Genomic DNA, 115343 nt, shown 5'->3' on the forward strand with positions numbered 1-115343 from the left:
CGACCATCCAGACGGTGCGCAGGGCGCTCACGCGGCCACCTCCGCCCGGGCGCGGCCGGGCCGGGGATCGCCGTCCGGGGGTGGCGCGTCGCCGTCGGCGGCGGAGACGACGTGACGGAACAGGTCCGTCAGCGTCGGGCGCACCGGGGCGAACTCGCGCACCGCGCCGAGCTCCAGGGCGCCGGCGAGCAGCCGCTGCTCGGTGCCGGCGGCGTCATCGGCCAGCTCGACGACGACGGCGCCGGGCCGCCCCGGCACGGCGGAGGCGGTCGCCTCCGGCAGGGCGGCGGCCCACGCCCGCACGGCGGCGGGGTCGGCGGCGACGTCGAGCAGCCAGCGGGGGCGGTCGGTGGTGCGCAGCTCCTCGATGGTGCCCAGGGCCTCCATCTGGCCGGCGCGCACGATGCCGACGCGGTCGCACAGCCGCTCGACGAGGTCGAGCTGGTGGGAGGAGAAGATCACCGGCACGCCGGCGTCGGCGCGCTCGCGCAGCACGGCGGACATGACGTCGACGGCGACCGGGTCCAGCCCGGAGAAAGGCTCGTCGAGCACGAGGATGTCGGGGGAGTGCACGAGGGCGGCGGCGAGCTGGACGCGCTGCTGGTTGCCCAGCGAGAGCTTCTCGACGTTGTCGCCGCGGCGCGCGCCGACGCCCAGGCGGTCGGTCCAGTACTCGGTGGCGGCGGTCGCCTCGGCGGGGCTCATGCCGTGCAGGCGGGCGAGGTAGGCCAGCTGCTCGCCCACCTTCATCTTCGGGTACAGGCCCCGCTCCTCCGGCATGTAGCCGACGCGGCGGCGGGTCTCGAGGTCGAGCGCGACGCCGTCCCAGCGCACCTGGCCGGAGTCGGCGGCGAGCACGCCGAGCATGATGCGCATGGTGGTCGTCTTGCCGGCCCCGTTGGAGCCGACGAAGCCGAAGATCTCCCCGGCGCGCACGTCGAAGGTCATGTCCCGCAGCGCGCGGAGGCTGCCGTAGCTCTTGTTGAGGTGGTCGATCACGAGCGTGCTCATGGCGTCCATCCTGCCGGGGCGCGCCCCGGCACTCGGGCGTCCCGGCCCCCCGACCAGGAAACGGACATGTCTGTGCGCGAAAGGTATCAGCCCGGTCCCGAAGCAGCGGGCGCGGACCTGCGCCGCCGGGAGCCGTGCCGCGCCGCCGGACGGCTCGGCCCGACCTCAGCCCCGGGCGGCGCCGGGCCGGCGGTCGCTGCTCGGGTCCTGGGCGAGGGAGCTGAGGCGCGGGTCGCGCTCGAGGCCCTTGAGGCCGTTCCAGGCGAGGTTGACCATGTGCGCGGCGACGACCGTCTTGTCCGGGTGGCGCGCCTCGAGCCACCACTGGCCGGTCAGGGCGATGAGCCCGACGAGCATCTGGGCGTACATCGGCGCGGCCGCCGGGTCGAGCCGGCGGGCCCGGAACTGCTCGGCCAGCAGGTGCTCGACCTGGGTGGCCACGTCCCCGATGAGCGAGGAGAACGTCCCGGTGGCCTGGGCGACGGGGGAGTCGCGCACGAGGATCCGGAAGCCGTCGGTGTTGGCCTCGATGTAGTCCAGCAGGGTCAGGGCCGCCTTCTCGACGATCACCTTGGGGTGCCCGCCGGCACCGAGCTGCTCGGTGAGCATCCCGAGCAGGCGCTGCACCTCGCGGTCGACGACGACGGCGTAGATGCCCTCCTTGCCGCCGAAGTGCTCGTAGACCACCGGCTTGGAGACCTTCGCGCGGGCGGCGATCTCCTCCACGCTGGTGCCCTCGAAGCCCTTCTCGGCGAAGAGCGCGCGGCTGATGGTGACGAGCTGCTCGCGGCGCTCGCTGCCGGTCATGCGCACCCGGGGGCCGCGCCTGCTGTCGGAGGACACGCCCCCATCATGCCGTGCGGCAGATCACGGGGCCGGTTCGGGGCTGGGGGCCGGTGCCTGGCACACTGGGAGCCGCGCTCGCGCGCGGTCCGCCCTGGTGTAACGGCAGCACGCAGGCCTTTGGTGCCTTGCAGTCCGGGTTCGAATCCTGGGGGCGGAGCCGGAGCTCTCCGCCTGCTGGGCCTCCGGGGCCGGAGCTCTCCGCCTGCTGGGCCTCCGGGGCCGGAGTGCTCCGCCTGCTGGGCCTCCGGACGGAGGCACTCCGGCGCGGCGCTAGAGTGTTCGCTGCACGACGCCCGGGGCGTGGCCGGGCGGTAATCCTTCAGGAGCTGGCGTGAGCCTGACCCAACCTGCTGCCGTCGTCGTTCTCGCCGCGGGTGAGGGCACCCGGATGAAGTCCCGCACCCCCAAGGTGCTGCACGAGATCGGCGGTCGCAGCCTGCTGGGGCACGCGCTCACCGCGGCCCGGGCGCTGGACCCGGCCCGCCTGGCCGTCGTCGTCCGGCACCAGCGCGACGCCGTCGCCGCCCACGCCACCGCCGTCGACGCCGGCGTCACCATCGTCGACCAGGACGAGGTCCCCGGCACCGGCCGGGCGGTCCAGTGCGCGCTGGGCGCCCTCGACGCCGCCGCCGCGCTCGCCGGCCCGGTGGTCGTCATGGCCGGGGACACCCCGCTGCTCGACGCCGGCACCCTCGCCGAGCTGCTCGCCGCCCACGGCGCCGACGGCAACGCCGTCACCGTGCTGACCACCACGGTCGAGGACCCCCACGGGTACGGGCGCATCCTGCGCGAGGACGGCGCCGTCGTCGGCGTCGTCGAGGAGCGCGACGCCACCGCGGAGCAGCGCCGGATCCGCGAGATCAACACCTCCACCTACGTCTTCGACGCCGCGGTGCTGCGCGAGGCGCTCGGCGGGGTCGGCCAGGACAACGACCAGGGCGAGGTCTACCTCACCGACGTCGTCGCCCTCGCCCACCGCCGCGGCCTGGCCGTGCGGGCGATCTCGGTGGAGGACTCCTGGCTGGTCGAGGGGGTCAACGACCGCGTCCAGCTCGCCACGCTGGGCGCCGAGCTCAACCGCCGCACCCTGGAGCGGTGGATGCGCGACGGCGTGACGGTCGTCGACCCCGCCAGCACCTGGGTCGACGTCGACGTCGAGCTGGCCCGCGACGTCACCCTGCTGCCGGGCACCCAGCTGCACGGGCGCACCCGCGTGGACGAGGGCGCGACCATCGGCCCGGACACCACCCTGCGCGACGTCGTCGTCGGGGCCGGCGCCACCGTGGTGCGCACCCACGGCTCCGACGCCGAGCTCGGCGCCGGCTCCACCACCGGGCCCTTCGCCTACCTCCGCCCCGGCGCCGAGCTCGGCGAGCGGGGCAAGATCGGCACGTTCGTCGAGGTGAAGAACGCCTCCATCGGCCCCGCCGCGAAGGTGCCGCACCTGACCTACGTCGGCGACGCGGAGATCGGGGAGGGCACGAACATCGGCGCCTCCTCGGTGTTCGTCAACTACGACGGCGTGGCCAAGCACCGCACCCGCATCGGCGCGCACGCCCGTACCGGCTCGGACAACATGTTCGTCGCGCCGGTCACGGTCGGCGACGGCGCGTACACCGGCGCCGGCACCACCGTCCGGGAGGACGTGCCGCCCGGCGCGCTCGCCGTCAGCGGGGGCCCGCAGCGCACGATCGAGGGCTGGGTGCTGCGCCGGCGGCCGGAGACCGACTCCGCCCGGGCCGCCGCCCGGGCCCTGGGCCAGGAGCCCGACACCACGACCCCCCGCGACCAGCAGGTCCCGGGTGCCACCGCAGAAGGGGACAACAACCGATGACCGGGATCATCACCAGCGGCGAGAAGCGGCTCGTGGTCGTGAGCGGGCGCGCTCACCCCGAGCTCGCCGCCGACGTCGCGCGCGAGCTCGACATCGAGCTGCTGCCGACGACGGCCTACGACTTCGCCAACGGTGAGATCTACGTCCGGTTCAACGAGTCGGTGCGCGGGTCGGACGTCTTCGTGCTGCAGTCGCACACCGTGCCGATCAACCAGTGGCTCATGGAGCAGCTGATCATGGTCGACGCGCTCAAGCGCGGGTCGGCCAAGCGGATCACCGTGGTGGCCCCGTTCTACCCCTACGCCCGGCAGGACAAGAAGCACCGCGGCCGCGAGCCGATCTCCGCCCGCCTGGTGGCCGACCTGTTCAAGACCGCCGGCGCCGACCGGCTGCTCAGCGTGGACATGCACGCCGCCCAGTCCCAGGGCTTCTTCGACGGCCCGGTGGACCACCTGTGGGCGATGCCGATCCTCAGCGACTACGTGCGCACCCGCATCGACACGAACAACGCCGCGATGGTCTCGCCCGACGCCGGGCGCATCCGGGTCGCGGAGCAGTGGGCCGCCAAGCTCGGCGGCGTCCCGCTGGCGTTCGTGCACAAGACCCGCGACATCCGCCAGCCGAACCAGGCGGTGGCCAACCGCGTCGTCGGCGACGTCAAGGGCAAGACCGCGGTGCTCGTCGACGACATGATCGACACCGGCGGCACGATCGCCGAGGCGGTGAAGGTGGTGCTCGCCGCCGGGGCGACGGACGTCATCGTCGCCGCCACCCACGGCGTGCTCTCCGACCCGGCGGCGCAGCGGCTCTCGGAGTCCGGCGCCCGGGAGGTCGTCGTCACCGACACCCTGCCGATCCCCCCGGAGAAGCGCTTCCCGCAGCTGACGGTGCTGCCCATCGCCCCGCTGCTGGGCCGCGCCATCCGTGAGGTCTTCGACGACGGGTCGGTGACGTCGCTCTTCGACGGCAACGCCTGAGCGGCGACCCCGCGTGAGGCGGCGGGCACGGGGCTGGGCCCCGTGCCCGCCGCCTTCGCCTGTGCGGCCTGCCGGGCGACCGGGCTACGGGTGCGCGGGCACCGGCAGGTGCCGGGCGAGGAACCGGGCGGTGGCGGACCAGGCCTCCTCGGCCGCCGCGGGGTGGTGGAACATCGGGTGCGGGTTGTCGAAGGCGTGCCCGGCGCCGGGGTGGAGGTGGAACTCCACGTCGGGGCCGGCCACGGCGGCGCGGATGGCCTCCACCTGCGGCGGCGGGATGTAGGCGTCGTCGGTGCCGAAGTGGTGCAGGCTCGGCGCGGTCACCCGCGGGGCCAGGTCGAGCAGCCGCGGCAGCGCCGAGCCGTAGTAGGACACCAGGACGTCGGGCGCGTCGGCGGCCGCGACGTGGAACGCCAGCCCGCCGCCGTAGCAGAAGCCGAGCACCCCCACCCCGCCGGCGACCTGCGGACGCTGCCGCAGGGCGTGGACGGCGGCCACGCCGTCGGCCACCGCGTCGTCCCAGCTCACCCGCTGCACGAGGGCGACGCCCTGCTCGAGGTAGTCCGGGCTGGTCTCGTCCAGCTCGGGTGAGCCGATGCGCCAGTAGATCTCCGGCGCGAGCACGACGTAGCCGAGGTCGGCCAGGTCGGCGCACCGGTTCCGGATGTATCGGCTCACCCCGAAGATCTCCTGCAGGACGACGAGGCCGGGACCGGTGCCCGACGGCGGCAGCCAGAGGTGCGCGGGCATCTCGCCCGCGGCGGTGGGGACGGTCACGCTGACGGGGGCATCGGCCATCGCGGATGTTCCCTTCCGGGTCTCGGGTCTCGGGTCTCGGGTCTCGGCCGCGGCGCCGCGCCGGGCGGCACCAGTGTGCCCGGCGGCGGCGCCGCCGTCGCGCACCGGCACGGTCCCCGAGCGTCGCGGAGGTCACGGGACGGGACCGACCTGCGGGTTACCGCCCACGCCGGGATGCCGCTAGGATGTTCCGGTTGCCTCGGCGAGGGACGCCGGACGGGCAGGCTGCCCGGGTGTGCAGGGTCGGCGCGTGGTCGATGACCGCGGGTCGGCCCGGAGCGCTCCGCCGGATCCGTGATCGACGCGGTGGCGCCTTGCCGCGCCGTCCGTACGACGTCCCACGCTGAGGCCCACCGCCCATCGAGAACCACCGCTAGGAGACCCCCGTGGCTGACAACCTGCACCTCACCGCGACGCGGCGCACCGAGTTCGGCAAGGGCGCGGCCCGCCGCACCCGGCGCGCCGGCCAGATCCCCGCCGTGCTCTACGGCCACGGCACCGAGCCGCAGCACCTGGCGCTGCCCTCGCACGAGACGTTCCTCGTGGTCAAGGACCACTCCAACGCCGTCGTCACCCTGGACATCGAGGGCGCCGAGCAGCTCGCCCTGGTCAAGGACGTCCAGCGCGACCCGGTGCGCCGCGACATCGAGCACCTCGACCTCGTCGTCGTCCGCCAGGGCGAGCGGGTCACCGTGGAGGTCCCGGTCCACGTCACCGGCGAGTCCTTCCCCGGCACCATCCACCAGGTCGAGCTGCAGACGCTGACCGTCTCGGTGCCCGCCACCCGCATCCCCGAGGTCGTCTCCGTGAGCATCGAGGGCCTGCAGGACGGCGCCATCGTGCGCGCCGGCGACATCCCCCACCCCGAGGACGCCAGCATCGAGGACGACGCCGACGCGATCGTCGTCGTGATCTCCGTGCCGCGCGTCTCCGCCGAGGACCTCGGCGAGGCCGAGGAGACCGAGGCCGCCGAGGCCTGAGCCTCGCCGGAAGCGTGAGCTTCGCGATCGTCGCGCCCAGGCCGAGTCGGCCTGGGCGCGACGTCCATGTGGGCCCCCACCCGTGACGACCGGGTGCCGTAGCGTCGTGGGGGAACGAGAAGGAGGAACATGAGCCCGTGGCTCGTCGTCGGACTGGGCAACCCCGGTCCCGAGTACGCCGGGAACCGGCACAACGTCGGCCAGATGGTGCTCGACGTCCTCGCCCGGCGGATGAACGGGTCCTTCACCGCGCACAAGGCCCGCGCCCGCGTGCTCGACGGCCGGCTGGGGGTGATGCCCGGCGGCGCGCCCGGCCCGCGGGTCATCCTGGCCAGGCCCGGCTCCTACATGAACGTCTCGGGCGGCCCGGTCGGCGCGCTCGTGAAGTTCTACGACGTCGAACCCGACCACCTGCTCGTCGTCCACGACGAGCTGGACCTGCCCGCCGAGAGCCTGCGGCTCAAGCAGGGCGGGGGCGAGGGCGGCCACAACGGGCTGAAGTCCATCTCCTCCGCCCTCGGTACGAAGGACTACGTGCGCCTGCGGGTGGGCATCGGCCGCCCGCCGGGCCGGATGGACCCGGCCGACTACGTGCTGCGGGACTTCCCCGCCTCGGAGCGCGCCGACCTCGGGGTGACCCTGGAGGAGGCGGCCGACGCCGTCGAGGAGGTCGTCACGCTCGGCCTGGACAAGGCGCAGCAGCGGCTGCACACGGGTTCGCGGTCCTGATCGGGCGGCGGCCTCGCCGGACCCGCTGCTGGCTCGCGGTCCGCATGGGCTCCGCAGAAGAGCCGCACGGGGTCCCCTCCGGCCTTCTCGACCCGGTGTCCTCTCGCGAGGATGGCTGTGCTCCCGTGCACCGGCGGCGGGAGCTGCCGACGCGGAGGGGCAGAAGCACATGGGGGAGCGGCACATCACCGGTTACGTGCCCGGTGGGTTCGACATGTTCCACATCGGGCACCTCAACATCCTCCGGGCCGCCCGGGAGCGGTGCGACCGGCTCGTGGTGGGGGTAGCGACCGACGCCAGCCTCATGGCGATGAAGGGCCGCGCGCCGGTCATCCCGCTCGACGAGCGCATGGAGATCGTCTCGAGCCTGCGGTTCGTCGACGAGGTGGTGGCGGACGTGGCGCAGGACAAGCGGGTCGCCTGGCGCGCCCACCCGTTCGACGTGCTCTTCAAGGGCACGGATTGGGAAGGAACTGCCAAGGGCGATCAGCTCGAGAGAGAGATGGCAGAGGTGGGGACGACGGTCCTTTATCTTCCCTACACGCCGTCTACGTCGTCGTCGATGCTGCGCAACTTCCTCGCGGCGTCCGTCGCTCGAGGGAGGACGCGAGGAGAGTCAGTGCTGTGCGGCCGTCTCGAAGGGGATGTCGCGAAGTTCGCGACGCGAGCGAATCCCGAACTTGCGGTACAGGGTCGTGAGCCGAAGCTCCACGGTGCGGACAGAGATGAATAGTGCACTGGCGATCTGCTTGTTGGACGCCCCCTGCCGCACCATCTCGGCGACCTGTTGCTCCTGGGCGCTGAGCTGCGTGAGTGCGCGGCCGGCTCCGGCGCGACTCAGCCGGGCCACTTCCCGCTCGGCGCGCGCGGCGAGGGCCAGCGCCCCGCTCGCGCGGTAGCGCTCGCGTGCCCACAGGAGAAGCTGCTGTCGGTGCTCGTCCCGATCCGCAGGGGGCGAGGTGTTACCGAGGGCGACGACCTGGTCGGCGTGGCTGCCTGTACTGATGCGACCCAGCCGCAGGGCCATGAGCTCGAGTGCGACGCCCTGCTGCCCAAGAGAAAACGTGTGCTGGACGGCTACGGCCGCGTGGGCGACCCAAGCGACAAGATCGCGGTCCGCGACCTTCACGAGCTCGTCGAGCGTCACGCCGATGTCGTCATGCTCCGGCTCGCGTGGCGCCCTGGAGCGACCTTGCGCCTCTCCTCCCTTCCTGCCGTTCCAGGTGGGGAGGCGCTCGTCGCGCAGCCGCAGGTCGGACAGGACGAGGGCGGACACGGACGCTCCCTCCGCCACCCCGGCCCACCTCGCCCGGCCAAGGGCTACGGCCGCCTCGGCACTGCGGCCCTCCAGCCACGCGTGCAGGCCATGGGCGCCGGCGAGGGCAGCGGCCTTCGCCGGCGGATCCCCGCATCGCTGCACCCAGCTCGAGGCGTCAGTGAGCCATTCCGCCGCTTCGGCGCGCCGATCGCGCAGGTCGGCCACTTGCGCCACCAGGCACAGGCCCTCGCCCAGGAAGGGCAGGTGCAGCGGCAGTGCGTCGGCTCGGGCGCTGCGAGCGATGTCCTCCGCTCTGTGCACCTCCAGGAGCGCCAGGTGCAGCTGCATCGCGAGCACCGAGACGCTGGCGGCGAGCAGGGGAGCCGGAAAGTGGCGGATCTGCGAGTGCAGGTCCGCCACAGCGGCTCGGGCTTCCTCCCACGCACCGGCCTGCACCAGCATCGCGACGTTGTCGAGCGCCAGCGTCCACCCGACGACGTCCGTGGGGGGTCGCCTGGACAGGAGCGCCGTCCACGGCTCGGCCGGCACAGGTTCGAGCGGGGACGTACCCCCAGGAGCGCCATGACGAAGAAGGTTCCGCGTCAGCGGCAGCTCCCGTGCCAGGTCGTCGTGGTCACGGGGAACACCAGCTGTCGCCCCAGGTTCCGCCGCCCGAGCGCCGAGCGCCTCCGCGCGCTCCAGGTAGGAGGGGGCGCAGCGGTCGCCGTGGTGGTGGGCCAGCCGTGCGACGAAGGAGGCGAGGGAGGCTGCCCGTGCGGGGGCGCGGGACTCCAGCCGGGCGATCGCCGCATCGGCCACAGCGGCAGGGATCGCGCAGTCGCGGTAGGTGCGGGCGAGTATCAGGGAGGCGAGCGCCGTGTACTCCTCGCCGGGGTCCGTAGCGGCCGCAGCGGCGTCAGAGAGCCACGCCGCGGCCGAGCCCGGAATCCCGGAGTAGAGCGCGGCAAGACCAGCGACGACTTTGAGCTCGGCCGGGATGTCGCCGGGGGAAGCGATCGTGGCGACACCGGCCGCGACCCGCTGGACAAGAGCCAACTCTCCCCGGCTGAGCGCCCGTTCGGCGATACCTGTCAGCGCGGCGAGATCCTCGTGCGAGAGAGCGCCGCCCGCGAGGAGGTGGTGCCAGCGCCGCTCCGGTGCGCCCTCCGGAGCGGCGAGCGAGAGAGAGGCGTGAGCGTCCCGCACCTCCACCGCGGATGTGAGGGCGAGCACGGCGGATGCGAGCCGTGGCGTCCGGAAGCCGAGGCGGCCACCGGTCTGGTCGAAGACGGGGCGGCCGTCCGGCCCCAGCAGCGGGCTTGATCCTGGTGTCGCGCGGTGGGCGAGGGATGCGTGCTCCGGCGCGATGGCCAGCGCAGCGTGCAAGACGAAGCTCCGGTCGTCTTGGTGAAGCGACCTCCACCACGGTCCGTACACCGCAGCCGAGGTCGGCGTGCCCGGCAGCGGATCCGGGAGCGGTACCGTGCCACCGAGCACCCCGTCGTCGAGCAAGGCGCACACCTGCCGCAGGTCACCAGGATTGCCGCCGGTCAGGCGGCCAACGCTCGCGGCTACGGAAAGCGGTACGTGAGTGCCTGCAACCTGACGCACGATCTTCACGGCGTCGCCCCGACTGAGCGGAGCCAGGCGGTGCACCCATAAGGGGCCCACCGGGCTCGACTCGTAGGCTCGCGATGGCATGTCCCGGCACGTGACGACGACCATGATCGGCATGGTCGCTATCGCGGCCGCGAGGGAAGTGAGCGCGCGCAGAGCCGTCTCGTCCTGGAACGGGAGGTCGTCGAGGGTGACGATCAGCGGCCGTTCCGCGGTCTCCGCGCGCACGACGGCAACGGCGGCCTCAACGAGCTCCGGGGATTCCAGATTGATGCGGTCGCTCCCGCCCAGAGCGCTGACGAGGAGGTCCGTCGACGGGGGAGCCGCCGTGGAGGTCGAGAGGATGGTGCTCATCGCCTGTACCGAGTCGGGCCGGAGGATTCCGGTGGGGATGTGAATCGCCCGGACCTGGGGCACCTCGCGGCCCGCCCTCACGATCGACTCGTGCAGCAGCGACGTCCGTCCCATCCCCGTCTCGCCGAGGAGCAGGACGAGGCTGCCGCGCCCCGCCGCAAGCCGGTGAACCATCTCATCGATCCGGGACAGCTCGTACGCCCGTCCCACCAGGTCCGCCGCGGTCTCCGTGGCAGCTACGCGACTCATTCCGGCAGCGTACTGACGGCTCCACGACACTGGTCGAGGAATCAGGGCGGAGAGCGATGACAGTCCCTCACCCCGGTCGACGCACCGGTCAGCGCGAGGGCACCCCGTCGGCGGGCGAGTTCCGCGCCCTGCGGCACGACGCGACGACGTCCGCGACGCGGTCGCGATAACGCTCGACAGAGAAGCGCTCGAGAGCCTCCGCTCTCGCCGCTCCGGCCAGGGCCTGCGCGAGTGCAGGATGAGCGGCGACGTCGACGATGGCCTCCGCGAGCGCTTGCGCGGAGCCGGCTTGGACGAGCAGACCGGTGCGACGGTCGGTGAGAATCTCCGTCAGTGCCTGCACCCTGCTGGCGATGACGGGCCTGCCCGCCAGCATGCCCTCCACCGCAGCATTCCCGAAGGACTCCCCGAAGGACGGGACGAGGACCGCGTCGGCTGCCTCCAGGATCGGCTCCGTCGGGTGCACGTACCCATGAAACCGGACCGCCCCGGCGAGATCCGCCTGTTGAGCTCGTTCCCGCAGTTCGTGCTCGTACCACTCGTAGCCGCGGAACGGGGTGCCGCACACATCCATACGTACGTCGACACCCCGGCTCCGAGCGAGAGCGACCGCGTCGAGCGCGACGTGCACGCCCTTGCGGGGTGAGAGCCGGCCTATCAGCGCCAGGCGCAGCTGGTCCGCCGGCTGACGCGCCCTGAGCGGCAACGGCGCAGCATTCGACGAGATCCCGTTGTGGATCGTCGTGATCCTCGGGGCGAGAACCGGGACGGAGCGGGTGAGGAATGACCTGGTCGCCGCACTGTTCGCGACGACCTGGCGAGCCATGAGGAGAGGGGCAGCCAGCGCCAGCCGAAACGGCCATGGCAGGTGGGCCTCGGCCTCATGGACGTGGCACACCGCCGGCGTGCGCGCCAACCGGGCGGCGAGGAACCAGATGGGTATCGTCACGGTGTTGATGTAGGCGACGTCGGCGCCACGGCGACGAAGGAGTCGCTGCAGCCGCCATGCAGTCGGCCCCGCGGATCTGACCAGCTCCTTGAGCCCAGGCCAGGTCAGCATCGCTTTGCGGAGAACGGGGAAGGTGTGCACGTGGACCTCTGCTCCGCGGTCGACGAGCAGACCGGATAGCGGGCCCTCGTGAGGTAGCACCACGTCAACGTGCCAACCGTCGGCGACCAGGCCGTGCACCGTCTCCAGCAGCTGACGGTCAGAGCCGTAGAGGTCCGGCGACGGGTGGGCGATCAGGACTCGCCGCACCCGCCTCGGCCGGGTCTTCACCGGACGCCCCTGCGTCGACCGGTGGGCCGGCGGGGAGGGGGCTGTTCCGTCAGCCGCCGGCAGAGGTCCTCGTACGCGTCGGCGACGTCGTCCCAGCTGTACCTCAGGGCGCGGGCGCGGGTCGCGGCGCTGCGGGCGGCACGACCGGCGCGCTGGGCCTCCGCATGCTCGACGGCCCGCAGGACATGCGCAGGCTCGGTGAAATAGGTTCCCGCGTCGCCCAGCACCTCCCGGTTGAACGGAACATCGAAGGCCAGGGACGGTGCGCCCGCGCCGACGGCACGGAGGAGCGAAGGGTTGGTGCCGCCCACCGAGTGCCCGTGAGCATAGGTCAGGCAGTTCGCGTACAGCTGGTCGAGGAGCTGTTGGTCCCAGACGGCACCCAGGAAGCGGACGCGGTCGTCGGCGAGCTCGTGCACCTTGCGTGTGTAGCGTTCCGCGTAGGGGGCCGACCCCACGACGACCAGCGGAAAGGCGGCGGTGCTACGGCTGTAGCCGTCGACCACGACGTGCACGTGATTTTCCGGTTCGAATCGGGCGACGACCAGGTGAAATGCGCCCGGCGTGAGCCCTAGCTCGGGGAGACGGTCGTCGCCCGGTGAGATCACCGGCGCGCCGTACGAGATGAGTTCGGTTGCTGCACCGAACTCGGCGCGGTAGTAGTCGGCGATTCCGGAAGCGTCCGCAATAAGGGCGTCCGACCACCGGACCGAGAGCGACTCCGCGATGCGGTAGTACCGCCGGCCGGCCGGGCCCCACTTGCTGCGCAGCCACTCCAGGCCGTCGACATGGGTGGCGACGGGGACTCCCGCAGCGCGCACCAGGGGCAGCCATGGTGCATTCGCGGCGTTGAAGACGACTGCGACGTCCGGCCTGCGGCGCACGAGATGGGCGACGGAGAGCGCCGTGTGGCTGAGGGTCTCCAGTGACCGCTGGTGCAGCGCGGGGAGGTGGACCAAGCGCATGCCGAGGTACCCACGCGGGCCGTCCTCCTCGCGCTCGGCCCGGCAGTACACCAGCACGCGGTGGCCGCGTTCGACGAGCCTCCGGCCGACCTCCTCCACACAGGTCTCGAAGCCGCCGTAACGCGCCGGTACCCCTCTCGTGCCCACCATGGCGATGCGCAGGCTCCTCAAGGGGCGTGCCATCTGTGTCCGCCTGTCTTCTCGATGACGATGAGGGGGCGCGATGCCGACCACAGCGGTCCGGCGGTGCAGCGCCCGATGGTCAGCAGCACGATAAAGAGGTTCCTCACCTCGCCGCTCCGGAAATGAGCCGCCAACGGGCCGCACCCGGTCCGCAACCGCAACCGCATTACCTCTCAATCGGGGTCCGCTAAAGCAACACTCGTGCCGCGGGCTGGTGGTCCGTGCGGGGGGCGCCGTACGCCACGTCGAGATCGGGGACGAGAGATGTCGGACAAGAACACTGACCGGAAGGCACGAGAGGCCAGGCGGCTGCGTAAGCGACGCGCCTGGTTCATAGGAGCTGCCGTGCTCGTGATCGGCGGTACCGCCGGGATCGCGGGCGCCGCCGCGGGAACTGGGCAGGCCGGGAATGCACCGCCGGCAACCGGGCAGGCGGAACTGCGGCAGGGGGAGAGCGTCGCGAGCACGCTGGTGCAGGGCACCACCGTCACTGCCGTGGGCAACACCAAGGCTGGCCCCGCGCCGACTGCCGCCCCGAAGGTCCCTAAGCCGGTGCCGGTCAAGCTCAAGGAGAAGGCCCAGCTTGAACCCGCGGTCAGTGCACGCCTCGTCGGACTCGGCGTCACCCAGGCCGAAGGGCACGGACCGGGCGACCTCAGCGGAGACGCCTATGCCGTGACGGTCGAGATCACGAACGGTTCCGGTCGTCCGCTCGACATGAGCAACGTCGTCGTCACACTCGACGCCGCCGACGGCACACCGGCATCGCCCGTCCAGGGGGACCCGGACGCCAAGCCCATGATGGGCAAGCTGCCCCCGGGCAAGGCCACAACAGGCACGTATCTCTTCTCATTGCCTCGCACGGGCGACACCGGCGTGCGAGTGAGCTTCACGTACGCGGCCGGGACCCCGACCGCGATCTTCTCCGGCGATGCGAGCTCGCTGTGATGCGCCGGCAGATCGCCGTCGTCGGTCGGCGAACCGCCCTCGTGGCCGGACGAGGGAACAGCGTCCTGGGCCGCCTCGGACGAATGAGACGCGCCGGGCTGGCGCTCGTCGCCGCCGGCGGGCTCGCGCTTGCCGGAACGGTGGCAGTCGTCGCGCCGGCGAGCGCTGACATCGCGCCGGCCGACCCGAGCCTGCCGGCCACGGTCACCGCCGACCGGTTGCCCACCGTCCAGATCGACGGGGTGGTCTGGTCCCAGGTGGTGGTGGGGAACACGGTGTATGCCGCCGGAAGCTTCGCGACCGCGCGGCCGGCGGGGGCGGCCCCCGGGACGAACACGGTGCCACGCCAGAACCTGCTGGCCTACGACATCCGCACCGGCGCCCTGAACGCCTCGTTCGCCCCCAACCTCAACGCCCAGGCCCTGACGATCACGAAGTCCCCGGACGGCTCACGCATCTTCGTCGGCGGCGACTTCACGCAGGTCAACGGGCAGGCTCGGAACCGCATCGCGGCCTTCGACACGGCGACCGGCCAGCTGGTGGCCGGGTTCGCACCGTCCGTGAACGGTCAGGTCCGCGCCGTGGCGGCGACCAGCTCGGCCGTCTACCTCGGCGGCACGTTCTCCACGGTCGGCGGCATCGGCCGCACCCGTCTCGCCGCCGTCGCGCCCTCGAACGGTGCGGTCCTGTCCTGGGCCCCGCGCGCGGACGACCGCCAGGTCGACGCCATGACCATGTCGCCCAGCGGCGGCAAGGTCATCGTGGGGGGCCGGTTCACGACACTCAGCGGCGTCGCGGCCTACGGCATGGGCGCCCTCGACGCGTCCAGCGGTGCCGTCCTGCCCTGGCCCGCCAACCAGGTGGTGCGCGACGCGGGCAAGGACGCCGGGATCACCAGTCTCGCCGCCGACGGTGAGCGCGTCTACGGCAGCGGCTATCACTTCGGCGGAGGCGGGAACCTGGAGAACTCCTTCGCCGCGGACGGGGAGACGGGCCAGATCGTCTGGGTGGCGGACTGCCACGGCGACACCTACTCGGTCTTCCCCATGAAGGGCGCCCTCTACACCACCGGGCACGCGCACTACTGCGGCAACCTCGGGACCGGTGGGTTCCCGCAGACCGAGCCCGAGTGGACGGAGTACCGCAGCATCGCCTTCAGCCGCGAGGCGACCGGGGTGAACAAGCCCGACATCTACGGATACCCCGACAACCCGGGCGTGCCGTCGCCCACGCTCCTCAACTGGTTCCCCGACGTCAATCACGGCCTGTACACCGGCCAGTATCAGGGCCCCTGGCACGTCACCGGCAACGACGAGTACCTGGTGCTGGGCGGGGAGTTCCGCAGCGTCAACGGGACCCCGCAGCAAGGCCTGGTGCGGTTCGCCTTCCCGCAGAACGCGCCGAAGGCGGAGGGGCCGCAGCTGAAGTTCGAGAAGTTCCTTCCCCGCGCCGTCTCGCTGGCGGCCGGCACCGTCCGTGTCTCGATGCCGGGGAACTGGGACCGCGACAACGCCACCTTGACGTACCGGCTGTACCGCGACTCCGAGACGGTCCCACCGGTGTACGAGAAGGCGGTCACGGCGCGCTTCTGGGAGACCACACCGCAGGGGTACCTCGACACGGGGCTGCAGCCCGGGGCGACGCATCGTTACCGGCTGACGGCGACCGACTCCACGGGCAACGTCGCGAAGTCGGACTGGGTGTCGGTGACCGTTTCCACCCAGGGACAGCTGAGCTCCTACGCACGCAAGGTCCTCGAGGGCAACCCGGCCAGCTACTGGCGTCTCGGCGAGCCCAACGGCCCCGACGTCTACGACTGGGCGGGCTTCTCCGACGCCACTGCCGGAAGCGGGGTCAGCCGGGGGGCGGCGGGCGCCATCACCGGTGACACGAACGCCGCGTCGCACTTCAACGGCACCGGCACGGGCACCGCGGCGACCCGGACGGCGCAGGACGGCCCGAACGTCTTCACCGCGGAGAGCTGGGTCCGGACCACCTCCACACGAGGCGGCAAGATCATCGGGTTCGGCAACAGTGCGACCGGGAACTCCAGCGCCTACGACCGCCACGTCTACATGGACAACGCGGGCAAGATCTGGTTCGGCGTCCATCCGGGCGGCGTGCGCACGGTGAACAGCACCGCGTCCTACAACGACGGCCGGTGGCACCACGTCGTGGCCACCCTGGGGGCCAACGGCATGCAGCTGTTCGTCGACGGCAAGCGCGTCGCGCAGCGCTCCGACGTCACCGCGGCCCAGGGCTACTCCGGCTACTGGCGCATCGGCGGGGACAACCTGAACGGCTGGACCTCCCAGCCGGCCAGCAACTACCTCGACGGCGACATCGACGAGGTTGCGGTGTACCCGACCGTGCTCTCCGCAGCCGCCGTCAACGACCACTTCGTAGCCGGCGGAGGCACCTCCTCCGTGCCACCGGCACCGAGCGACAAGTACGGCGCGGCGGTCTACAACGCGGACCCGGACCTGTACTGGCGACTGAACGAGCAGGCAGGCCCGACCGCGCAGGACGCGGGGAAGCAGGGCGTGCCCGGCACCTACAACGGTGAGTACCAGCTGCAGGCGGCGGGCGCCCTCGCCGGCGTGAACGACCGGGCCGTGCGCTTCACCGGGACCGGAGGGCACATCGCCTCCACCGCCCAGTTCACCAACCCGAGCGTCTACTCCCTCGAGCTGTGGTTCAGCACGACGACCACCCGCGGAGGAAAGCTCATCGGCTTCGGAGCCTCGGCCACGGGCACGTCGTCGAACTACGACAGGCACGTGTACATGCAGGACGACGGTCGCCTGGTGTTCGGGGTGTGGACCGGGCAGACGAACACCATCACCACGGATCGGGGCTACAACGACGGCCGCTGGCACCACATGGTCGCGACCCAGTCCTCCGGTGGCATGCGGCTCTACGTCGACGGCGCTCTCGCGGGCACCAACCCCCAGACCCAGGCGGAGAACTACACCGGGTACTGGCGGGTCGGCGGCGACACCACCTGGGGCTCCTCCAGCCCGTTCCTGGAGGGCCTCATCGACGAGGCGGCCGTCTACTCCTCGGAGCTGTCAGCGAACCAGGTGTCCGAGCACTACGCCCTCGGCACCGATGCGCCGCCGCCGAACGTGGCGCCGACGGCGGCGTTCACCTCCACGGCGGCGAACCTGGCGGCGTCCTTCGACGCCGCGGGGTCCTCGGACCCGGACGGGACCATCGCGTCCTACGCGTGGGACTTCGGCGACGGGGCCACGGGTACCGGGGTGAAGCCGTCGCACACGTACGCGGCGGCGGGCACCTACACGGTCAGGCTCACGGTGACGGACAACGTCGGTGCGACGGGCACCGTGACCCACGCCGTGACGGTGACAGCGCCGCAGCCGGGGAACGTGGCGCCGACGGCGGCGTTCACCTCGACGGCGGCGGACCTGGCGGCGTCCTTCGACGCCGCGGGGTCCTCGGACCCGGACGGGACCATCGCGTCCTACGCGTGGGACTTCGGCGACGGCGCCACGGGTACCGGGGTGACGGCGTCGCACACGTACGCGGCGGCGGGCACCTACACGGTCAGGCTCACGGTGACGGACAACGTCGGTGCGACGGGCACCGTCTCCCACGCGGTCACGGTGACGGCGCCGCCTGGCGAGGCGCCGCTCGCGGCCGACGCGTTCGGCCGCACCGTCGCTCGCGGCTGGGGCAGCGCGGACACGGGCGGCCCGTGGTCGGCCAGCGGCACGGGCGCGGTGCTCGACGTGGCCGACGGGGTGGGGCGGCTGACCGCTCCGGCCGCCGGCAGGACCAGCGGTGCCTACCTGACCGGGGTCTCGCAGACCTCTGGGCTCACCCAGGTCCAGGTCTCGCTCGACAAGATCGCGGACGGCGGCGGGTCGTACGTCAGCGTGCTGGGCCGGAGGGTCAACGGCCAGGACTATCGGCTGCAGGCGCGGGTCCTCTCGAACGGGACCGTGACCGCGGAACTCATGCGCTACACCACGAGTGAGGTCCGGCTGGGCAACGCCGTCACGGTTCCGGGAGTTCGCTTCGCCCCGGGCGATGTGGTCAACATCGTGTTCGAGGTGACGGGGACCAGTCCGACCCTGTTGCGAGCGAAGCTCTGGGAACAGGGCATGGCCGAGCCGTCGACGTGGTTGATCTCTGCCACCGACTCCACCGCCAGCCTTCAGGCTCCCGGGGGCATCGGCCTGCTGATGTACCTCAGCAGCTCGGCCACCAACGCCCCCGTGACCGCCAGGTTCGACAACCTGACCGTTCGGAAGGGGGGTGCCTGACCTGACGGGTGCCGCACGCACCCCCCTTCCGAGGGGGGTGCGTGCCCGTGCCGGACAATGTGCCGCCTGGCCTCGACGCGGGGCCGAGGGGTGCCCTGCCCGTTGGTGACGCTCCCCGGGAGGACCCACTGGAACGCCAGCGAGATCGGATGCCACAGGTACGCCGCGGCCGACGGTCGATAACGCGCGTGTGGTCCACCCTGCTTGCGCTCGTCCTGCTCCTGGGCTCGGGTGGTCTCGCTCTGGGCCTGACCCGGCTCGGCTCGACGTCGAGCTCGGTGACGGACGCGGGCACGGCTCCGCAGGACGGCGCTCCCGACACGCGGACCATTCATGTGGCGCCCGACGGCGACGACACGGCCGAGGGCACCGCCATCGCGCCCAAGCGCACGCTGCAGGCGGCGGTCAACGAGTCGGACGCCGGGGACACGGTCATGGTGCACGCCGGCGTCTACCACGAGGAGCTCAAGATCGAGGAGCGACGAGGTCTGAGGCTCGTTGCGGCACCGGGGGCGGAGGTCTGGCTGGACGGGTCGGTCGTCGTGCCCGGTTGGGCCCGGGACGGCGAGCGGTGGGTCTCCGACGGTTGGAGCACCGAGTTCGACTCCAGTCCGACGTACAGCTGGGGGAAGCCGGACGGCGTGAGGCCCGGGTGGATCTTCCTCAACCCGGAGTACCCGTTGGCCGCGCACCCGGACCAGGTATGGATCGACGGCGAACGTCAGGTGCAGGTGGGGGCGAGAGCGGAGGTACGCCCAGGGACCTTCTTCGTCGACTACGACGACGACAAGATGTTCCTGGGGAGCGACCCGACCGGGCGAACCGTGACCGCGAGCGCGCAGGCTCGCGCCGTGCGGATCCTGAGCGCCGGGGTCCTCATCCGCGGCATCGGCGTCCGTAAGTACGCCCCCTCCGTACCGCACATGGGAGCGGTGACGGTGGAGGCGCCGGACGTCACGCTGGAGCACGTCAGCGTCACCGACAACGCCACGACCGGGATGCACGTGCTGAGCGAGCGTGCGAAGCTGCGCGACGTCACCCTCGAGCGCAACGGGATGATGGGCCTCAGCGCGACCGAGGCTGACGGCCTCGAGCTGGTGCGGGTGACGGCGAGCGAGAACAACCTCGAGGGGTTCAACAAGTCTCCGGCGGCCGGCGGCGCCAAGATCGGCCGGTCGTCGACGATCCTTGTCAAGGATTGCGTCTTTGCGGGGAACCTCGCGAACGGGCTCTGGTTGGACGAGTCCGTCTCCGGCATCAAGCTCCTGCACTCGCGCTTCGTGGACAACTCCGGCCACGGCATCTCGATCGAGGTCTCCGGCCACGGCACCGTCATGGGCAACGTCATCGCCCACAACGCCGGCAACGGTGTGAAGCTCAACGATGCGGAAGACGTCGCGGTGTGGAACAACACCTTCGTCGACAACGTCCGCTCGATCAACATCGTGCAGGACACCCGGGACGTCGAGCCTGGACGCACCTTCCGCGACCCCGAGCTGCCGCTCACCTGGCGGACCCAGCGCATCACCATCCGGAACAACGTCATCGCCGCCACCGGTACGCACCTCGGTGGCGCCGCCCGGTCCCGGACCTGCCTGTTGTGCGTCGAGGACTACAGCGGTCGGTGGACCGCTGCCGAGATGGACGTGACCGCCCTGGGCAACGTGTACCAGCGGGCAGATGCCACGTCGCCGAAGTGGATGATCGTGTGGGCCCGACGCGACAAGGACCCGTACGTGTTCCACGGTGTGAAGGACTTCCGCGCCGCTGTGCGCCAGGAAGAGACCGGTGTGGAGGTGACCGGGACCTCGCTGCTGAGCGACGACTTCTGGCCGGAACCCGCTCTGGAGCACCTGTACGCCTCGGTGGCGCAACCGCTGCCCGCCGACCTCGCCGAGCTCGCTGGGCGCCCGGTCGGAGACCGGCACCTGGGGGCCTGGAGCCGATGACCCCGGTCATCGCGCGCGGGGCAGAGATGGCCGGGCCCGACCGGATCGTCGCGGGAATCGGCCCCGTACGGCCCGATGCCCGCCGTACCCTCGGCGTTGGGGGAACGGACGCAAGCCAGCTGACGAGTCCGCACGCTGGCCTCGGAGCCGCAGAGCAAGGGGATGTCCATGTCGTTCCGTGAGTACCTGGAGCTGCTGCAACGGCGTTGGCGCATCGTGGTGTCGATGCTCATGATCGGTCTGCTGGTTGCGGTGGCATTCAACGTGCTCGCCCGGAAGTCGTACACGGCGGCGGCGACCTCCTTCGTCACGGTCTCCGATGCGGACGCCGCGGCGTCGGGTGAGCTGTTCCAGGGCTCGCAGTTCGCCGTGCAGCGGATGGCCTCCTACGCGGCTCTGAGCTCGAGCCCTGAGGTGCTCGACGGAGTGATCGACGAGCTCGCGCTCGACATCTCGCCACGGGCGCTGCGAAAGATGGTGACCGTCTCCAGCCCAGCGACCAGCGTGCTGCTCGAAGTGTCCGTCGAGGACGCAGATCCTCGGCAGGCGGCGAACATCGCCGACGAGGTGTCCCGTCAGCTCGGGATGCTGATCGAGCGGCTCGAGACGCCACGCGGCCTGGCCGCGTCCTCGGTGAAGGTCACCCTGACCCGGCCCGCAGACGTCCCGGTCGCGCCGTCCTCACCGCGCGTGACGCTCAACCTTCTTCTCGGCATGGCAGGTGGCGCCGCGGCCGGTTTGCTGCTGGCTCTGCTCAGGCATCACCTCGACCGCCGCCTCAGGACCGTTGCCGACGTCCGGGCGATCACCGAGGTGGCGCCGCTCGGCTCGACCATCCATTCCCGGGCGGCCGAGCGTGAGCCACTCGTCGCCACGGAGCTCGGGTCGGTGGAGGCGGAGCGTTACCGCAGCATCCGGGCCTCTCTGAAGCTCGCCGACGCGGGCCGCGAGAGCCACCAGCTTGTCATCAGCTCGCCGGCCGCCGGTGACGGCAGGACGAGCGTGGCCGCGAACCTGGCGCTGAGCTGGGCCGTCGCCGGCGCCACGGTGTGTCTTGTCGACGCCGATCTGCGGAGCCCCACGGCTTCCCGAGTCTTCGGGCTCGAGAGCGCCGACGGGCTCACCGACGTGGTGGCCGGTGACGCAGAGCTCGACACCGTGCTCCGTTCCTGGAACGGCGGTGCCCTCACCATCCTGCCCGCAGGGTCGCTGCCACCGGATCCGGTCGAGCTGCTCGGGTCCAAGGCCATGGGCCACCTGATCGCTGAGCTGGGAGCGCGCTTCGATGTCGTGATCTACGACTCGGAACCCATGCTCGCGGTCGGCGACGCGGCTGTCCTGGCGCGCGCGGTGGGCGGCCTGGTGCTGGTGGTTCGCTCAGGCGCGACCACGGCGGCTCAGCTCTCGGCCTGCCTCGAGAAGGTGCGGGGGGCCCGGCTGCCCCTGCTCGGCACGGCGCTCGTCGGAGTCAAGGAGCGTCGACGCGCCAGACGCCGGCACCGCGTCGTGGACGACGGGCGCCGGGTCGTGGAGCCCCGAGACGCCGCACCGAGTCGGCGACACCGAGTGCCGCCGCCGACCGGGCGCGCCACGACAGCCGAGGTCTTGCGCAGCCTAGGTGCGCGGTCGGGCGATGATGCGGTGGGCGAGCATCGACATCGTGAAGAAGACGATGAAGGCCGGCGCGGTGTCGAACATGCCGCTCTCCAGCACGCCCACCAGCGTGACGAGCAGGGCGAGGCCTCCGACGAGCGATCGCTGTGGCCGGGGGAGCCGCAACGCACGGACAAGGGTGGCGAGCACGAACAGCAGCAGGATCATGCTGCCGACGTACCCAGCCTGGATCAGCGCTGACACCCAGGAGCTGTCAAGCATCTGCTGGTCGCGGTAGAGGGCGGTGACGGGAATCTGCTTCAGGGCGAGCCCGCTGCCGAACAGCTGCACGGAGGGCGTGTCGGCGTAGTCGAGCGCGGCGCGCCACGCGACCGTCCGGTTGTTGAGCGTGGTCACGCTCTCCAGATCGCCGCGTCCCGCGAACGCGGTGACGAGCGGGGTGAGGAACGCGACCGCCAGGGCCATCGGAACGGTTGCGGCGATCCCGGCCACGACCCGGGGAGGAACCCGTGGTGCCACGACCACGAGCAGCACCATGATGAAGATCAGTCCGGCGAGGCCGGTCCGTGAGCCCGTCAGCCAGATCAGGCCGAGCAGCGGGAGCAGGCCGTAGAACTCGGCGCGCGACGCCGTGCCGTGGACCGCCTTCCAGAACAGGATGACCACCGGGACGCTCACCAGCAGGCAGATCTCGTTGGCGTTCAACGGAGGGATCCCGCCGTAGAGCCGCCCGGTCGTGGCCAGGGAGCCCAGGCCGGTCAGGGCGCCGAAGCAGGCCAGCAGGAGCATCGCGCTGCTCATGGCGCTGAGGACCACGTGCCAGGGGTGGCTGACCGTGACGAGGACGAGCGCGAACGCCAGGAGCGCCAACCGGCCGGCCAGCACGATCGTCGGCAGTCCGTCGGCGTTGAGGATGCCGCCGATGACGGAGATGAGCAGATAGCTCCCCAGCCAGAGCACGGGCGCCGCTGCCATCCGGCCCCAGGCGCCCGGGGGCCTACGCATCAGCAGCGCGATGACGACCGCGAGGACGGTCAGTGCCGCCTTCGCGACGACCACGACATCGAGGCCGCCGGAGTAGAAGGCGCCCCTCCGCCACGCCACCGAAGACACGACGAGGAGCAGACAGACGAAGAACAGAGGGAACGGCCGCATCGTGAGCACCCGCAACACGGAGGCGGGCTCGACCGCGGGCCGCTCCGGCAGCTCCAGCTGCGGCGCCTGCGTCACGCTGACACCTTCGCGGGTGCGGCGGCGCCCGTGCGGGCGTCCGGCCGCAGCAGGACCTGACGGCACAGCAGGCCGCCCGCGAAGGAGCCGACCGAGAGCAGCCAGGGCATCCAGTGCGTGCCCACGTTCGCTGCCATCAGCACGACCCCCACGAGGGCCAGGGCGAGCGCCGAGTCGGCGACGCGGATGAGCAGGACCCAGTGCTGCTTGCCCCGCACGGCGGCCAGGCTGCCGTATGGCAGGACCGCGGCGCACGACGCGGCGTAGCAGGCCCAGCCCAGCGCGGCGACCAGACTGAGCTGGTACCGGTCGGCCGTGAGCAGCGATCCCACCCGGGGCAGCAGCAGAGCGGCGGCCACGCCGACGGCGACAGAGCCCGCCAGCATGACCGTCGCCGCGCGATCCGCGCGGGCCAGCAGCGCTCGCGCACCCTGGGCGCGGTCGGCGGCGTAGGAGGAGAACAGGTACGACCCGAACCCCTGGACGAGCAGCATGGCGGGCGCCACGAAGACCCGGGCGGCTTCGAGCTCACCGACGGCCGCGGCCCCGCCGAGGACCAGCACCACCCAGCGGGCGGCGTTCAGCGTGGTCGGCCGGACGAACTGCTGCAACGCTCGCCACGAGCCGTACCGCACGACCGCCCCCCAATCGCCCCGGCCGCGGCGGGGGAGCCGGCGCTCGGCGGCGGGCAGTCGGGCCAGCGCGAGCAGTCCGGCCACCACCTGGCCGATCGCGAGGCCGGCGAGGAAGTGGTCGAGGCCCAGCGCCCCGACAAGCCTGGAGCCGAGCAGGAAGACGAGCATGGCGAGGAACCCGACGGAGTCGACGACCGGGAGGCTCCAGAACCGCAGGTTGGCCATCAGCAGACGCCGTCCCAGGTCGGCCCAGACGAAGGCGGTGAGCGCCACCGCGAACAGCGCCGCGGTGACCGCCGAGAACTGCCCGCGGGCGAGGACGAAGCCGGTCAGGCACAGGGCAGCGCCGAGGACCCAGCCGAGTCGGAACAGAGCCGTCCGGACCGGTGCGGCCTGCCGGTCCAGGACCGTGAGGGAATCGCCGACGAGGCCGGTGGTCAGCGCGGTCGCCATGACGATGACGCCGAACATCAGCGCGAAGGTCCCAAACCCTGCCGCACCAAGCTCCCGGCTGGCGCCGACCTGCAGGACGAAGCTGCTCAGCGCGAGAGTCGCCTGGCCGGCAAGCGCGCCGAAGGCCTGCAGGGGAAGGCGCGACAGGCCGGAGCGCAACCTCGACGGCATTGCCACCGCCTCTCTGCGGGATCGGGCAACGTCAGCATGCTGGTGCCACGGTAGACCTCGACCCGTAGGGACCGGGGCGGTCCGGGACGAAAGAATGGCCGCCGAGGCGCGTCCGCATCGTCCCCTCGGCAGAGATGCAGGTCAGAGGCGACCGATAGGGGGCCACCGGTTCCGAGGTGGGAGGATCGCCTCCATGGCAATGGCAGGCATGGGCGGAGCTCACATGGGCGGGCCGGGCGGCTTCGGCCGCACCCTCCGGCAGGACTCCTCGGTCAAGGATCACCGGCTTCGGCCCGGCACCACCCGCCGGGTCGTGCGCTACGCCGCCCCCTACCGCTACCAGATCGCGGCCTTCCTGGGCCTGGTCGTGCTGGCCGCTCTCATGGTGGTGGCGACCCCGCTGCTGCTCCAGCGCATCATCGACGACGGCGTGGCCACCGGCGACCGTCGGCTCGTCGTCGTGCTCGCGGCGCTCGTGGCCCTGGTCGCCGTCGCCGAGGCAGTCCTCACGCTCCTGCAGCGCTGGTTCTCCGCCCGCATCGGGGAGGGGCTGATCTACGACCTGCGCACCGACGTCTTCGCCCACGTGCAGGCACAGTCGGTGGCGTTCTTCACCCGCAGCCAGACCGGCTCGCTGGTCACCCGGCTGAACTCGGACGTCATCGGCGCCCAGCGGGCGTTCACCACCACCCTCTCCGGCGTGGTCTCGAACGTCATCTCGGTCGTCGTCGTCCTCGTGACCATGGTGGCGCTGTCCTGGCAGATCACGGTGGTCGCCCTCCTCGTGGTGCCCGTGCTGCTGCTGCCCGCCCGGCGGGTCGGGCGCAAGCTCGCCGCGCTGAACCGGCGCGGCATGGAGCTCAACGCCGAGCTGGGCAACCGGATGACCGAGCGGTTCAACGTGGCCGGGGCGCTGCTGGTCAAGCTGTTCGGCACGCCGGAGCGCGAGCAGGCGGAGTTCGCCGAGAGGGCCGGCGGGGTCCGGGACGTCGGCATCAAGACGGCGATGAGCAGCCGGGTGTTCTTCGCGGCCCTGGGCGCGATGGCGTCGCTCGCGACGGCTCTCGTCTACGGGGTGGGCGGGGTGCTGGCCATCGAGCAGGCGGTCACCGTCGGCACGCTGGTGGCGTTCGCCGGCCTGCTGGGCCGCCTGTACGGCCCCGTCACGGCGCTGAGCAACGTCCAGGTCGACGTCATGAGCGCGCTGGTCAGCTTCGAGCGGGTTTTCGAGGTGCTCGACCTGCGCCCGATGATCACGGACGCGCCGGACGCCGTCGATCTCCCGGACGGGCCGCTCTCGGTCGAGCTCGACGACGTGCGCTTCGCCTACCCCGGCGCCGACCGGGTGGGCCTGGCCTCGCTCGAGGGCGTCCCGGCGGTCGGGGTCGGGCACGGGGAGAACGGGGGCCGGTCGGCCCACGGCGACGGCATGGCGGGAAGCCCGACGACGGCGACCGCCGGCCCGCACGGCAACGGCGTCGACGAGGTGCTCAAGGGCGTGTCCCTGCGCGTCGAGCCCGGCACCATGCTCGCCCTCGTCGGCCCCTCCGGCGCGGGCAAGACGACCCTGTCGACGATGATCGCCCGGCTGTACGACCCGACGTCGGGCGCCGTGCGGGTGGGCGGGCTGGACCTGCGCCAGGTTCGCCAGGCCAGCCTCCACCGGGCGGTGGGCGTGGTCACCCAGGACGCGCACCTGTTCCACGACACCGTCCGGGCCAACCTCCTGTACGCCCGCCCCGAGGCGAGCGAGGAGGAGCTGTTCGCCGCGCTGCGGGCGGCGCACGTCGAGCCGCTCGTCCAGCGGCTGCCGGAGGGGCTGGACACCGTCGTGGGCGACCGCGGGCACCGACTCTCGGGCGGGGAGAAGCAGCGGGTGGCCATCGCCCGACTGCTGCTGCGCTCGCCGAGGGTGGTGGTGCTCGACGAGGCCACCGCGCACCTGGACTCGGAGTCCGAGGCCGCCGTCCAGCTCGCGCTGGACTCGGCGATGGTCGGGCGCACGTCGATCGTCATCGCGCACCGGCTCTCCACGGTCCGGAAGGCGGACTCCATCGCCGTCATCGAGGCCGGACGCGTCGTCGAGCAGGGGACGCACGCCGAGCTCCTCGGCGGTGGCGGGCTGTACGCGGAGCTGTACGAGACCCAGTTCGCCACCCAGGACGCGTGACACGGGCGGCCGGCGCCACCGCCGCGGCCGAGCGCCCGGTCCCCGGTTCGCCCTGCACGAACCCCGCTCGGCGCCTGGGCGCCGCCGACCGTAGACTCGTGCGCGGACCCCGCCCCCTCCGGGATGCGGGGCTCACGTGCTGCCCGCGCGGGGCCAGGTCCCGCCGTCGTGCTCCCGGCCGGAACGCGCAGCGCGCCGCCCACCGCCTGGCCCCGAAGGACTCATGAAGCTCACCGGACTGCTGCCCCTGCTGCGCACCGACCCCGCCGTCGAATCCGCCACCGAGATGGCCCGCCAGCCGGTGCTGGCCCCGCAGGTCGTGGTCAACGCCGCGGTCGGCGTGCGGGCCCCGCTGGTCGCCGAGCTCACCGCGGGGGAGCGGGGCCGCCCGGTCGTCGTGGTCACCGCCACCGGCCGCGAGGCCGACGAGGCCGCCGACGCGCTGCGCAACTTCCTGCCCGACGACGCCGTCGCGGTCTTCCCCGCGTGGGAGACCCTGCCGCACGAGCGGCTCTCGCCCCGCAGCGACACCGTCGCCAAGCGGCTGGCCGTGCTGCGCCGGCTCGCCCACCCCACCGCCGGCGGCCAGTCCGGGCCCATCGCCGTGCTCGTCATGCCGGTGCGCGCGCTGCTGCAGCCGGTGGTGCAGGGCCTGGGCGACCTCGAGCCGGTGTCCCTGGAGGTGGGGCAGGAGGCCGACCTCGAGGAGGTCGCCGCGGCCCTGGCCGCCGCGGCGTACACGCGCGTCGACATGGTCGAGCGGCGCGGGGAGTTCGCCGTGCGCGGCGGCATCCTCGACGTCTTCCCGCCCACCGAGAACCATCCCATGCGCATCGAGTTCTGGGGCGACACGGTCGAGGAGATCCGCTGGTTCGCCGTCGCCGACCAGCGCTCCCTCGAGCTCGCCGAGCACGGCCTGTGGGCGCCGCCCTCGCGTGAGCTGCTGCTCACCGAGAAGGTCCGCGCCCGCGCGCTGGCGCTGATCGAGGACCTGCCCGGCGCCGCCGAGATGCTCGAGAAGATGGGCAACGGCATCGCGGTGGAGGGCATGGAGTCCCTCGCCCCCGCGCTGGTCGACGGCATGCAGCCGGTGCTCGACCTCGTGCCCGACAACACCCTCGTGCTGCTCTCCGACCCCGAGAAGATCCGCCGCCGCGCCCACGACCTCGTCTCGACCACCGAGGAGTTCCTCGCCGCGGCCTGGACCTCCGCCGCCCAGGGCGGCAAGACCCCGCTGGACCTGCGCGCCGCCTCCTTCGCCGACCTCGCCGAGGCCCGCGCCCTCGCCCTGACCCGCGGCCTGGGCTGGTGGTCGCTCAGCTCGCTGCCCACCGACGCCGAGCTCGCCGAGCTGATGAACGACTCCGGCGACGACGTCGACAGCCTGGGGTCGGCCCTCGCCGTCGGCGCCCGCGACGTCGAGCGCTACAACGGCGACGTCGACAAGGCCCTCAAGGACCTCGCCGGCCTGGTCCACGACGGCTGGCGCCTCGTGCTCACCACCGAGGGCCCCGGGCCCGGCCGGCGCATGGCCGAGCAGCTCTCCGCCGCCGACGTGCCCGCCCGGGTGGTCGACGAGATCGCCCAGGAGCCGCCGTCGTCCGTGGTCCTCGTGACGACGGCGAGCAGCGGGCGCAGCTTCGTCGCCCCCGACCTCAAGCTCGCCCTGCTCGCCGAGGCCGACATCACCGGCCGCGCCGGCACCTCCACCCGCGACATGCGCCGCATGCCCTCGCGCCGGCGCAACGTCGTCGACCCGCTCGCGCTGCGCGCCGGGGACTACGTGGTCCACGAGCAGCACGGCGTGGGCCGCTTCGTCGAGCTCGTCCAGCGCACCGTCGGCGCCGGGGCGGACGCCACCACCCGCGAGTACCTCGTCATCGAGTACGCCAGCTCCAAGCGCGGCCAGCCCGGCGACCGCCTCTTCGTGCCCACCGACTCCCTCGACCAGGTCACGAAGTACACCGGCGGCGAGGCGCCCACGCTCAACAGGCTCGGCGGCTCGGACTGGTCGAAGACCAAGGCGAGCGCCAAGAAGGCGGTCAAGAAGATCGCCGCGGAGCTCATCCGGCTCTACGCCGCCCGGATGGCCACCAAGGGCCACGCCTTCGGCGCCGACACCCCCTGGCAGCGCGAGCTGGAGGAGGCCTTCCCCCACCAGGAGACCCCCGACCAGCTCGTCACCATCGACGAGGTCAAGGCCGACATGGAGAAGTCGACCCCGATGGATCGTCTCATCAGCGGCGACGTCGGCTACGGCAAGACCGAGATCGCGGTCCGTGCGGCGTTCAAGGCGGTCCAGGACGGCAAGCAGGTCGCGATCCTCGTGCCCACCACGCTGCTCGTCCAGCAGCATCTGGACACCTTCTCCGAGCGCTACGCCGGCTTCCCGATCACGGTCAAGGCGCTGTCCCGCTTCCAGACCGACGCCGAGGCGACGGCGGTGCGCGACGGCGTCAGCAAGGGCACCGTCGACGTCGTCATCGGCACCCACCGCCTGCTCACCGGGGAGGTCCGGTTCAAGGACCTGGGCCTGGTCATCATCGACGAGGAGCAGCGCTTCGGCGTCGAGCACAAGGAGACGCTCAAGCAGCTGCGCACCAACGTCGACGTGCTGTCGATGTCCGCCACCCCGATCCCGCGCACGCTGGAGATGGCCATCACCGGCATCCGGGAGATGTCCACGCTGGCCACCCCGCCGGAGGAGCGCCACCCGGTGCTCACCTTCGTCGGCGCCTACGAGGAGAAGCAGGTCGCCGCCGCCATCCGCCGCGAGCTGCTGCGCGAGGGCCAGGTCTTCTACGTGCACAACCGGGTCCAGTCGATCAACAAGGCCGCCGCCCACCTCGCCGAGCTGGTGCCGGAGGCCCGCGTCGGCGTCGCGCACGGGAAGATGAACGAGCACCAGCTCGAGAAGGTCATCCAGGACTTCTGGGACAAGGAGTTCGACGTCCTGGTCTGCACCACCATCGTCGAGACCGGCCTGGACATCTCCAACGCCAACACCCTGATCGTCGAGCGGGCCGACCAGCTCGGCCTGTCCCAGCTGCACCAGCTGCGCGGGCGGGTGGGGCGCGGCCGCGAGCGGGCCTACGCCTACTTCTTCTACCCCCCGGAGAAGCCGCTGACCGAGACGGCCCACGACCGCCTCGCGACCATCGCCGCCCACACCGACCTCGGCGCCGGCATCCAGGTGGCCATGAAGGACCTCGAGATCCGCGGCGCCGGCAACCTGCTCGGCGGGGAGCAGTCCGGACACATCGCCGGGGTCGGCTTCGACCTGTACGTGCGGATGGTCTCCGACGCCGTCGCGGAGTTCCGCGGCGAGAAGGAGACCGAGAAGGCCGACGTCAAGATCGAGCTGGCGGTCGACGCGCACGTGCCGCACGACTACATCGCCCACGAGCGGCTGCGCCTGGAGGCCTACGCCAAGATCGCCGCAGCCGCCGACGACGCCGCCATCGCCGCCGTGCGCGAGGAGCTCGTGGACCGCTACGGGCCCGTGCCCGAGCCGGTCGAGCGGCTCTTCGCCGTCGCCGCGCTGCGCGACAAGGCCCGCGAGGTGGGGCTCACCGACATCACCGCCCAGGGCAAGTACGTCCGCTTCGCCCCGGTGGAGCTGCCCGAGTCCGCCCAGCTGCGCCTCAAGCGGCTCTACCCCGGCACCGTGCTCAAGCCGGCGGTGCGCACGATCCTCGTGCCCTACCCGATGACCGCCCGCCTGGGCGGCAAGCCGCTCAAGGACGTCGCGCTGCTGGAGTGGGTCGGGCAGGTCATCGACGCGGTCCTCAAGGACTCCGTCGCCGCGGCCGCGACGGTGGGGGCGGCCTCGGCGCACTGACCGGCACGGGCCGCGACCGGGTGGCACGACCGCACCCGACCGCAAGATCTCCGCATCTCGGGCCAGGAGAGCCGCACGGCCGCGGCAATCGCCTCCGTCCGCGCATGCGCGCGCCCTAGCGTTCGGCCACGGCGCGCAGGGCGCCGGCCCGGACGCGAGGTGTGTGCGCAATGCAAGGAAGGCTACGCGGGCGGGCGCTCGGAGGACTCGCCGCCGTGATCGCGGCGCTCGCCGTCGTCGGCTGGGCACTCGGCGGAGGCGCCGACGAGCCGGCCCCCTCCAGCTCGGCCCCGTCCGCGGCGCCGACTGCCTCCGCGCCCGCCGCCCCACCCACGCAGATGCCGGACGGGGCGCCGATCCCGTCACCCAGCCCGGGGACGCCCAGCACCCTCGGCGCCGGCAGGACGGAACCCGTCGAGCCCGTCCCGACCAACCCGCCGGTCGGGTTGGACGAGACCGCCGACTTCGGAACCGGGCTCACCGTCAGCCTGACGGAGATCGTGCCCGTGCAGGGCGTGGCCCGCGCCCCCGGCGAGATCGCGGGCCCCGCCCTGGCGGTAACCGTCGAGGCGACGAACAGCTCGGCCGGGGCGCTCTCCCTCGACGGCGTGACCGTGTTCGTGTCCTACGGCCAGGACCGCACACCCGCCACCGACTTCGAGCAGGGCAGCGCGCCGCTGCGGGGCGACCTGGCCGCCGGGTCCTCCGCCACCGGGACGTATGTCTTCGCCGTGCCGGAGGACCGGCGCGACGACGTCCGTGTCGAGATCAGCTACACGGGTGCGGCGCCCACCGTGGCGTTCGGGGGCTCCGTTGACTGACCAGGCCACCGGATCCGCACGCGGCCATCGCCGCATGCACGCCCGCACGCCCCACGGCGTCCGGGTTCCAGCACTCAAGGATGTGGGGTTGACCGCCGTGGACACTTCCCGGAACCTGCCGGTGCGAGGCGTGCGGCAGCTCAGGCAGCGACTGGTCGCCGGGCTGGCCCTCGTGCTCGCCGTCGCGCTTCTCGGCCTCGGCGGACCGCCGACCGCACGGGCCGACACGAGACCGGCTGACCCCCAGGCCCCCACCACCCCGGTCACCGTGTCAGCGGACGACCTCCCCACGCCGCAGATCAACGGGGTGGTCTGGTCGATGGCGATGGTCGGCGACGTCGTGTACGTCGGCGGGAGCTTCTCGGAGGCGCGGCCGGCCGGTTCGGCACCGGGGCAGAACACGGTGCCGCGGTCGAACATGATGGCGTTCGACGTCACCACCGGCCAGATGACGTCCTTCGCGCCGACGTTCAACCAGCAGGTGCGGTCGATCGCGGTGTCCCCGGACAAGACCCGCCTCTACGTCGGCGGTGAGTTCACGACCGTCAACGGTCAGCCCCGTCAACGCCTGGCGGCCTTCGACGTCGCCACGGGCGCGCTGGTCCCCGGCTTCGCTCCGCCGATGGGCTACCACGTCGCCGCCATCGTGGCCACCAACACGACGGTGTACGCCGGCGGCTCGTTCAACGGCGTGGGCAGCGCGAGCCGTCAGAACCTTGCGGCGTTCAACGCGTCGAACGGGGCGTTGCTCGACTGGGCGCCGCAGGCCACCGGCGGCACCGTCGCGGCGCTCGCGATCAACCCCGAGGGCACCAAGGTCGCGGTCGGGGGCGGGTTCACCGCGCTCAACGGCTCGAGCAACCCCGGCTACGGGCTCGGCATGGTCGATGCGACCACCGGGGCAAGCCTGCCGTTCGCGGTCAACCAGTACGTTCGCAACGGCACCGTCGACGGCGCCATCGACACGCTCGCCACCGACGGTACGTACGTCTACGGCGGCGGCTGGACCTACGGCAAGAGCGGCGGCACCTGGGAAGGCACCTTCGCGGCGAGCTGGAACGCCGGGGAGGTCCGGTGGCTCGACGACTGCCACGGGGACACGTATGGCGTCTACCCCGTCGGCGACGTGGTGTACGGCGCGGGACACACCCACTACTGCGAGAACATCGACGGTGTGCGCCAGGGGGCCGGCGGCGTCGGCGACTATCCGTACTACCGGGCGATCGCTCTCGGTAAGGCGCCCACCGGCACCGGGTCCTGGGAGCCGGACCAGGGGCGCTACTACAGCTTCGAGGGCCAGCCGACCTCATCGCAGCTGGGCTGGTACCCCCAGTTCAACGCCGGCACCTTCACCGGCCAGTTCCAAGGCCCGTGGAGCGTGGTCGGCAACAGCGACTACGTCGTGTACGGGGGCGAGTTCACCCGGGTCAACGGCACCAGTCAGCAGGGGCTCACACGGTTCACCGTGAGCGGCAAGGCCCCCAACGCCAAGGGACCGACCTTGTTCGCCGCGACCTACCCCCTGAACGTGCGCTCGACGGGGGCCGGTCAGGTGCGGATCAGCTGGCGGACCAACGAGGACATCGACAACGAGTATCTGACCTACCGCGTCTACCGCGACACACAGAACGCGGCAGGGCTGATCCACACGCGCAGCGCCGCGGCGCGGTTCTGGAACCCCTACACGATGGGCGTGACCGACAGCGGACTCGCGCCGGGCTCGACGCACCAGTACCGCGTCGTCGTCACGGACCCCTTCGGGAACGTGGCCAACTCGCCGTGGACCAGCGTGACGGTGGCCTCGAGCGGCGCGGACAGCGCCTACGTCAAGGCGGTCTACGCCGGCCAACCGACGGACTACTGGCGGATGGGCGAGACCTCGGGGACCACGGCGGCCGACTCGGTCGGGTTCCACCCGCTCACCGCGGCCACCGGGATGAAGCGCACGTCGGCCGGCGCCATCAGGAACGACGGCGACGGCGCGGCCACCTTCGGCGGCACCAACACCGGCTGGGCCGCGACGACCACACCGGGCAACCCGCCCGACGTGTTCACGATCGAGACGTGGTTCAAGACGAGGACGACCGCGGGCGGTCGGCTGGTCGGGTGGAGCAACCGCAACACGCAGGGCAGCTCCAGCCGGCACGACCGGCAGCTCTACATGGACAACACCGGCCGCATCCACTTCGGCGTGAAGCCGAACGCCAGCAGGCTCGTGGTGAGCAGTCCCGGCCGCTACAACGACGGCGCCTGGCACCACGCCGTGGCCACGCTGTCCAAGAGCGGCATGCGGCTCTACCTCGACGGCAAGCAGGTGGGCGCGCGTACCGACGTCACCGTCGGGCAGCACCTCGCGATCGGCTACTGGCGCATCGGCGGCGACACGGTCAGCGGCTGGCCATCGGCGCCGACGAGCGGCTACTTCGCCGGTGACATCGACGAGATCGCGATCTACAAGACCGAGCTGTCCGCGGCCGACATCGCGGCGCACTACGCGGCGGGCACCGGCGGAGCGGCCCCCAACAGCGCTCCTGTCGCCGCCTTCGGCTTCGGGACGAGCGCGCTGACCGTCACGGTGGACGGCGCGGGCTCGAGCGACGCGGACGGGACGATCGCGTCGTACGCGTGGACGTTCGGCGACGGCGGCAGCGCCACGGGCGCCCAGGCCAGCCACGCCTACGCCGCGCCCGGCACCTACCGGGTCACGCTCACGGTCACCGACGACGCCGGGGCGAGCGGCACCCTCGCCAAGGACGTCACGGTCACCGCCCCGCCGAACGCCGACCCGACGGCCTCCTTCACCATGGCGCCGAACGGGCTGACGCTGGCGGTCGACGGCACGAACTCCTCCGACCCGGACGGCACGATCGCGTCATACGCCTGGACGTTCGGGGACGGCGGCACCGCCTCCGGGCCGACGGCGAGCCACACCTACGCCGTCACCGGCGCCTACGACGTCACGCTCACCGTCACGGACGACCGTGGCGCGACGAACACCCTGACGCAGAAGGCCGGCGTCAATGCCGAGACCACGCCGTTCGCGCTGGACGCCTTCGGACGCTCGGTCACCAACGGCTGGGGAAGTGCCGACCTCGGCGGTGCCTGGGCACGCACCGGGACCGCGTCGAACTTCGCGGTCACCAACGGGGTGGGGACGATCCGCATGGGCGCCCCTGGGGCCGGTCCCGCGGCGCAGCTGGCCGGGGTGTCCTCCAGCGGCACCGACGTTCGGGTCCGGGTCGGTGCCGACAAGGCGGCGACCGGGGGTGGCACCTACCTGACCGTGGAGCCCCGTCTCGTGTCCGGCGGCGATCGCTATTTCGCCGACATCAGGCAGCTGTCGACCGGTGAGGTCATGCTCATCCTCGGCCGGGCCGTGGGCGGCACGGAGACCAACCTGCAATCCAGGACGGTCGGCGGGCTCATGGTCGCGCCGGGCGACCTCGTCCAGGTGCGGGTGCAGGCGTTCGGGACCTCGCCGACGATCCTCCAGGCCAAGGTGTGGGCGACCGGCACCCCCGAGCCGGAGGCGTGGACGGCGTCGGTCACCGACTCGACGGCGGGGCTGCAGACCGCGGGCGGTGTCGGACTGCGGACGTATCTGTCCGGATCGGCCACCAACGCGCCGGTACTGGGCCTGTTCGACGACCTGTGGGCCGGACCGACGCCATGACGCGTGCCTGACGGGTCCGGAGTGGCGGGCCCGCACCGGACCGCAAGGTGTCCGCACGTCCGGCCGGTTCCACCGTGCGGCCGGGGCAATCGGGCCCGTCCGGGCGGGCAACCGCCTAGCGTGGCGGGCCATGGCGCGCACGGCGCCAGGCCACAACCCGGAGCGAGGATGGACGTCACGACGAGAAGCTTCACGGAGGCGGTACGCGCCCTCGGGGTCGCGCAGAAGTCCAACAGGGGCGCTCCGCTGTACTCCCGACTGGTCAACCGGCCGTTGGGGCGGATCCTCGCCGCCGCGGCGCACCAGGTCGGCCTGAGCCCCAACCAGGTCACCGGTGTCAGCGCGTGCTTCACCTTCACCGGCATCGCCTTGGTCGCCATGGTGCCACCGTCACCCGCGATGGCGGCGGTGATCGCGGTGCTGCTCGTCATCGGCTACGGCCTCGATTCGGCGGACGGGCAGCTCGCACGCCTGCTGGGCCGCGGTTCGCCGGCGGGGGAGTGGCTGGACCACGTCTGCGACAGCCTGAAGACGGCGACCATTCACCTCGCGGTAGTCGTCTCGCTGTATCGCTTCGCCGACCTCCCGACCGACCTTCTCCTCGTCGTTCCCCTCGCCTACAGCGCTCTCGACACGACGCTGTTCTTCGCCTTCATTCTCACCGAGCGCCTGCGCAAGCCGAGCGGACCGCGCCTGGCCACCGCCGACAGTTCGCGGCCCTCGGTGCTTCGCGCGATGCTCTCCGCCCCCACCGACTACGGGATCCTGTGCCTGGTCTTCTTCACCCTCGCCTGGCCGCACGTCTTCCTCGTCGCCTACGGGGTCATGCTGCTCGGCACCGCCGGCTACGCGCTGCTCGCCCTGCCCAAGTGGTACCGGGACGTCTCTCGCCTCCGTGAGGGGGCCTGAGATGGTGACGCCTGCCGACACGAGGTCGCCGGCGGTGGCGGAGGTGGCAACGACGCCGGCTCCCCCGACCGGGTACACGGTCCGGCGCGAGGATCAGTTCGACTTTCGCTCGTCCGAGTACGCCGACCTGTACGCCCGTGCCGACGCGACACCGTTCCAGCACGGCCTGTGGCTGCACACCCTGTACGAGGTGCTCGCTCCCCGTCGCGGCGCGCGCAGGCTGGTCGTCACCGTGCGCGACGCGGAGGGTCGCCTAGCGCTGGTGCTGCCGCTCACGCGCCGACGGCAGGGCCCGCTGCGGGTGGTCGAGTTCGCCGATCTCGGGGTGAGCGACTATGCCGCGCCGGTGCTCGACCCACGAGACGCTTCCGCCCTCCTCGGCGACGGTGGGCTCGCCCGGCAGATCCGCGCGGCCCTGGGGAGGTTCGACCTGCTGCGGATCGAGCGCGTCGCGAGCTCGCCCGACACCCTCGTGTCGCTGCTCGCCGGGGCCAGGGCGCGGCGCCACGCGTACCACACCCACCTGGTCGACCTTCCCGGCACGGTCGACGGCTGGTACGAGGGGCTCGATCCGCATTTCGTCAGGCACCTGGCGCGCGCGTACAAGCGGCTCCGACCCAAGGGGGACCGCCGGCTGCGGCGCATCACCGACCCGGCCGAGGTCGAGCCGCTGATGGAGCGGATGCGCCACTTCCGCGCCGCTCGTTTCGCCGGCCGGCGCGGCGTCGACCTCCTCCAGGACGACGCCTGCGACGCGTTCTACCGTGCCGCCGCACGCGAGAGCGTGACGGACTTCCTCGGACGCCTGGTCGCGCTGGAGGTGGCCGGCGAGCCGGTGGCCGTGGCCTTCGGCCTGGCGGACCACACCTCGGAGCTGTTCATGCTGGTCGGCTATGACGTGGAGCGGCTAGCACGCTGCTCGCTGGGCCAGCTGATCGTCGACGAGCTGGTCCGAGATGCCATCGGCCGCGGCCAGCGCCACTTCGACCTCACGGTCGGCGACGAGCCGTACAAGGCAGACTTTGGCGCCCGACCGAGGCCGCTGTTCGAGGTCCGGCTGCGGCGGACACCGGTCGGCGCAGTCGGAGTGCTCGCGCGAGACGCCTACCTCGGGGCTCGCCGGGTCGCCAAGCGGGTGCTGCTGGCTCGCGAGGCGCGCCGGCAGGCCAAGGAGCAGCAACCCGGGCAGGCACGACCGGCCGGGCAGGGGAAGAAGCGGGCTGCTCCGGGCGCCCAGGCGCCTCGCGAACCGAGGGGGTAAGGGTGCGTCTTGCAGTCCGGCTCGACCGTCGCTCCCTTCGCCGGTGGCATCTCGAGCTCGTCTCCGCGCTCGCCGGACGGGAAGATCTCCAGGTCGGGGTGCGGTGGTACGACGGCCCCTCCCGCCCCGTCGCACCGGAGGTCGAGCGGCTCTTCGCGCTCGAACAGGTCCTGCACCGGCTGCCACGCGGTCGCTCGGCGACGGTGTCCGCGCATCTCTTCGGCCCCTACCGCGACGGCTGGCCGCACCCGGAGGTGGTGCTCGACCTCGTCGGTGTGGCGGACGCGGACGTCCGCACGTGGCACCTGACCTTCGATGGCGGCACCGGCGAGGAGGCGCTCCTGGCCGCCCTGCTGGCCGGCCGGGCACCGGTGGTGCGCGTCGTCGACGCCGCGGCTGGCCGTGTCCTCGCCGCCGGCCGCCCGGGCAGCGAGAACCCGGCGGTGACCGTGGCCGCGTTCGAGGACGTCCTGGCGGGGTGCACGCAGCTGCTCCATGCGGCACTCGACGGTGACGGAGCGGCGCACATCGAGGACGGCGAGCACCTCCAGGTCCGACACGTCCCGCTCGTCCGGCGCGCCGGGCGGCTCGTCGCCCGGGCAGCCGTGCACCGCGCCTACCGGCTGCTGTACCGGGCACCGCACTGGCGGGTGGGCTGGCGGCGCGTCGACGACGGGCCCGACGTCATCGACCTGGGCGGGCACCCGCCATCAGGGTGGCGGGAGCTTCCGGACGACGGGTGGCACTTCTACGCCGACCCGTTTCCGATCCGGGTCGGGGACGCGACCTACCTGTTCGTCGAGGATTTCGACCATCGCCTCGGCCGGGGGGTCATCTCGGTGGTCGAGTTCGGCCGCGACGGTCCGAGGGGCACCCCGTGGCCGGTGCTGGAGCACGATGCCCACCTGTCCTACCCGTTCGTGCTGCAGGACGGTGGACAGGTGTGGATGATTCCCGAGACCTCGGGCGCGGGGACTGTCGAGCTGTACCGCGCGACCCGGTTCCCCGCGGGGTGGACCCTGGAGGAGGTTCTGCTCGAGGGGATGGAGGTCAGCGACGCCACTCCCTTCCGCCACGGCGGGCGGTGGTGGCTCAGTGCCACGGTGCGCAACGGCGGCTCGTACTCCGATGCGCTCCACCTGTGGTCGGCCGAGCGCCTGCAGGGCCCGTGGTCGCCCCACTCTCGCAACCCGGTGCTCGTCGACATCGCCGCGGCCCGTCCCGCCGGCCGGGTGGTCAGCCGACACGGCCGGCTGATCCGGCCGGTCCAGGATGGTCGCCGGGGGTATGGCGCCGCCCTCGCCCTGGCAGAGGTCACCCGCCTCGACGACGACGCGTTCGAGCAGCGTGTCATCGCAACGATCGGACCGGGGCCGCGCTGGCCCGGTCATCGCCTCCACACGCTGAACCGCGCAGGCTGGCTGGAGGTCATCGACGGCTCCGCCTTCTCCCCGCGATATCGGCACCTGCCGCGTCCCGTCCGCTGAAGGTCGCGTCGGTGCCATCTCGGTCTGCGGGCGGCATGCTGGTGTCGTGGTCGCGCCTCGGGCGTGGCGCCCACCCGAGGCAACGGATGGACATTTTTCGGACGGCGGCCGGGGTGCGGATATAACGGTGGCGGAGCGAACCGCGCGGCGGCGCCGCTTCGCCGACCACCGACCGTGCACGGGCCCGTCCGGGCGTCGTCATGCCCTGCGGTGGCGGCATGACGTCGTGACCGAGAGGTGTGCAGATGGAGCTGGGCGAGCAGCTGCCCGTGTGGAGCATCATCCCGTTCGTCGGGATGCTGCTGTCCATCGCCGTCGTGCCGCTGGTGAACGCCCACTGGTGGGAGCGCCACCAGGGCAAGGTCTCGGCCTTCTGGGCGCTGGCCTTCTTCGTGCCGTTCCTCGTCGGCTTCGGCCCCGCGGTGGCACTCACCCACGGCGCCGAGGTCCTGCTGCTGGACTACCTGCCCTTCATCATCCTCATCCTGGGGCTGTTCGCCGTCACCGGCGGCATCGTCGTGCGCGGCTCGCTCTCGGGCACGCCCAAGGTCAACGTCGTCCTGCTGCTCGTCGGCACGCTGCTCGCCAGCTGGATCGGCACGACCGGGGCGGCCATGGTGATGATCCGTCCCCTGCTGCGGGCGAACGCCTGGCGGCGGCACCGCGTCCACCAGGTCGTCTTCTTCATCTTCCTCGTCGCCAACATCGGCGGGGCGCTGACCCCGATCGGCGACCCGCCGCTGTTCCTCGGGTTCCTGCGCGGCGTGCCGTTCTTCTGGACGATGCACCTGCTCGGCCCGGTGCTCCTCAACACCGCCGTGCTGCTCGTGGTCTTCTACCTCATCGACTCCCGCCTCATGCGGCGCGAGGGGCCGCACCCGGAGCACACCGGCGAGCGGGTGCGGGTGGACGGCCTCCACAACGTCGTCTTCCTGCTCATGATCGTCGGCGCCGTCATCCTCTCCGGTGCCCTGGCCCAGCAGCCGCTGTTCATGGACACGGCCACCGGGGAGGCCCGCGGCATCACGCTGGTCACCACCGCCGAGGGCCACGTGACCGTGCCGACCCTCGGCCTCCTGCGGGACGCCGTCATCCTCCTGGCCGCCCTGCTCGCCTTCCGCGGCACCCGTCGCGAGCTGCGCGCCGCCAACGGCTTCACCTGGGGGCCCATCCAGGAGGTGGCGATCCTCTTCGCGGGCATCTTCGTGACGATGATCCCCGCGCTGGCCATCCTCCAGGCCCGCGGCGGCGAGCTCGGCGTGACGAGCCCGGCCGCGTTCTTCTGGGCCACCGGCGCCCTGTCGAGCGTCCTCGACAACGCCCCGACCTATCTCGTCTTCCTGACCACCGCCGCCAGCCTCGGCGCCACCAGCGGGGTGGCGACGACCCTGGGCGTCATCGACCCCCACCTCCTCATGGCGGTCTCCGCGGGCGCGGTGTTCATGGGGGCGAACACCTACATCGGCAACGCCCCGAACTTCATGGTCCGCTCGATCGCCGTCGAGGCCGGGGTCCGGATGCCCAGCTTCCTCGGCTACATGCGCTGGTCCCTCGGCGTGCTCATCCCGCTCTTCGTCCTCGACACCCTCCTGTTCTTCTAGGCCGGTTCCCGTCCGCCCGTGCCGCGACCCTGCCGGAAGCCGGGTACCGCGGCGGAAGGCTCGTCAGGAGAAGGTGAGGACGAGCTCGGGTCTGCCGGTGCTTGCCTCGCGCGAGGCGAACACCACGGCGTCGGTGCTCGGGGAGTCCAGAGCAAGCGACAGCACCGAGCCCAGCTGTCCGCTCAGGGCGGGCACCGCGAGCGGAATCTCGTACGCGGTGTTGACCGTCGTCTTCGCCAGGCTGCCGACGGTCGTCGTCGGGGCCGGCCTGTTGGTGTAGGTGAGCCCCGTCTCCGTCCAGCTGTTGTCCGCCACGAGCTTCACGTCCTGCCTGCCGGTGGAGCTGTTGTCGCCGACGGTGAGACGGAGCGTGGCACCCGTCAACGTGCGACCGGCGTAGGCGCTCAGGTCGAACTTGAGGTAGGTGACGTCCACCGGGCTGGCGTCGACGCTGAGGATGGCGGTCGTCCCGAGGTTCTTCGTGGGGCTGGAGCTGCGGACGTAGGCGTCGGCGATCGGGACGACCGCGGCCGTCGACGGTGGTGGCGTCGAGGAGCTCGTCGTGAACGACCACTTCTTGTCCGCCGCCAGGGCGTTTCCGGCCAGGTCCTTGACGCCGCCCGACCCGCCGCGCACCGTCACGGTGTATCGGGTGCCAGCCGCCAGCGCGCTTCCCGGAGTCAGCGTCGCCGTCTGGTCGGCCGCCGCGACGCTCGCGGGCACCGTGCCGGCCGGTCCGGCGAGCGTGACGGTTGAGCTGCTCACCGTCGCGGGGTTGATCGGCTCCGAGAACGTCGCGGTCACGGGGGTGGACCGGCTCACCCCGGTCGCCCCGTCCGCGGGAGCGACGGCGGTCACCGTCGGGGGAGTGGTGTCGGCGGGGGCGCCTCCGAGGGGGAGATAGGCGTGCACGTAGTAGCGCGTGCTGTCATCGCCGGCGAGGATGAGGAGGCCCGATTTCGACGACACCGACTGCTTGGTGGAGGTGACGTTGTTGATCTTCGGGTCGGCGGCGCTCTTGATGACGGGGGTGCCGAGGCCCGACGGGAAGCCAGAGCTCAGGTCGAAGGGCACGCTCTTGGAGTAGACGATGCCGCCGCTGCAGCATGGCCCCGCCGCGAAGGTGTAGGCGCGCGAGTTCGTGGTGTCCAGGACGACGATCGCGCGGGTGACGTTCTCCGCCACTGTCCACGCGACCCGGGAGGTGTAGGCGGCGGTGGCGATGTCGAACTTGTAGAGCATGATCAGCGGATCACCCGGCTTGGCGTTGGAGCCGTCGTTCAACGAGGTCTTGACCACGGCGAAGACCTTGCCGCTGGCGGCGTCGACCGACTTGATGTTGAGGTGGTCGTCGGCGCAGCGGGGCTGGTCGCACAGGGCTTCCTTCCGCTGCCAGCTGCCGGCGGAGTCGTCGGTCCCGTCGGTGTGCGTGGCGAAGTACAGGCGCTGGTCGAGCTGGTTGCTCCACAGCACGCCGATCTTTCCGCCGGTGGCGACGAGGGTGGCGATGTCGTCGGACTTGAGGTTGTTCGCGCCGGCGACCGGGAGCTCGTACGGGGCGATCCACTTGGTGTCGCTCGTGGTGGTGTGGGTGACGTAGACGGTCCGCCCGGTTCCTCTCGTGTCGGTGAAGACCACCCACAGCTTGCCGGTGCTGTCCTTGTCCAGGACGGCCGACTCGACCTTCCTCGTGGCGGCGGTGACCGGGAACCCCGAGTCGATCGAGTAGGTCTTTCTCGCCGCGTCGTAGCTCAGCCGGGTGAAGCCCACGCGCACGTCCGCCAGGGACGAGGTGTCCTTGACGTGGAAGATGACGTAGAGCTTGCTGCCGTCCCACAAGGTGTCGGCCTGCACCGGCTTCCGGGTCTCCAGGGACGTTCCCGTGGTGGACCAGCTCTGGGAGGCGACGTCGAACTTGTAGATCTCCCACTGCTTGGACGTCGCGTTGTACAGCACTCCCCACCAGCTGTTGTCGTTGTACCAGAGCTTGCTCTGCGGCTTGTCGCCCGTGGGGGCGGAGATCGAACTGCCGTAGGAGAAGTCCCGATAGCCGGCCTCGACCGGTTCGGCGCTGGCCGGCGGCGACTGCAGGGCGCTCAACAGCGAGGACAGCAACAGGAGGACCAGCGCGTAGGGGAGCCATCGGCCGCGCGTGCGGGCGTGGCCGTGCAGGGCTGTCGACGTCATGGGACTTCTCTCTCGCTCGTTCGGGCGGATGGGTGTGCCGTGTCCGGTGCGGACACGCTGTGTGGTGGGGGAATCGCTTGGCGGCTTCACAGCTGGTCCACGGGCCACCTCCGGAGCCGAGCCCGGCGGGCGGCCGCGTCGATGTGGACCCACGTCGGATGGTTCTGCCCGTGGGCGGCCGCCTCGCACCCCCTGGTGAACGGCGACCACGTGCCCGTGTTGAGGTAGAGCGGTCCCTCGCCGGTCGGCGTCGTCGCGCTGCTGATCACCGCCCGGCGAGCCTCGTGGGTGTGCCCGAAGACGTAGAACGGGGTGCCGAGCCCGTGGGAGGCGAGGACGGCGTGCACCCGTGAGGCGCTGCGCGACATGTAGTCCAGGTGCCCGGCCGCGTCGCCGAGCGCCAGGACCCGCCGTGCCACGCGCCCGACGGCGGAGAAGGTCCCCGACGACGACACCGCGTCGAGCTCGCGCAAGACCTGGGCGGGGAGGCCCACCACCGCCGAGTACTCCTCCAGGAACTGCGCGGCGTAGGTGGCGCGGGCTCGAGCGCTGTCCGACGTCGCCGTTGCCAGGAGCGCCGACGCGGCCAGGACGGGCAGCGCCATGCCCACGGCCGCGGCGGAGATCGTCCCGCGCTCGCGGGCGCGGTGCAGCCGGCCGAGGACCGCCGCCGGCGTCCGTGCGCCTCCGGTGGCCAGGCGGTCCGCCTGGCCGAGGAGCCCGCCGACCCGGTTGATGTCGTGGTGCTGGCTGCCGTGCTCGGCGTGGACGAGGCCGGGGACGTGGTAGATCCACGGGTGGAAGGTGAGCCGCCCGTCGCCCGGCGCGTCGAGGCGCTCGGCGACGGCCCGCTGGACGTCGGCGTGCATGAGCTCGAAGTCGTGGTTGCCCGCGACGACGTCGACGCCGATGCCGGTCCGCAGCAGCTGGCGCAGGGCCGCCGTCGAGGCCGGAGCGCACCGTTCTGCGCGGTCGAGGACGGCGGTGGCGCGCCGCGCGGGTGCGCCGGTGTCGCGCCTGGTGCGCCGGGGTGCTGCGGCGGGGAAGTCGAAGAGGTCCCCCAGGATGACCAGGCGCCACGGCGCGCGCCGGCGCGCCTGGGCGTGGGTGACCGCCGTCAGGAACTCCCCGAACGCCTGGTCGTGCGGCGAGGCCATTGCGTCGTACGCGCCCAGGTGCAGGTCGCTGACGAAGACCAGGTCCACGGTCGCCGGGCGGGCGGTCACAGGATGTCCAGGACCAGGAGGGTGGCGGAGAGGGTGGTGAGGGCCAGCGAGACGTACACCACACGCCGCCGGTGCGATCGGCTGGGGTTCAGGTGGGCGCGCCGGTGCCGCCCGAGCAGCTCCACCTCTCCGAGCACCATGGTGACGATGAGCAGCACCGCCGCGACCAGCCCGGTCGCGCGCACGAGCGCCTCGGCGAGGTCACTGAGATGAAAGGGCATGCCTGCCTCCACCCGCGGTGACGACGGCGCGAAGGTGCGGGACGATCGCGACGGCGGACGTGAGCACAGCGAGGACCGCCAGGCACCCTCCCGGCGACCACACCCCCGCGTACATCGCCACCATGGCGGTCGCCTCGTCGAGCACCAGGCTCGTCGCGACGGCGAGGGCGAGGACGGCGAGACGCGAAGGGATGCGGATGAGCCGGATGACGGCCAGTCCGGGCCCCACGAGCAGGAAGGGCAGGGTGAGGACGGCCCGCAGAGGCGGTGGCGCCGGCACCGCGTACGCGGCCACGGCCAGCGCCGCAGCCGTGACGAGGGCCGCGCTCATGGCCACGTGGCCGTCGGTGAGGAGGCGCCGCCACCCCAGGCCGGCAGGACGCATGTCGGCACCGCCGCCGGAGCCGGTGGCGGGGGCCGCGGAGGCGGTGACCGCCGTCCCGCCGTCGATGGTCCCGCCGTCGACCGTTCCGCCGTCGACCGTTCCGCGGTCGACCGGCCCGCCCGCGGCGAGGGGCTCGCGGTGTCTCGTGCTGCCGCTCCCTGGTTCATCCATGGGGAACTCCTATCCCGTCGCCGATGCGTACAGCCGCCCGTCGGGGTCGGCATAGACCAGCCGCCACCCGTAGCGGTCCTGGAGCTCTGCCTCGACCGCGGCTGCGGTGCCGCGGCTGATGCCGCCGAAGAGCTCGTTCTGGGCCTCCTGGCTGCGGGTGACGACGAACCAGCCGCCGGTGGGCGAGTCGTTCGCCAAGGAGGACATGTGGGCGGCGAGCTCGCGGGGATCGGCGCTGTCTCCGCCCATGTTGTCGAGGATGCGGTACTTGTGGTCCGCGTACTCCTGGCTCTTCCACGGCACGTTGCTCGCGAGGGCGAAGAGGTAGGAGCCGGGCTCGGCCGCGGCGTACATGCGGGACACCACGGCGACCTCCGCAGGGCTGAACTGGTCCAGGCGTGCGTTGCCGTAGCGGCTGACGACCAGTGCCGGGGCCAGCACCGCCGTGACGGCGACCACCGCCACTGCCAGGCTCCATCCCCGCGAGGTGGGCCGCCGGGCCGCCGGCAGCAGCGCCGCGGCAGCCAGGAAGGCCACGAAGGGCAGCGAGAAGAAGTAGCAGCGGAGGAGCATCTCCCCGCCGTAGGGCTGCAGGGGGAGCAGCAGGTAGGCCACACCGGCGAGCGTGGCGGCGGTGCCGTCCCATCGTCCGCGTGCCATCCGCCGGATCAGGCCGGCGACGCCGAGCAGGCAGATGAGGAACGCGAGGCCGAGGCGAACCTTCACCACCAGCAGGTGCCCCGCGCTTCCCCCGATCCGCTCCCACACGTTGGCGTTGGTCGCCGTCTGGAGGTCGCCCACATCGCTGAGCAGAACCGGAAGGTGGCCGGAGATGTAGGCGGTGGCCGCGAACAGCACCCACGCACCCGTCGCGACCGCCGTGACGGCGGCCAGCACCCGGACGCTCCTGCCGTGCAGGAGTGCCAGTCCCGCGAGCGCGATGAGGAGGGCAAAGGGCGTCAGCTGGTGGCTGGGGGCCGTCGCCGTCACCAGGACGGCGACCACGACGAAGAGGGGGCCCTTGGCGGACCGCGGCAGCGGGACCCGGGAGACGCCCGCGTCCGCGAACGCGCGGAACCGCGCCAGCGGGTCCCGGGCGTCGGTCCTCGCCCGCCCGTCGGGCGACGGGTGCCAGAACCAGTGGAGCACGATCGCCAGCACGGTGAGGTACAGCAGGTAGGTGTAGCTCTGGGGCGCGAAGTAGTCCTGGTTCGGCCACTGCGCGAGGTAGTAGATCCACACGGTCAGCCAGACCCGCCGGCGATCCGTCGTCAGCGCCCGCACCAGGAGCAGCAGGGGCGCCAGGAACAGCAGATTCGCGTACAGGGGGGCGAGCGGGGTGAGCGACAGCGGCGTGCGGAACCCCGCGACCTCGCTCAGCAGCGCGCCGAGCATGAAGAAGCCGGGCCAGTTGAAGTACGCGTCGATGCGGGGGTCGGGGGCACCCGTGCGCGCGAGGTTGTCGACGATGCCGGCGTGGCGGAAGGAGACGTTCAGCCGGGGGACGTCAGACGCGAAGACCGTGATCCCCAGCAAGGCGACGACCAGCGCGACCACGCAGGCTCCGAGCAGCCACTCCGGGGTGGACGAACGCGTCAGGAGCACGCCGAAGACGACGGTCAGGGCCGCGAGACCGGCCCAGAAGGTCCAGGGAAGGAGGCCGATGATGCCCACGTCGGTGGCGGCACGCAGGTCCAGGGACGCGGAGGCATGGACGCACAGCGCCAGCGACGCGGCGATGGCGATCAGCGCCGCAGCGGGCACGGGTGGGAGACGCCGCGGCCACGCCCGGACCGGCGGGGGAGGTCGCCGGTGCGGGGTGGCCGGCGCCGGCGTGACTGCCGGGCGGTGATCGCCCTCCGGGGGCGTCGTCACGAGCTCGGCCGTCCGGGGCGCCGGCTCCGCGACTCGGGCACCGCCCATCAGCGTGAGCAGCCGGACGCCCGCCCACGCAGCGGCCAGGCACTGCACGGCCACCCACGCGACCGCCATCCCGACCAGTCCGTGTGCCGCGCCCGTGAGGGCGGTGGCAGCCACCGCCGCGGTGGCCGAGACGATGCCGAGGACCAGTGCCTCGCGCATCCGGCCGAGCGCCCGTGCCACGGAGAAGAACGTCTGGACGATGGTGATGGGAACCACGGCGACCAGGAGGATGCGCAGCGGCCACGCTCCGGCGTCGGCGTAGCCCGGGCCGAGCAGGGAGAGCACCGGCCCGGCGGCGACGGCCAGGACGAGGCTGCACGGCACCCCGAGCTTGAGCGACCAGCGGAGCGAACCATTCACGATGCGCCGGACCGCGTCCGGGTCCCGGGCCGCCTCGGCGAAGGTGGCGATGCCCACCGAGACGGGCATGACGTAGATGGCCCAGGCCATCATCCACACCGGGTACCAGTACGCCGTCGCCGCCGGGGACAGCAGCCCGGTCACGAGGATGGGAAGCAGGAGCCCCGGCACGCGCTCCGACAGCGTCAGGACATGGTTGGGCACGCCCTGACGGAGCAGGAGCGAGGCCACGGGCCGAGTGAGCCTCGGACGGTAGACGTACCCGATGGAGCGCCGCAGCTGCCAGGCCCCCACGAGCGACACGCTCGCGGCACCGACCACCCAGCAGAGGAACAGGTCGATGGCGGTGACCTCGGTCATCGTCCGCAGCAGCAGGATCGCGCCGATGGTGAGCACGGATCCGGTGGTGTTCCTCGTGAGCACCTGGGTGCCCTTGCGCAGCGCCATGGAGATCTGGTCCAGCAGCACACCGATGGTGCCCAGGAGGGCCATCACCAGGAACATGCCGAGGAACAGCGGGTCGGAGACGACGGCGGTCAGATCCTCCGTGACGCGGCCGCTGACCACGAGAAAGATCACCGCCGCACCCACGGACGCGGTCGTCACGAGCGTGATGGCCGTGTCCAGAAGGGCCCGGGGCGCGGCCGCGAACCTGGGGAGAGACCGGATGCAGGCGGCACCGACGCCCAGCAGTGCGAGCTGCGAGCACAGCATCACGCCGCTGACCATCGCCGCCGCCAGGCCGACGTTCTCGGCCGAGGCCGTGCGCGCGGCGAGGAGCCAGAACAGGAAGCCGCTCCCCATCTGGGCGACCTTCCCCGAGATGAGTCCCAGCGAGCTTCCGCGGAGGGAGTTTCCCCAGCTCGAGGCGGTCGCGACCGGCGCCCTTCTCCGTGCCTCTCGAACGATCGTCATCGCGTGCGCAACCCGTGGGCCACACCGACGTAGTTGTACGCGGTGAATGCGGTGAAGTACGGGATCCAGCGGGGCTGGCCCCGGACGGCGCTGAGCAGGGACCCCCGGACCCCGGCGGCGAGCGGGAGGGCGAGGAGGTGCGCCGCCCGCACCCCCCGGGTCCGCACCATCCGGCCCAGCCCCGTGCCGTCCATGAGGAACTGGTCGCGCGCGAAGTCGAACGTGTCGCCGTCGAACCGGTGCTGGACGACGGTGCGTCGCGACACCCCGATCCGGCCGACCTGCCGCAACCGCCACCGCAGGTCGATGTCCTCACCGGAGCGAAAGCTGTGGTCGAAGCCGTGCGTCAGCAGGGTCTCGCGCTCCATCACGGTGGCGACGACCCCGAACCAGTTGCGGCTGCGGCCGGTGCGGTGGTGGAACGTCAGCGCCCGGCCCCAGTAGCCGGGACCCGAGGTGCTCTCGAGCCCGGCCTGCAGGGCCACGTACCCGCCGTCGACGAACTCGCGCAGGAGGGCCGCCAGCGCACCGGGCGGCAGGACGACGTCGGCGTCGACGAGCGCCACCCACCGGGTCGACGCCGCCTCCACCCCCATCATCCGCGCGGCGGGCAGCCCGCGTCCCTCGTCCGACAGCACGGTCGCCCCGTGACGGCGAGCCACGGATCTGCTGCCGTCGCGGGAGAGCCCGTCGACCACGATCACCTCTCTCGGGGCCGACGCGTCCACCGACGACAGGCAGCCCTCGAGCAGCCGTTCGGCGTTGCGCACCGGGACGACGACGGTGAGGTCCGCCGGCGAGGGGGACGCGCTCGCGGATCCGTCAAGCGCTGGCGCCATCAGCCCTCCTCCCCGAGCAGCTCGCGGACGTGCGCGACGATCGAGTCGGAGGCCTCGTCCGGGGACATCGCGGCGGGCACCTGCATGAGGTACGTGGGCACCCCGTCCAACGCGGAACGGATGACGGCGGCCTTGCGGCTGAAGTACTCGTCGAGCGGCAGCACGCTGGTCGCGCCGAGCGCGGTGACGAGGCCCTGCGAGTGGCCCGGCATCTCGATGTGGAAGTTGCCGACCATGCGCGACGCCATCCACTCCCGGCTGCGCTCCACGACGCGTGTGGCGGACCCGGCGTAACGCTCCAGGTAGACGGCGAGGGTGAGCGGGGCCGCCGTCGAGATGGTCTTTCCTGGCAGGGCCTTCTCCGGGGTGGTCATCCGGTGCTCGGGCGACCACCGCCGCGAGAAGGCGGCGGCCCGGGGGTACCGGGCGATGAAGGGGTGGACGATCGTCGTGAGGTGGCCGACCGGCCGCGAGAGCGACACGGGCACCATGGGCTTGCGGGGCCCCTCGAACAGGTGGGGGTAGATCGCGCGGTGGTGCGGCTTGATGAACATCGGCTTGGCGAAGCCGAGGAGCTGGCCCTCCTCGGACAGGAAGGCCCAGTCGTCGCCCATGAACGCGGCGCCGTCGAGCCGCATGAACTTCGCGATCGTGCTCGTCTTCCCGGTGCCGCCCGCCGCCGGCAGCGCGACGCCCCGGCCGCGGTAGTCGATGGTGGCGGCGTGGAAGGTGGCCGCCCCGCCGGCGACCATGAGCGCGTCGATCAGGGGCAGCGTGCTGGTCAGCAGCTCTCCGGGCCCGTGGAGGCGGAAGCCGGACGGCGTGCGGAGCACCTGCATCCGGGCCTCAGGGATCGTCACCGAGTGCTCGGTGTAGGTCAGGGTCGTCTCCAGGTCCGCCGCGTTCGGCACGTCCTCGAACCGCGCGCTGACGACCAGCTCCCGCGGCGCCACGGGGGCGGCGTCGGTGACGAAGCACCGGAACATGTCGCGGAGCTGCGGTGCCGTCGGGGTGCCGCCCGCGACGCGCATGGCGACCCGCCCGTGCAGGTCGAAGTGCGTCCACGCGGAGGCGGGAGCGTCCGCGGGGGACCCGGCGGTGGTGCCGGCGGCTGGTGTCTTCTCGACCACGGTCATGCTGGTTCTCCTGAGGTTGGACGACCCACGGGGCTGGTGGTTCGGCTCGTGGCTGTTTCGAGCGGCCGGAGCGGCACGCTCGGGCTGGGTGCGGTGGGGCGGGGGAACGTCAGGCGGCCGCGGAGGTAGCCGCCGGTGGCGGCCCCGAGGCCGGCGCACATGGCCGCGGCGCGGGCCAGCCGGTGGACGTCGCCGCGGCCGCGGACCCCGGACAGCTCCCGCAGCACGCCGCCGGCCAGGGTCCGCGCGACGTACGACCGCTCGGCGGCCAGCGCCTGACCCGGTCCCGCGAGGCGGGCGACGGCGGCCTTGGAGAGTCCCTCGGACCAGCACCGCGCCAGCAGGTACCGGACCGTCGCCCGGTGCGCCGGCACGAGGTGCTCCACCACGGCGGACGGATCGCTGAGGATCTTCGCCCCGGGCCAGCGCCGCCGGGCCCGGATGGCCAGCTCGGTCTCCTCGCAGCCCACGGGCAGTGCCCCGACGCGCCCCACAGCCGTGCTGAAACCGCCGACCTGCTCGAACACGCGCCGCCGGAACGACATCCCGGCGCCGATCGGGTTGCGCACCTCGGCCACCGTCGTGGGCTGACCGCGGTACGAGCAGCCCACGACCCACTCGTACTCCCGCGGGTACCAGGCCGGACGCCCCTCGGCCCAGCGTGCCTGGACCAGGCTCCCGACCCCGATCACCGCGGGATCGTCGTAGTGGCGCACCATCCGGGCGAGCCATTCGGGCTCCGCGCGGGCGTCGTCGTCGAGGAACGCGACGATCGCGCCGCTCGAGTGTGCGACGCCGGTGTTCCGGGCTCCCGAGAGGCCACGCTCGGCGCCGTTGGCGACGACCCGCACGTGGGGAAGGCCGTCGCGCGCCTGGCGCAGCAGCTCCGCGTTGTGGTCGACGACGACGACCACCTCGTCAGCCGGATGCGTCTGCCCGTGCAGCGATCGGACGGCGCGCTCGAGCAGCGGCCACCGCTCGCTGGCGTAGGCGCAGACGACGACGGAGACGGTGGGACCGGTCCGCCCCGCGTCCGCGGCGCGAGTGAGCATCCTCAGCCCGCCGTCGCAGGAAGGGCCGCGACAACACTCTCAGCGGGGCCGAGGGCCGCGATGGGCACCGGCAGGGTGCTGCGGTGCAGCAGGTCCACGACGGGCGGCGGCACGCGGCGGAGCCGCTCGCGGGTGAGCGTGCGGAACACGCGCCTGCCGTCCCGGAAGGCGTTGAGGTTGGAGGTCCCGTACCGCCGCATGAGCTCGATGCTGGGAACCTCGGCGATCCGCAGCCGCGCCTTCACCGCGTGGACGATGAGCTCCGTCTCGATCTCGAACCCGTGCGAGGTCAGGTGCAGCGCCGTCAGGACGTCCCGCCGGAAGGCGACGTAGCCGTAGCAGAGGTCGCTGAACGGCACCGTGAACAGCATGTTGACGGCGGTGACCAGGCAGCGGTTGCCCCAGTTGCGCAGGCGCGTGAGATCCTCCGAGCCGGCGCCGGGCAGGTAGCGCGAGCCCTTGACGAACTGGTACCCCGCGTCCAGGGCCCCGACGAACAGGTCGATCTCCCCGGGGTCCATGCTGCCGTCGGCGTCCATCATCACGATGTAGTCCCCACGGGCGGCGTCGAACCCCGTGCGCAGGGCCATGCCCTTCCCTCTGCCGCGCTGCTGCACCACGTGGATGTCCGGGCGGCACTGGCGCGCCACCGCGATGGTGTTGTCCGTGGAGTAGCCGTCGACCAGGATCACCTCCTCGACCGAGGCGGGCACGCGCTCCAGGACCCACGGCAGGTTCCGCGCCTCGTTGAGGGCGGGGATGATGAGGCTGACGTGCGGCGTCACCTCCGCCCACACCTCCAGCGCCGTGTCGTGGTCATGGGACTCGGGCAGCGATCCCGCGGGCGAGATCGGATAGTGGTCGGTCCGGATGTCGGGCGTCGTGGTCACCGGGTACCCCCTGCATGTCGCTTCTTGCGTGGAGCGTTGATGCGCCGTGCCGTGGTGGACGGCGTTCGACCGTGTGTCGCGTGTGCGTCGCCGCGGACGCGGACGTCAGGCGGCCTGCCGGGCCAACCGGGGAGCCGTCGTCGGCTGTGGGTGACCTGGAGGTTCCTGAACTCGAAGTGAACGGGAGTCAATCAGCGGGTGTGGTGGACTGGGACCGGAGCATCGGATGATTCGACGGGCGATCGTCGCTCGTCGCCCTTGGGGTGAGGCTGGGTGAACGTTCGGCGCGAGGGTGAGTCGGCGCGCGAATCCCCAATATGCCGCCGAATGAGGGCCGGAATTGCGGTGTCCGAGGAGTCGGGAATCCGGTGAGATGGGCCAGGAAAACAGCGATCCGGACGAGTCCGGAAATAAGCCGGGTGACATGGTCCTGGGCCGGTACGCCTGCGCCGGTGCTCCTGCGCTGGCGGCAGGCTCCACCCGGGCTTCGGCGTGTGGCGAGCAGCCGGTCGACGGACAGCACCACAGGTGCCGCGAGCCGGCGGGACGGCGAGCCGGTCGGCCTCCCTCGTACCTGCCCCTACGATGAGGGCGGTTCACCAGCACGGGGCACGGACGCCCCGGACGACATAGCGGAGGTTTCCCGGTGGTGCGTCGCAAGCAACTCCTCAGTGCCCTCGCTGTGGCCGTCGCGGTCGGCGTCGCCGGCTGCTCGGCCCAGCCGGGCACGGCCGCGGTGGTCAACGGCACCCGCATCACCCAGGACCAGCTCGACGACGCGACGCTGGAGTACGTCGACCTCACCGGCCAGCCGGCCGAGCCGACCGTCGTCCTCAACACCCTCATCGCGGCCGACGTCTTCCCCGCCATCGCCGCCAAGCACGGCCTGGCCCTGTCGGACCAGCAGGTGGAACAGCGCTTCGAGGACCTGGCGCAGCAGCAGGGCGTCAAGGTGCCGGACGGCGGCTTCTCCCCGGCGTTCATCGGCCTGGGCCACTACCTCTTCGCGGCCGCGGCCGCGCAGCAGAGCCCCGACGCCCAGGCGGTCTCCGAGGAGTTCTCCGCGGCGATGGCCGACGCCCGGATCGAGGTCAACCCCCGCTACGGCGAGGCGAGCAAGGAGGGCGCGATCCAGCCGATCCAGCACCCCTGGATCGCCCAGACGCCCGAGGCGGCGCCGCAGGGCTGAGGCCGGCGCCGCGCCCCGCGCCGCGGGTCGTCGGTCCGCCGTCGGCCGTGGCCAGGGTCACGTCCCCGGCGGCCGCGCGCCGGACGAATGGTCCCTCGCTGACCCGGAATGCCCGTACTACCGTGGGCGGGTACGCCGAGACCCCATCACCCGAATGAAGGAGTACCTGTGGCCAGCATCGAGGCCGTTGGCGCCCGCGAGATCCTCGACTCGCGCGGCAACCCCACCGTCGAGGTCGAGGTCGCGCTCGAAGACGGCACCGTCGCGCGTGCGGCCGTGCCCTCCGGCGCGTCGACCGGCGCGTTCGAGGCCCTCGAGCGGCGGGACGGCGACACGTCCCGGTACGGCGGCAAGGGCGTGCAGAACGCCGTGGACGCGGTCATCGACACCATCGCCCCGGAGATCCTCGGGATCGACGCCACCGAGCAGCGCATCATCGACCAGACGCTGATCGACCTCGACGGCTCGGCCAACAAGGGCAAGCTCGGCGCCAACGCCATCCTCGGCGTCTCCCTCGCCGTCGCCAAGGGGGCCGCCGAGTCGGCCGGCCTGCCCCTGTTCCGCTACGTCGGCGGCCCCAACGCCCACCTGCTGCCGGTGCCGATGATGAACATCCTCAACGGCGGCTCCCACGCGGACTCCAACGTCGACATCCAGGAGTTCATGGTCGCCCCGCTCGGCGCGCCCACCTTCAAGGAGGCGCTGCGCTGGGGCGCGGAGACCTACCACTCGCTCAAGTCCGTGCTCAAGGAGCGCGGCCTGGCCACCGGCCTGGGCGACGAGGGCGGCTTCGCCCCCAACCTGGCCTCCAACCGCGAGGCGCTGGACCTGATCCTCGTGGCCATCGAGAAGGCCGGCTACAAGCCGGGCGAGGACATCGCCCTGGCCCTGGACGTGGCCTCCACCGAGTTCTTCTCCGACGGCGCCTACCAGTTCGAGGGCAAGGCGCACACCGGCGAGGAGATGACCGCCTACTACGAGCAGCTCATCGCCGACTACCCGCTCGTCTCCATCGAGGACCCGCTGAGCGAGGACGAGTGGGCCGACTGGACCCACCTCGTCGCCGCCGTCGGCGACCGCGTGCAGATCGTCGGCGACGACCTGTTCGTCACCAACCCCGAGCGCCTGGCCAAGGGCATCGAGATGCGCGCCGCGAACTCCCTGCTGGTCAAGCTCAACCAGATCGGCTCGCTGACCGAGACGCTCGACGCGGTCACCCTCGCCCAGCGCAACGGCTTCACCGCGATGGTCTCCCACCGCTCCGGCGAAACCGAGGACACCACCATCGCCGACCTGTCCGTCGCCACCAACGCCGGCCAGATCAAGACCGGCGCCCCGGCCCGCGGCGAGCGCATCAACAAGTACAACCAGCTGCTGCGCATCGAGGAGGAGCTGGACGACGCGGCGGTCTACGCCGGCCGCACGGCCTTCCCGCGCGCCGCGAAGTAACCACCGGACGGTCCGGCGCCGCCGCGCCGACCCTCCTCGACGAGGACCGCGGGCTCTTCGCCCGCGGTCCTCGTCCGTGCCCGGGCGACTCACGCGCCGCGGATCCCGGCGGATGCCCGTCGCATGGGAGACGATGACCGTCATGACCGCCCGCCGTCCGACCGCGCCCCGCACGGGGCAGTCCGACGCGCGCGCCGGGTCCGGGCGACAGACCGGCGGGAGGACGACGGCGAGCGCCGGCTCTGCGGGACGGCCGGCCCCGGACCCGGCCACCTCGGCGAAGGGCGGGCGCCCGGCGGGCCCGGGCCGAGCCCGCCCGGCCGGCTCGCGGCCGGCGGGGGCGCCCCGCACCGCGACGCGCGGCGCGGGCCCGGCGGGCCCGTCCGGGCGGTCCGCCCGCAAGGGCCCGGCCGCCCAGGCCGCCCGCAGCACCGCGGCCGCCCCGCGCGGCTCGGGCAAGGGCCGCACGCGTCGGGCGGTGACCTTCGGGGACGACGGCGCGCCGAGCCCGACCATCACGCTGCGTGCCCTGGGCATCTTCCTCGTCTGCCTCGTCGCCTTCGCGGTGCTCGCGCCCACGCTTCGTTTCGCCGTCGCTCAGCAGGAGCAGCTGCGCGCGCTCAACACCCGGGTCTCGGACGCGACCGCGCGCAACGCCGAGCTGGAGAAGCAGCTCGCGCTGTGGCAGGACGAGCAGTACGTCCAGGCCCAGGCGCGCGACCGGCTCGGATACGTCATGCCCGGCGAGACGCCCTACGTCGTGGTCGACCCCGAGAGGGTCACCGGCGGTCAGAGCAAGGCCGATGCGGAGGCCGAGCACCGCGAGGAGGCGCGCGTGGCCGCCACCCCCTGGTACCTGCACATGTGGGACTCGGTGCAGGTGGCGGGGGAGTCGGTCACCGGGGAGGACGCCGACCCCTCCGGCCTGGTCGCCCCCGAGCCGACGCCGTCCCCCTGACGTCCGCAGGAGCGCGCGGCACGCGCCGCCGGCTTCTGCCGAGCAGCCGGGTCCGGTGCGAGGCCTGGCGCACGGCATCTTCCCGGCGGGCGCCGGCCAGGCTGACCATCGCCGGTGCCCGGGACGCCCGGCGGATGACCTATCGTGCCGTGAGGCCCGAGGCGTGGGACCCGCCCCGGTCGCCCGCCCCCGGCACCGCACACCAACCAGCGGCTGCGCGCACACCCCGCGCCCCGTCGCGACCGACCGACAGAGGAGAAGGCGTGGACACGACCGTCACCGAGCGCGACCTCGAGGTGCTCGGCGAGCAGCTCGGCCGGGTGCCGCGCGGCGTGGTCGCCGTCGCCGCCCGCTGCGTGTGCGGGCGCCCGACGGTGGTGCGCACCGCGCCGCGGCTCGACGACGGCACCCCCTTCCCGACGTCGTACTACCTCACCTGCCCGCCGGCCGTGAAGGCGGTCAGCCGCCTCGAGGCCGAGCAGGTCATGGTGGGCATGAACGAGCGCCTGGCGACCGACCCCGACGTCGCCGCGGCCTACCGCCGCGCCCACGAGGACTACCTCGCGCGGCGGGCGGAGCTGGGGGAGGTGCCCGAGATCGCCGGGGTCTCCGCCGGCGGCATGCCCACCCGGGTCAAGTGCCTGCACGCGCTGCTCGGCCACACGCTGGCCGTCGGGGAGGGCGTCAACCCCTTCGGCGACGAGACCCTGCGCCTGCTCGAGGGCAGCTGGAGCCCGCACCGCTGCTCGTGCTGAGCCCGGGCGCCCGCGCTCACCCCTCCGGCTCGGTGACGTCCGCCACCTGCGCACCCAGCGCGCGCACGAGGGCGTCCGCCTGGACCGTCGCGGCCACCCCGTGGGCCCCGGCGCCGATGGACACGGTGCCGGTCACGGCGGCGTCGGCGATGACCGGCCACGCCGTCGACGCCCCGAAGGGCGTGATGGTCCCGCGCTCGTAGCCGGTGACCTCCTTGGCGGTGCCGGCGTCGGGCATGGAGAGACGGCTGACGCCGAGCAGCGCGCGCAGCTTGGGCCAGGCGATCGTCCGTCCGCCGGGCACGAGCACGAACAGGTAGTCGCCCTCCCCGCGCCGCACCACGATCGTCTTGACGATCGCCGAGGGGGCGACGCCGCGGGCGGCCGCGGCCTCGGCCAGCGACCCCATCCGGCCGTGCCGGGTGACCTCGAAGGCGATGCCGGACCGCTCCAGCGCCGCCTGGGCGCTCTCCTCGCTCATGCCGGCCACCCTAAGGGGGCCCGGCGCGCGAGCGCTCCGGCCCGGACGGGCGGACCCGCCCGGCGGGGCCGCCGCGGCGCCGACCGGCCGCTGTCGGAGGGCCGTGGCAGGGTTGTCCCGTGACTCGGGTAGCTGCCATCGACTGTGGGACCAACTCCATCCGCCTGCTCATCGCCGACGTCGGCACCGGGCCGGTGGCCCGGCTCACCGACGTGGTGCGTCGCATGGAGATCGTCCGGCTCGGTCAGGGCGTGGACCGCACCGGCCGCCTGGACCCCGCGGCGCTGGCCCGCACCCTCGACGCCGCCCGCGACTACGCCGCGCTGTGCCGGGAGCACGACGTCGAGGCGGTGCGCTTCGTGGCCACCTCGGCCACCCGCGACGCGGAGAACCGCCAGGACTTCGTCGAGGGCGTGCGCGACGCCCTCGGTGTCGAGCCCGAGGTGGTCTCCGGCGAGGAGGAGGCCGCGCTGAGCTTCCGGGGCGCCGCCAGCGTCCTCGACCCGCAGGCCCACCCCGGCCCCCACCTGGTCGTCGACATCGGCGGCGGCTCCACCGAGCTGGTGCTCGGCGACCGCGAGCCGGAGGCGGCGTACTCCATGGACATCGGCTGCGTGCGCCTGACCGAGCGGCACCTGCACGACGACCCGCCCACCGCCGCGCAGGAGGAGGCCGCTCGCGCCGACGTCCGCGCGATGCTCGAGGCCGCCGGCGCCGTCGTCCCGCTGGGTCGGGCCCGCACCCTGGTCGGCCTGGCCGGCTCCGTCACCACCGTCACCGCCCACGCGCTGGGCCTGCCCGCCTACGACCCCGCGGCGATCGACGGCGCGGCACTGTCGCTGGCGGACGCGCTCGGCTCGTGCCGGGCGCTGGTGCACGCCACCCGCCAGGAGCGCGCGGCGATGGGCTTCATGCACCCGGGCCGGGTCGACGTCATCGGCGCGGGCGCGCTGGTGTGGTCGGAGGTCATCACCCGCGTGGCCCATGAGGTCGCCGCCCAGGGCGGCGCGCTGACCACGGTCGTCACGAGCGAGCACGACATCCTCGACGGCATCGCGCTGTCCATCGGCGCCGGCGCCACCACCGGCGCCTGACCTCTCCGGCGCCCCGCGTACGGCAGGATGGGCGAGCGCGCCGCGCCGGCCGCCCGTCCGCACCGGCCGGGCCCCCATAGCCCAACTGGCAGAGGCAGCCGGCTTAAACCCGGCCGAGTGCGGGTTCGAATCCCGCTGGGGGCACCCTGGGGGTGTCGCCCGACATCGCTGAGGTCACGGCGGTCGGCGCAACCCGGGGCGTGATCGCATAGCACGTTCTGACGCCTTGTCAGCACGTGGTGCGTCTCACGGGCAAATCACCCGGTCTCGCGTGGAGGGCCGCGGGGACGGCTCCTACCATGGCCGTATGGCTTCCTTCCTGCGCTCTCTCGCCGCCACCACGTCCGTGGCCGCGCTCGCCGGTGCCGGCGTCTACGCCGCGAAGACGATGGCGGCCCGCTCCGAGGAGAGCGTCCGGCCCGTCATCCACGGCGGCCGCACGCCGCGCATTCTCATCGCCGGCGGTGGGTACATCGGCCTGTACACCGCGACCACGCTGCGCAAGCAGCTGGGGCGCGCGGACGCGGAGATCGCCGTCGTCGACCCGCGGCCGTACATGACCTACCAGCCGTTCCTGCCGGAGGCCGCCGCCGGCTCGATCGAGCCGCGCCACGTCGTCACCTCGCTGCGCCGTGAGCTCGAGGGCACCACGGTCCTCACCGGCAACATCACCGAGATCCGCCACGCCGAGCGCAAGGCCGTCATCAAGCCGCTCACCGACGACCCCGCCTACGAGGTCACCTACGACCACCTCGTCGTCGGCCTCGGCTCGGTCGCCCGCGTGCTGCCGATCCCCGGCCTGGCCGAGATGGGCATCGGCTTCAAGCACATCGAGGAGGCCACGGCGCTGCGCAACCGCGTGCTCAACCAGCTCGCCATGGCCGCGTCGACGTGGGACGCCGACGAGCGCAAGCGCATGCTCACCTTCGTCTTCGTCGGCGGCGGCTTCGCCGGCATCGAGGCCATCGGCGAGGTCGAGGACATGGCCCGCGCGGCCACCAAGGAGTACGACTCCATCGAGCCGGAGGACCTCCGGTTCGTCGTCGTCGAGGGCGCCGGGCGCATCCTGCCCGAGCTGGGCGAGGAGCTCGGCGGCTACGCCCTCGAGCAGCTGCGCGAGCGCGGCGTGGAGATCCACCTCAACACCTTCCTTAACTCCTGCGTGGACGGGCACATCGAGCTGTCCACCGGCGAGAAGTTCGAGGCCGACACCGTCGTGTGGACCGCCGGCGTCAAGCCGCACCCGGTCCTGGCCCAGACCGACCTGCCGCTGGACAAGGCCGGCCGCGTCCGCGTGAACGCCACCCTGCAGGTGACCAACGAGGACGGCACCGTGGTCGAGGATGCCTGGGCCGCCGGCGACTGCGCCGCCGTCCCGGATCTGACCCAGGGGCCCGGCGCCACCTGCGGCCCGACCGCCCAGCACGCGGTGCGGCAGGGCAAGCACCTCGGCGAGAACGTCGTCCGGGTCCTGCGCGGCGAGCAGCCGACGGACTACGTGCACGAGAACGTGGGCACGGTCGCCTCCCTCGGGCTGTACAAGGGCGTGGCGCAGATCAAGGGCTACAAGTTCCGCGGCCCGCTGGCCTGGTTCATGCACCGCAGCTACCACGTCATGGCCATGCCGTCCTTCGAGCGCAAGGTCCGCATCCTCGCGGACTGGACCCAGGCGCTGGTCTTCCGCCGCGAGCTGGTCTCGCTCAGCGCCCTCTCCCGGCCGCGCGCCGCCTGGGAGGAGGCCGTGGCGTCCGGCAAGAAGCCGACGCCGGCCCCCGCCGCCGCCAAGACGCCGGCCGTGGCGGGCGGCAAGCAGCCCTCGGGCAAGCAGTAACCCCCCCGCACAGCGCATGCGCGATGGCGCCGGACCCCAGGTCCGGCGCCATCGCGGGTCTGCCGGTCACCGACCTCCGGCGGTGCTCGGCTCCGGGGCCGGCGTCGCCGCCGGAACATCCGCCCGGCGACGACGGACCGGCAGCACCATCAGCGCCAGGCCGAGAACCGACCACGCCGCCAGCACGAGGAGCGGGGCGGTGGCACCGGCGCCGTCGAAGTAGGCGGTGGAGCGCAGGGCGGTGGCGGCCGCGCCCGGCGGGAGCAGCTGGCCCAGCGCTCCCCAGCCGGTGGGCAGCAGCACCGGCGCGCTGGTCAGCCCCGACAACGAGTTCCCGAGCAGCAGCACGGTCGCGCCGCCGAGGGCCATCGCCGGGAGTCCGGCCAGACGCTCGAGGCCGAGCAGCGCCGCAGCGGTCGCGGTGATCGCGAGCGCGACGACGGCGACGTTCGCCCAGAAGGCGCCTGACACCACCCCGAGCCACTGCAGGATGGCCACCATCGCGATCCCCCCGACCGCGCCGGCGCCGAGCACGCCCCCGACGCGCCGGGTCGGTTCAGGGACCCGCAGGCGCAGGGCGGAGGCGGTGGCGATGCCCCCGAGCACGAGCGGTAGCGCCCCGGCCGCGAGGCCGACGCCGCGCGGGTCGTCGTCGGGCAGCGGCGCGACGTCGGTCACCTGGACGGGTCGTTGCTGGGCCTCGCCCAGCCGCTCCGCGACGTCGGTGAGGAGCTGGGCGACGGCGGGGCCGGCGGCCGAGGCGACGAGGACCTCGGCGCCCTGCGGGCCGGCGACCAGCCCGCCGTAGACGTGGCGCCCCTCGACCAGGTCGACCGCCGCGGCGCGGTCGTCGGCGGCGGTGACGGCGAAGGCGCCAGGCGCGACGCCGTCGAGCGTCCGGGTGAGCTCGGCGGCGACCGGCGCCGGCGCCGAGAGCGCGACGGGCACGGCGCGCGGGGCGACGTTGACCGCCGGCCACGCGAACGTGAGCAGCGCCACGGAGACCAGCGTGCCCAGCCCGAGCACCAGCGCGAGGACGTGACCCCAGGGGGTCTTGGACGTGTGCATCGATGCCTCCTCATAAAAACGAACGTTCTTTCGGTTTTGGACTCAGCGTGGCGGTCGGGTGCCGCGCTGTCAAGAACGAATATTCGTTTTACGATGGGGTCATGCCTCGCGTCACCGCTGAGCACCGCGCCACGCGCCGGGAGCAGATCCTTCAGGCGGCCTTCCGCTGCGTCGCGCGCAGCGGCTTCCAGGGGATGACGATGGCCGACGTCATCGGCGAGTCCGGCCTGTCCGCAGGCGCTGTCTACGGGTACTTCCGCGGCAAGCGCGAGCTGCTGCTCGCCATCGCCGACCGGGCCATCGGCTCCATCGACGAGGTCTTTCACGGACTGCTGGGCGACGGTGCGGCGCCGCACCCCGCCGACGTCCTGCGCGCGGCGCTCGAGGCCCTCATGGCCGTGGGCGACGACGACGTCGACCTCACCGTCGTGACCGTGCAGGCCTGGGCGGAGGCCGTGCGGGGCGGGGAGGTCCGCGAGCTGCTGCGCCCCCGCGTCGCCCGCCTGCGCGAGCAGTGGGCGGAGGTGATGCGGCGTCACCAGGCCGCCGGCCACCTCGCCGCCGACGCCGACCCGGAGGAGGCGGCCCAGGCGATGGTCGGCCTCGTTCCCGGCTTCATCCTGCAGCGGCTCATGCTGGGGGACCTCACGGTCGAGAGCTTCACCCGGGGCGTCCGGCAGCTGCTGGACGCACCGCGTCGGGAAGCCGTGCCCACTCCGCCCGGAGCGTGAACGGCGCGGTGACCACCGTGCCGTCCCCGATCCGGAACTGCGCCCACAGGCGGTACACCCCAGGCCGGTCGAACCTCACGTGCAGGTCCAGCTCGGGCCCGAACCGGGTGGCCGGGACGGCGAGCACCGGCCGGCCGCGGCCGTCCTCGGTCTCGGCGTGGCGGTGCCCGAAGGTGGACCCGTCCGCGGCCATGACCACGACGTGCCCGGCCGCCCCCAGGTAGGGCTGCAGGTCGGTCACGGGCCGCCCGGTGGCGGGGTCGGTGAGACGGAACGCCAGGTCGCTGCGCCCGCCGGCGTGGGCCTCGCCGTCGAGGCGCACCCGCACCCCGCCGACCACGTGCTCGCGGACCTCGTCGGCGGGCAGCGGCGCGGCGGGAGCCGCACCCGGCACGGTGAGCTCGCGGGCGTCGAGGACGTCGGCCATCTGCCCCTGCCGGCGGAACTCGGTGTGCAGGGCGTACCGGCCGCCGGTGGGCAGCTCGGCGGTCACCGCGAACACGCCGGGGGTGCCGGTGGGCTCGGGGTGGATGTGGGCGAAGGTGCCCAGGTCGGAGCGGGTGAGGATCATGTGCATCCACACCTGGTGGGTGCGCACCACGTCCGTGACCAGCGCTCCGGTGGCCGCGTCGCGCACCGAGACGGTCAGTGTCGCCGGGCGGCCCGGTGCCAGGTCGGCGGGCACGTCCACGTCCACCCGCATGCCCGCGTCGTGCGGGCTCAGCGGCGCCACCTCGGCCTCCTCCATGACGCTCATCGCCGGGCGCATCGGCATGCCCATCCCCGCCTGCCACGCCAGCAGCCCGTTCATGCCGCGCTCGGCGGCGTCGGTGCGGCTGGCCGCCGTGAAGCCGACGCCGAGGGCGAGCGCGACCACCGCCACCCCGGCCAGGTAGGCGCCCTGGCGCAGCCGGGCGAGCAGCGGCGGGCGGAGCAGCTCCGCGGCGGTGGCCGGCGGGCGGAAGCGGCGCAGCCGCAGCGCGTTGGTCACCACGCTCACCGAGCTCGTCGCCATCGCGGCGCTGGCCAGGACCGGGTCGAGCAGCAGGCCCTCCCAGGCGTACAGCGCCCCGGCGGCGACGGGGATGAGCAGGACGTTGTAGGCGAAGGCCCACACGAGCCCCTGCCGGATGGTCGCGACGGTGCGCCGCGACAGCGCCAGGGCGGCGACCAGGCCGCCGAGGTCGCCGCCGACCAGGGTGAGATCGGAGGCGGCCCTGGCCACGTCGGTGCCGGTGCCGATGGCGACGCCGAGGTCGGCCTGGGCGAGGGCGGGGGCGTCGTTGATGCCGTCGCCGACCATGGCGACGACGTGCCCGGCCCGTTGCAGCTCGGCGACGGCGTCGGCCTTGCCGGCCGGCAGCACCTCCGCCCGCACGTGCGCGATGCCGACCTCGGCGGCCACCGCGCGGGCGGTGGCGGCGTGGTCGCCGGTGAGCATCCAGACCTCCAGGCCGAGGGCGCGGAGCCGGGCGACGGCGTCGGCCGCGCCGGGGCGGACCGTGTCGCGCACGGCGGCGAGGCCGGCGGCCCGCCCGTCGACGGCGGCGAACAGCGGCGTCGCCCCGGCCGCGGCGGCGGCCCGGGCGGCCGGCTCGAGGGCCGTCGCGTCGATCCCTTCGGCGTCCAGCAGGGCCCGGTTGCCCACGACGACCCGCCGCCCGCCGACCTCGGCGGTGACGCCGTGGCCGGGCACGGCCTCGAAGGAGCCGGCGGGCCGCAGGGCGAGCCCGCGCTCGCGCGCGGCGGCCACCAGCGCCGCGCCGGTCGGGTGCTCGCTGGGCACCTCGGCCGCGGCCAGCACGGCGAGCAGCTCCGCGCCGTCCCAGCCGTCCACCGGGTGCAGGTCCACCAGGGCCGGGCGGCCGCGGGTGAGCGTGCCGGTCTTGTCGAGGACGACGGCGCTGACCCGGCGGGCGGTCTCCAGCGCCTGGCCGTCGCCGACGAGGATGCCCAGCTCGGCCGCCTTGCCGGTGCCGACCATGACGGCGGTGGGGGTGGCCAGGCCCAGGGCGCACGGGCAGGCGATGATGAGCACCGCCACGGTGGCGGTGATGGCCAGGACCAGCCGGTCCTCGGCCGGTCCCCAGGTCAGCCACGCGGCGAAGGTGACCGCGGCGGCGAGGAGCACGGCGGGCACGAACCACGCCGCCACCTTGTCCACGAGCTGCTGCATCGGGGGCTTGGTGCCCTGGGCGTCCTCGACGAGCCGGATGATCTGGGCGAGGGTGCCGTCGGAGCCGACGGCGTCCGCGCGCACCAGCAGCGTGCCGGTGCGGTTGACCGTCGCGCCGATGACCGCGTCGCCCGTGGTCTTCTCCACCGGGACGCTCTCGCCGGTGAGCATGGACTCGTCCACGGCGGAGGCCCCGTCGGTGACGACGCCGTCCACGGGCACCTGCTCGCCCGGGCGCACCCGCACGACGTCGCCGACCCGGACGTCCTCGAGCGGGACGTCGCGCTCCGCGCCGTCGCGCACGACGCGCGCGGTGCGCGGGGCGAGCCTGGCCAGCGCCCGCAGCGAGGCGGCGGTGCGCTTCTTGGCGCGCAGCTCGAGCCAACGGCCGAGCAGCACGAGCGCGACGACCACCAGGGCGGTCTCGAAGTACACGTGCAGCGGCAGGCCCCACCGCTCGGCGGGGCCCGGCCACAGGGTCACGAGGGCGCTGTACCCGTAGGCCACCCCGGTGCCGAGCGCGACCAGGGTGTTCATGCTCGTGGCGCGGTGGCGGGCCGCGGTCCACGCGGCGCGGTAGATGTCCGCCCCGGCCCACAGCTGCACGACGGTGGCGACGACGAGGAGCAGCGGCATGAGCCAGTCCATCGTGTCGAGGTGGATCGGCACGTACATCACGGCCATGAGGCCGAGGCCGACGGCGAGGGCCACCGTCCAGCGCCGGCCCAGGCGGGCGATCTCGGCGTCGCGGCGGGCATCGAGGGCGTCGGCCTCCGGGTCCTGCCCCCGGGGGTCGGGGGCGGCGGCGCCACCGGTGCCGGCTGCGGCGTCCGCGCGGGTGCCGTCGCCGTCGGGGCGCGGGGCGGGCCGGGGCGCGGCGGTGTAGCCGGCCCGGGTCACCGCGGCCGTCATGGTCGCGACGTCGGCGACGGCGGGGTCGTAGCTCACCGTCGCGGTCTCGGTGGCGAGGTTGACCGTCGCCGCGACCACCCCGTCCACCCGGCCGAGGGCCTTCTGGACCCGGCCGACGCACGAGGCGCAGGTCATGCCGCCGATGTCGAACGTGCGCTCAACGGCTGCGGTGGTGGCGGCCGGGCCGGGCGCCGGCGCCGACATGGTCGTGCTGGCCGGGGCGGGCGAGGCGGTCGCGGTCACGGCGGGGCTCCTCTCACAGGGCGGGGCGCTCAGTGGCAGAGCTGGTAGCCGGCCTCGTCGATCGCGGCGGCCATCTCCTCGGTGAGCAGGGCGCGGTTGCTGCGGACGGTGACCCGCCCGGTGGCGAGGTCGACGGCGACGTCGGCGACGCCGGCGAGGGCGCCGACCTCCCGGGCGACGGCGCGGGCACAGTGCTCGCAGGTCATCCCGGTGACCTGGTACTCGGCGGTGGTCTGAGACATGTCGGGCTCCTTCGTGCGACGGGCCGACCGGGTCGGTCGGGCGGGTGGGGCACGACGATCGTCCCGGGCCGGCGACGCGGCTCGCGCCGGTGAAATCACCGGGGTGGCCACCGGGTCGCCGCCGGGGCGCTACTCTCCGGCCCGTGAGAGTGCAGGGACGCGCGCGGGAGCAGGCCGCGATCGACGAGGTGGTCCGGGCCGCGCGCGAGGGCCGCGGCGGCGCGCTGGTGGTGCGCGGCGAGCCGGGGGCCGGCAAGTCGGTGCTGCTCGCCGACGCCGCGGCGCGCGCCACGGGCGTGCAGGTGCTGCGCACCCAGGGCATCGAGTCCGAGGCGCCGCTGCCGTTCGCGGCCCTGGAGCGGCTGCTGCGCCCCGTCCTCGACCGGGCCGACCGGCTCGCCGCCCCGCAGGCCCGCGCCCTGGGGGTGGTGCTGGGGGAGGAGCACGGCGAGGTCGACCGGTTCCTCGTGTTCCTCGCCGCGCTCAACCTGCTCGCCGAGGCCGCCGCGGCCGAACCCGTCCTCGCCGTCGTCGACGACGCCCACTGGCTCGACGACGCCTCCGCCGCGGCCCTGCTCTTCGTCGCCCGCCGGCTCCAGCGCGAGCGCGTCGCGGTGCTCTTCGGCGCCCGGGAGGGCGACGTGCGCTCCTTCGACGGCGGCGGGCTGCCCGAGCTCGTCGTCGCCGGGCTCGACGACGACGGCGTCGCCGCGCTCCTGGCCGCCCAGGCCGGGGCGCCGGTCGCCGCCGGCGTCGCGGCCCGGCTGCGCGCCAGCACCGGGGGCAACCCGCTCGCCCTCGTCGAGCTGCCCGAGGTCCTCAGCTCCGACCAGCTCGCCGGGCGCGCCCCGCTGCCGGCGCGGCTGCCGGTGACCGGCGGGGTCGAGCGGGTCTTCCTCGACCGGACCCGGCGCCTGTCCGCCGACGCCCAGCGGCTGCTGCTGGTGGCGGCCGCGGACGACTCGACCCGGGTCGGCACCGTCCAGCAGGCCGCCCGCGCCCTCGGCGTCGGCCCCACCGCCCTGGACGAGGCCGAGCGGTCCGGGCTGGTCCGGGTGGCCGGCACCCAGTTGGAGCTGCGCCACCCGCTGGTGCGCTCCGCCGTCTACGACGCCGCCACCAGCCAGGAGCGGCGCGCGGCCCACCGGGCGCTCGCGGACGCGCTGGGCGAGGCGGACGCCGACCGCCGGGCCTGGCACCGCGCCGCGGGCACGGTCGAGCCCGACGAGGCCGTGGTCGCCGAGCTGGAACAGGCCGCCGAGCGGGCCCGGCGCCGCGGCGGGCACGAGGCGGCCGCCGCCGCCTACGAGCGCGCCGCCGAGCTCACCGCCGCCCCGGCGGCCCGCGCCCGGCGGCTCTTCGGCGCCGCGACGTCGGCCTGGCTCGCCGGGGACCCGGCCCGGGCCCGGGCCCTGGCCGACGCCGCGAGCACCACCGCCGCCGACCCCCTGCTGCGCGCGGACCTCGCCCGGCTGCGCGCCCGGGTGGAGTGGAACACCGGGTCCGTCGCCCGCGCGCACCGCATGGTCCTGACCGCGGCCCACGAGGTGGCGCCCGCCGATCCCCGGCGGGCCCGCGAGCTCGCCCTCTTCGCCGCCGCGCTGGCCGGCGCCGGCGCGGACGTCGACGGCGTCGAGGCGGCCGCCGCCGCCCCGGCGCCCGGGCCGGCGGACCCCGCGCGGGACCGGTGGCTCGCCGAGCTCACCGCAGGCCTCGACCACGCGGCCGCCGGCCGCTGGGCCCCGGCGGCCGGGGTCCTGCGGCCGCTGTTCGCCGCGGCCCGGATCGCCGACGGGGACGACGAGGACCTGCTGCCCAACCTCGCGGTGGCCGCCATGCACCTCGGCGACGACGAGGCCGGCGCCGACTACCACGGCCGGATGCTCGCCCGCGCCCGGGACTCCGGCGCGATGGTCCTGGTCCTGTACGCCCTCACCCGCCTGGCCGCCGGCGACGTCGTCGCCGGGCAGTGGGCCGCCGTCGAGGCCCGCGCCAGCGAGGCCCTGGCGCTGGGGGAGGAGACCCGGCAGCCGGTGCTCGCCGCCATGCCGCGGGCGACCCTGCTGCTGCTGGCCGCGCTGCGCGGCGACGAGACCGCCTACGACGCGCTGCTCCCCGCGGTGGAGCCGGCGCTGGCGGAGGAGCCGGTGGGCACGCTGGGCGGCATGCTGCGCGACGTGGTCCGCTGGGCGCGGGGGCTGCGCGCCGCGGACCCGGTGGCCGCCCACCGCCACCTCGCCGCGATGAGCTACGGCCCGCTGGTCCGCTCCGCGGCGGTGGACCGGGTCGAGGCGGCGCTGCGGGCCGGCGAGGCCGCCGTGGCCGAGGCGTGCGCGGCGGACCTCGCCGGGTTCGCGGCGGCCACCGGCCAGGCGTGGGCGGCGGCGGCCGCCGAGCACGCCCGGGCCCTGCTCGCCGAGGGAGCCGACGCCGAGCGCCACTTCCGCGCCGCGCTGGCCCACCACGAGCGCTCCCCGCGGCTGGTCGCCCGCGCCCGCACCCAGCTGGCCTACGGCGAGCACCTGCGCCGGGTGCGCCGCCGGGTCGACGCCCGCGAGCAGCTGCGCGCCGCCCTGGCCACCTTCGAGGAGGTCCAGGCCCGGCCGTGGGCGGAGCGGGCCGCGCAGGAGCTGCGCGCCTCGGGCGAGACCGCCCGCCGCCGCGACGAGCCCGCCGACGCCTCGCTCACGCCGCAGGAGCTGCAGGTGGTGGGGCTGGTGCGTCAGGGCCTGTCGAACCGGGAGGTCGCGGCGCAGCTGTTCCTCAGCCCCCGGACCATCGACTTCCACCTGCGCAACGTGTTCGCCAAGACCGGCGTCACCTCGCGCACCCAGCTCGTCCAGCTGGCGCTCGCCTGACGGCGGGCGGCGGTCGCGCCGGCGCCCGCGTCCGGCGGTGGCGACCATCGGGGCGACAACCCGGCGGTTTCACCGGCGCGACACCGGCGGCGCGGTCCCTAGCGTGAGGGCTCCCCACCGAGAGGAAGAGCCCCCATGGACATCGCCATCCTGCTGTTCGACCAGGTCACCGCGCTCGACGCCGTCGGGCCCTACGAGGTGCTGGGCCGGCTGCCCGGGGCGCGCCTGACCTTCGTCGGCGAGCGTCGCGGCGCGGTGCGCACGGACCTCGGCAGCCTCGCCCTGACCGTCGACGCCACGCTCGAGGAGGTGCCCCGGCCCGACGTCGTCGTGGTCCCGGGCGGCATCGGCCAGCAGCGGCACATGGCCGACGGTCCGGTGCAGGACTGGCTGCGCGCCGCCGACGCCACCAGCACCGTCACCACCGCGGTGTGCACGGGCTCGCTGATCCTGGCCGCCGCCGGGCTGCTCCGCGGCCGGCGCGCCACCAGCCACTGGGTGCGCCGCGAGGACCTCGCCGCCCACGGCGCCGTGCCGGTGGCCGAGCGGGTGGTGGTCGACGGCAAGTACGTCACCGCGGCCGGGGTGTCGGCGGGCATCGACATGGCGCTCGCCCTCGCCGACCGGCTGGCCGGGCGCGCGGCGGCCCAGGCCATCCAGTGCGGGATCGAGTACGACCCGATGCCCCCGTTCGACGCGGGCAGCCCCGACAAGGTCGACCCGGCCACCGTCGCCCGCCTGCTCGCCCTCAAGGACGTCGTGTTCTGAGCGGGGCCGGCCGGGCGGCGCTTGGGCCAGCCCCGGCCGGTGCTGAGCCGCCTCATCTGGGCCGCCCCCGGCCGGTGCCGAGCCGCCTCAGCTGGGCCGCACCAGCCCCGTCTCGTAGGCGAGCACGACCGCCTGGACCCGGTCGCGCAGCTCGAGCTTGCCGAGCAGGTTGCCCACGTGGGTCTTCACCGTGGTCTCCGAGACGAACAGCCGCCCGGCGATCTCGGCGTTGGACAGCCCCTCGGCGACCAGGGTGAGCACCTCGAGCTCGCGGGCCGTCAGCCGTTCCAGCCGCGGGTCCGGCCCGCCGGGCGTCGGGGCGTCGGTACCGGGCAGGTGGGGGCCGAACAGCTCGAGCATCCGCCGGGTGATCCGCGGGGAGACGACGGCGTCCCCGGCGGCCACCGTGCGGATGGCCTGGACGAGGTCGGCCGGGCGGGTGTCCTTGAGGAGGAAGCCGCTGGCGCCGGCGCGCAGCCCGGCGAAGGCGTACTCGTCGACGTCGAAGGTGGTGAGGATGAGCACCCGGCTGTCCGGGTGCTCGGCGGCGATCGTCGCCGTCGCCTCCAGCCCGTTCATCCCGGGCATCCGCACGTCCATGAGCACGACGTCGGGGCGCAGGGCCGCGGCCATCTGGACGGCGCTGGCCCCGTCGGCCGCCTCGCCGACCACCTCGATGCCGTCCTCGCCGTCGAGCACCATGCGGAAGCCCATGCGCAGCAGCGCCTGGTCGTCGGCGAGCAGCACCCGGATCGTCGCCGTCGCCGGCCCGGTCCCGGCGCCCACCGTGGTGGTCTCGGTCATCTTGTCTCCTCGTCGAATCGCAGCTGCGCACGCACGCACCACCCGGTCGCCGTCGGCCCGGCCTCCACGGTCCCGCCGTAGACGGCGGCCCGTTCCCGCATCCCGATCAGGCCCTTGCGGCCGCCGACGACGGCGTGGCCGGTGCTGCCGGCGTCATTGTCCACCACGATGCCCACCGCCCTGGGCGTTCTCACGATGGTGACGTCGATGCGCGGCGCGAGCCGGGCGTAGCGCAGCACGTTGGTCAGGCACTCCTGGACGATGCGGTACATCGCCAGCTGCAGGCCGGCGTCCGGGGGCAGCGGCGGGCCGGACTCCATCAGCCGCACCGGCAGCCCGGTGACCCGGAACCGCTCGACGAGGTCGGCCACGTCGTGCGCTCCCGGCTGCGGCGCCAGCGCCTCGGCCCCGGGCGCCGGGACGGGCGCCGGCGCGTCCTCGCGCAGCACCCCGACGAGGCGCCGGGTGTCGCCCAGCGCCCGGCGCCCGGTCTCGGCGAGCTCGTCCAGGGCGAGCCGGGCCTGCTCGGGCCGGCGGGTCAGCGACGCCGACGCGCCCTCGGCCAGGGTGATCATCACCGCGAGGGAGTGCGCCACGACGTCGTGCATCTCCCGGGCGATGCGGGCCCGCTCGGCCGAGACCGCGATCTGCTCGCGCTGGTCGCGTTCGAGCGCGAGCTGGCTGGCGCGCTCCTCGAGCTGGAACAGCCGCTGGCGCCGGGCGCGGATCTGCAGGCCGATGAGCACGGCCACGAGCAGCACCGCGGCCGAGCCGCCGATCTCCGCCGTGACGATGCGCGGGTCGCCGAAGGCGAGGACGCTGGCCGCCACGGCGGCGCCGGTGGCGGCGAGGGTGAGCCAGGTCGTGCGTCGCGTCCGGTAGACGGCGACGGCGTAGAGGAACAGCGCGAGCGTGCTGAGGTCGTAGGAGCTGACGGCGGTGGTGCCGACGTCGACGGTGATCGTGCCGGCGAGGAGGTCCTCCGAGAGCCGGTCGGGGACCGGGCCGAGCACCGCGAGCCGGTGCAGCGGCACGGCCACCGCGACCGCCAGCGCGCCGAGCACCCCGGCGCGCCGGCGCAGGACCAGCAGCACGGTGAAGGCCGCGACGAGGACCAGCGTGCTGGGCGGGCGCACCACCCCGAGGTCGCGCTCGACGAGGTAGTCGGTGACCGAGAAGGCCGCGTACAGCGCGGCGAGCGTGCCGTCGACCCACCACGGGTGGCGGCGCATGAACCGGGTGACCGGGCCGACGCGCAGGGCGGGGTCGGCGTCCGGGTCCTCCGCCGCGGCGGAGGGCGGCGCGACGGGCACGGCGCCGTCGCCGTCCTCCCGCGCGGCGGCGCGCGCGAGCGGCGAGGCGACGCCTCCGCCGTCGGCGCCCAGCGGGACGCGACGGCGGAGGCGGGTGGTGAGGGCCACGGGCGGGTCAGGCGTCCCGGCGGCGCAGCACCACCGCGGCGGCGGCCAGCACGGCGACGGCGTAGGCCGCGACCACCGCGACACCCTCCCAGGCGGTGAGCAGGTCGTTGCCGCCGAAGGTGTCGCTGACCGAGAGGAACGCCATCGCGGCCGGCATGGGCAGGAAGTTGACCACGTCCTGGACCCAGTCGATCCGGATGAACTGGAGGATGCCCGGCAGCAGGAGCAGCACGACGAGGGAGATGGTCACGGCGCCGGCGGTCGAGCGCAGCAGGGTGCCGATCCCGAGCGCGAAGAGCGCAGCCATGACGAGGAAGAAGATCGTCCCGCCGAAGACCTGCCACGTCTGCGTGTCGCTCAGCGACGGCACGAGGTCGTGGTCGGACAGGAACGGGATGGTCACGAGGTAGGACAGGGCGAGGCCGATGACACCCACGACCACGGTGAGCAGGGTCAGCGCGATCGCCTTGGCGGCGAGCACCGGAAGCCGGGTCGGGACGGCGGCGAGGGTGGAGCGGATCATCCCGGTGGAGTACTCGCCGGTGATGAGCAGCGCGCCGAGCACGGCGACGGTCACCATCGCCATCTGGTAGCCGGAGGCGACGAACTCGGCGCCGTGGACATGCTCGAGCATGGCCGCCCCGTCGGGGGTGACGGCCATGGTGCCCATGGAGGCGGCGCCGGCCAGCCCGATCAGCGTCATGAGGGCGACGGTCAGGCCGAGGGACCACCAGGTGGAGCGCAGCGAGAAGAGTTTGATCCACTCCCCGCGCATGACGCCGGGGAAGGTGAGGCGGGCGCGCACCTGGGCCTGTTCGGCGGCGCGGCCACGGGTGGCGGGGGCGGCGGTGGCGGTGCTCATCGGGTCTGCTCCATCACGGCGGGGGTGGTCTCGGAGCGGTACTCGACCGCCTCCTGGGTCAGGGTCATGTAGGCCTCCTCCAGGCTCGCGCGCTGGGGGGTGAGCTCGTGCAGGACGATGCCGTGTGCGGCGGCGGTCTCGCCGACCCGCTCGGCGGTGATCCCGCGCAGGTCCAGCGTGCCGGCCTCGGTCGAGCTGACGACGGCGCCGGCGTCCTGCACCAGGGCGGCCAGGTCGGTGGCGCGCGGGGAGCGCACCCGCACGGTGGTGGCCGTGACGCCGTCGATGACGTCCTGCACCGGGCCGGCCGCGATGATCCGGCCCCGGCCGATGACCAGGAGCTGGTCCGCGGTCTGGGCCATCTCGCTCATGAGGTGGGAGGAGAGGAAGACGGTGCGGCCCTCGCCGGCGAGGTAGCGCACGAGGTTGCGGACCCACTTGACGCCCTCGGGGTCGAGGCCGTTGACGGGCTCGTCGAGGATGAGGGTCTTTGGGTCGCCCAGGAGCGCGGCGGCGATGCCCAGGCGCTGGCCCATGCCGAGGGAGAACCCGCCCACCCGCTTGCTCGCGACCGCGGTGAGGCCGGTCATCTCGATGACCTCGTCCACCCGCTTGGTGGAGATGCCGTGGGTGGCGGCCATGGTCCGCAGGTGGGAGCGGGCCGAGCGGCCCGGGTGCGCGGCCTTGGCGTCGAGGAGGGCGCCGACCTGGCTGAGCGGGGAGCGGTGCTGGGCGTAGGGCTTGCCGTTGACGGTCACCCGGCCGGAGGTGGGCCGGTCCAGGCCCATGATCATCCGCATGGTGGTGGACTTGCCGGCGCCGTTGGGACCGAGGAAGCCGGTGACGCTGCCGGGCTCGACGGTGAAGCTGATGCCGTCCACGGCGGCCTTCGGGCCGTAGCGTTTGGTGAGGTCGTGCGCCTCGATCATCCTCTGGTCTCTCTCTCGTCTCGCCGGTGCGGGCGTGGCCGCCCGCGGGCGCCGACGGCGTCGGCGCTGGTGGCGGGGGTGCCCGCCGGCGTCTCCCACGCTAGGGCCCGGCGGGGCGACGGCGGATCAGCGGCAGGGGTGATTGTGGGCGGCCCCCGTGCTCCGCCGTCGTGGGGAGGACATCCTCCCCAGGGATGAGAACGCGCCAGGCGTCGACGACGGCGGGCGGCGGCCCGGCGTGCCGGGCAGGAACACGGACCCCCTCTGTCCCGTTGTACGTAGGGACAGGCGCCTCGTCCGTGCGGCGAGGCGCTCGTAGGATGACCAGTGGCCAGCGACACCCGGCCCGGGCCCCCGCGGTCCAGGCGCCGCGACCAGGAGGAAGCATTGTGAGCAACCCCGTCTTCGAGAAGAGTCCGTACTTCGGTGAGCGCGCGCAGCGCACGCCGAACGGCTACCCGACCTACCCGGGCTACACCCCGGGTGCCGGCACGGGCTACGCGACGCCGTCCGCCACGCAGCCGGGGTACCAGCCGACGGGGATCGAGGACCTCGAGCGCGCCTACCAGGCCCCCTCCGCGGCGCCGGCCGAGACCGGCCGGATGACCTACGACGACGTCATCGTCAAGACGGGCGTCGTCCTGGGCGTCATCGTCGCGTTCGGCCTGCTCAACGGCCTGGTGCTGGGCGCGAACCCGCTGCTGACCTTCGGCGGCGCGATCGTCGGCCTCGTCCTCGGCCTGGTCAACGCCTTCAAGCGGGAGCCCAGCCGTGCGCTGATCCTCGCCTACGCCGCCGCCGAGGGCCTGTTCCTGGGCGGGATCTCCGCCGTGTTCGAGGCGATGTGGGGCGGCATCGTCCTGCAGGCGGTGCTCGGCACCGTGGCGACCTTCGTCGCGGCGCTGTTCCTCTTCACCTCCGGCAAGGTGCGCGTCACCCCCAAGCTGACCCGGTTCGTGCTCGTCGCCCTGGTCGGCTACGCGCTGTTCTCCCTCGTCAACGTCGTGCTCATGGTCACCGGCGTCTCCACCGACCCGTGGGGTCTGCGCACCGGCGTCGAGCTCTTCGGCATCCCGCTGGGCGTCCTGCTCGGCCTCTTCGCCGTCGGCCTCGCCGCCATCTGCCTGATCATGGACTTCGACGCCATCAAGCGCGGCGTCGAGGCCGGCATCCCCGGCCGCTACGCCTGGTCGGCCGCCTTCGGCCTGGCCGTGACGCTGGTGTGGCTGTACATCGAGTTCCTGCGCCTGCTCGCCATCCTGCGCGGCAGCGACTGACCCGGTCCACGACCCCGGTCCACGACGACGGCGGCCCGCCCCGGAGGGGGCGGGCCGCCGCGCTGTCGTCTGGAGGGCTGCTCCACGCCGACGTTGAGGAGGGCTACTCCACTGGAGGGCTACTCCACGCCGACGACGTCGACGACGAAAACGAGCGTGTCGTCGCCCGTGATCCCGGCCTGCGGCACGCCGTTGGGGCCGTACCCGTGCTCGGGCGGGATGGAGAGCAGCACCCGCGAGCCGATCTGCTGGCCCACCAGGCCGTCGTCCCAGCCGCCGATCACCACGCCCATCCCGATGGGGAAGGAGATCGTGCTGCCGCGGTCGTAGGAGTTGTCGAAGACGTGCCCGCCCCAGGTCTGCCCCAGGTAGTTGACGACGATGGTGTCGCCCGCCTGGACGGCGTCGCCGTCGCCCTGCTCGAGCACCTGCACCTGCAGGCCCTCCGGTGCGGGGGTGGCGGGGAAGGCCAGCTCGGGCTTGTCGCCGAAGCCGCCGCTGGCGGTGGGGAGCTCGGTCATAGCGTCCTCTCTGTCGTGCCCGACGGCGCCGGGGCTGCGTTCACCCTATGCGCGCCGGGCGCCGGCGCGCGCCGGCCACCGGCGCACGAGCACCCGGTCCGGGCGGTCCCTCCACCGGGACGTGCGAGATGTGCCGGTCACCGCCGCGGAGGACAGTGGAGGTCGTGAGCGCTTCGGTGCTGCGGTGCGGCGCGATGTTCGACGGCGTCTCGGCCGAGCTGGGCGGCCCCGCGGAGATCGCCGTGCGCGACGGCGTCATCGTCGCGATCGGGTCGTCGGTGAGCCGCCCGGACGGGGCCGAGGTGATCGACCTGTCCGAGCGCACGGTCAGCCCCGGGTTCATCGACACCCACGTGCACCTGACGATGGACGCCGCCGACCTGGCCCGGCAGACGCTGGAGTCCGCGGCGACGAAGGCGCTGACCGGCCTCGCCCGGGCGCGCGAGTACCTGCGGTACGGGTTCACGACGCTGCGCGACCTCGGCACGATGGACCCCGAGTTCCCCACGGTCGACCTGCGCGACGCCCTGACGGCCGGGCTCGTGGAGGGGCCGCGCCTCGTGGTGGCCGGGCACGTCCTCAGCGCCACGGGCGCCCACGGCGACCTGGGCGGGTTCTACGGCTCGCGCTGGGACCTGCCGGTCTCCGCGGTCGCCGACGGCGTGGCGGCGATCCGGCGGCTGGTGCGCCGCGAGCACGCCAGCGGGGCGGACTGGATCAAGACCGCCAACGCCGGTGGCTACTTCAGCCCCGGCGACGATCCCGCCCGGGTGACCTGGCTCGACGACGAGATGGAGGCGCTGTGCGCCACCGCCCGGTTGCTGGGCCACCCGGTGGCGGTGCACACCGGCGCGCCCGAGGCCTGCAAACAGGCCGTCCGGGCCGGCGTGCGCAGCCTCGAGCACGCCTACCTCATCGACGAGGAGGGGATCGCGCTGGCCGTCCGCGCCGGGGCGTACCTCGTGCCGACGATGCAGATGACCCGCGAGGACCTCGCCGCCCTGCGCGCGGGGACCCTGCCGGAGCAGGCCGTCTGGAAGTTCCGCCGCGACCACGAGGCGATCCTGCGGTCCCAGCGGCTCGTCGCGGCGAGCGACGCGCGGGTCGTCTTCGGCACCGACTGCGGCATGTTTCCCTTCAGCCACGGCATCCTGGAGTTCCAGGCGATGGTCGCCGCCGGCCTCAGCGAGCTGCGGGCACTGCAAGCGGCCACCTCGGTCGCCGCCGAGATGCTCGGCCGCGACGACATCGGCGTCCTGCGGCCCGGCGCCCGCGCCGACGTCGTCGCCATGGCGGGCAACCCCCTCGACGACATCGCGGCCACCGCCCGCGTGGACTTCGTCATGCACGACGGCGCCGTCTACCGGAGGCCCGAGGACGACGACGAGGCGGCCTGACCGGCCGCCTCGCGCCTCGACCCGCCGCCCGCGGGCCGGCGGCCGCCCGGGCGGGGCGTGGGTCCTGGTCCTGCGCCGGGACGAGCCCGCCTGCCGCCCGCCTCGCGGGAGCGGGTCTCTCAGTCCGTCGGCGGTGCGACGTCCAGCTGGGCCGGCAGCTGGTCCTGGCGCACGAGCCCGACCGGGCACGTCAGCCCGTTGGGACCGTGGTTGCAGTACCCGTTGGGGTTCTTGTGCAGGTACTGCTGGTGGTAGTCCTCGGCGTAGTAGAACGGGCCGGCGCCGCGTTCGCCGTCGGCGTCGGCGAAGGGGCGGATCTCCGTGGAGATGGTGCCGTGCCCGTGGTCGGTGAGGACCTGCTGGAACGCGGCCTTGGTCGCCCGCGCCGCCTGCTCCTGCGCCGGGGTGGTGACGTAGATGCCCGAGCGGTACTGGGTGCCGATGTCGTTGCCCTGCCGGTTCGGCGTGGTGGGGTCGTGGTTCTCCCAGAAGGCCTTGAGCAGCAGCTCGGCGGAGGTCTGTGTCGGGTCGTAGGCCACCTGCACCGCCTCCGTGTGACCGGTCAGGCCCGTGCACACCTCCTCGTAGGTGGGGTGGGGCGTGTACCCGCCGAGGTAGCCGACCGCCGTGGAGACCACCCCGGGCTGGCGCCAGAAGATCCGCTCGGCGCCCCAGAAGCAGCCCATGGCCACGTACAGCACCTCGGTGCCCGCCGGCCACGGCCCGGCCAGCGGGGTGCCGAGCACCTCGTGCGTCGCGGGCACCGCGAACGCCGGCCGCGACCGGCCGGGCAGGGCCTCCGCCGCGCTCACCATCTGGGTCCTGCGGCCAAGTCCAAACATGCGCATCCTCCCGAAAGGTTCGTTGCGATGTGGTCAACGCCCCACGGTGCCGCGATCTTCCCGCCGGACGCGCCCGGCGGCCGGATCCGCCCGGCGGCGCGACAACTGGGCGCGTCACGGTGCCCAGGCGCGTTGGCGCCGGCCCGTAGGCTGACCCCGTCGCTTCCTTCTCATGAACGAGGAGCCCATGCCCGACTCACGATGGCTGTCCCGGCTCGCCTCCCGCGAGCGCACCGACACCGTGCTGCCCACCCACCGGGTGGCCGCCGCCGCGCCACCGCCCCGGACCGACCCGGCCGCGGCGGTGCCGTGGGCCGTGCGGGCGACGGCGTCCTGGTCGTGGCGGCTGCTCGTCATCGCGGCGGCGATCCTCGCCGTGGGCTACCTGGTCATCACCTTCCAGACGATCGTCGTGGCCATGCTCGCGGCGATCCTCGTGGCCGTGCTCCTCGAGCCGGTGGCGACCTGGCTGCGCCGGACGCTGCACTTCCCCCGCACGCTCGCGGCCCTGACCGCCATCGTCGGCACGCTGGCGGTGGTCGCCCTGCTGCTCGTCCTGGCCGGCAACTCCATCGTCTCCGGGTTCGGCGCCCTGGCCAACAGCGCCGCGGCCGGCCTCGGCCAGCTGCAGACCTGGCTCAGCGACGGGCCCCTGGGCATCGACGAGGCCCAGATCAACGAGTGGATCGGGCAGATCGGCCAGCAGGTGCGGTCGAACTCCGACGTGCTCGTCTCCGGCGTCGCCAACGTCACCGGCTCGCTGACCTCGGTGCTCACCGGCGCGGTCATCGCCGTCTTCGCCCTGTTCTTCTTCCTCAAGGAGGGCCGGGGGATCTGGCAGTGGTTCGTGCGCCTCGCCCCCCGCGGCGCGCGCGTGCGGATCAACGAGGCGGGCATCCGCGGCTGGGTGACCCTGGGCGGCTACGCCCGCACCCAGATCCTCGTGGCCTTCGTCGACGCGGTCGGCATCTCGCTGGGCGCCGCCATCCTCGGCGTCCCGCTCGCCCTGCCGATCGGCGTCCTGGTGTTCCTGTTCTCGTTCATCCCGATCGTCGGCGCCTTCATCTCCGGCGCGGTCGCGGTGCTCGTCGCGCTCGTGGACCAGGGCCCGGTCACCGCGCTGATCATGCTCGCCATCGTCCTCGCCGTGCAGCAGCTCGAGGGCAACGTGCTCCAGCCCTGGCTCCAGGGCAACGCGCTGGCGCTGCACCCCATCGCCATCCTGCTCGCGGTGACGGCGGGCACCGGCCTGGCCGGGGTGCTCGGCGCGCTGTTCGCGGTCCCGCTGGTCGCCGTCGTCAACACGGTGATGCTCTACTTCACCGGCCACGACAAGTACCCGCACCTCGCCACCGACATCCACCGCCCCGGCGGCCCGCCCGGGGCGCTCGAGGCGGCCATCGCCGCGTCGTGGGAGCGGGAGGTGGAGGACGACGACGCCGAGCCGGCCCGCCCGCACCGCGAGCCCGACGACGCCGAGCCCGGCGACGCGGAGCTCGGCGCCGACAAGCCCGAGGACGCCGCGCCCGACCCCGCGGGGGACCGCCTGGCCGGGGCCCGGCGCACCGAGGACGGCGAGCGGCGGTGACCCAGCAGACCACCGATCTGGCCACCTTCCAGGAGGCGGCCCGCGTGGTCGCGGCCGTCGCCCACCGCACCCCGGTCGAGGCCTCGACCACGCTCGAGCGGCTGCTCGGCGTGCCGGTCTACCTCAAGGCGGAGAACCTCCAGCGCACCGGCTCGTTCAAGCTGCGCGGCGCCTACCTGCGCATGTCGCGCCTGACCGCCGAGGAGCAGGCCCGCGGCGTGGTCGCGGCCTCGGCCGGCAACCACGCCCAGGGCGTGGCGCTGGCCGCCCGCGAGCTCGGCATCTCGGCCCGGATCTTCATGCCGTTGGACGCGGCGCTGCCCAAGGTGGCCGCCACCCGGCAGTACGGCGCCGAGGTGGTCCTCGCCGGGCAGGACCTCTCCGGCGCGCTCGACGCGGCCGCCGAGGAGGTGGCCCGCACCGGCCGGGTGCTCATCCACCCCTACGACCACCCCGACATCGTCACCGGGCAGGGCACGATCGGCCTGGAGATCGTCGAGCAGGTCCCCGACGTGCGCACCGTCGTCGTGCCCACCGGCGGCGGCGGGATGCTGGCCGGGGTGGCCGCCGCCATCCACGCCGTCGACCCGACGATCGCCGTCGTGGGGGTGCAGGCCGAGGCGGCGGCCACCTACCCGGAGTCCCTGGCCCAGGGCCGCCCGGTGCTCCGCGCCGACGTCCACACCATGGCCGACGGCATCGCGGTGCCGCTGCCCGGGGAGGTGCCGTTCGGGATCATCGCCGAGCACGTCACCGAGGTGCGCACCGTCACCGAGGAGGAGCTCTCCCGCGCCGTGCTCTACCTCGTCGAGCGGGCCAAGCTGGTGGTCGAGCCCTCGGGGGCGGCCGGCGTCGCCGCCCTGCTCGGCCGGCCCGAAGGCCTGGAGGGGCCCGTCGTCGTCATCCTCTCCGGCGGCAACGTCGATCCGCTGGTCCTGCTGCGCATCATCCGCCACGGCATGACCGCCGCCGGCCGCTACCTGCAGATGCGGGTGATCGTCCAGGACGCGCCGGGCAGCCTGGCGGCGCTGCTGCGCGAGCTGGCGGCGAGCGGCGGGAACGTCGTCAGCGTCGAGCACACCCGCACCGCCGCGGGGCTGGCCGTCGACGAGGTGGAGATCTCCGTGGAGCTGGAGACCAAGGGGCCCGAGCACTGCGCGAGCGTCCTGGACGGCCTGCGCCGGCGCGGCTACACGATCCTGCGGCCCTGACCCGGCCCGCGCCGGACCCGGCACGTCGCCGGCACGACCGGGGGGCAGAAAACGGCGGGCCCGCCCCGTGGGGCGGGCCCGCCGTCTGCGTGTGCGAGGAGCGGTGTGCGGCTCAGCCCTGGAAGGGCTTGACCTCGCCGATCTCCACGGTGATCTGCGCCCCGTTCGGCGCCTCGTAGGAGACGGTCTCGCCGGACTTCCGGCCGACCAGCGCCGCGCCCAGCGGCGAGCTCTCCGAGTAGACCTCGATGTCCAGACCCGGAGCGGCCTCGCGCGAGCCGAGCAGGAAGGTGCGCTCCTTGCCGGCGATCTTGGCCGTCACCACCATGCCGGACTCGACGATGCCGTCGTCGGCCGGGGGCTCGCCGACGCTCGCGTGGCGCAGCAGCTCGGTGAGCTGGTTGATCCGCGCCTCCTGCTTCGCCTGCTCCTCACGGGCGGCGTGGTACCCGCCGTTCTCCTTGAGGTCCCCCTCCTGGCGGGCGGCGTCGATCTTCTCGGCGATCTCGGCCCGGCCCTTCGTGGACAGGTACTCGAGCTCGTCCTTCAGCCGGGTGTACGCGTCCTGGGTGAGCCAGGTGGTGCTCGTCTGTGTCACGGCTCTCCTCCACATACGGTCATGCCCCGGACGCCAGAGCACGAGGCGGCCGAGGCAAAGGGGGGATGATCCCGCCCGGGCGCTCGCACCTCGTGCGCCGCTCCGGGGCGGCGTGTAAAGACACCAGTGTACCAGCGGCAGGGCGACACCCGTGTGAGATCGGGCTCAGCGCCCGACGATCTCGCAGGACTGGACGCTGCCGGTCACCGCCGGTTCCGTCGTCGTCACGTCCGCCTCGTGGGCCGTGCGCGCCGCCCGGACCGGGCCGATCACGACCTCCTTGAAGCCGACCTCGGTGAACGTGTCGTTGAGCGCCGTCAGGGTGCAGCGCACCGTGGTCCCAGGGTCGGTGACGAGGTTGAACCGCACGGTGACGTGGGTGGCGTCCTGCACGGTGAACCCCAGGTCCTCGGTGTGCACGCTGGTGCGGTTCATGGCGGTCGTCGCCTGCCACGCGAGGGCGGCGACGACGACGAGCGCGGCGACGACGGCGGCGACGATCACGCCGCGGCGGCCCTGCGCCGGGCGCCCGTAGCGGGCCGCCATGATGGCCGGGTCCGCCCCGGCGGGCGGGCGCGGTCCGGGGGTCGGGGGAGTGCTGGGCACGGGCGGGTCCTTCCTCTCGGCGCGGTCCGGCGACGCGGAGGCGGTCGCTTTCGGGGCGCCGATGCGCCACCATTGTCCCTGGATTCTTGACGCCGATGCCACGCTCCCCCGCGGGCCGGGCCCGACGGTGCGGGGGCGTCGCCCCCGAGAGGAGCACAGTGACCGACGACGCGCGACGCCTCATGACCGTGCACGCCCATCCCGACGACGAGTCGAGCAAGGGGGCGGCGACGATGGCCCGGTACGCCGCCGAGGGCGCGCGCGTGCGCGTCGTCACCTGCACCGGCGGCGAGCGCGGCGACATCCTCAACCCCCAGCTCGCCGGCCGCGAGGACATCCTGCGCGACATGCCCGGCTACCGGCGCCGGGAGATGGCGGCCGCCGCGGCGGCGCTGGGCGTCGAGCAGGTCTGGCTCGGCTTCGTCGACTCGGGCCTGCCGGAGGGTGACCCGCTGCCGCCCCTGCCCGAGGGATGCTTCGCGCTCGAGCCGCTCGACGTCGCCGTGGGCGCCCTGGTGCGGCAGATCCGCGAGTTCCGCCCGCACGTGATGACCTGCTACGACGAGAACGGCGGCTACCCCCACCCGGACCACATCATGGCCCACAAGGTCGCCGCGGCCGCCTTCGACGCCGCCGCCGACCCGGGCGCCTATCCGGAGGCGGGCGCGCCCTGGGCGGTGGAGAAGCTCTACTACGACGTCTCCTTCTCCCTCACCCGCATCGAGGCGGTCGACGCGGCCCTGTGTGAGCGTGGGTACGAGTCGCCCTTCGACGGGTGGCTGCGCTCGCGGCAGGACCGGCCGCGCCGCCGGGCCACCGCCCGGGTGCACTGCGCGGAGTACTTCCCGCGGCGCGACGCCGCCCTGCGCGCCCACGCCACCCAGATCGACCCGGACGGGTTCTTCTTCGCCGTGCCGCGCGACGTCGAGGCGGAGGTCTGGCCGTACGAGGAGTTCGAGCTGGCCCGCACCCGGGTGCCGGTCGAGCCGGTGATGGAGGCGGACCTCTTCGCCGGCGTCCGGCTGGAGGGCCTGGGGGAGGGGCCGGTGCGGGAGTACCCGGTGCCCACGGCCGGGGACGTGCGCGCCGCCGGGGCCCCGGGGCACGACCGCGAGGCGGTCGAGCGGGCGGGCGCGCGTGCCGGCGACGGCGGCGACGGTGGCAGGGTGGAGGCATGACACCGCTTGTGCTGCTGCTCGCCGCGAGCCCGAGCCCGAGCCCGGCGCCCAGGGAGCTGCAGCCCTGGGACGTCTCGCCGGGCATCGAGGGGTTCTTCTGGGGCTTCTTCATCCTGGCCGTGCTCGCCATCCCGCTGTTCTGGTCCTTCACCAAGCACATGCGGCGCGTGGACCACAACGCCCGCCTGCGGGCGGCGGAGGAGGCCCGCCGCACCGAGGCGCAGGGGGACCGCAGCGCCGATGACGGCGCCCCCGAGGGGCGCATCATCGAGGGCCGGGCCGTCGAGGGTGGTCCCGGGGACGTACGGGCGACCACCCCGGTCAGCCCGCCGGACGCCCCGGACGCCCCCCGCCGGCCGCGCTGAGCGGCCCGACGGTCACGCCGAGCCGGCGGCGCTGAGCGGCCCGACGGTCAAGCCCAGCCGGCGGGCCGCCCGCTCCCACCGCCGTCGTCCCCGCCGACGTCTGCCGCGGCCGCGACGGCCTCGTCGAACTCTGCCTCCGCCCGGGCCACCTCCGGCAGCTTCTCGGCCGCCTTCCGCTCGGCGGTCGCCAGCGCCCCGGCGCTCATCGTCGCGGCGAGGCGGTGCTTCTGCGTCTCCAGCCGCCACGAGGGCCTGGGCCAGTCGAGGTCGAGGTCCACCAGCGCCTGCGTGAGCAGCTCGGTGACGGCCAGGCGCGCGTACCACTTCTTGTCCGCGGGCACGACGTGCCAGGGGGCGGCGTCGGTGGAGGTGTGGGTGAAGACGTCGGCGTAGGCCTGCTGGTAGGCGTCCCACTTCGCGCGGGTGTCGACGTCCCCGGGGTTCCACTTCCAGCGCTTGTCCGGCCGGTCCAGCCGCTCCATGAGCCGCACGCCCTGCTCGTCGCGGGAGACCAGGAGCGCGACCTTGACCACCGTGGTGCCGCCGTCGACGATCTCGCGCTCGAAGCGGTTGATCTCGGCGTAGCGCCGCGACCACACCCACTCCTTCACCAGGCCCTCCACCCGCGCGACGAGCACGTCCTCGTAGTGGGAGCGGTCGAAGACGCCGATCAACCCCGGCCCGGGCAGCGCCCGGCGCACCCGCCACAGGTAGTGGTGGCGCCGCTCCTCCGCCGTCGGCACCCCGAAGGCCCGCAACGCCACGCCCTGGGGATCGACCATGCCGATGACGTGCCGGACGATGCCGCCCTTGCCGGCGGTGTCGAGGCCCTGGACGACGAGCAGGACGGCCCGCCGCCCCCCGGTGCGGCCGTCGGCGAAGAGCCGCTCCTGCAGCTCCGAGAGCAGCCGGCCGCGCTCGACCACGTACTCCTCAGCGGCGTCCTTGCCGGCGTCCCACCCGGGGGTCGCGCCGCGGTCCAGCGCCGCGAGGTCGAGGTCCGGTGCCGGCCGCAGCAGCGGCCGGGGGTCCTGGTGCCAGCCCGCCGCGCCCATGGTGCTCCCTCCCGTGCCGGCAGCGTAGCCCCGCCGGCCGGCGCGGACCCGGTCAGCCGGCGGGGTGGGCGGCGAGGAAGACGGCGACGTAGTGGCACACGAAGCCCACCACCGTGCCGACGTGGAAGATCTCGTGGAAGCCGAACCACCGCGGGCTGGGGTTGGGCCGCTTGAGGGCGTAGACCACCGCGCCGAGGGTGTAGGCCAGCCCGCCGGCGGCGACGAGCCAGACGACGGCCGGCCCGCCGCTGGTCCAGAACCGGGGAAGGAAGCCGACGGCCACCCAGCCGAGCGCCACGTAGATCGGCACGTAGACCCACCGCGGGGCGGAGAGCCACACCAGCCGGGCGGCGATGCCCAGGACCGCGCCGACCCAGACGACCACGAGCAGCACGGTGGCGGTGGCCCGGTCGAGCAGCAGCACGGCGAGCGGGGTGTACGTGCCGGCGATGAGCAGGAAGATGTTCGAGTGGTCCATCCGGCGCAGCACGGCCGTCGCCGGCGGCGACCACCGGCCGCGGTGGTACACCGCGGAGGTGCCGAAGAGCACCACCGACGCCGCCGCGAACACCGCGGTGGACACCCGCCCGGCCGGCGTGGGGGCCAGCGCCACGAGCACGATCCCGGCGGCCAGCGCGAGCGGCGCCATCCCGGCGTGGATCCACCCGCGCAGCCGGGGCTTGACGGCGTCGGCGAGCTGGCGCACGCCCGCGCCCGGCGGGGCGTCGGACACGGGATGAGCGGCTGCCATGGGACCTCCAGGTCCGGCGGAAGAGTAGACGGGACGGGGTCACGTACCGCCCCGAACCACAACCTACGCTACCGTAGGTTCGCGGGGCATTCCTCTCGCGGCGGTAACGTTCCTCCAGCGGGTCCGGACGTCAGCCCCGGACCCCGGCGCGGCCTCCGGCCGCGGACGGCCGGAGGGGAGTGTCGAGCGGATCGTGCCTTCAGCGGGACTGCTGTACCAGCTCTACGAACGTCGTCTCGTCAGAGGGCTGGACCGGGCGAACGTCCCCAGGCACGTCGGCGTCATCCTCGACGGCAACCGTCGCTGGGCCCGCGGGCTCGGTGCCCCCGTGGCCCACGGGCACCGGCGCGGGGCGGACAAGATCTCCGAGCTGCTGCACTGGTGCGAGGACGCCGGCGTCGAGGTCGTCACCCTGTGGATGCTCTCGACCGACAACCTCGACCGCGACCCCGCCGAGGTCGGCGAGCTCTTGGAGATCATCGCCGGGGCGGTGGATTCGATCGCCGCCTCCGGCCGCTGCCTGCGCGTCATGGGCGCGCTGGACCTGCTGCCCGAGCCGGTCGCGGCGCGCCTGCGGGCCGCCGAGAGGCGCGTTCAGGGCCGGCCGGGCCTGCAGGTCAACGTCGCCATCGGCTACGGCGGGCGGCACGAGATCACCGACGCCGTGCGCGCGTTGCTGCGCGAGCGGGCCGCCGCCGGGCAGAGCATCGAGGAGGTCGCCGCCGAGATCGGCGTCGATGACATCACCGACCACCTCTACACCCGCGGCCAGCCCGACCCCGACCTGGTCATCCGCACCTCCGGCGAGCAGCGGCTCAGCGGCTTCCTGCTGTGGCAGTCGGTGCACAGCGAGTACTACTTCTGCGAGGTCTACTGGCCGGACTTTCGCCGGGTGGACTTCCTGCGTGCGCTGCGCGACTACGCCCAGCGCGAGCGGCGCCTCGGCCGCTGACCCGCCCGCCGACGGGCGCCGGCGGCTCGCGTCGCACCCACGGGTGGCGGCACCACCTCCGAGCGCGGCGGCACCACCTCCGGGCGGGGCCGCAACACCCGCGAGCGTCGCGGCACCCCTGGGAGCGGGCGCGCCAGAATGCCACAAGTGGTGCAGGTGGGGCCCACGTGACGGGCGAAACCGTCACACCTGGTCACTCCAGCACCACTCGTGGCGTTCCAGGTGCGGTTCTCCGGCGACCTCCGGCTGACGTTCCCCGGTGACCTCCGGGTGAACAGCTGCCCTCACCCCTGGGGCTCGGGCGTGTTTGTGGAGGACGCCGGGCGTTCCCGGCCGTACCGTGCGACGTGACGGACGGCACACCAGCCGCCCTCCGGGAGGTCAGCCCATGCAGCAGCCAGCTGTGGACGGGAGGGACCGGCCGGTCCCTCCGGGCCGGCCTGTCGCCCCCACCACGCCCGGCGGCCCGCGACCCGCGGGCCCGCCGCGCAGCTGAGCTCGGCGCCACGGCGCCGGAGGGAGCCCTCGTGAGCATCGATCGCACCATCAGCACCCCGCAGCACGCCGCCGCCCCCGCGGCCGGGGCCGCCGTCGCCGCGGAGCTCGGCGTCGCCGAACCCGTCGGCACGGCGCTGCGCACCTACGTGCTGGACACCTCCGTGCTGCTCTCCGACCCGCGCGCGTTCCTACGGTTCGCCGAGCACGACGTCGTCGTGCCCGTCGTCGTCGTCACCGAGCTCGAGGCCAAGCGGCACCACCCCGAGCTGGGCTACTTCGCCCGCTCGGCCCTGCGCCTGCTGGACGACCTGCGCGTCAGGCACGGCCGGCTCGACAGCGCCGTGCCCGTCGGCGACGACGGCGGCACGGTGCGCGTCGAGCTCAATCACTCCTCCGACCAGGTGCTGCCGTCGGGTCTGCGCCTGGGCGACAACGACACCCGCATCCTCGCCGTCGCGGCCAACCTGGCCGCCGAGGGGCACGCGGTCACCGTCGTCTCCAAGGACCTGCCCATGCGGGTCAAGGCCTCCGCCGTGGGTCTGCGTGCGGAGGAGTACCGCGCCCAGCAGATCCTCGACACCGGCTACTCCGGGATGACGGCGGCGGAGCTGACCGAGTCCGAGATGGCGCAGCTGTGGGGGGAGGAGAGCGTCGACGTCGCAGACCTGGCGACCCCGGGGGACGTGCCGACGCAGCCGGTCAACACCGGCGTGGTGCTGCACTCCCCGCGCGGCTCCGCCCTGGGCCGGCTCGGCGCGGACGGCCGGATGCACCTGGTCCGCGGCGACCGGGAGGTCTTCGGGGTGCGCGGGCGCAGCGCGGAGCAGCGGGTGGCCATCGACCACCTCACCAACCCCGACATCGGCATCGTCTCCCTCGGCGGGCGCGCCGGGACCGGGAAGTCGGCGCTGGCCCTGTGCGCGGGGCTGGAGGCGGTCATGGAGCGCCGCGAGCACCGGAAGGTCGTGGTGTTCCGGCCGCTGTACGCGGTGGGCGGGCAGGAGCTCGGCTACCTGCCGGGGGACCAGGCCGAGAAGATGAACCCCTGGGCCGAGGCGGTCTTCGACACCCTCGGTGCGCTGGTGGCCCCGGAGGTGCTCGAGGAGGTTCTCTCCCGGGGGATGCTCGAGGTGCTGCCGCTGACCCACATCCGCGGCCGGTCGCTGCACGACGCGTTCGTGGTCGTCGACGAGGCCCAGTCCCTCGAGCGCAACGTCCTGCTGACGGTGCTCTCCCGCATCGGGCAGAACTCCAAGGTGGTGCTCACCCACGACGTGGCCCAGCGCGACAACCTGCGGGTGGGCCGCCACGACGGCATCGCCGCCGTGGTCGAGGCGCTCAAGGACAAGGAGCTCTTCGCGCACGTCACCCTCACCCGCTCCGAGCGCTCCGCCGTCTCGGCGCTGGTCACCGAGCTGCTCGAGGGCGTCGACATCTGAGCCGGCCGCGCGGATCGCGCCACAAAGTCCACGAGCGGCCGGCGACACGCCGGCGACACGCCCGGCCCAGGCCGGGCGGGGAACCCGCGAGGCGGACATTGTGGCGCGATCCGTCGGTGGCGCGCGTGCCGGCGCCCGTCTCCGGGGCCCGGCGCGCAGCACGCTGTGGCCGGCGGTGCCGGTCGGCGCGGAGGCCCGCCGGCAGGTCGGTGGGCGCGATGGCCGTGGGCGTGAGGCCCGCTGGCGTCACCGCAACGGGTCGAAGGACCAGAGCTCGGCCGGCACCTCGCCGCGGGTGACCAGGTCGGCGACGAGCTGACCGGTCAGCGGGCCCAGCGTGATGCCCCACATGCCGTGCCCGCCCGCCGCCACCACCCGCGGGGCGCGGGTGGGGCCGATGAGCGGCAGGCCGTCGGGGGTGACCGGGCGCGAGCCGACCCACTCGTCGGCGCGGTCGTCGAGGTCCCCGGCGAGCAGCGGCCGGACGGCGTCGACGATCGCCGTGATCCGGCGCGGGTCGAGCGGGTCGCCGGGCCGGCGGAACTCCATCATCCCGGCCACCCGGTAGCGCCCGCCCAGCGGGGTGCACGCCACCCGCTGGGTGGGGAAGTACAGCGGCATGGACGGCATCGGGTCGACGGGGATGGAGAAGGAGTAGCCGCGGCCGGCCTGCACCACCATCCGCACCCCGAAGGGCCGCGCCAGCTCGCCCAGCCACGCCCCGGTCGCCAGCACCACGACGTCGGCGGGCAGGATCTCCTCCCCGTCGCGCCGGGCCGGCGGGGCCTCGGTCTCGCTGCCACCCGGCACCGGCCGGGTGGGGCGGGTACGCACGAGCGCCGGGCGGGTGTCGGTGCCGCCGTCGACGGCCAGGACCCGCACCCCCTCGCGCAGCTCCACGCCCGCCGCCACCACCGCGTCGGCCAGCGCCAGCATGTAGCGCGGCGGGTCGATGAAGCGGGTGCCCGACAACCGGATCCCGGCGGTGACCGCGGGGCTCAGCGCCGGGGCCAGCGCCCGCAGCTGCGCGCCGTCGAGCAGTTCGGCGTCCACCGGCTGGCCGGCGGCGCGGATCGCGGCGAACTCCTCGAGCAGGTCCCGCCGCTGGCCTGGGCGCCGGTAGCAGGCCAGGAAGTCGCCCGTCGGCACGGTCGGCTCGGCGACGCCGCCGGCGGCGAGCACGTCGAAGGCCTCCAGCGCCCGCCGGTTGAGCGGGACGTAGGCGGACATGGCCCGCCGCCAGGACCGGCCGGTGCTGTGCCGGACGAAGCCGAGGAGGAAGCGCAGCAGGCCGAGGTCGGGCCGCAGCGGGACGTATAGCGGGGAGGCGGGGGAGACCAGCGCCCGCACGCCCGAGCGCAGGATGGCCGGCTCGGGCAGCGGGGTGGTGATCGGCGGGGTGAGCCAGCCGGCGTTGCCCCACGACGACCCGGCGGCCACGTGGTCCTGCTCCAGGACGGTGACGTCCAGGCCCGCGCGGCGCAGGAACCAGGCGGTGGACAACCCGACCATGCCGGCGCCGACGACGACGGCGCGACGCGGGGACCCGGAGGTGCTCATGCGGGTCATCCTGTCCGATGACGGCGGCCCGCGCCGCGGCTTACAGCTCGCCGATCTGGTGGACGAGGTTCGCGGTGCCGTCGGCCAGCGTGTACTCCACCCCCACGATCGTCAGCCGGCCCTCGGCGACGGCGGCGGCCAGCGACTTCGAGTAGTCGTGCAGCATGCTCACGGTCGCGGTCACGTGCTGGCGGCGCAGGTCGCCGTCGTCGGCCAGGCGCACCCCGCGGTCCGCCTCGGCGGCCGGGGCGGCGCCGTCCGCGGTGGGCGCCAGCAGCGAGGGGATGACCCGGTCGACCACCGCCCGCACGAACCCGGTGGGCATCTGGCCGGTGAGCAGCGCCTGGGTGGCCGCGCCGACGGCGCCGCACCGGTCGTGCCCGAGCACGACGACGAGCGGGGCCCCGAGCACGTCCACGCCGTACTCGATGGAGCCGATGACCGTGGTGTCGAGCACCTGCCCGGCGGTGCGGACGACGAACAGGTCACCGAGGCCCTGGTCGAAGATGATCTCGGCGGCCACCCGCGAGTCGGAGCAGCCGAAGAGCACCGCGTAGGGGTGCTGGTCCTGCGCCAGGGCCGCCCGCCGGTCGGCGCCCTGGGACGGGTGCTGCATGCGGTCGGCGACGAAACGGGCGTTGCCCTCCTGCATGCGCTGCCATGCCTGGGCCGGGGTGAGGTTGGTGCTCATGGCTGCCATCTTTCCACCGTGCCCGGTGGGCCTCTGCGGTGGGCCTCTGCGGCGGGCCTCTGCGGAGGGCCCCAGGCGGAGCCCACCAAGGCCGCTAGGCGCCGCCGTCCCCGCCCCCTGGGCTGCAGCCCCGCAGGCCAGGGGGCGGACGGCACCCGTCGCCTCTCCGGTGGCGGGGAACGGTCGTTCGCGGTTTCCTGAAGACCGACGACAGGTGAAGGAGGTCACGTGCGACGGCGCAGACTGGTGGGGGCGAGCCTGGCGCTCGCCGTGGCCGCGGGCATAGCCGCCTGCTCCGCCGAGGCCGGCACCCCCACGCTGACGTGGTACATCAACCCCGACAACGGCGGCCAGGCCGAGATCGCCAAGCAGTGCACCCAGGAGGCGGGCGGCAGGTACCGCATCGAGACGTCCCTCCTGCCCCGGGACGCCGCCTCCCAGCGCGAGCAGCTCGCGCGCCGGCTGGCCGCCAAGGACAGCTCCATCGACATCATGAGCCTGGACCCGCCGTTCATCCCCGAGCTCGCCGAGCCCGGGTTCCTGGCCCCCGTGCCCCAGGACGTCGCCCAGAAGACGACCGACGGCGTGGTGCAGGGCGCCATCGACGGCGCCAGCTGGAAGGGCGAGCTGGTGACGGTGCCGTTCTGGGCCAACACCCAGCTGCTCTGGTACCGCAAGTCCGTGGCCGAGGCCGCCGGGCTCGACATGACCAAGCCGGTGACCTGGCAGCAGATCCTCGACGCCGCGCAGAGTCAGGGCAAGCTCGTCGCCGTCCAGGGCGCGAAGGCGGAGTCCCTGACGGTGTGGATCAACGCCCTCGTCGCCTCCGCGGGCGGGCAGATCGTCACCAACCCGGAGGCGCCGGGCACCGAGATGCAGCTCGGGCTCGACTCCGACGCCGGGCGCAAGGCTGCGCAGATCATCGGCGACATCGGCAGGTCCGGCATCGGCGGGCCCGGGCTGCCCACGGCGGACGAGTCCGCCTCGCTCACGCTGTTCCAGGGTGACAAGGGCTCCTTCATGGTCAACTGGCCGTTCGTGTGGTCCTCGACCGTCACCGGCGTCGAGCAGGGGACCTTCGACAAGGCGCTGCTCGACGACATCGGGTGGACGACGTACCCGCTGACCGACGAGGGCGGCAAGCCGACCCCGCCCTACGGCGGGATCAACCTCGGCGTCGGCGCCTTCAGCAAGCACCCGGACCTCGCCTACCAGGCCGCGGAGTGCATCGTCACCCCCGAGCACCAGGCCACCTACTTCGCGACCAACGGCAACCCGGCCGCGAACACCAAGGCCTACGACGATCCTGCGGTGCAGGAGGCCTACCCGATGTACCAGGAGATCCGCGACTCCCTGCAGCAGGCGGTGCCGCGGTCGCAGACGCCGTACTACAACGAGGTCTCCACCGGCCTGCAGCAGACGTGGTACCCGCCCAGCAGCGTCGACCCGGACACCACGCCGCAGAAGTCCACGGATCTCATCACCTCCGTCCTGCGAGGGGAGAGCCTGCTATGAGCTCGGCAGTCCCACCGGCGGCGCCCCAGCGCCAGGCCGCGCCGGCCCCGGTCGTGACGGCGGGCGGGCAGCCCGGGCCGGCGGGCGGGATCAGCGAGCGCACCCGGTCCGAGCGGCGGCTCGGCTGGTGGCTGGCCGGGCCCGCGTTCGCGGTCATGCTGCTCGTCACGCTGTACCCGATCCTGCAGGCGGTCTACGACTCGCTGTTCGCCTTCCGCCTCACCGCCCCCGACGAGCGCCGGTTCGTGGGCCTGGGCAACTACGCCGTCGTGCTCTCGGACCCGGTGTGGTGGCGTGACCTGGCCGTGACCGTGTTCATCACCGTGGTCACGGTGGTCATCGAGCTGGTCCTCGGGTTCGCGCTCGCCATGATCATGCACCGGGCGCTGCGGGGCCTGCGCGGGCCGCTGCGCACGGTGATCCTCGTGCCCTACGGCATCATCACCGTCGTCTCGGCGTTCGCGTGGTTCTACGCCTTCGACGTGACCTCCGGGTACGTCAACAGCTGGTTCGACTGGGTGCCCGGGATCAGCCCGGACCTCAACTGGTTCGCCAGCCAGGGCACGTCGCTGTTCGTCATCATCGCCTCCGAGGTGTGGAAGACGACGCCGTTCATCTCCCTGCTCCTCCTCGCCGGCCTGGCGCAGGTGCCCGGCGACATGGAGGAGGCGGCCAAGGTCGACGGCGCCACCTCCTGGCAGGTGCTCAGCCGGGTGATCCTGCCGAACATGAAGGCGTCGATCATGGTGGCGGTGCTCTTCCGGGCCCTGGACGCCTTCCGCATCTTCGACAACGTCTTCATCATGACCAACGGCGCGAACGGCACCGAGACGCTGTCGCTGCTGGCCTACCGCACCTCGATCGGCCGGCTGGAGATCGGGCTCGGCTCGGCGATCTCGGTGCTGCTCTTCCTGTGCGTGCTGCTCATCGCCTTCGGGGCGATCAAGCTGTTCAAGGTCGACCTGTCGAGCGCGAGGGGGGAGTAGCCATGCGCCTCACGACGCGGCAGAAGGTGGCCTGGACGATCATCGCCGTCCTGGTGGTCGTCTACGCCCTGTTCCCGGTCCTGTCGATCTTCATGACCTCGCTGAAGGCCAGCAGCGAGATCAACTCCGGCACGTTCCTCCCGCCGCACCCGACGTGGGAGAACTACACCCAGATCCTCGTCGGGTCCGCCCAGAGCCTGTTCCTGCCGGCGCTGCGCAACTCCATCGGCATCTCGCTGATCGCCACCGCGATCGCCGTCGTGCTGGCCACGTTCTGCGCCTACGCCATCGCCCGCCTGGACTTCCCCGGCAAGCGGATCATCCTCACCACCGCGCTGGGCGTGTCGATCTTCCCGGTCATCTCGATCGTCACGCCGCTGTTCAACCTGTGGCGCAACATCGGCCTGTACGACACCTGGCCGGGCCTGATCATCCCCTACCTGTCCCTGACCCTGCCGATCTCCATCTGGACCCTGTCGGCGTTCTTCCGGCAGATCCCGTGGGAGCTGGAGCAGGCGGCGCAGGTGGACGGCGCCACCCCGTGGCAGGCGTTCCGCAAGGCGATCGTCCCGCTGGCCGCGCCCGGGGTGTTCACGACGGCGCTCATCGCGTTCTTCATCGCCTGGAACGACTTCGTCTACGGCATCTCGCTGACCTCCACCAGCGCCGCCCGGCCGGTGCCCGCCGCGCTGGCGTTCTTCACCGGGGCGTCGTACTTCGAGGAGCCCACCGGCGCCATCTCGGCCGCATCCATCATCGTCACCATCCCGGTCGTGATCCTGGTGGTGCTGTTCCAGCGCCAGATCGTGTCCGGACTGACCCAGGGCGCCGTCAAGGGCTGACCGCCCTGGCCCGAAGGAGGAGAGCCCCAATGGCATCCATCACCATGGACCACATCGTCAAGCAGTACGGCGACGGGTTCCCGGCCGTCAACGACGTGTCCCTGGCGATCGACGACGGCGAGTTCGTCATCCTCGTGGGGCCCTCGGGCTGCGGGAAGTCCACGCTGCTGCGGATGATCGTCGGCCTGGAGGACATCACGTCGGGGACCATGCGCATCGGCGACGAGGTCGTCAACGACAAGGCTCCCCGCGACCGCGACCTGGCGATGGTGTTCCAGAACTACGCCCTGTACCCGCACCTGACCGTCTACGAGAACATCGCCTTCCCGCTGCGGCTGCAGAAGGGCCACTTCAGCAACGAGGAGATCGACCAGCGGGTGCGCCGCGCCTCGAGCCTGCTCGAGCTCGACGAGCACCTGAACCGCAAGCCGGCGAACCTCTCCGGCGGGCAGCGCCAGCGGGTCGCCATGGGCCGCGCGATCGTCCGCGAGGCCCGGGCGTTCCTCTTCGACGAGCCTCTGTCCAACCTCGACGCCAAGCTGCGCGGGCAGATGCGCACCGAGATCGCCCGCCTGCAGCGCAACCTGGGGATCACCACGGTCTACGTCACGCACGACCAGACCGAGGCCATGACGCTGGGCGACCGCGTGGCGGTGCTGCGCCGCGGGATCCTGCAGCAGGTGGCCAGCCCGCGGGCGCTGTACGAGCAGCCGGTGAACCTCTTCGTGGCCGGCTTCATCGGCTCCCCGCCGATGAACTTCCTCGCCGGGTTCGTCGACGGCGACGTCCTGCACCTGCCGATCGCCGACGTGCCGATGGACGACCGGCTGCGTGCCGCGATCGGCGACCGGGAGCTGGTCATCGTCGGCATCCGGCCCGACGGCTTCCAGGACGCCGACGGGCTGGCCGCGGACAAGCGCGCCCGGGGGGTCGGCTTCGAGGCCAACGTCGACGTCACCGAGTGGCTCGGCGAGGTGCTCTACGCCTACGTGCCCTACCAGATGCACGACGAGGTGCGCGGCAAGCTCGAGGAGCTCGACCGCGAGCTCGAGGGCGAGGGCGTGCGCTCGCAGCTGGTCGTCGCGCTCGACGCGGCCAGCCCGATCGGCGACGGCGACGTCGCGACCCTGTGGTTCGACCCCGCGACGATCCACGTCTTCGACCCCGACTCCGGGGAGAACCTCACCCGCGACGAGGCCCGCGCCGTCCAGCTCGACGAGGCCGCCCAGCGGCAGCGCCAGCGGGCCCTGGAGCGGGCCCGGCAGCGCGCCGCCGAGCGGGAGACGGCCACCCAGCCCGCCTGACACCACTCCGTGCTCCCGCCGCGGGGCGCCAGCGTCCCGCCGGGGGCCCGCCAGCATCGTCAGTCGCCGAAGAAGACGCCCAGACGTTTCCGCGGGAACGTCGGGGCGTGGCGGCGGCCGCGCGCTACTCGGCCGTCAGCTCCGCCCGGGTGGGCGGGTTGGCGCCCTCGCGGGAGACCGTGATGGCGGCGACTCGGGCGGCCTCGTCCAGGACACGCTCGAGCGTCGCGGCGTCGATGGACCGTAGCGCCTCGCGCCGGTCGGCGCCCATCAGCCCGGCCGCCCAAAGTCCGTCGAGGAGCCCCGCGGTGAAGGAGTCCCCGGCGCCGACGGAGTCCACCACCTCGGCGGGCGCCGCCGGGACCTGACGCTCGAGGCCGCCGGCCGTGACGGCCCAGGCGCCGTCGGGGCCGTGGGTGACGACGACGAGCGCCGGGCCGGTGGCCAGCCACCGGCGCGCCACCTCGTGCGAGTCGGCGCCGGGGGCCAGCCAGGCGAGGTCCTCGTCGGAGACCTTCACGACGTCCGCCTGCGCGACCAACCGCTCCACGACGGGCCGGGCGTCGTCCGCGTCGCCCATGAGGGCGGGCCGGACGTTGGGGTCGTAGCTGATCGTGGCGACGGCGCGGTAGCGGGCCACCGTCTGGGCAACCGTGGCGGCGCCGGGCTCGAGCACCGCCGCGATGGACCCGGTGTGCAGCACGACCGGCGCGACGAGCGGCTCGGGGACCGGCGGGGCCCACTCGAGGTCGAACTCGTACGTCGCGCTCCCGGCGGCGTCCAGCCGGGCGCGGGCGGTCGAGGTCCGGCCGGCCCGGGCCGACGCCGCCGAGAGCCGGACGTTCTCCAGCTCCAGGTGCGAGCGCAGGACGCTGCCGTGCGGGTCGGCGGCGAACCAGCTGACCAGCTCGACGTCGCGGCCGAGCCGGGCGAGGCCTACGGCGACGTTCGCCGGGGAGCCGCCGGGGTGCCCGGAGGGCTCCTCGCCGGGGCGTTCGACGATGTCGATGAGCGCCTCGCCGACGACGAGCGCCGCGCCGTCGTCGTGCTCGCCGGGCAGCGTGTGGTCCCCGGGCCGGTAGGCCAGGGAGGTGGCCGGCGGGCGGGCGGTGAGCTCCGGGTCGTCCGTGGGCCGGAAGGGGTCGTGCGCGGCCGGCGCCTTGGGCGACCGGCTGGGCACGTCCTGGGCGCCGCCGCCCGGGGTCGTGCCCGCGCTCGGCGCCGGCGCGGCGTCGTCGGGTCCGGCGGACCGGGGGCCCTGGCTCATGCGTCCTCCTCGCCGAGACCGGCGGCGGCGTCCTCGAGGCGGGCCTCGCGCTCGGCCTCGGCGTTCTGGGCCGAGGGCGCGCGGCGCTCGCCGTCCCCGGCGCGCGCGGCGTCCAGGCGCTCGCGGGCGCCGTCGAGCCAGGCCTGGCAGCGGGCCGCCAGCGCCTCGCCGCGCTCCCACAGGGCCAGGGCGTCCTCCAGCGTGGTCGAGCCGGCCTCGAGGCGGTGGACCACCTCGATCAGCTCGTCGCGGGCCTGCTCGTAGGACAGGCTGGACACCTCCGGCCGCTCGGTCGCGTCTGTCTGGCTCACTAGTTCAGTCTCCTACAGGGCTCGGGCGTCCGCAGACGGCTCGGTCTGGCCGTCTGTGGTGGGGGTGGACGGCGCGGTCCGGTTTTCCGCAGCCGGCTCGACCGGCGCGGGGCGGTCTTCCGTAGCCGAGTCGACCGGCGCGGGGCGGCCCGCCGCGCCCGGGTCGGTCGCCGCCGTCTGGCCCACGACCTCGACGCCGAGCCGGCCGGACGCGAGCAGCGCCTCGAGGCGCTGGCCGGTCTCGACGTCGTCGGCGGAGCGGACCACCCGGCCGGCGTCGTCGCGCAGGACGGCGTAGCCGCGGGCGAGCGTGGCGGCGGGGGAGAGGGCCCGCAGCTGCGACCGGGCGCCGCGCAGCTCGTCCGCCGCCCGGTCGGTGCGCCAGGTGACCGCCCGCAGCGCGGTGGCGCGCAGCCGCCCGACCTCCTCCGCCCGGGCGGTGACCAGCGCGTGCGGGTTGGCCACGACCGGCCGGGTGCGCAGGTGGTCGAGGCCGCGCTGCTCGGCGGCCAGCCGCCCGGTGACGGCCAGCCGGATGCGCTGGCGCGCCTGGGCCAGGCCGCGGCGCTCCTCGGTGACGTCGGGGACGATGCGCTTGGCGGCGTCGGTGGGGGTCGACGCGCGGTAGTCCGCCACCAGGTCCAGCAGCGGGCTGTCCGTCTCGTGCCCGATGGCAGAGACCAGTGGGGTGCGGCACGCCGCCGCGGCCCGCACCAGGGCCTCGTTGGAGAAGGGGAGCAGGTCCTCCACCGCCCCGCCGCCGCGGGCGAGGACGATGACCTCCACAGCCGGGTCGGCGTCGAGCTCGCGCAGCGCGGCGACCACCTCGGGCACGGCCCGGGCGCCCTGGACGGCGACCTCGCGGATCTCGAAGCGCAGCGCGGGCCAGCGGGCGTGGGCGTTGACGACGACGTCGTGCTCGGCCTTGGACTCCCGGCCGCACACCAGTCCCACACAGCGGGGGAGGAAGGGCAGCGGCACCTTGCGGTCGGCGTCGAACAGCCCCTCGGCGGCCAGGACGCGCTTGAGGTGCTCGATCCGGGCGAGCAGCTCGCCCACGCCCACCGGGCGGAGCTCGTCGGCCTGCAGCTGCAGCGAGCCGCGCTTGGGCCAGAACGTGGGCTTGGCGTGGACGACGACGTGCGCGCCCTCCTCCAGCCGCGTGGGCATCGCGGCGAGCACCCGGGCCTGGACGGCGACCGGGAGGGACATGTCGGCGTCGGTGTCGCGCAGCGTGAGGAAGGCCAGCGTGGCGCCCGGGCGGCGGTTGAGCTGGACGACCTGTCCCTCGACCCACAGCGGCGCCATGCGCGCGACGTAGTCGTTGATCTTCGACGACAGCAGCCGCACCGGCCACGGGTTCTCCGCCGTGGTCTCCAGGGCGCGCGCGGCCAGGCGGCGCGGGGCGGGGGTGCCTTCGGTGCTGCTCACGTCCCCACCCTCTCACCGCCCGCCGACGCCGGGCACGAGCCGCCCGGGTCGGCGGTGGACGGCCGGGCCGGTCAGGGCTGGGCGGCGAGGACCTCGCGGGCGGTGGGGTCGGAGTCGTCGAGCAGCGTGCGGCAGCGGGCCGCCTCGTCGTCCTCGCCGATCGCCTCGGCGGCGTCGGCCAGGGCCAGCAGGGCGAGCAGGAAGCCCCGGTTGGGCACGTGGGCGGCCGGTACCGGGCCGGCGCCGCGCCACCCGGCGCGGCGCAGCGCGTCCAGGCCGCGGTGGTAGCCGGTGCGCGCGTACGCGTAGGCGGCGACCGGGTCGGCGGCCTCCAGCGCCGCGCGGGCGAGCGTGGCCCAGGCGAGGCTGGCCGCGGGGAAGCGGGCGGCGACCGCCCGCGGGTCCTCGCCGGCCTCCAGGGCGGCGCGGGCCGGCACGTCGGGGTGGTCCTCGGGCAGCAGGATCGGCGCGGGCTCGCCGAGCAGGTTCGTGGGCATGGCGCCATGCTGCCACGGCCCCCGGTGTGGGGTCGGCCACGGGACATGGCCCGTCCGGCGGGGCCCACGTACCCTGGCCCCGTGACCTCCGCACCTCATGCCACCAGCCCCGCCGCGCCCGCCGCGGTCCCGGCCGGCTCCTCGCTCGCGGGCGCCTCGGCCTTCCCCGCCTCGGTCCCCTCCGAGCCGGCGCCCGACGGCAAGCGGATCCTCCTCGCCGCCCCGCGCGGCTACTGCGCCGGCGTGGACCGCGCGGTCGACGCCGTTGAGAAGGCCCTCGCGCTCTACGGCGCGCCGGTGTACGTGCGAAAGGAGATCGTGCACAACAAGTTCGTCGTCGAGACGCTCTCCGAGCGCGGCGCGATCTTCGTCAACGAGACCGACGAGGTGCCCGAGGGGGCGCGGGTGGTCTTCTCCGCCCACGGCGTCTCCCCGGCCGTGCACGCGGCCGCCGCGGCCCGCCGGCTGGCGACCATCGACGCCACCTGCCCGCTGGTGACGAAGGTGCACAAGGAGGCGGTGCGCTTCGCCGGCGACGACTACGACATCCTCCTGATCGGGCACGACGGCCACGAGGAGGTCGAGGGCACCCAGGGTGAGGCGCCCGAGCACATCCAGGTGGTCAACGGCCCGCACGAGGTCGACAAGGTCCAGGTCCGCGACCCCGAGAAGGTCATCTGGCTCTCCCAGACCACCTTGTCGGTGGACGAGACCATGCAGACGGTCAACCTGCTGCGCGAGCGGTTCCCCCACCTGCAGGACCCGCCCAGCGACGACATCTGCTACGCCACCCAGAACCGCCAGGTGGCGGTGAAGAAGCTGGCGCCGGAGGCGGACGTCGTCATCGTCGTGGGGTCCGCGAACTCCTCCAACTCCGTGCGGCTCGTCGAGGTGGCGCTGGAGGCCGGCGCCGGCGCGGCCTACCGCGTGGACAAGGCCGACGAGATCGACCCCGCCTGGCTGGAGGGCGCCACCACGGTGGGCCTGACCTCCGGGGCGTCGGTGCCGGAGATCCTCGTGCGCACGGTGGTCGACCGGCTCAAGGGCCTCGGCTACACCGGGGTCGAGGAGGTGCGCACCGCCACCGAGGACATCATGTTCTCGCTGCCGAAGAACCTGCGCGCGGACCTCAAGGCCGTCGGCGAGCAGCCGGACCGGCCCCACCGCGTCCGCCGGGAGCGCGTCCCCGCCGAGGGCTGAGCCGGCGCCGCCTGGCGGTGCCGGGCGGTCAGGCCGAGCGGCCCTCCACCTCCGCCAGCGCCAGCTCCGGCGCGGTGAACGTGCGCACCTGCGCGTCGTCGGTAGCGATCGGCTCGACGTCGAGGTCCTTGGTGGCCAGGGACTCGAAGTCCCGGGCGGTGACGAGCAGGCGCTGCTCCACGGACCCGACGACCTTGTTGTAGTGCTGCACACTCGAGCGCAGCGACCGGCCCAGGCTCGTGAGGTGCCCGGCGACCACGCCGAGGCGCTCGTAGAGCGTGCGCCCCAGAGCCAGGAGCTCGCGCGCCTCGGCGGTGACCTGCTCGGCCGACCAGATCGACGCCGTCGTGCGCAGCAGCGCGAGCAGCGAGGCGGGTGAGGTCGGCGCCACGCCCTGGCGCAGGGCGTGCTCGAGGAGGGCGGGGTCGGCCTCCAGCGCGGCGGCCAGCAGCCCCTCGGACGGCACGAACATGATGACCAGCTCCGGGGAGCCGGGCAGCTGGTCGTGGTAGCGGCGCTTGGCGAGCGCGTCCACGTGCCCGCGCAGCGCCCGGGCGTGCGCGGCCAGCAGCCGCTCGCGCCGCTCGGCGTCCTCGCCGGTGGCCCGGTCGCCGATGGCGCTGGCCTCGAGGTAGGCGTCCATCGGCACCTTGGCGTCCACCGCGAGGTACTTCTCCCCGGGCAGGTGCACCACGACGTCGGGGCGGCCCGCGCTGGCCTCCCGCCGCCCGCCCGGCGCGCCGGCGGCGCCCAGCGAGCGCTGCTCGACGAAGTCGACGTGGCGCATCATGCCTGAGGCCTCCAACACCCGCCGCAACTCGACCTCGCCCCACTGGCCCCGGGCCGAGGTGGACCGCAGCGCGGACTCCAGCTGCGCCGTCGTGCGCTGGAGCTCGACGCCGGAGCGGCGGGCGTGGTGGAGCTGCTCGGTGAGGACGGTGTACTGCTCGGTGCGCTCGCGCTCGAGCAGCGCGACGTGCTCGCCGACCTGGGTGAGCGTCGCCTGCACAGGCGCGAGGGCGCGCAGCACGTCGTGGTCGCGGCGCGCCCGCTCCTGGAGGGACTCCACCTCCTCGGCGAGCCGCTCCGCCCGCGCCTGCGCCGCGGCCGCGCGGGCACGCAGCTCCGCCGTCTCCGCGGCGGAGCCGGCGCCCACGCCCCCGCGCGTCGCCGCCCGGGCCGTGGCCACCGCGAACCCCAGCGCCGCGCCCACGGCGAGCGCGAGCACCACCAGCACCACCGTCGTCATGTCCATGCCTCGCACCCTCTCAGGACCCACCGACATCGATGTTCCGGGCGCGCCCCCTGGGCCCGGCGCAGTCGCGGCCGGGGCCCGGCGATGGCGCCGTGAGGCCGACCACGGGAGTCCGTGGAGACGCCGCGTGGCGCCCGGGGCGGTCAACCTCACGCCGGGGGTGGCGCGGTCAGGCCGTAGACTCGGCCCACGTGGCCCTCACCATCGGAATCGCGGGACTGCCCAACGTCGGCAAGTCGACCCTGTTCAACGCCCTGACCCGAGCCAGCGTCGTGGCGGCGAACTACCCGTTCGCGACCATCGAGCCCAACGTGGGCGTCGTACCGCTGCCCGACAAGCGCCTCGACAGGCTCGCCGAGGTGTTCGGCTCGGAGCGGATCGTGCCCGCCACCGTGTCCTTCGTCGACATCGCCGGCATCGTCAAGGGCGCCTCCGAGGGCGAGGGCCTGGGCAACCAGTTCCTGGCGAACATCCGCGAGGCGGACGCGATCTGCCAGGTCACCCGCGCGTTCCAAGACGCCGACGTCGTCCACGTCGAGGGGAGGGTGGACCCCCGGGACGACATCGAGACCATCTCCACCGAGCTGATCCTCGCCGACATGCAGACCCTCGAGAAGGCCCTGCCGCGCCTGGAGAAGGAGGTGCGCGGGAAGAAGGCCGAGCCGGAGGTCCTCGAGACCGCCAAGGGCGCCATGAAGGTGCTCGAGGCCGGCACGCTGCTGTCCGCCGGGGCGCAGGAGGCCGGGCTCGACCCCGAGATCCTGGCGACCTTCCAGCTCATGACGTCCAAGCCGTTCATCTACGTCTTCAACACCGACGACGCCGGGCTGGCCGACGAGGCGATGCAGGCCGAGCTGCGCGAGCTCGTCGCACCGGCCGAGGCGATCTTCCTCGACGCCAAGTTCGAGTCCGAGCTCGTCGAGCTCGAGCCCGACGAGGCCGCCGAGATGCTCGCCGAGACGGGCCAGGACGAGGCCGGCCTGGACAAGCTCGCCCGCGTGGGCTTCGAGACCCTGGGCCTGCAGACCTACCTCACCGCCGGGCCGAAGGAGGCCCGCGCGTGGACGATCCACAAGGGCTGGACCGCCCCCCAGGCGGCCGGCGTCATCCACACCGATTTCGAGCGCGGCTTCATCAAGGCCGAGGTCATCTCCTTCGACGACCTCGTCGAGCTGGGCTCGGTGGCCGAGGCCCGGTCGCACGGCAAGGTGCGCATGGAGGGCAAGGACTATGTCATGCAGGACGGCGACGTGGTCGAGTTCCGCTTCAACGTGTGAGCCGGCACGTTTCCGCAGGGGAGGGGGTGCGCCCCCCCTCGGTCCGCACACAGTCCGGAAGAACTTCAACCAAAGGGTGCTCGAGGTACTGGGCTGATCACCGTCGGGCGGTCGCATCGCTAAGCCCCGGACTGGTGATGTGACGGCACGAGAACCCGTCTTGAAGGATGCCGCTGAGGAACCGTCCGGGATGACCCTCGTCCGTAATGCCGTACAACGCCGCGATGACGGTGGCGGCGCTGGCGCGGTCGAGAATCGCGGCTCGGTTCGTGCACCCGTCGATCACCGACTGGGCCGACGTGCGCGCCCGTCGAGGCGATGCCGGAGCCGCGCTTGGTCCCCCTCGTCGGCAGGGTCGTCGGCTCTGTCCGCAACAACGGCCCGCAGCTCATCGAGCCCGACGAACCCGCGGACTGAACCGCTCAGCCGCGCGGCTCCAGCGCCCGACGCAGCATCCGGATGCCGCGCGTCGCGCCGGTGACGGTCTCGTCGACCTTCGCGTCGGTGACCCGGAAGATCATGTTGCCCAGGTACTGCCGATCCAACTTGGAGAACTCTGCGCCGCGCAGATCGGCGATCTGCAGCAATGAGGCGAGCGTGGCGAAGTCGATCTGGTGACGCTCCCGGGCCGGGTCGATGAGGATCTGGGTGGTGGCTGCCTTGCCGACGAGCGCGCCGATGAGGTTGGGGCGCCGCACGGCGCCGAGGCGGCCGGCGACCCCCACCTCGACCGTCTCGGTACGGTCCAGCGCCTGCTGTGAACCGGGGGCCGCGATGGTGGTGGCGCCGGTCACGCCCCTGCGGTTGGCTGCGACCTCGCCGAGGTGGCGCGGTATAAGCACGTCGAACTGGGCGCCGTCGCCGCGCTTCCAGCGGTGTTGGTGCCCCTGGGAGCTCTGCCCGTCGCTATGAAACCCGAGGTCGACCAGAACCGCCGTGAACCGCCTGAGCATCGCCGGGTACGCACGCACGTCGAGGACGGTGTCAAGGTCGGTGGTTGGACGCGGTGGGGACTCACCGCGCTCGACGCAGTGCAGGTGCACCAGCTGTCCCCCGACCAGCGACCACCCGTTCGGCACGCGCTCGGCGACGTCGAGCAGCGCTATCCAACCGGCTTCCTGCTGCCGCACCATCGCCGGCATGGTCACGGTCATGCGGCGACCCCCAGTCCCAGCAGCTCCAGCGCGGCGCGCGTCTCGCGCGGCCCGCCCCGCTCGAACAGGTCGGCGGCGCTGAACAGACGGGGCACCTCGTCCATGGGGACGGCGCTGACGTGCAGCACGATGTTGGGGCTCTCCACGGCCGCGGCCAGGTCGAGGAAGTAGTCGTCGGCGAACCCGTCGAGCTGTCCCTCCTCGATGTAGGCCTCGAGGTCGGCGCCGGAGGCGAGCCCGGCGCGGGGGTCGGAGACGCCGGAGAGGCGCAGCCGCGGGTCCTCCCGGACCTCGGTGAGGTCGTCGGGGTGCATCTCAAGCTCGACCCGTCGGGCACGCTCCCCGAGCCAGGAGCGGACCAGTGCGGGGACGGCCTGTGCGTCGGAGCCGCGGAGCCGGTGCAGTCGCTCGTCCAAGCGTCTGACCTCGTCACGCCGCACCTGGGCGGGGCGGCCTTCCACCGCCTGCGCCAACGCCCACCCCATCCGCGGGGACAGCGGCCGCGACCGCCGGGCAGGACGGAGCGTCGCGGCGTCGACCAGCCACCGGCCGCCGACCTTCTCGGCCTGCAGCGACCCCTCGGCGATGCGCTGCAACACCCGCTGCCGGTTCACGCCGAGCAGCTGCGCCGCCTCCCGAACGGACACCACTCGTGAAGCCATGACACAACTCTAGTCGTTCGACTAGGGAAGTGTCACGACGAACAAGACGATGACGAAGACAAAGATGAAGACGTTGACTCTGAGGCCGACCAGGGGCGGTGCAATGGCCCCGACGCCGACGCCGACGCCGACGCCGACGCCGACGCCGGGGCGGACGCCGCCGCCAAGGACGAGGCCGGCTGGGTGGCACTGCGCGCGTTGCTCAGGACCTCGGCCTGGCACCTGCTCGTCTTCGCTGGGAGCACGCACGCGATCAGTCAGGATCAGATCACCGCAGAGACGACGTCACTACCGGCCTGGCTGGAGAAGGTGACGATCATCGGGTCTCGGCTGGATGATCTCCAGGGGTTGTGGGATGCCGACGGCCGGGTCCGGCACACGCTGGCCGCGACCGATGGGGACTGGATCCTTGTACGTCCCGACGGCTATCTCAGCGCGCGTGGTACAGGGGAGACCAGCCTCCGCGCTGCCCTCGCCCGGCTGAGCGGCCTGCACATGCGGTAGTCCGCAAGCATGAGCCCCGTGCGTGCGCCCACGAGACCACACCTCGTTCGGCGCGGTCGCTCCTTGCATCGCTGGCGCATCCAGCTCACCCGCTACCCGGAGTCCATCCAGTCCAGCGGAGGCAGACGATCGTCGACGACGCTCAGCGGTCACGTGGCCGTGTTCGCGCAGGTCGAACCACGATTGCTGTCACGGACCAACGATGCCCGCAACCACCCGAAACCCGGCCTGATTGTTCCGCTTGACGTCTGATTCGACGGATCCCCTGGGGACCGAGGCTCGTGACGGCGGCTGAGCTCGACGCCCCGGCCGCATCCTCGCCCTCGGCACGCAGGCCGAGGCGAGGCTGACGCGCCCGGTCACCGCGACGAAGCGTCGGGGCTGCTCAGTCGAGACAGAACTCGTTGCCCTCGATGTCCTGCATCACGAGGCACGACTCGTTGACGCCGTCGGCGCGCAGCAGGCGCACGCGCGCCGCGCCGAGCCCGACCAGCCGGGCGCACTCGGCCTCGAGGGCGGCCAGGCGCTCGTCACCCACGAGCCCGCGGCCGACCCGCACGTCGAGGTGCACCCGATTCTTGACGACCTTGCCTTCTGGCACCCGCTGGAAGAACAGTCGCGGGCCCACCCCCGAGGGATCGACGCACGCGAATGCTGACCCCTGGTGCTCGGGCGGCAACGCGCGATCGAAATCGTCCCACGTGGCAAACCCCTCCGGTGGCGGCGGGACGACGTACCCCAACACCTCGCACCAGAAACGAGCGACGCGCTCAGGTTCCGCGCAGTCGAAGGTGACCTGGACCTGTCTCACAGACGCCATTGGCACACCCTAGAGGCGCCCTGGTGGCGGCGCGCACCTCATTGTGCGGAGGAGTGTTGGACTGAGCGGAGAAGTGATGGCCAGGGGGCGGCCGCGACGTCGCGACCCGATCAGGTGCTCGCCCGAACACCGCTGCCCACAGGTCGTTCTCGGCGTAGAGGGCGTCGACCTGGGCGAGCTCGACGCCGGCCCGGTGGGGGGCGCCGTCGACCCTGTCGGCCACCCACCACTCCGCTCCCGGAAGGCCGGCGGAGGCGTAGGCGCGCGAGCCCGGTACCTGTCGCGCGTACGACGGTCGTGGCTGGGCGACGACCTCGCCGTGCGCCGGTTCCCACAGGCGGACCGACCCGCCGTCGGAGTCCAGCACCACCGCATCGAACCACCGCCACACCACGACGTCGGCGCCGTTCGGCCCGGTGGCCACGGCGACCAGATGGCCCGGAGACACCCGCTCGACGCGCGGGGAGGGGAACATCGGGGCGAACCCGACGGTGCGGAACTCGTCCTGGCTCCACACCTCGCAGGTGTGTTCCGCGACCCGCACCACGCGAGCCGTGCGAAGCCGGTGGGTGGCGGGGACGGCACCGGGCTGTTGCGACATGCGGCCAAGTGTGGCGTACGCGCGATCCCCGGTCGCCGTGACGCTTCAGGCAACCCGGAGCAGGCCGGTCCGGCAGCTCAGTTCCGGGTCCGGTGAGGAAACGCCCCCGAAGTCACCGCCGCCGGAAGCGGAACGGGATCGGGATCCCGCCGCAGCAGCACACGCCCTCGACATCGGTCGAGGCCAGCACCGCCGCCGCCCGGTAGCACGCGAGGAAGCGCACCGCCGCCGGGACCACGGCTCGCACCACCCCCTCGCGGAGGACGACGTCGCGCACGGCGGCGGAGCATGACTGGCCGCCGTGCGCGACGAGGTGGGCGCACGTCCAGCCCTTCCGCGGAGAGATCCGTGCCTGGTAGAGGCGGATCGCGGCGTCGGCCGCGCGGGTCGCGGGGCGCATGACGGCACGCTACCGTCCGGCCCGCCGACCGGCGCGGCAAGTGGGACGTCGACCCGACGGCGCCGCGCACGTGGCAGAGTCGGTCGCGACCGCCGGGGGCGAGCCGAGGAGGAGACATGCAGGTCGCGGTGGCGCAGATGGGCGCGACGACGGACAAGGCGGCCAATCTTGCGGCCGCGACCGAGCTGGTCGCCCGCGCGGCCCGCGCCGGGGCCCGGCTGGTCGTGCTGCCCGAGTACGCGATGGCCTGGGACCCCCGGCCCACCGCGGAGGCGCTGGCCGCTGAGGCGGAGGGGCTGGACGGGCCCTTCGTCGCCGCCCTGGCCCGCGCGGCCCACGGGCACCGCGTCACCGTCGTCGCCGGCATGACCGAACGCCCCGGCGACGGCGGCGCGCGGCCATACAACACTGTCGTCGCCGTCAACGCCGGCGGCGAGCTCATCGGCGCCTACCGCAAGGTCCACCTCTACGACGCCTTCGGCGACCGCGAGTCCGACCGCCTGGCCCCGCGCGCGCCGGAGGCGCTGGTCCTCGCGCTCGGCGACCTGCGGGTGGGGGTCATGACGTGCTACGACCTCCGCTTCCCCGAGATGGCCCGCTTCCTCGTCGACGCCGGCGCGAACGTGCTCGCCCTCCCCGCGACCTGGATCTCCGGGCCGGGCAAGCTCGACCACTGGCGCACCCTGGCCAAGGCCCGTGCCATCGAGAACACCGTGTACATGCTGGCCGCCGGGCAGACCGGCCGGTATCGCACCGGCCACAGCGTCGTCGTCGGCCCGTCCGGGGAGGTGCTCGCTGAGGCGGGGGAGGAGCCGGGCGTCGCCGTCGCGGAGGTCACCGGGGCGCAGGTCCAGGCGGTGCGCGAGCGGAACCCCAGCCTGGCGAACCGGCGCTTCGAGGTGCGGCCCCGGTGACACGGCGATGCCCCGGCCTCCCGCGGGGAGACCGGGGCATCACACAAGAGCTGGGCTAGGCCTGGGCGCGCAACGTGAAGCCAGTGCCCTCGGGCGTCTGGGCGGCATCGAGCTCGTGCGCGGTGAGAAGCTCGGTGGTGGCCTCCTCGACGAAGACCCGGGCGCCGTCGTCGCCCTCGATCACGTCGTCGGCCGGGTCGGGCGCCGGGACGAGGCTGAGCTCGACGCCGTCGCCGGGCTCGGTGAGCGCGATGCGCATCCCGCCCGTCTCGGGCAGGCCGGCCTGGGTGGACAGGTCGCGCACGGCGGCCTGGGCGTTCGGGGTCAGGGTGAGCATGTGGTTCTCCCGATGTGTCGTCGGTGCAGGAGCCGGCCGTACAGCCGGCGCGACGCTGACGACCACCGCTGGGTGCGACCGCCTGCGCCTCGGACCCCTCCACCCTCGGGGGTCACGGGCGGGGCCCGCAACCCGACACCGGCACGGCGGATCGGCGGCCCGATCCGTGCCCCCGCGCCGACGGCGGCTCCTACGCTGGCAGGAGTACTCGCCCGATCGACCCGGAGGCGGCATGTCCCAGCCCACGCAAGGCAACGTCAACCTGCCGACCGAGACCGCGCGCGAGGTGCTCACCGTGCGCCGCGTCTTCGGCGAGGCCTACGAGCGCGACGGGGTCACCGTGATCCCCGTCGCCAAGGTCATGGGCGGCAGCGGCATGGGCTTCGGCAGCGGCGCCATGGGAAAGGGTCGGCCCGGCGCAGGGGAGGAGCAGCCCGCGGGAGGCGAGCACGCCGGGCACAAGCGGCCAGGGGCCGGTGAGGGCTCCGGCGGTGGCGGTGGGTTCGGCGTCCGGGCCCGGCCGGTGGGCGTCTACATCGTCAAGGACGGGAAGGTGTCCTGGCAGCCGGCGCTCGACCTCAACCGGGTGATCCTGGGCGGCCAGATCTTCGCCACCGTCGCGGTCCTGGCCCTGTCCCGGGCGTTGCGCCGTCGCCGGTTCACCCGCCGCTGACGTGCGCAGCCGGCGCCGGTTCACCCGACGCTGACGTGCGCGGCCGCGCCGGTGCACCGGCGCTGAGGCCGACGGCCGCGCTGACTGCCGGGCGCTGATGCCGCGTCTGCTCAGCCGGCGCCGAGCGTCGGTTGCCCGCGGTCGAGCCGAGGACAGAGCCGGGGCGTCTCTGCAGCGCCCCCACTTTGTGCGGGTCGGCGTCCGTTGCGCTGGCCGGGGGCCCACGGCGTGTCAGGGCGACCTGGTGTCACCTGTAGCGGACATCACTGCAGGCCCCAGCGCCGTCGCCCGTTGAGCAGCATTGTGACCGCATGTTTCCGCCGTCTCACATGGCGGTCACGATCCCGTAACGATGTCCCCGGACATTTCGTTCCGGGCCGTACCGCCGCCTATTGTTTCGGCATCCCGCGCCAGCGAGGCGGCCGTGCCGTGGTGCACTGCGGCCCTGTGCCGGGCCAGAGCGACAGCTCATTCATCAGGAGGAACATTGAAGACCAGGCGTATGGCTGGCGTGGCCGCGTCGATCCTCGCCGGATCGCTCGTGCTCGCTGCGTGCAGCTCCAGCAGCCCTGACGACAAGGCGTCGGGGGACGCTGCCTCCGGGGGTGGCACCAGCACCGGCGTCATCACCGCGAACGGCAGCGAGCCGCAGAACCCGCTGATCCCGACCAACACCAACGAGGTTGGCGGCGGGAAGATCCTCGACCTCATCTTCGCGGGCCTTGTGTACTACGACGCCGACGGTGCCGTGCACAACGAGGTGGCCGACTCGATCGAGACCGAGGACAACCAGACCTACACGATCAAGCTGAAGGAGGGATGGAAGTTCACCGACGGGACGCCGGTGACCTCCAAGTCCTTCGTCGACGCGTGGAACCAGGGCGCCCTGCTCAGCAACGGCCACCTGTCGAGCTACTTCTTCGAGCCGATCGAGGGCTACTCCGACTCCGAGGACTCCGAGCTCACCGGGCTCAAGGTCGTCGACGACCAGACCTTCACGGTCAAGCTCAAGCAGCCGGAGGCGGACTTCCCGCTGCGGCTGGGCTACTCGGCGTTCTTCCCGCTGCCCCAGGCCGCGTTCGACGACGCCGCCGCCTTCGGCGAGAACCCGATCGGCAACGGCCCGTACAAGCTGGGCGGCGATGGCGCCTGGCAGCACAACGTGCAGATCGAGCTCGTCCCGAACGCGGACTACACCGGCGACCGCAAGGCCCAGAACGGCGGCGTGACGATCAAGTTCTACGACACGCAGGACGCCGCCTACAACGACCTGCTGGCCGGCAACCTCGACGTGCTCGACGCGGTGCCCGACTCGGCGTTCGGCACCTTCGCGGACGAGCTGGGCGACCGGGCCGTCAACCAGCCGGCCGCCATCTTCCAGTCCTTCACCATCGCGCAGGAGCTTCCGCACTTCGCGGGCGAAGAGGGCAAGCTGCGCCGCGCGGCCATCTCCCACTCGATCAACCGCAAGGAGATCACCGACACGATCTTCCAGGGCACCCGCACCCCGGCCTCCGACTTCACCTCCCCGGTGATCGACGGCTGGTCCGACAAGGTGCCGGGCTCCGACGTGCTGGAGTTCGACGAGAGCAAGGCCAAGGAGCTGTGGGCCGAGGCCGACAAGATCTCTCCCTGGGACGGCAAGTTCACCCTCGCGTACAACTCCGACGGTGGTCACCAGGCCTGGGTCGACGCCACGGTGAACTCCATCAAGAACACCCTGGGCATCGACGCGGAGGGGCAGCCCTACCCCACCTTCAAGGAACTGCGCACCGACGTCACCGACCGCAAGATGACCGGCGCCTTCCGTAGCGGCTGGCAGGCCGACTACCCGGGTCTCGGCAACTTCCTCGGCCCGTTGTACGGCACCGGCGCCGGCTCGAACGACGGTGACTACTCCAGCGCGGAGGTCGACGACCTGCTGAAGCAGGCAGCCGCGGCGGGCTCGATCGACGAGTCGAACGCGCTGTACCAGAAGGTGCAGGAGATCCTCTTCAAGGACCTCCCGGCCATCCCGCTGTGGTACTCCAACGTCACCGGCGGCTCGGCCGACACGGTGAGCAACGTCAAGTTCGGCTGGAACAGCGTGCCGATCTACGAGGAGATCACCAAGGCCGAGTGACCCCCGGTTCCCTCGGGAACCGCCGGCGTCGGCAACCCCGTTGGGGGCGGGACCTTTCGGTCCCGCCCCCAACGCTCTCTGCGGCAAACCTCACGCCAAGAACAGCCACACGGATTCCGTCTCGGACGACGACGGGGCGTATCGTCGGACGGCGTGCCTGGCGGCTGCCTGGGTGCAGCCACGACATCAACGAGGAGGCGACTCGATGCTCTCGTACATCGGGCGCAGGGTCCTGCAGGTGATCCCTGTGTTCCTGGGGGCCACACTGCTGATCTATTTCATGGTCTTCGCCATGCCCGGCGATCCGATCGCCGCCCTCGGTGGCGAGCGGGGGCTCCCTGAGGCGGTCCAGGAGCAGCTCCGTCAGAAATACAACCTGGACCAGCCGTTCATCGTCCAGTACCTGCTCTACCTCAAGGGCATCCTGACGCTGGACTTCGGAATCACCTTCTCCGGCCGCGACGTCATGGACGTCATCAAGGACACGCTCCCGGTGACCTTCAAGCTCTCCGTCATGGCCCTGGTCTTCGAGGCCGTGTTCGGTGTGGTCTTCGGTCTCATCGCCGGCCTCCGCAAGGGCGGCTTCTTCGACGCCACGGTGCTCGTCGTCAGCCTCTTCGTCATCGCGGTGCCGACCTTCGTCATCGGCTTCGTGCTCCAGTTCGTCGTCGGCGTCCAGCTCGGATGGCTACCCACCACGGTCGGGTCCAAACCGACGTTCATCAGCCTCCTCATGCCGGCCATCGTGCTCGGGGCCGTCTCCCTCGCCTACGTGCTGCGCCTGACCCGCACCTCCGTGGCCGAGAACCTCACCGCCGACTACGTGCGCACCGCGACCGCCAAGGGCCTGTCCCGCAGCCGGGTCGTCACCGTGCACGTGCTGCGCAACTCGCTCATTCCCGTGGTGACCTTCCTCGGCGCCGACCTCGGCGCGCTCATGGGCGGCGCCATCGTCACCGAGGGCATCTTCAACATCAACGGCGTGGGCGGCACGCTGTACCGGGCCATCAGCCAGGGCGAGTCCGCCACCGTCGTGTCGCTCACCACCGTGCTCGTGCTCGTCTACATCGCGGCGAACCTGCTGGTCGACCTCTTGTACGCGGCCCTGGACCCGAGGATCCGTTATGCCTGACATCGTTCACACCGGCCCCGGGGCGGGCCCGGCCCCCGTGACGGCCCGCCGTCACCAGGAGCACTTCTTCGCCGAGCTCGACGAGACCGGCCTCGGCGCCGTCGACGCCGTCGCGGAGTCCGGTGCCCCCTCCAGCATGTGGAGCGAGGCCTGGGCCAAGCTCCGCCGTCGGCCGCTGTTCTGGGTCTCTGCCGCGATCATCGTCCTGGTCCTCGCCCTCGCGGCGTTCCCGCAGCTGTTCACCTCGCAGGACCCCAAGTTCTGCCAGCTTGCCAACAGCTACGGCGAGCCGACGGCGGGTCACCCGTTCGGCTACACCCGCCAGGGCTGCGACATCTACGCCCGCACGATCTACGGCGCGCGCGCCTCGGTGACCGTCGGCGTGCTCGCGACCCTCGCCGTGCTCATCATCGGCACGATCATCGGCGCCATCGCCGGCTTCTTCGGCGGCTGGTTCGACACGATCCTCTCGCGCATCACGGACATCTTCTTCGCCATCCCGCTGGTGCTCGCCGCCATCGTCGTCATGCAGATCTTCAGCGGCAGCCGCACCTCGGTGACCGTCGCGGCGGTCCTCGCCTCCTTCGGGTGGACGCAGATCGCCCGCATCACGCGCGGGTCGGTGATGAGCGTGAAGAACAACGACTACGTCACCGCCGCGAAGTCGCTCGGCGTGAGCCGCACCGCGGCGCTCGCGCGGCACATCCTGCCGAACGCCGCCGCGCCGATCATCGTCTACACCACCGTCGCGCTCGGCACGTTCATCGTGGCCGAGGCGACGCTGAGCTTCCTCGGCATCGGCCTGCCGCCGTCGGTCGTGTCGTGGGGCGGTGACATCCAGCAGGCGCAGACCGCGCTGCGGTCCCAGCCGTCGGTGCTCTTCTACCCGGCCGGTGCCCTGGCCCTGACGGTGCTCGGCTTCATCATGATGGGCGACGCCGTGCGCGACGCCCTCGACCCGAAGGTGCGGCAGCGATGACCACGACGAAGCAGAATGCGGCCCCGGTGACCACCGGGCTGGACCCGCACGAGCCGCTGCTGGAGATCCGCGACCTCGAGGTCGCCTTCCGGTCCTCCACCGGCCTGGTGCCGGCCGTGCGGGGCGCGAACCTGACGATCTACCCCGGCCAGGCCGTGGCCATCGTGGGGGAGTCCGGCTCGGGCAAGTCGACGACCGCGCACGCGATCATCGACCTGCTCCCCGGCACCGGCAAGGTGACCGGCGGGTCGATCAAGTTCCTCGGCCGCGACCTGGCCAGGGCCTCCCGCAAGGACATGGAGGCACTGCGCGGCAAGGAGATCGGCCTGGTGCCCCAGGACCCGATGTCCAACCTCAACCCCGTGTGGAAGATCGGCTACCAGGTCAAGGAAGCGCTCACCGCCAACGGCATGGACCGCGCCGACGCCAAGGAGCGCGTCAACGAAGTCCTCGCCCAGGCCGGCCTGCCCGACGCCGAGCACCGCGCCAAGCAGTACCCGCACGAGTTCTCCGGCGGCATGCGCCAGCGCGCGCTCATCGCCATCGGGCTCGCCTCCCGGCCCAAGCTGCTCATCGCCGACGAGCCCACCTCGGCGCTCGACGTCACCGTCCAGCGCCAGATCCTCGACCACCTCGAGCACCTCACCAAGGAGCTCGGCGCGGCGGTGCTGTTCATCACCCACGACCTGGGCCTGGCGGCCGAGCGCGCCGAGCACCTCGTGGTCATGCACCGCGGCCGCGTGGTCGAGTCCGGCCCCTCCCGGCAGATCCTCAGCAACCCGCGCCACCCGTACACCCAGCGGCTCGTCTCCTCGGCGCCGTCGCTGACCTCCCGGCGCATCCAGAGCGCCAAGGAGCGCGGCGAGGAGTCGGAGGAGCTGCTCGCCGACGTCGAGGCCGCCGTCAAGGCGCCGCACATCGTCGAGGTCGAGCACCTCACCAAGGAGTTCCACCTGCGCGGGGGCGTGCCGGGCGCGGGCCGGACCTTCAAGGCCGTCGACGACGTCTCCTTCGCGATCCCGCGCGGGGCGACGATGGCCCTGGTCGGCGAGTCCGGGTCGGGCAAGTCCACGGTCGCGAACATCATGCTCAACCTGCTCGAGCCCACCGAGGGTCGGGTGGTGTTCGAGGGCACCGAGGTGGGCAAGCTCGGCAAGCGCGAGCTGTTCAACTTCCGCCGGCAGGTCCAGCCGATCTTCCAGAACCCCTACGGCTCGCTGGACCCGATGTACTCGATCTTCCGCACGATCGAGGAGCCGTTGCGGGTGCACAAGGTGGGCGACAAGAAGTCGCGGGCCGCGAAGGTGGCCGAGCTGCTGGACATGGTCGCCCTGCCCAAATCGACGATGCGCCGGTACCCGAACGAGCTCTCCGGCGGGCAGCGCCAGCGCGTCGCCATCGCCCGGGCGCTGGCCCTGCAGCCCAAGCTGCTCGTGTGCGACGAGGCGGTCTCCGCGCTCGACGTCCTCGTGCAGGCCCAGGTGCTGACCCTGCTCAACGACCTGCAGGCCGAGCTCGGCCTGACGTACCTGTTCATCACCCACGACCTGGCGGTGGTCCGGCAGATCGCCGACTTCGTGGCGGTCATGGAGAAGGGGCGGATCGTCGAGCAGGCGACGACGGACGAGGTCTTCGACAGCCCCTCCCAGCCCTACACGCGCGAGCTGCTCGCGGCGATCCCCGGTGCGAGCCTGCAGATGGAGCTGGCCGGCCCGACGGACGTCTGAGCCGACGAAGCTGCACCAGCGAGCCCCGGTCCCCGCGAGGGGGCCGGGGCTCTCCGCTTTCGTCGCAGCCAGATTGACACTCTGGCCGCAGCCAGAAGGGCGGTCTGGTCGTGGCTGCGCGCCGCCGCCGCTTCCGGACACCGACCGGCATGTAACGTGGGCCGCGTCCTGGCGCGACCCACGAAGGCTGGCCGATGCTCCGCTACCTCGCCCGCAGGTCGGCGGGGTACGCGCTGCTGCTCGTCCTCGCCGTCAGCCTCACCTACCTCCTCGCCGCCAGCGCGCTGGACCCCCGCTCGCTCTACGAGCTGCGCAACCCCCCGCTGCCGCCCGACGCCGTCGAGGCCGCGCTGCGGGCGGCCAACCTCAGCGACGCCGTCCCGCTCGCCGAGCGGTACCTGACCTGGCTGCGCGGCGTGGTCACCGCCTGGGACTGGGGCCGGACCCCCGCCGGGGCCAGCGTGAACGCCGAGGTCGGCGCGCGGCTCTGGGTCTCGCTGCGCCTGGTCACGCTCGGCACGCTGCTGGGCACCGTGGCCGGCGTCGCGGTCGGCGCCTGGGCCGCCGTGCGCCACCACAGGGCCGGCGACCGCCTGGTCACCCTCGCCGCCCTGGTCGTCATCTCCACGCCCACCCTGGTGCTCGCCGTCGTGCTGCAGATCCTGGCGGTGCGGGTCAACGCCGCGGCGGGCACCCAGGTGTTCGAGTTTCTCGGCGAGAGCGGCGCCCACGGCCCGGGCTGGCTCGCGGCGGCGGGGGACCGCCTCCAGCACCTCGTGCTCCCCACCCTGACCCTCGCGGCGGGGCAGGCGGCGTTCTTCAGCCGTATCCAGCGCGGGCTGCTCCTCGACACCCTCGGCGCGGCCTACGTGCGCGCCGCCCGGGCGCGGGGCCTGCGCCGCTCGACCGCGGTGCGCCGGCACGCCCTGCGCACCGCGCTCGTGCCCACCGGGACCTACCTGGCCTACACCGTCACCACGCTCGTGCTCGGCGCGGCCTTCGTCGAGTCCGTGTACGGCTGGCACGGGATGGGCGTCTACGGCGTGCAGGCCATCGCCGGCCAGGACGTCAACGGCACCGTCGCCGTGGCCGCGTTCGGCGGCGCGTGCGTGCTGGCCGGCGCGCTGCTCGCCGACCTGTTCACCGTCGCCCTCGACCTGCGGGTGCGGCTGTCATGACGCCGCCGCCCCCGCTCGCCCCCACCCGGCCGGCCCGGGGCCGGCTCACGCTGCGGCGGCTGCGCCGCGACCGCCCGGCGCTGGCCGGCCTGGTGGGCCTGGCCGCGCTCGTGGCCCTCGCGTCGGCCGGCCCGGCGCTGGCCCGCTGGGGGGCCGGCGAGGTCGACGCCCGCGCGTTCCTCCAGGCCCCGAGCGGCGCGCACTGGTTCGGCACCACCCAGGCCGGGCGGGACGTTTTCGCGCTGACCGTCGACGGCCTGCGCACCTCGCTGCTCGTCGGGCTGGGCGCGGGGCTGCTGCAGACGGCGATCGCCGCCGTCGTCGGCACCCTGGCCGCCTACCACGGCGGCTGGCCGGACCGGGCGCTGCGCTGGGTCGTCGACCTGCTGCTCGTCGTGCCGGCCTTCTTCCTCGTCGCGATCGTCTCGGTGAACGGGGGCGGCCGGGCGGGCTCGGTGCTGCTGCTGGTGCTGGTGCTCGCCGGGCTGGGCTGGATGCTCTCGGCGCGGGTGGTCCGGGCGGCCACGCTGACCCTGACCGGGCTGGACTACGTCACCGCCGCCCGGTACATGAACGTGCCGGCGCGGCGGATCATCACCCGGCACATCCTGCCCAACCTCTCCTCGCTCCTGGTGGTCGACGCCACCCTCGCCGTCGCCGGCGCGGTGCTGGCCGAGTCCTCGCTGTCCTTCTTCGGCTTCGGCGTGCAGCCGCCGGCGACGTCGCTGGGCACCCTCATCGCCGAGGGCCAGCGCACCGCCACGACCTTCCCGTGGGTCTTCCTCGCCCCGGCCGGGGCGCTGGTGGCGCTGCTGACCTGCGTCAACCTCCTCGGGGACGGCCTGCGCGACGCGCTGGACCCCTCCGACGGCGGGCGCGCATGAGCCCCCGGCGCGCCCTGGAGATCACCGGGCTGGACGTGCGGTTGCGGTCGGCCGACGGCGTCGTGCACGCCGTGCGGGGCGTGGACGTGGCGGTGGCGCCGGGGGAGGTGCTCGCCGTGGTGGGCCGGTCCGGCTCCGGCAAGTCCGTCACCGCCCTCGCCGTGCTGGGGCTGCTCCCCTCGTCGGCCCGCGTGACGGGCTCGGTGCGACTCGGCGGGGAGGAGCTCCTCGGCCGCAGCGACGCCGAGCTGTCCCGCGTGCGCGGCGCCCGCATCGGGCTGGTCGAGCAGGACGCCCAGGCGGCGCTGACCCCGGTGTACCCGGTGGGCGAGCTGCTCGTCGAGGCCCTCCAGGCCCACCGCCGGGTCACCCGCGCCGCAGCCCGGGCCAGGGCGGTCGAGCTGCTCGGGCTCGTGGGCCTGGACCGGCCGGCGGCGCGGTTCGGCGCCTACCCCCACGAGCTCTCCGGCGGCATGCGCCAGCGGGTGGCGATCGCCCTGGCCATCGCCAACGACCCGGAGGTGCTCATCGCCGACGAGCCGACCTCCGCCCTCGACGTCACCGTCCAGGCGCAGATCCTCGACGTGCTGCGCACGGCGCGGGAGGAGACCGGCGCCGCGCTCGTGCTCATCAC

The 115343-nt window shown here is 73.4% G+C and carries 92 protein-coding genes, 2 tRNA genes and 2 pseudogenes (2 of these 96 cut by a window edge); 52 read left to right on the forward strand and 44 right to left on the reverse strand.

Annotated elements, in window-relative coordinates:
* From GD880_RS05945 to GD880_RS05955, 3 genes are all read right to left on the reverse strand, one after another.
* Positions 1 to 31, reverse strand: partial view of an ABC transporter permease gene (locus GD880_RS05945; protein ID WP_152230715.1) — the 5' portion only. 1178 nt of this gene lie to the left of the window's left edge; the window shows 31 of its 1209 coding nt (coding positions 1-31); its start codon is at positions 29 to 31; the stop codon falls past the left edge of the window.
* A complete protein-coding gene (locus tag GD880_RS05950; RefSeq protein WP_152230716.1) occupies positions 28 to 1011 on the reverse strand; it encodes an ABC transporter ATP-binding protein in 984 nt (327 codons plus the stop codon). Before GD880_RS05950 ends, GD880_RS05945 begins: the two co-directional genes overlap by 4 nt.
* A gap of 165 nt (positions 1012 to 1176) precedes the next feature.
* Positions 1177 to 1818 (reverse strand): TetR/AcrR family transcriptional regulator, encoded by a 642-nt coding sequence (locus tag GD880_RS05955; RefSeq protein WP_152230842.1) that lies wholly within the window; start codon positions 1816 to 1818, stop codon positions 1177 to 1179.
* A 124-nt stretch (positions 1819 to 1942) separates the two neighbouring features.
* Between GD880_RS05955 and GD880_RS05960 the strand changes: the two genes are divergently transcribed.
* The 3 genes from GD880_RS05960 (at position 1943) to GD880_RS05970 (ending at position 4668) form a co-directional block, all read left to right on the forward strand.
* Positions 1943 to 2014 (forward strand) — tRNA-Gln (locus GD880_RS05960).
* A 174-nt stretch (positions 2015 to 2188) separates the two neighbouring features.
* Positions 2189 to 3691, forward strand: a complete 1503-nt coding sequence (gene glmU, locus GD880_RS05965; RefSeq protein ID WP_152230717.1) for a bifunctional UDP-N-acetylglucosamine diphosphorylase/glucosamine-1-phosphate N-acetyltransferase GlmU — start codon at positions 2189 to 2191, stop codon at positions 3689 to 3691.
* Positions 3688 to 4668 (forward strand): ribose-phosphate diphosphokinase, encoded by a 981-nt coding sequence (locus tag GD880_RS05970; RefSeq protein ID WP_152230718.1) that lies wholly within the window; start codon positions 3688 to 3690, stop codon positions 4666 to 4668. The genes glmU and GD880_RS05970 overlap by 4 nt, the downstream gene beginning before the upstream one ends.
* 84 nt (positions 4669 to 4752) lie before the next feature.
* On the opposite strand, the gene GD880_RS05975 is transcribed toward GD880_RS05970, so the two are convergent.
* Positions 4753 to 5466: a dienelactone hydrolase family protein gene (locus GD880_RS05975; RefSeq protein WP_152230719.1), complete on the reverse strand. Its 714-nt coding sequence runs from the start codon at positions 5464 to 5466 to the stop codon at positions 4753 to 4755.
* A gap of 386 nt (positions 5467 to 5852) precedes the next feature.
* Here GD880_RS05975 and GD880_RS05980 point away from each other — a divergent pair, with 386 nt between their 5' ends.
* The 3 genes and pseudogenes from GD880_RS05980 to GD880_RS05990 all read left to right on the forward strand — a co-directional run.
* Positions 5853 to 6446, forward strand: coding sequence for a 50S ribosomal protein L25/general stress protein Ctc (locus GD880_RS05980; RefSeq protein WP_226909414.1), 594 nt, complete (start codon positions 5853 to 5855; stop codon positions 6444 to 6446).
* 129 nt (positions 6447 to 6575) lie between these two features.
* Positions 6576 to 7175 (forward strand): aminoacyl-tRNA hydrolase, encoded by a 600-nt coding sequence (gene pth / locus GD880_RS05985; protein WP_152230720.1) that lies wholly within the window; start codon positions 6576 to 6578, stop codon positions 7173 to 7175.
* Positions 7176 to 7344: 169 nt separating this feature from the next.
* Positions 7345 to 7758 (forward strand): annotated as a pseudogene (locus GD880_RS05990) (adenylyltransferase/cytidyltransferase family protein); the annotation flags it as partial.
* Between the two features lie 33 nt (positions 7759 to 7791).
* Here GD880_RS05990 and GD880_RS05995 read toward each other — a convergent pair.
* The 3 genes from GD880_RS05995 to GD880_RS06005 all read right to left on the reverse strand — a co-directional run bounded on the left by GD880_RS05995 (position 7792) and on the right by GD880_RS06005 (position 13080).
* Positions 7792 to 10653 carry a helix-turn-helix transcriptional regulator gene (locus GD880_RS05995; protein ID WP_152230722.1) on the reverse strand — a complete coding sequence of 954 codons (2862 nt, stop codon included), beginning with the start codon at positions 10651 to 10653 and terminating at the stop codon, positions 7792 to 7794.
* A gap of 88 nt (positions 10654 to 10741) precedes the next feature.
* Positions 10742 to 11932: a glycosyltransferase family 4 protein gene (locus tag GD880_RS06000; RefSeq protein ID WP_226909415.1), complete on the reverse strand. Its 1191-nt coding sequence runs from the start codon at positions 11930 to 11932 to the stop codon at positions 10742 to 10744.
* Positions 11929 to 13080: a DUF1972 domain-containing protein gene (locus tag GD880_RS06005; RefSeq protein ID WP_226909416.1), complete on the reverse strand. Its 1152-nt coding sequence runs from the start codon at positions 13078 to 13080 to the stop codon at positions 11929 to 11931. Before GD880_RS06005 ends, GD880_RS06000 begins: the two co-directional genes overlap by 4 nt.
* A gap of 345 nt (positions 13081 to 13425) precedes the next feature.
* On the opposite strand from GD880_RS06005, the gene GD880_RS06010 reads away from it, so the two are divergent.
* The 4 genes from GD880_RS06010 to GD880_RS06025 all read left to right on the forward strand — a co-directional run bounded on the left by GD880_RS06010 (position 13426) and on the right by GD880_RS06025 (position 22120).
* Positions 13426 to 14028 carry a hypothetical protein gene (locus GD880_RS06010; protein WP_152230723.1) on the forward strand — a complete coding sequence of 201 codons (603 nt, stop codon included), beginning with the start codon at positions 13426 to 13428 and terminating at the stop codon, positions 14026 to 14028.
* Positions 14029 to 14111: 83 nt separating this feature from the next.
* Complete coding sequence (locus tag GD880_RS06015; protein ID WP_152230724.1) at positions 14112 to 18317, forward strand: PKD domain-containing protein; 4206 nt, start codon at positions 14112 to 14114, stop codon at positions 18315 to 18317.
* 188 nt (positions 18318 to 18505) lie between these two features.
* Positions 18506 to 20266, forward strand: coding sequence for a right-handed parallel beta-helix repeat-containing protein (locus GD880_RS06020; protein WP_152230725.1), 1761 nt, complete (start codon positions 18506 to 18508; stop codon positions 20264 to 20266).
* Between the two features lie 168 nt (positions 20267 to 20434).
* Positions 20435 to 22120 (forward strand): polysaccharide biosynthesis tyrosine autokinase, encoded by a 1686-nt coding sequence (locus GD880_RS06025; RefSeq protein ID WP_193314384.1) that lies wholly within the window; start codon positions 20435 to 20437, stop codon positions 22118 to 22120.
* Between the two features lie 986 nt (positions 22121 to 23106).
* On the opposite strand, the gene GD880_RS06030 is transcribed toward GD880_RS06025, so the two are convergent.
* Positions 23107 to 24369 (reverse strand): polysaccharide biosynthesis protein, encoded by a 1263-nt coding sequence (locus GD880_RS06030; RefSeq protein WP_152230727.1) that lies wholly within the window; start codon positions 24367 to 24369, stop codon positions 23107 to 23109.
* 193 nt (positions 24370 to 24562) lie between these two features.
* Between GD880_RS06030 and GD880_RS06035 the strand changes: the two genes are divergently transcribed.
* The 8 genes from GD880_RS06035 (at position 24563) to GD880_RS06070 (ending at position 40132) form a co-directional block, all read left to right on the forward strand.
* The gene (locus tag GD880_RS06035; RefSeq protein ID WP_226909417.1) at positions 24563 to 26539 is read left to right on the forward strand and encodes an ABC transporter ATP-binding protein; all 1977 of its coding nucleotides are present in this window, start codon (positions 24563 to 24565) and stop codon (positions 26537 to 26539) included.
* Between the two features lie 223 nt (positions 26540 to 26762).
* On the forward strand, positions 26763 to 30380 hold the full coding sequence (gene mfd / locus GD880_RS06040) for a transcription-repair coupling factor (RefSeq protein WP_152230728.1): 3618 nt from the start codon (positions 26763 to 26765) through the stop codon (positions 30378 to 30380).
* Between the two features lie 215 nt (positions 30381 to 30595).
* Entirely contained in the window at positions 30596 to 31201 is a 606-nt protein-coding gene (locus GD880_RS06045) for a hypothetical protein (protein ID WP_152230729.1), read from the forward strand.
* Positions 31202 to 31298: 97 nt separating this feature from the next.
* Positions 31299 to 34874 (forward strand): PKD domain-containing protein, encoded by a 3576-nt coding sequence (locus GD880_RS06050; RefSeq protein WP_152230730.1) that lies wholly within the window; start codon positions 31299 to 31301, stop codon positions 34872 to 34874.
* Between the two features lie 168 nt (positions 34875 to 35042).
* Positions 35043 to 35783 (forward strand): CDP-alcohol phosphatidyltransferase family protein, encoded by a 741-nt coding sequence (locus tag GD880_RS06055; protein WP_152230731.1) that lies wholly within the window; start codon positions 35043 to 35045, stop codon positions 35781 to 35783.
* A gap of 43 nt (positions 35784 to 35826) precedes the next feature.
* Positions 35827 to 37044, forward strand: a complete 1218-nt coding sequence (locus GD880_RS06060; protein WP_193314385.1) for a GNAT family N-acetyltransferase — start codon at positions 35827 to 35829, stop codon at positions 37042 to 37044.
* Between the two features lie 2 nt (positions 37045 to 37046).
* Positions 37047 to 38531: a glucosamine inositolphosphorylceramide transferase family protein gene (locus GD880_RS06065; RefSeq protein ID WP_152230733.1), complete on the forward strand. Its 1485-nt coding sequence runs from the start codon at positions 37047 to 37049 to the stop codon at positions 38529 to 38531.
* Positions 38532 to 38776: 245 nt separating this feature from the next.
* Positions 38777 to 40132, forward strand: coding sequence for a sodium:proton antiporter (locus GD880_RS06070; RefSeq protein ID WP_152230734.1), 1356 nt, complete (start codon positions 38777 to 38779; stop codon positions 40130 to 40132).
* A 63-nt stretch (positions 40133 to 40195) separates the two neighbouring features.
* On the opposite strand, the gene GD880_RS06075 is transcribed toward GD880_RS06070, so the two are convergent.
* The 9 genes from GD880_RS06075 to GD880_RS06110 form a co-directional block, all read right to left on the reverse strand.
* On the reverse strand, positions 40196 to 42319 hold the full coding sequence (locus tag GD880_RS06075) for an Ig-like domain-containing protein (protein WP_193314386.1): 2124 nt from the start codon (positions 42317 to 42319) through the stop codon (positions 40196 to 40198).
* Between the two features lie 86 nt (positions 42320 to 42405).
* Positions 42406 to 43545: a metallophosphoesterase family protein gene (locus GD880_RS20275; RefSeq protein WP_193314387.1), complete on the reverse strand. Its 1140-nt coding sequence runs from the start codon at positions 43543 to 43545 to the stop codon at positions 42406 to 42408.
* Entirely contained in the window at positions 43542 to 43766 is a 225-nt protein-coding gene (locus GD880_RS06080; RefSeq protein WP_152230736.1) for a hypothetical protein, read from the reverse strand. The genes GD880_RS20275 and GD880_RS06080 overlap by 4 nt, the downstream gene beginning before the upstream one ends.
* A complete protein-coding gene (locus GD880_RS06085; RefSeq protein ID WP_152230737.1) occupies positions 43747 to 44322 on the reverse strand; it encodes a hypothetical protein in 576 nt (191 codons plus the stop codon). The genes GD880_RS06080 and GD880_RS06085 overlap by 20 nt, the downstream gene beginning before the upstream one ends.
* Before the next feature lie 9 nt (positions 44323 to 44331).
* Positions 44332 to 47409, reverse strand: a complete 3078-nt coding sequence (locus GD880_RS06090; protein WP_152230738.1) for a lipopolysaccharide biosynthesis protein — start codon at positions 47407 to 47409, stop codon at positions 44332 to 44334.
* 107 nt (positions 47410 to 47516) lie between these two features.
* Positions 47517 to 48359 (reverse strand): glycosyltransferase family 2 protein, encoded by an 843-nt coding sequence (locus GD880_RS06095; protein WP_152230739.1) that lies wholly within the window; start codon positions 48357 to 48359, stop codon positions 47517 to 47519.
* Positions 48359 to 49495: a hypothetical protein gene (locus GD880_RS06100; RefSeq protein ID WP_226909418.1), complete on the reverse strand. Its 1137-nt coding sequence runs from the start codon at positions 49493 to 49495 to the stop codon at positions 48359 to 48361. The genes GD880_RS06095 and GD880_RS06100 overlap by 1 nt, the downstream gene beginning before the upstream one ends.
* Positions 49492 to 50547, reverse strand: a complete 1056-nt coding sequence (locus GD880_RS06105; protein WP_152230740.1) for a glycosyltransferase family 2 protein — start codon at positions 50545 to 50547, stop codon at positions 49492 to 49494. Before GD880_RS06105 ends, GD880_RS06100 begins: the two co-directional genes overlap by 4 nt.
* A 2-nt stretch (positions 50548 to 50549) precedes the next feature.
* Positions 50550 to 51437: a glycosyltransferase family 2 protein gene (locus GD880_RS06110; protein WP_226909419.1), complete on the reverse strand. Its 888-nt coding sequence runs from the start codon at positions 51435 to 51437 to the stop codon at positions 50550 to 50552.
* A gap of 646 nt (positions 51438 to 52083) precedes the next feature.
* Between GD880_RS06110 and GD880_RS06115 the strand changes: the two genes are divergently transcribed.
* From GD880_RS06115 to GD880_RS06130, 4 genes are all read left to right on the forward strand, one after another.
* Positions 52084 to 52626 carry a SurA N-terminal domain-containing protein gene (locus tag GD880_RS06115; protein WP_152230741.1) on the forward strand — a complete coding sequence of 181 codons (543 nt, stop codon included), beginning with the start codon at positions 52084 to 52086 and terminating at the stop codon, positions 52624 to 52626.
* 168 nt (positions 52627 to 52794) lie between these two features.
* Positions 52795 to 54075 carry a phosphopyruvate hydratase gene (gene eno / locus GD880_RS06120; RefSeq protein WP_152230742.1) on the forward strand — a complete coding sequence of 427 codons (1281 nt, stop codon included), beginning with the start codon at positions 52795 to 52797 and terminating at the stop codon, positions 54073 to 54075.
* Between the two features lie 142 nt (positions 54076 to 54217).
* A complete protein-coding gene (locus tag GD880_RS20280) occupies positions 54218 to 55033 on the forward strand; it encodes an FtsB family cell division protein (protein WP_193314388.1) in 816 nt (271 codons plus the stop codon).
* A 263-nt stretch (positions 55034 to 55296) separates the two neighbouring features.
* Positions 55297 to 55788, forward strand: a complete 492-nt coding sequence (locus tag GD880_RS06130; RefSeq protein ID WP_226909420.1) for a DUF501 domain-containing protein — start codon at positions 55297 to 55299, stop codon at positions 55786 to 55788.
* Positions 55789 to 55804: 16 nt separating this feature from the next.
* On the opposite strand, the gene GD880_RS06135 is transcribed toward GD880_RS06130, so the two are convergent.
* Complete coding sequence (locus tag GD880_RS06135; protein ID WP_152230745.1) at positions 55805 to 56269, reverse strand: aminoacyl-tRNA deacylase; 465 nt, start codon at positions 56267 to 56269, stop codon at positions 55805 to 55807.
* Between the two features lie 119 nt (positions 56270 to 56388).
* Here GD880_RS06135 and GD880_RS06140 point away from each other — a divergent pair, with 119 nt between their 5' ends.
* From GD880_RS06140 to GD880_RS06150, 3 genes are all read left to right on the forward strand, one after another.
* The gene (locus GD880_RS06140; protein WP_152230746.1) at positions 56389 to 57363 is read left to right on the forward strand and encodes a Ppx/GppA phosphatase family protein; all 975 of its coding nucleotides are present in this window, start codon (positions 56389 to 56391) and stop codon (positions 57361 to 57363) included.
* Between the two features lie 70 nt (positions 57364 to 57433).
* A tRNA-Leu gene (locus GD880_RS06145) sits at positions 57434 to 57507 on the forward strand.
* A gap of 163 nt (positions 57508 to 57670) precedes the next feature.
* On the forward strand, positions 57671 to 59194 hold the full coding sequence (locus GD880_RS06150) for an NAD(P)/FAD-dependent oxidoreductase (RefSeq protein ID WP_319593248.1): 1524 nt from the start codon (positions 57671 to 57673) through the stop codon (positions 59192 to 59194).
* A gap of 66 nt (positions 59195 to 59260) precedes the next feature.
* On the opposite strand, the gene GD880_RS06155 is transcribed toward GD880_RS06150, so the two are convergent.
* The gene (locus tag GD880_RS06155) at positions 59261 to 60262 is read right to left on the reverse strand and encodes a hypothetical protein (protein WP_152230747.1); all 1002 of its coding nucleotides are present in this window, start codon (positions 60260 to 60262) and stop codon (positions 59261 to 59263) included.
* A gap of 101 nt (positions 60263 to 60363) precedes the next feature.
* Between GD880_RS06155 and GD880_RS06160 the strand changes: the two genes are divergently transcribed.
* A complete protein-coding gene (locus GD880_RS06160) occupies positions 60364 to 60993 on the forward strand; it encodes a TetR/AcrR family transcriptional regulator (RefSeq protein WP_193314389.1) in 630 nt (209 codons plus the stop codon).
* Here GD880_RS06160 and GD880_RS06165 read toward each other — a convergent pair.
* Together GD880_RS06165 and GD880_RS06170 are read right to left on the reverse strand one after the other, a co-directional pair.
* Positions 60923 to 64285, reverse strand: coding sequence for a heavy metal translocating P-type ATPase (locus tag GD880_RS06165; protein WP_152230850.1), 3363 nt, complete (start codon positions 64283 to 64285; stop codon positions 60923 to 60925). The genes GD880_RS06160 and GD880_RS06165 overlap by 71 nt on opposite strands.
* 68 nt (positions 64286 to 64353) lie before the next feature.
* On the reverse strand, positions 64354 to 64566 hold the full coding sequence (locus GD880_RS06170; protein WP_152230749.1) for a heavy-metal-associated domain-containing protein: 213 nt from the start codon (positions 64564 to 64566) through the stop codon (positions 64354 to 64356).
* 143 nt (positions 64567 to 64709) lie between these two features.
* Between GD880_RS06170 and GD880_RS06175 the strand changes: the two genes are divergently transcribed.
* Positions 64710 to 67424, forward strand: a complete 2715-nt coding sequence (locus tag GD880_RS06175; protein WP_152230750.1) for an AAA family ATPase — start codon at positions 64710 to 64712, stop codon at positions 67422 to 67424.
* Between the two features lie 135 nt (positions 67425 to 67559).
* Positions 67560 to 68192, forward strand: coding sequence for a DJ-1/PfpI family protein (locus GD880_RS06180; RefSeq protein WP_152230751.1), 633 nt, complete (start codon positions 67560 to 67562; stop codon positions 68190 to 68192).
* 87 nt (positions 68193 to 68279) lie between these two features.
* Here GD880_RS06180 and GD880_RS06185 read toward each other — a convergent pair whose 3' ends face one another.
* From GD880_RS06185 to GD880_RS06200, 4 genes are read right to left on the reverse strand one after another with little or no spacing between them, the layout of a single operon-like run.
* On the reverse strand, positions 68280 to 68996 hold the full coding sequence (locus tag GD880_RS06185; protein ID WP_152230752.1) for a response regulator: 717 nt from the start codon (positions 68994 to 68996) through the stop codon (positions 68280 to 68282).
* Entirely contained in the window at positions 68993 to 70417 is a 1425-nt protein-coding gene (locus GD880_RS06190; protein WP_152230753.1) for a sensor histidine kinase, read from the reverse strand. Before GD880_RS06190 ends, GD880_RS06185 begins: the two co-directional genes overlap by 4 nt.
* Before the next feature lie 7 nt (positions 70418 to 70424).
* The gene (locus tag GD880_RS06195; protein ID WP_152230754.1) at positions 70425 to 71279 is read right to left on the reverse strand and encodes an ABC transporter permease subunit; all 855 of its coding nucleotides are present in this window, start codon (positions 71277 to 71279) and stop codon (positions 70425 to 70427) included.
* Positions 71276 to 72208 carry an ABC transporter ATP-binding protein gene (locus GD880_RS06200; RefSeq protein WP_152230755.1) on the reverse strand — a complete coding sequence of 311 codons (933 nt, stop codon included), beginning with the start codon at positions 72206 to 72208 and terminating at the stop codon, positions 71276 to 71278. Before GD880_RS06200 ends, GD880_RS06195 begins: the two co-directional genes overlap by 4 nt.
* A 389-nt stretch (positions 72209 to 72597) precedes the next feature.
* On the opposite strand from GD880_RS06200, the gene GD880_RS06205 reads away from it, so the two are divergent.
* On the forward strand, positions 72598 to 73485 hold the full coding sequence (locus tag GD880_RS06205; RefSeq protein ID WP_152230756.1) for a Bax inhibitor-1/YccA family protein: 888 nt from the start codon (positions 72598 to 72600) through the stop codon (positions 73483 to 73485).
* A 119-nt stretch (positions 73486 to 73604) separates the two neighbouring features.
* Here GD880_RS06205 and GD880_RS06210 read toward each other — a convergent pair whose 3' ends face one another.
* A complete protein-coding gene (locus GD880_RS06210) occupies positions 73605 to 74006 on the reverse strand; it encodes an FKBP-type peptidyl-prolyl cis-trans isomerase (protein WP_152230757.1) in 402 nt (133 codons plus the stop codon).
* 164 nt (positions 74007 to 74170) lie between these two features.
* Here GD880_RS06210 and GD880_RS06215 point away from each other — a divergent pair, with 164 nt between their 5' ends.
* On the forward strand, positions 74171 to 75403 hold the full coding sequence (locus GD880_RS06215) for a metal-dependent hydrolase family protein (protein ID WP_152230758.1): 1233 nt from the start codon (positions 74171 to 74173) through the stop codon (positions 75401 to 75403).
* 119 nt (positions 75404 to 75522) lie between these two features.
* Here GD880_RS06215 and msrA read toward each other — a convergent pair whose 3' ends face one another.
* Positions 75523 to 76245 (reverse strand): peptide-methionine (S)-S-oxide reductase MsrA, encoded by a 723-nt coding sequence (msrA, locus tag GD880_RS06220; protein ID WP_226909421.1) that lies wholly within the window; start codon positions 76243 to 76245, stop codon positions 75523 to 75525.
* A 187-nt stretch (positions 76246 to 76432) separates the two neighbouring features.
* On the opposite strand from msrA, the gene GD880_RS06225 reads away from it, so the two are divergent.
* Together GD880_RS06225 and ilvA are read left to right on the forward strand one after the other, a co-directional pair.
* Entirely contained in the window at positions 76433 to 77833 is a 1401-nt protein-coding gene (locus tag GD880_RS06225; RefSeq protein WP_152230759.1) for an AI-2E family transporter, read from the forward strand.
* The gene (gene ilvA, locus GD880_RS06230; RefSeq protein ID WP_152230760.1) at positions 77830 to 79044 is read left to right on the forward strand and encodes a threonine ammonia-lyase; all 1215 of its coding nucleotides are present in this window, start codon (positions 77830 to 77832) and stop codon (positions 79042 to 79044) included. Before GD880_RS06225 ends, ilvA begins: the two co-directional genes overlap by 4 nt.
* 112 nt (positions 79045 to 79156) lie before the next feature.
* Here ilvA and greA read toward each other — a convergent pair whose 3' ends face one another.
* Positions 79157 to 79642: a transcription elongation factor GreA gene (gene greA / locus GD880_RS06235; RefSeq protein WP_405002727.1), complete on the reverse strand. Its 486-nt coding sequence runs from the start codon at positions 79640 to 79642 to the stop codon at positions 79157 to 79159.
* 165 nt (positions 79643 to 79807) lie between these two features.
* A complete protein-coding gene (locus tag GD880_RS06240; protein WP_152230762.1) occupies positions 79808 to 80248 on the reverse strand; it encodes a DUF4307 domain-containing protein in 441 nt (146 codons plus the stop codon).
* A 158-nt stretch (positions 80249 to 80406) separates the two neighbouring features.
* Between GD880_RS06240 and mca the strand changes: the two genes are divergently transcribed.
* Together mca and GD880_RS06250 are read left to right on the forward strand one after the other, a co-directional pair.
* A complete protein-coding gene (gene mca / locus GD880_RS06245; protein ID WP_319593250.1) occupies positions 80407 to 81426 on the forward strand; it encodes a mycothiol conjugate amidase Mca in 1020 nt (339 codons plus the stop codon).
* On the forward strand, positions 81423 to 81791 hold the full coding sequence (locus GD880_RS06250) for a hypothetical protein (protein ID WP_152230763.1): 369 nt from the start codon (positions 81423 to 81425) through the stop codon (positions 81789 to 81791). The genes mca and GD880_RS06250 overlap by 4 nt, the downstream gene beginning before the upstream one ends.
* Positions 81792 to 82003: 212 nt before the next feature.
* On the opposite strand, the pseudogene GD880_RS06255 reads toward GD880_RS06250, so the two are convergent.
* Positions 82004 to 82846: pseudogene (locus tag GD880_RS06255) on the reverse strand (PPK2 family polyphosphate kinase); the annotation flags it as partial.
* Between the two features lie 52 nt (positions 82847 to 82898).
* Positions 82899 to 83597, reverse strand: coding sequence for a PAQR family membrane homeostasis protein TrhA (trhA, locus tag GD880_RS06260; RefSeq protein WP_152230765.1), 699 nt, complete (start codon positions 83595 to 83597; stop codon positions 82899 to 82901).
* A 193-nt stretch (positions 83598 to 83790) separates the two neighbouring features.
* On the opposite strand from trhA, the gene GD880_RS06265 reads away from it, so the two are divergent.
* Positions 83791 to 84549 carry an isoprenyl transferase gene (locus GD880_RS06265; RefSeq protein ID WP_152230766.1) on the forward strand — a complete coding sequence of 253 codons (759 nt, stop codon included), beginning with the start codon at positions 83791 to 83793 and terminating at the stop codon, positions 84547 to 84549.
* A gap of 632 nt (positions 84550 to 85181) precedes the next feature.
* Complete coding sequence (locus GD880_RS06270; RefSeq protein ID WP_226909434.1) at positions 85182 to 86486, forward strand: PhoH family protein; 1305 nt, start codon at positions 85182 to 85184, stop codon at positions 86484 to 86486.
* A gap of 246 nt (positions 86487 to 86732) precedes the next feature.
* Here GD880_RS06270 and GD880_RS06275 read toward each other — a convergent pair whose 3' ends face one another.
* Both GD880_RS06275 and GD880_RS06280 read right to left on the reverse strand, forming a co-directional pair.
* Positions 86733 to 88046 carry an NAD(P)/FAD-dependent oxidoreductase gene (locus tag GD880_RS06275; RefSeq protein ID WP_152230768.1) on the reverse strand — a complete coding sequence of 438 codons (1314 nt, stop codon included), beginning with the start codon at positions 88044 to 88046 and terminating at the stop codon, positions 86733 to 86735.
* 40 nt (positions 88047 to 88086) lie between these two features.
* Positions 88087 to 88737: a carbonic anhydrase gene (locus GD880_RS06280; RefSeq protein WP_152230769.1), complete on the reverse strand. Its 651-nt coding sequence runs from the start codon at positions 88735 to 88737 to the stop codon at positions 88087 to 88089.
* Positions 88738 to 88965: 228 nt separating this feature from the next.
* Here GD880_RS06280 and GD880_RS06285 point away from each other — a divergent pair, with 228 nt between their 5' ends.
* From GD880_RS06285 to GD880_RS06300, 4 genes are read left to right on the forward strand one after another with little or no spacing between them, the layout of a single operon-like run.
* The gene (locus tag GD880_RS06285; RefSeq protein ID WP_152230770.1) at positions 88966 to 90252 is read left to right on the forward strand and encodes an extracellular solute-binding protein; all 1287 of its coding nucleotides are present in this window, start codon (positions 88966 to 88968) and stop codon (positions 90250 to 90252) included.
* Positions 90249 to 91238, forward strand: a complete 990-nt coding sequence (locus tag GD880_RS06290; protein ID WP_152230771.1) for a carbohydrate ABC transporter permease — start codon at positions 90249 to 90251, stop codon at positions 91236 to 91238. The genes GD880_RS06285 and GD880_RS06290 overlap by 4 nt, the downstream gene beginning before the upstream one ends.
* A 2-nt stretch (positions 91239 to 91240) precedes the next feature.
* A complete protein-coding gene (locus tag GD880_RS06295; protein ID WP_152230772.1) occupies positions 91241 to 92080 on the forward strand; it encodes a carbohydrate ABC transporter permease in 840 nt (279 codons plus the stop codon).
* A 29-nt stretch (positions 92081 to 92109) separates the two neighbouring features.
* Positions 92110 to 93384 (forward strand): ABC transporter ATP-binding protein, encoded by a 1275-nt coding sequence (locus GD880_RS06300; protein WP_152230773.1) that lies wholly within the window; start codon positions 92110 to 92112, stop codon positions 93382 to 93384.
* 124 nt (positions 93385 to 93508) lie between these two features.
* On the opposite strand, the gene GD880_RS06305 is transcribed toward GD880_RS06300, so the two are convergent.
* The 4 genes from GD880_RS06305 to GD880_RS06320 form a co-directional block, all read right to left on the reverse strand.
* The gene (locus tag GD880_RS06305) at positions 93509 to 94651 is read right to left on the reverse strand and encodes a carbohydrate kinase family protein (RefSeq protein WP_152230774.1); all 1143 of its coding nucleotides are present in this window, start codon (positions 94649 to 94651) and stop codon (positions 93509 to 93511) included.
* Positions 94648 to 94962, reverse strand: a complete 315-nt coding sequence (locus GD880_RS06310; protein WP_152230775.1) for an exodeoxyribonuclease VII small subunit — start codon at positions 94960 to 94962, stop codon at positions 94648 to 94650. The genes GD880_RS06305 and GD880_RS06310 overlap by 4 nt, the downstream gene beginning before the upstream one ends.
* 12 nt (positions 94963 to 94974) lie before the next feature.
* Complete coding sequence (gene xseA / locus GD880_RS06315; protein WP_152230776.1) at positions 94975 to 96393, reverse strand: exodeoxyribonuclease VII large subunit; 1419 nt, start codon at positions 96391 to 96393, stop codon at positions 94975 to 94977.
* A 71-nt stretch (positions 96394 to 96464) separates the two neighbouring features.
* Positions 96465 to 96890: a DUF3151 domain-containing protein gene (locus GD880_RS06320; RefSeq protein ID WP_152230777.1), complete on the reverse strand. Its 426-nt coding sequence runs from the start codon at positions 96888 to 96890 to the stop codon at positions 96465 to 96467.
* Positions 96891 to 96971: 81 nt separating this feature from the next.
* Between GD880_RS06320 and GD880_RS06325 the strand changes: the two genes are divergently transcribed.
* Complete coding sequence (locus tag GD880_RS06325) at positions 96972 to 98090, forward strand: 4-hydroxy-3-methylbut-2-enyl diphosphate reductase (RefSeq protein ID WP_226909422.1); 1119 nt, start codon at positions 96972 to 96974, stop codon at positions 98088 to 98090.
* A gap of 28 nt (positions 98091 to 98118) precedes the next feature.
* Here the strand turns inward: GD880_RS06325 and GD880_RS06330 are convergent, their stop codons facing one another.
* Positions 98119 to 99345 carry a DNA recombination protein RmuC gene (locus tag GD880_RS06330; RefSeq protein ID WP_226909423.1) on the reverse strand — a complete coding sequence of 409 codons (1227 nt, stop codon included), beginning with the start codon at positions 99343 to 99345 and terminating at the stop codon, positions 98119 to 98121.
* Positions 99346 to 99536: 191 nt separating this feature from the next.
* Here GD880_RS06330 and ychF point away from each other — a divergent pair, with 191 nt between their 5' ends.
* Positions 99537 to 100622: a redox-regulated ATPase YchF gene (gene ychF / locus GD880_RS06335; RefSeq protein ID WP_152230779.1), complete on the forward strand. Its 1086-nt coding sequence runs from the start codon at positions 99537 to 99539 to the stop codon at positions 100620 to 100622.
* Between the two features lie 422 nt (positions 100623 to 101044).
* Here ychF and GD880_RS06340 read toward each other — a convergent pair whose 3' ends face one another.
* A complete protein-coding gene (locus tag GD880_RS06340; protein WP_152230780.1) occupies positions 101045 to 101776 on the reverse strand; it encodes a hypothetical protein in 732 nt (243 codons plus the stop codon).
* Entirely contained in the window at positions 101773 to 102438 is a 666-nt protein-coding gene (locus tag GD880_RS06345; protein WP_152230781.1) for an excisionase family DNA-binding protein, read from the reverse strand. Before GD880_RS06345 ends, GD880_RS06340 begins: the two co-directional genes overlap by 4 nt.
* A gap of 183 nt (positions 102439 to 102621) precedes the next feature.
* Between GD880_RS06345 and GD880_RS06355 the strand changes: the two genes are divergently transcribed.
* A complete protein-coding gene (locus GD880_RS06355) occupies positions 102622 to 102942 on the forward strand; it encodes a hypothetical protein (RefSeq protein WP_193314390.1) in 321 nt (106 codons plus the stop codon).
* A gap of 385 nt (positions 102943 to 103327) precedes the next feature.
* Here GD880_RS06355 and GD880_RS06360 read toward each other — a convergent pair whose 3' ends face one another.
* The 3 genes from GD880_RS06360 to yidD form a co-directional block, all read right to left on the reverse strand.
* Positions 103328 to 103762: a VOC family protein gene (locus tag GD880_RS06360; protein ID WP_152230782.1), complete on the reverse strand. Its 435-nt coding sequence runs from the start codon at positions 103760 to 103762 to the stop codon at positions 103328 to 103330.
* Positions 103713 to 104363, reverse strand: a complete 651-nt coding sequence (locus GD880_RS06365) for a hypothetical protein (RefSeq protein WP_152230783.1) — start codon at positions 104361 to 104363, stop codon at positions 103713 to 103715. Before GD880_RS06365 ends, GD880_RS06360 begins: the two co-directional genes overlap by 50 nt.
* Before the next feature lie 112 nt (positions 104364 to 104475).
* Positions 104476 to 104763 (reverse strand): membrane protein insertion efficiency factor YidD, encoded by a 288-nt coding sequence (yidD, locus tag GD880_RS06370; protein ID WP_152230784.1) that lies wholly within the window; start codon positions 104761 to 104763, stop codon positions 104476 to 104478.
* Between the two features lie 116 nt (positions 104764 to 104879).
* On the opposite strand from yidD, the gene GD880_RS06375 reads away from it, so the two are divergent.
* Entirely contained in the window at positions 104880 to 105677 is a 798-nt protein-coding gene (locus GD880_RS06375) for a carbon-nitrogen hydrolase family protein (protein WP_152230785.1), read from the forward strand.
* 55 nt (positions 105678 to 105732) lie between these two features.
* Here GD880_RS06375 and GD880_RS06380 read toward each other — a convergent pair whose 3' ends face one another.
* A complete protein-coding gene (locus tag GD880_RS06380; protein ID WP_152230786.1) occupies positions 105733 to 106014 on the reverse strand; it encodes an adhesin in 282 nt (93 codons plus the stop codon).
* Between the two features lie 232 nt (positions 106015 to 106246).
* Between GD880_RS06380 and GD880_RS06385 the strand changes: the two genes are divergently transcribed.
* The 8 genes from GD880_RS06385 to GD880_RS06420 all read left to right on the forward strand — a co-directional run.
* Positions 106247 to 106687, forward strand: a complete 441-nt coding sequence (locus GD880_RS06385) for a spore germination protein GerW family protein (protein WP_152230787.1) — start codon at positions 106247 to 106249, stop codon at positions 106685 to 106687.
* A gap of 502 nt (positions 106688 to 107189) precedes the next feature.
* Complete coding sequence (locus tag GD880_RS06390) at positions 107190 to 108809, forward strand: peptide ABC transporter substrate-binding protein (protein ID WP_152230855.1); 1620 nt, start codon at positions 107190 to 107192, stop codon at positions 108807 to 108809.
* A gap of 205 nt (positions 108810 to 109014) precedes the next feature.
* Positions 109015 to 109941 carry an ABC transporter permease gene (locus GD880_RS06395; RefSeq protein ID WP_152230788.1) on the forward strand — a complete coding sequence of 309 codons (927 nt, stop codon included), beginning with the start codon at positions 109015 to 109017 and terminating at the stop codon, positions 109939 to 109941.
* A complete protein-coding gene (locus tag GD880_RS06400; RefSeq protein WP_152230789.1) occupies positions 109934 to 110920 on the forward strand; it encodes an ABC transporter permease in 987 nt (328 codons plus the stop codon). The genes GD880_RS06395 and GD880_RS06400 overlap by 8 nt, the downstream gene beginning before the upstream one ends.
* Entirely contained in the window at positions 110917 to 112647 is a 1731-nt protein-coding gene (locus GD880_RS06405; RefSeq protein WP_152230790.1) for a dipeptide ABC transporter ATP-binding protein, read from the forward strand. The genes GD880_RS06400 and GD880_RS06405 overlap by 4 nt, the downstream gene beginning before the upstream one ends.
* A 194-nt stretch (positions 112648 to 112841) precedes the next feature.
* Positions 112842 to 113825, forward strand: coding sequence for an ABC transporter permease (locus tag GD880_RS06410; RefSeq protein ID WP_152230791.1), 984 nt, complete (start codon positions 112842 to 112844; stop codon positions 113823 to 113825).
* A complete protein-coding gene (locus GD880_RS06415) occupies positions 113822 to 114709 on the forward strand; it encodes an ABC transporter permease (RefSeq protein ID WP_152230792.1) in 888 nt (295 codons plus the stop codon). The genes GD880_RS06410 and GD880_RS06415 overlap by 4 nt, the downstream gene beginning before the upstream one ends.
* A protein-coding gene (locus GD880_RS06420) for a dipeptide ABC transporter ATP-binding protein (RefSeq protein ID WP_152230793.1) crosses the window boundary here: on the forward strand, positions 114706 to 115343 show its beginning. 1318 nt of this gene lie beyond the right edge of the window; the window shows 638 of its 1956 coding nt (coding positions 1-638); the start codon lies at positions 114706 to 114708; its stop codon lies off the right edge, out of view. Before GD880_RS06415 ends, GD880_RS06420 begins: the two co-directional genes overlap by 4 nt.

The organism is Georgenia ruanii (assembly GCF_009193175.1).
GTDB lineage: Bacteria > Actinomycetota > Actinomycetes > Actinomycetales > Actinomycetaceae > Georgenia > Georgenia ruanii.

Excerpts from the sequence above, each read along its gene's own strand:
- GD880_RS06210 (WP_152230757.1), bottom strand. The coding sequence starts at position 74,006 with ATGACCGAGCTCCCCACCGCCAGCGGCGGCTTCGGCGACAAGCCCGAG.
- GD880_RS05955 (WP_152230842.1), bottom strand. The coding sequence starts at position 1,818 with ATGACCGGCAGCGAGCGCCGCGAGCAGCTCGTCACCATCAGCCGCGCG.
- GD880_RS06375 (WP_152230785.1), top strand. The coding sequence starts at position 104,880 with ATGCAGGTCGCGGTGGCGCAGATGGGCGCGACGACGGACAAGGCGGCC.
- GD880_RS06165 (WP_152230850.1), bottom strand. The coding sequence starts at position 64,285 with ATGTCGGCGCCGGCGCCCGGCCCGGCCGCCACCACCGCAGCCGTTGAG.
- GD880_RS06070 (WP_152230734.1), top strand. The coding sequence starts at position 38,777 with ATGGAGCTGGGCGAGCAGCTGCCCGTGTGGAGCATCATCCCGTTCGTC.
- GD880_RS20280 (WP_193314388.1), top strand. The coding sequence starts at position 54,218 with ATGACCGCCCGCCGTCCGACCGCGCCCCGCACGGGGCAGTCCGACGCG.
- GD880_RS05950 (WP_152230716.1), bottom strand. The coding sequence starts at position 1,011 with ATGAGCACGCTCGTGATCGACCACCTCAACAAGAGCTACGGCAGCCTC.
- GD880_RS05995 (WP_152230722.1), bottom strand. The coding sequence starts at position 10,653 with ATGAGTCGCGTAGCTGCCACGGAGACCGCGGCGGACCTGGTGGGACGG.
- GD880_RS06225 (WP_152230759.1), top strand. The coding sequence starts at position 76,433 with ATGCCCGACTCACGATGGCTGTCCCGGCTCGCCTCCCGCGAGCGCACC.
- GD880_RS06030 (WP_152230727.1), bottom strand. The coding sequence starts at position 24,369 with ATGCCGTCGAGGTTGCGCTCCGGCCTGTCGCGCCTTCCCCTGCAGGCC.
- GD880_RS06280 (WP_152230769.1), bottom strand. The coding sequence starts at position 88,737 with ATGAGCACCAACCTCACCCCGGCCCAGGCATGGCAGCGCATGCAGGAG.
- GD880_RS06055 (WP_152230731.1), top strand. The coding sequence starts at position 35,043 with ATGGACGTCACGACGAGAAGCTTCACGGAGGCGGTACGCGCCCTCGGG.
- GD880_RS06320 (WP_152230777.1), bottom strand. The coding sequence starts at position 96,890 with ATGCCCACGAACCTGCTCGGCGAGCCCGCGCCGATCCTGCTGCCCGAG.
- GD880_RS05975 (WP_152230719.1), bottom strand. The coding sequence starts at position 5,466 with ATGGCCGATGCCCCCGTCAGCGTGACCGTCCCCACCGCCGCGGGCGAG.
- GD880_RS06400 (WP_152230789.1), top strand. The coding sequence starts at position 109,934 with ATGCCTGACATCGTTCACACCGGCCCCGGGGCGGGCCCGGCCCCCGTG.
- GD880_RS06200 (WP_152230755.1), bottom strand. The coding sequence starts at position 72,208 with ATGATCGAGGCGCACGACCTCACCAAACGCTACGGCCCGAAGGCCGCC.
- GD880_RS06395 (WP_152230788.1), top strand. The coding sequence starts at position 109,015 with ATGCTCTCGTACATCGGGCGCAGGGTCCTGCAGGTGATCCCTGTGTTC.
- mfd (WP_152230728.1), top strand. The coding sequence starts at position 26,763 with ATGAAGCTCACCGGACTGCTGCCCCTGCTGCGCACCGACCCCGCCGTC.
- GD880_RS05970 (WP_152230718.1), top strand. The coding sequence starts at position 3,688 with ATGACCGGGATCATCACCAGCGGCGAGAAGCGGCTCGTGGTCGTGAGC.
- GD880_RS06105 (WP_152230740.1), bottom strand. The coding sequence starts at position 50,547 with ATGCTCACTCGCGCCGCGGACGCGGGGCGGACCGGTCCCACCGTCTCC.
- GD880_RS06250 (WP_152230763.1), top strand. The coding sequence starts at position 81,423 with ATGACACCGCTTGTGCTGCTGCTCGCCGCGAGCCCGAGCCCGAGCCCG.
- trhA (WP_152230765.1), bottom strand. The coding sequence starts at position 83,597 with ATGGCAGCCGCTCATCCCGTGTCCGACGCCCCGCCGGGCGCGGGCGTG.
- GD880_RS06150 (WP_319593248.1), top strand. The coding sequence starts at position 57,671 with ATGGCTTCCTTCCTGCGCTCTCTCGCCGCCACCACGTCCGTGGCCGCG.
- GD880_RS06300 (WP_152230773.1), top strand. The coding sequence starts at position 92,110 with ATGGCATCCATCACCATGGACCACATCGTCAAGCAGTACGGCGACGGG.
- GD880_RS06385 (WP_152230787.1), top strand. The coding sequence starts at position 106,247 with ATGTCCCAGCCCACGCAAGGCAACGTCAACCTGCCGACCGAGACCGCG.
- pth (WP_152230720.1), top strand. The coding sequence starts at position 6,576 with ATGAGCCCGTGGCTCGTCGTCGGACTGGGCAACCCCGGTCCCGAGTAC.
- GD880_RS06410 (WP_152230791.1), top strand. The coding sequence starts at position 112,842 with ATGCTCCGCTACCTCGCCCGCAGGTCGGCGGGGTACGCGCTGCTGCTC.
- GD880_RS06305 (WP_152230774.1), bottom strand. The coding sequence starts at position 94,651 with ATGAGCCAGGGCCCCCGGTCCGCCGGACCCGACGACGCCGCGCCGGCG.
- yidD (WP_152230784.1), bottom strand. The coding sequence starts at position 104,763 with ATGCGCCCCGCGACCCGCGCGGCCGACGCCGCGATCCGCCTCTACCAG.
- GD880_RS06005 (WP_226909416.1), bottom strand. The coding sequence starts at position 13,080 with ATGGCACGCCCCTTGAGGAGCCTGCGCATCGCCATGGTGGGCACGAGA.
- GD880_RS06330 (WP_226909423.1), bottom strand. The coding sequence starts at position 99,345 with ATGGACATGACGACGGTGGTGCTGGTGGTGCTCGCGCTCGCCGTGGGC.
- GD880_RS06100 (WP_226909418.1), bottom strand. The coding sequence starts at position 49,495 with ATGACCGTGGTCGAGAAGACACCAGCCGCCGGCACCACCGCCGGGTCC.
- GD880_RS06090 (WP_152230738.1), bottom strand. The coding sequence starts at position 47,409 with ATGGGGAGCGGCTTCCTGTTCTGGCTCCTCGCCGCGCGCACGGCCTCG.
- msrA (WP_226909421.1), bottom strand. The coding sequence starts at position 76,245 with ATGTTTGGACTTGGCCGCAGGACCCAGATGGTGAGCGCGGCGGAGGCC.
- GD880_RS06185 (WP_152230752.1), bottom strand. The coding sequence starts at position 68,996 with ATGACCGAGACCACCACGGTGGGCGCCGGGACCGGGCCGGCGACGGCG.
- GD880_RS06345 (WP_152230781.1), bottom strand. The coding sequence starts at position 102,438 with ATGGCTTCACGAGTGGTGTCCGTTCGGGAGGCGGCGCAGCTGCTCGGC.
- GD880_RS06365 (WP_152230783.1), bottom strand. The coding sequence starts at position 104,363 with ATGTCGCAACAGCCCGGTGCCGTCCCCGCCACCCACCGGCTTCGCACG.
- GD880_RS06095 (WP_152230739.1), bottom strand. The coding sequence starts at position 48,359 with ATGGCGCCAGCGCTTGACGGATCCGCGAGCGCGTCCCCCTCGCCGGCG.
- GD880_RS06415 (WP_152230792.1), top strand. The coding sequence starts at position 113,822 with ATGACGCCGCCGCCCCCGCTCGCCCCCACCCGGCCGGCCCGGGGCCGG.
- GD880_RS06195 (WP_152230754.1), bottom strand. The coding sequence starts at position 71,279 with ATGAGCACCGCCACCGCCGCCCCCGCCACCCGTGGCCGCGCCGCCGAA.
- GD880_RS06080 (WP_152230736.1), bottom strand. The coding sequence starts at position 43,766 with ATGCCCTTTCATCTCAGTGACCTCGCCGAGGCGCTCGTGCGCGCGACC.
- GD880_RS06075 (WP_193314386.1), bottom strand. The coding sequence starts at position 42,319 with ATGACGTCGACAGCCCTGCACGGCCACGCCCGCACGCGCGGCCGATGG.
- GD880_RS06155 (WP_152230747.1), bottom strand. The coding sequence starts at position 60,262 with ATGCACACGTCCAAGACCCCCTGGGGTCACGTCCTCGCGCTGGTGCTC.
- GD880_RS06035 (WP_226909417.1), top strand. The coding sequence starts at position 24,563 with ATGGCAATGGCAGGCATGGGCGGAGCTCACATGGGCGGGCCGGGCGGC.
- GD880_RS06180 (WP_152230751.1), top strand. The coding sequence starts at position 67,560 with ATGGACATCGCCATCCTGCTGTTCGACCAGGTCACCGCGCTCGACGCC.
- GD880_RS06340 (WP_152230780.1), bottom strand. The coding sequence starts at position 101,776 with ATGACCGTGACCATGCCGGCGATGGTGCGGCAGCAGGAAGCCGGTTGG.
- GD880_RS06170 (WP_152230749.1), bottom strand. The coding sequence starts at position 64,566 with ATGTCTCAGACCACCGCCGAGTACCAGGTCACCGGGATGACCTGCGAG.
- GD880_RS06390 (WP_152230855.1), top strand. The coding sequence starts at position 107,190 with ATGGCTGGCGTGGCCGCGTCGATCCTCGCCGGATCGCTCGTGCTCGCT.
- GD880_RS06295 (WP_152230772.1), top strand. The coding sequence starts at position 91,241 with ATGCGCCTCACGACGCGGCAGAAGGTGGCCTGGACGATCATCGCCGTC.
- GD880_RS06405 (WP_152230790.1), top strand. The coding sequence starts at position 110,917 with ATGACCACGACGAAGCAGAATGCGGCCCCGGTGACCACCGGGCTGGAC.
- GD880_RS06015 (WP_152230724.1), top strand. The coding sequence starts at position 14,112 with ATGAGACGCGCCGGGCTGGCGCTCGTCGCCGCCGGCGGGCTCGCGCTT.
- GD880_RS06160 (WP_193314389.1), top strand. The coding sequence starts at position 60,364 with ATGCCTCGCGTCACCGCTGAGCACCGCGCCACGCGCCGGGAGCAGATC.
- GD880_RS06275 (WP_152230768.1), bottom strand. The coding sequence starts at position 88,046 with ATGAGCACCTCCGGGTCCCCGCGTCGCGCCGTCGTCGTCGGCGCCGGC.
- GD880_RS06025 (WP_193314384.1), top strand. The coding sequence starts at position 20,435 with ATGTCGTTCCGTGAGTACCTGGAGCTGCTGCAACGGCGTTGGCGCATC.
- GD880_RS06360 (WP_152230782.1), bottom strand. The coding sequence starts at position 103,762 with ATGGCGTCTGTGAGACAGGTCCAGGTCACCTTCGACTGCGCGGAACCT.
- GD880_RS06380 (WP_152230786.1), bottom strand. The coding sequence starts at position 106,014 with ATGCTCACCCTGACCCCGAACGCCCAGGCCGCCGTGCGCGACCTGTCC.
- GD880_RS06135 (WP_152230745.1), bottom strand. The coding sequence starts at position 56,269 with ATGAGCGAGGAGAGCGCCCAGGCGGCGCTGGAGCGGTCCGGCATCGCC.
- GD880_RS06290 (WP_152230771.1), top strand. The coding sequence starts at position 90,249 with ATGAGCTCGGCAGTCCCACCGGCGGCGCCCCAGCGCCAGGCCGCGCCG.
- GD880_RS06085 (WP_152230737.1), bottom strand. The coding sequence starts at position 44,322 with ATGGATGAACCAGGGAGCGGCAGCACGAGACACCGCGAGCCCCTCGCC.